The organism is Cryobacterium inferilacus, assembly GCF_019599185.1.
Lineage (GTDB): Bacteria > Actinomycetota > Actinomycetes > Actinomycetales > Microbacteriaceae > Cryobacterium > Cryobacterium inferilacus.
The window spans coordinates 112,612-210,658 of sequence record NZ_JAIEUL010000005.1 but is presented as its reverse complement, the minus strand read 5'-3'; the positions used below and the strand labels follow the sequence as shown (position 1 = coordinate 210,658).

Below are 98,047 nucleotides of genomic sequence, written 5' to 3'. Positions count from 1 at the left end.
GCACAGTCGGCATCAACATCCCCAAAGAAACCGTCAATATCTAACCCAAGTGACTCCACTCAGCTTGACATCGCCCGACGGGTAACAGTTGTGAGATGCCAAACACGTGGCCGGCCGGCGAGCATCCGCGATTACCCTCCGTCATGAGCGCTTCGTTAGGGTCGGAAGAGAGGCATGACAGTGAACACGAAGGTGCTTCGGAAAAAGGATTCCCCCATGACGACACCCGACAACACGGCTGGCACCATCGCTGACAGGATGGCCGGCGCCGATATCGAGGCCGATCTTCTGGCCATCCTGCAGGCGGTTCCCGAGCCCGTCGCCGAAGAAGCGGCGCACTCGGTTCTCGGTCGCGTCTTTCAGGGTGTGCTCTTCGACATGGACGGCACGCTGGTCGACTCGACCAAGGCCGTGAACCGGTCCTGGCAGCAGTGGGCTGACGAGATGGGCTTCGGCGCCCTCTTCTCCGGCGTTCAGCACGGACGCCCCGGCCGCGAGATGATCGCGGACCTGGTCGCGCCCGAACTGGTTGACTCGTCTTTCGCCCGGGTCAACGAACTCGAGCTCAGCGACACCGACGACATCAGCATCCTGCCGGGCGCCGCCGAGCTGATGAACAGCATCCCAGAGGGACGCCGGGCCATCGTCACCTCGTGCCCCAGCCTCCTGTGCCGGGCCCGCCTCGCCTCGGCCGGATTCGTCGCGCCGGCCACGGTGGTCACCGTGGAAGACACGGTCAAGGGCAAGCCGGCTCCCGACCCGTTCCTCGAGGCGGCCGACCGCCTCGGCCTCGATGCCCGCCAGTGCATCGTGATCGAAGACGCTCCCGCCGGTCTGGCCGCTGGCCGCGCGGCCGGATGCGCCACAATCGGCGTCGTCGGCACCCACACCGCCGACGAACTCGACGCTGACCTCGTCGTGACCAGCCTGGACCGTCTTCGGATCGAGCTGCACGATCACGGCGTGGTGTTCTCGATCAGCCCGGAGTCGTAAGCACCCACACGCCCGTCGCGAGCCCGAGCACTGTGACCGCTGCCCAGACCCAGACGGGCGTGAGGCCCCGCCCGATGCGGCGCCGCACGATGACCGACCGGCCCACAACGTAGACCCCCGCCGACAGGAACGCCCAGCCCCAGTGGAACGGCCGCCGGTAGCCGGCCGCCAGTAGGGCCCGATAGTCGGCGTAGGCCAGAGCGATCGCCACGCCGAAGAGCAGGAGGCTCAACGCGCTGCGCAACAGCGTTGCGGAGTCCTGGGTCTGCAGCAGTACCACCGTCGACAGCACGGGCAGCACCACGATCGCCCAGAGCGGCACGGTGTACACCGGCGTCCCCTCCGGCAGGCGGGGCTGAGCCGGCGCCGCGAGGTCCTCAGGGCCCATCACCGCCGATGTCCACTGCGTGCCGTCCCACCAGCGCAGACCGGCTCCGCCCTCCGGATCAGCGTGCCAACGGGGTTCGCCGAGTGCTGGTTGTGCTTCGGTCATGACCTGCCCCTCATTTCATTACCTTCAGCCAACGTAGTAGACAGGACACATGACAGGGCGAGAGCAAACCGAGATCGAGCGCAAGTACGACGTCGAGGGTCTCACCCCCGTTCCCACGCTGACGGGAATCGACGGCGTCTCGGCTCAACCAGCGCAGGAACCGTTCATCCTCACGGCCGTCTACTACGACACCGCCGACAATGCGCTGGCGAAGCAACGGATCGTGCTGCGCCGGCGTGAGGGCGGCGGCGACGCCGGCTGGCATCTCAAGAAGCCCGCCGCCGAGGGGCGCACCGAGGTGCACTGGCCACTCGACGTGGCCGGCTCAGACCACCCAGAGCAGATCCCCGACGAGGTGCTCGAGCCGGTGCGTGCCATCGTGCGCGACCGTCCCCTCACCCCGCTGGCCCGGGTGAACACCGTGCGCACCACCGTGCAGCTCACCGACACCGCAGGGCAGGCCCTCGCCGAGATCGCCGACGACGTCGTCTCCGCATCCGATGTGCGGGGCGGCACCTATCGCAAGTGGCGGGAGTGGGAGGTCGAACTCCTGGACGGCGCCCCGGACAGCCGCAAGAAACGCGTCGCACTGCTCGACGCCGTCGAAAAGGTCCTGCTCGCCGCCGGGGCCGCACCCTCCACAAGCGTGGCGAAGATCGCCCGCGCCGTCGGCGTGGATTCGCTCACCGAACTCGACGGCACCGAGGTGCAGCCGGGGCTGCTTCCCGCTCCCGCGCTGCAGGACCCGGGCTCCGTCGGCGCGATCGTCGTCGCCGCCCTCCGTGACCTCACCGCCACCCTCCTCGCCGACGACCCCCTGGCCCGGGCGGATGCCCCGGACGCGATCCACACGATGCGCACCACGGTGCGCCGGCTGCGCAGCGTCCTCGCGGTCTACGCCGGCCTGTTCGACCCGGCAGTCGTCAAGGACCTCCGCCGCGAACTCAAGCACCTGGGCGTCGGGCTGGGCCACGCCCGCGACGCCGAGGTGCGCGAAGCCCGGTTGGCCGAGGAGCTCGCCGGCGTCACCGAGTATCCCACCGAGGACGCACGAACCCGGCTCGTCGGTGGGGCCAGACGAGACCACGCCGCGGGTGTCGCCTCGGCGCGTGAACTCCTGCTGACGCCCCGGTACTACCGGCTGCTCGACTCGCTCGAGGAGTTCGCGGCCTGGCCGCCGCTCACTCCCGCGGCCGACCGCCCGGCGGCTCGCCAGATCACCCGCGCGCTCACCAAGGCCGTCGGCACCCTCGAACACCGGGCTGCCGCCGCAGCCGAAACGGATGCCTCCGAGCCGGCACTGCACGAGGTGCGCAAGGCCGCACGCCGCCTGCGGTACGCCGCCGCGGCCGTCGCCGTGGCCCAGCCGGTATCCGGTGAACCGGAAACGCCCGCCGCCCCACAGAAGACCGGCGAGAAGTCGGGCAAGAAGGCGCGTAAGAAGGCCGCCAAGAAGGCGGCCAGAAAGCGGGCCGAGGCCGCTGCACGGTTCGACACGCACCGGCGGAAGTACGCGCGCATCGCGCGAGCGGCCAAGCCGGTCGTGAAGATGCTCGGTGACCGGCACGACACCCTGCTCTACATCGAACAGCTCGACAGCGCCGCCCAAGCGGCCCACGAGAGCGGCGAGAACACCCTGGTCTACGGGCTGCTCGTGGCCCGCGCCGAGCGGCCGGGGGACACCGCGGCCGCAGTGCTCGGCAAGGCCGACCACGTCGTGCACACCCTCAAGCGGATGGTTCGCGCCTCATGACCGCATCCCGTGACCTGCTTCGCCAGAGCATCGTGCTGCTCAGTGCGATGCTCGCCCTGGTCGGATCATTCATCGGCTCGGGCGCCGCCGGCGGCACTCCCATCCAGAACGCCTCCGGGGGAGCGCTGGCGGCCGACGCCACGCCGATCGCCCCTGGCGGCCCGGCCTTCGCCATCTGGACGCCCATCTACGCGGGCCTCGTGCTGTACGCCATCTGGCAGTTCCTCCCGAAACAGAAAACCGATCAGCGGCAGCGCCGGCTCGGCTACCCGATCGCGGCGTCGCTGCTGCTGAACGCCGCCTGGATCCTCAGCGTGCAATTCGACCTGCTCTGGCTCAGCGTGCCGGTGATCGTGCTGCTCCTCGGCGTACTGGTCTGGGCCTTCCTCATCATCCTGAACACCCGACCACGCTCGCTGGTGGAGACGGTACTGGTGGACGGCACCACGGGGCTCTACCTCGGCTGGGTGTGCGTGGCCACCGCAGCCAACATCACGGCCGCCCTGGTCGCGTTCGGCTTCGACGGGTTCGGTCTGGCCGCGGATGCCTGGGGTGTGCTGATCATCGCCGTGGCGGGCCTCGTCGGCGTGATCCTCGCCGTCGTCGGCCGGGGCCGGCTCACCCCCACCCTCGCGCTCTGCTGGGGCCTGGCCTGGGTGGCGGTCGGCCGACTCACCGGTGACCTGCTCTCCACCCCCACCGCGATCACCGCCATCGTCGCGGTGGTCGTGGTGATCGCCGTCACCGTGGTGGTGCGCATCCGGGCGCCGCGGCGCCTGAGCGCCTGACTCAGCCCCGGCGTGACCGTCGACCCGGTTGCGGCTTCTGCACCGACAGTTCACCACCGAGCCGTCCGCCGTACGGGCGGCCGTGGTCGGCGTACTCCTCGCGGAAGTAGCCCATCCGCCAGGGTCCCATCTCGATCCGGGCGCCGGTGCGCAGGATCAGGCCCTGCTCAGGACTCGCCGTGCTCGATCCGCCGCCCACCACGCCGCGCGCGTGGAGCACGTACTCGTCGTTGTCATCGTGCCGGATCTCCGCGTGCAGGTCGTCCAGGCCCTCCAGCTGCAGGTCGGCGTACGGCGCGCTGCCTATCCGGGTGATCCCGGGCAGCAGGTCGAACTCCCGTGGCGGCCGGCCGTCCCAGTTCTCCGATCCCACCACGAAGATCAGGCGGGCCCGCCCGGCTCCCGGCGTGTAGTGCGTGGTCGTCACCCTGCGTTTGATCCGGCGCGACACGGTGGGCACCAGGGGGAACGGGGTCGACGGGGGCAGTGTTACCAGCCGCTCCTGCGGGCCCTGCCGCCAGCGACGGAGTAGTGCCGTCACCGCGGCGGCATTGCCGAGCATCAGGTGCGGCGATCTTGTCACCATGCGCTGGGCCACGGGCGCCTGCACGGCCCCGATGCGGGCGATCAGGCCGTCTGGTCCGAAGAGGGACACGACCAGGGAGTGCTCGGCGAAGCCGGCGGCGACGGTGCGCACGGCGGCCAGAGAGGTGAGGTGGTGGTGCAGGAACCGCTCCGGGTTGCTGAGGAACACCTCGATATCGAGGCCGTCGGCGTGCACGGACCCGGTCAACGGGGCCGAGCCGGCATCGTCGGGCTCGTCGAGCGAGAACCGCAGATCGATGTCGAGGTGCGTCGTGGTGTCGGCCACGGGACTACTCGGAGTTGGACGAACCGGCGGCGGCTTCACTGGTGGTCACGCGAACGGTGCCGTTGAGCTTCCAGGTGGCGCGCGGCGCATCCGGCCCGATGTCACGAGGCACCTCGACGGTCATGTCGATGAAGCTGTAGTCGATCACGGCGCTCTTGCCGGTCAGGTACGACCACATCTCCTTGCCCAGGTCGGTCCAGTCCTGGATGCTGTGGGCTTCTGACGCCGCAGCCGGGGAATTCGGGTCGGTCATGATGCTCCTAACGCTCGCCATTGAGGGGATAGTCGCCACCATAGCCGTGCTGTGGGGCATCTAACTGAGGATCACCTGAGGCTTGCGAAGGAGGGCCTTGCGCGAATTGCAGGGGGTAGTACTGTCGTGCCCAGATCAGCTCGCTCGCCCTACACGAGCGAGCTGACCCTTTTTAGTTCTGAGTGGCGCTGACTATTCGGCGTCGAGGTCGGTCTCGAGAATCTTGACCAGGCCCGCGAGAGCCTCGTCCGCTCCATCGCCCTCTGCACGCAGCACGACGACCTGGCCGTTGGCGGCACCGAGGCTCATGAGCGACAGGATGCTCGACGCGTCCATGGCGTCTTCGGCCGGGTCGCCCTCGAGGGCAATGGTGACCTCGATCGGCAGCGCGCCGACGGCCTCGGCGAAGATCGCCGCGGGGCGGGCGTGCAGGCCGACACGGCTGGCGATGGTGGCGGTACGTTCTGACATGGTTCCTCCTGAAACTGTGCGGATTACAACTGTATTGCCCGCGCGATGTGCGCGCGCCGTGTGGCGGCGCACATCGTGCGGTGGTCGTGCGGGGTGAGAAGCGGAGCCTAGAGGCCCATCTCTTCGAGAACGGGCAGTTCGGCGCGCACGCGGTCGCGCGCCTCGGTGGCGCTCGGGGCGGCCAGGGCCACCGCGGCGAGACGCTGGGCCTCTGCCAGGGGCACCGTGGCCAGCACGGCCGCGACGGCCGAGAGGGCCCGTGCGGTCATGGACAGGGTGTTCACACCCAGGCCGACGAGCACCACGGCCAGGGCCGGGTCGGCCGCGGCTTCGCCGCAGACTCCGACGGGCTTGTTGTTGCCCTCGGCGACGGATCCGGCAACGGTGAGCTGGATCAGGCGCAGAACGGCGGGCTGCCACGGCGTGTTCAGCGCGGCGAGCGGGCCGAGCTGGCGGTCGGCGGCCATGGCGTACTGGGTGAGGTCATTGGTGCCCAGGCTGGCGAAGTCCACCGAGCCCAGGATGGTCTCGCTGGTCAGGGCCGCGGAGGGAACCTCGACCATGACGCCGGGGGTCTTCAGCCCGGCCTCACGGCACATGGCGGCGAAGTCGGCGGCCTCTTCGGCGGTGGAGATCATCGGGGCCATGACCCAGACATCCGCCTCTGTGCCCTCTGCCGCGGTCGCGATGGCGGCCAGCTGGCGGGTGAGCACGCCGGGGGAGGTGAAGTCGGTGCGGTAACCGCGCACGCCCAGGGCCGGGTTCGGCTCCGACGCGTCGGTGAGGAAGGGGAGGGGCTTGTCGGCGCCGGCGTCGAGGGTGCGCACGACGACCTTCTTGCCGGGGAACGCGTCGAACACGCCCTTGTAGGCCGTGACCTGCTCGTCGAGGGTGGGCTCTTCGTCGCGGTCGAGGAAGCAGAACTCGGTGCGCAGCAGGCCGACACCCTGGGCGCCGGCTGCGGCGGCCTTGACGGCATCCGCGGCGCCGCCGACGTTGGCGAGCAGCGGCACGAGGTGGCCGTCTGCGGTGCTGCCCTCGCCTGAGAACACCGAGAGGGTGGCGGCGGTGGTTGCCCACGCCTCGGCGGCGGCGACCTGGTCGGCGTCGGGGTCGACGCTGATGCTGCCGGCTGCGCCGTCCACGAACACGCTGGTGCCGTCCGCGATGTCTTCGACGCCGGCGGCGGCGACGACGGCGGGCAGGCCAAGGGCGCGGGCGATGATCGCCGTGTGCGACTGCGGTCCGCCTCCAGAGGTGACCAGGGCCAGCACGAGCGCCGGGTTCAGCGTGGCGGTGTCGGCGGGGGCGAGGTCATCGGCGACGAGGATGAACGGCTCGTCGGCGGCGGGGATGCCCGGTGCGGGCACCCCGCGCAGCTCGGCGACGATGCGCGAGCGCACGTCGAGAACATCGGTGGAACGCTCGGCCATGTAACCGCCGAGGTTGTGCAGCATCTCGGCCACGGAGGCCGCGGAGTCCCAGATCGCTCGCTCAGCGGATGCGCCGGTGTTGATCAGCTTCACCGCACCCTTGATGAGCATGGGGTCCGCGGCCATCAGTGCGGTGGCCTCCAGAACGGATTTACCCGCGCCGGTGGCGCTGACCGAACGCTGCTTGAGCTCGGCCTGCACCGCCTTCGCGGCTGCGCGCAGTGTGACGGCGGCATCCTCTGCCGTCGTCGACGAGGCCAGCTTTTCTCCTGCTGGCGGCTCGCTCACGGCTTTGGGCATCTGCCGAACGGATCCTACGATCCGACCGGGGCTGACCCCTACTCCTGTGAAACTCTGCACGGAACTTCCTCTATTCTTCGGCGTTAATGGTGCCCACTAATGTTAGGCGGTCACCAGGGTGTTGTTCTGCTGCATAGACTCCGCACTCGGGGTCTTGCGGACGTAGCGCTTGAGCAGGATTACTGCTAGCGCCGAGATAACGGTGCCGATAACGATGGCCAGGATGAAGCCCAGCACGTTCTCGATGGCGAAGAACACGAAGATTCCGCCGTGCGGCGCCTTCGACGTGACGCCCCAGGCCATGGTCAGCGCACCGGTGGTGGCCGCGCCGAGCATGCTGGCCGGGATCACGCGCAGCGGGTCTGCCGCGGCGAACGGGATCGCGCCCTCGGAGATGAACGAGGCACCGAGCAGCCAGGCCGCCTTGCCGTTGTCGCGTTCGACCGGGCTGAACAGCTTGCGGTCCAGCACGGTGGCCAGGGCCATCGCGAGCGGCGGCACCATGCCGGCGGCCATGACCGCAGCCATGATCTGCCACGGCGCCTGGTTGGCCAGCGTTGCGGCACCCAGGCCGGCGACGGCGAAGGAGTAGGCCACCTTGTTGACCGGGCCGCCGAGGTCGAACGCCATCATGAGGCCGAGGATCAGGCCGAGGATGACAACCGACGCGCCGGTCATGCCGCTGAGCCAGTCGTTCAGGGCGACGGTGAGCCAGGCGATCGGTCCGCCGAGCACCAGGAACATCAGGCCGGAGGCGAAGATCGAGGCCAGCAGCGGGATGATCACAACGGGCATCAGGCTACGCAGCCAACGCGGCACGTCGAACGAGCCGATCCAGGCCGCCGCGATACCGGCGAGCAGGCCACCGACGATGCCGCCGAGGAAGCCGGCACCCATGAAGCCGGAGACCGCACCGGCGACGAAGCCGGGAGCGATGCCGGGGCGGTCGGCGATGCCGTAGGCGATGTAACCGGCCAGGGCCGGAACGAGGAAGCCCATCGACAGGGCACCGATCTTGAAGAAGACCGCGCCCAGGTAGATGGCCAGGCCGCCCTCGGGCAGGTTCCACAGGCTGTTCTGCAGCACCACGTCATCGGCGACGCCGGTGATGTCGTAGCCACCGAGCAGGAAGCCCAGGGCGATGAGCAGGCCTCCGCCGGCGACGAACGGGATCATGTAGCTGACACCGGTGAGCAGTGCCCGCTTGACCTTCTGGCCCAAGTGCTCGTTCTCCGCGACAGAGTCGGATGCGGCGCCGCCACCGCTGACGCGGCGGGCGTTCGGGTTGTCCACGGCGGCGAGAGCCTCCTGGATCATCTTCTTCGGTTCGTCGATGGCGCGCTTGACGGGGGACTGCACGACGGGCTTGCCGCCGAAACGGCCCTTGTCGCGCACGTCCACGTCAACGGCGAAGATGACGGCGTCGGCGGAGTCGATCACCGAGGCGGCCAGCGGGGTCGCTCCGGCGGAACCCTGGGTCTCGACCTGCAGGTCGATGCCCATCTCCTTGGCGGCCGCGACGAGCGCATCCGCTGCCATGTAGGTGTGCGCGATGCCGGTGGGGCACGCGGTGACGGCGACGAGGCGACGGGCGCCGGCGGTGGCGGCTCCGGTGGTGCCGGCTCCGGTCGGCGCGGCCGTGGCGGCCGGTGCGCTGGTGGCGGAGTGCGCTCCCGCTGCTGCAGCGGTGGCGGTGACCGGTGCGACGATATCGGTGACCAGGGTCACGATCTCCTCGGGGGTCTTCGCGGCGCGCAGGGCCGAGGTGAAGTCGGCCTTCATGAGCGAACGGGCCAGCTTCGACAGGATCTTGAGGTGGTCCTGGTCGGCGCCTTCGGGGGCGGCGATCATGAAGACCAGGTCGGCGGGGCCATCCGCCGAGCCGAAGTCGACCGGCTGGGACAGACGGGCGACGGCCAGCGTGGGCTCGGTCACCGCGCTCGAGCGGCAGTGCGGGATGGCGAGGCCACCGGGGATGCCGGTGGACGTCTTCGCCTCACGTGCGAGGGCGTCGGCGTAGAGGCCCTCGATCTCGGTGGCCCGGCCGGCTCCGACGACGAGTTCGGCGAGGTGCCGGATCACGGTCGACGGCGCGGCACCGAGGTTCTTGTCCAAAGCGACGAGCTCTGGGGTAATCAGTGCACTCACTGGTCATCCTCCTTTGGATGTGTAGCAAATGCCGTCACTGTGACGGCGCTGGGTTCGGTTTGGTTGACGGCCGGCACTGTTGAGCCGGGCAGGGATGCGGCAGCGGCGCCGTGGGCGACGGCCTGACGCAGGCAGTCCGGGGCGGATGCTCCGGCCAGGTCGCTCAGCAGGAAACCTGCCAGCGAAGAATCTCCGGCGCCGACGGTGGAGACCGCGACGATCGGGGGACGGGTGGCGAGCCAGTAGCCGTTGGCGGTGACCAGCAGGGCGCCCTTGGAGCCGAGGGTGGCCAGCACGGCGCCGACTCCCGCGGTGATCAGGGTCTGGCTGGCCCGTGCGGCCAGGTGCGGGTCGGCCTCGAGGCTGTCCGGGTCGGAGATGCCGGTGAGCTCGGCGAGCTCGTCGGCATTGGGCTTGAGCAGGTCGGGGCCGGCGGCGATGGCCGCGGCCAGGGGAGCGCCGGAGGAGTCGATCGCGACCTTGGGGGCATTGGTGCCGAAGCGGACCTTGAGCGCGCGGGTGAGGTCGGCGTAGAAGGTGTCTGGCACTCCGGGCGGGAGGGATCCGGCCAGGACGAGCCAGCCGGCGCCGTCGGCCTTGTCCAGCACGAGTTCCACCAGGGCGGCCTGCTGGTCAGGGGTCAGCGCCGGCCCAGGCTCGTTCACCTTGGTGGTGGTGCCGTCGGGTTCGGTGATGGCGATGTTGCTGCGCAGGGTGGCGCCGATGGGCAGGCCCAGGTGCGGGATGCCCTGCGCGGTCAGCGCGAGCAGCACCGGGTCGTCAGAGTCGCCGGGCAGGATCGCCAGGCTCTCGATGCCGGAGGCCTCGAGGGCGCGGCAGATGTTGACACCCTTGCCCCCCGGTTCCTGGTGGGCGTCGACCGCGCGCTGCACGTCGCCGCGGGCGAGCGGGCCGGCGAGCGCGATGGTGCGGTCGAGGCTCGGGTTGGGGGTGAGTGTGACGATCATGCGATTACGACCTCGACATCCGCCGCGGCCAGGGCTGCGGCAAGTTCAGCGGAAGGGGGAGCATCGGTGATGAGCGCGTCGATGTCGCTCAGAGCAGCGAACCTGACCAGGGTTTCCTGGTCGAGCTTGGAGGAGTCGGCGAGGGCGACGACGCGGCGGGCCGAACGCACGATGGCGGTCTTCACCGCGGCCTCAACCGAGTCGGGGGTGCTGAAGCCGAAGTCGGCGGCCACGCCGTTGGCGCCGACGAAGGCGATGTCGGGGCGCATGGCGTCGAGCATCTGGGTGGTGCGGGTGCCCACGATGGCCCGGGTGAGGCCGCGCACCCGGCCGCCGAGGATCTGCAGGGAGATGGCCTCGTTGCCGGCGAGCTTGTACGCGATGGGGAGGGCATTGGTGATCACCAGCAGCTGGTCGCCGGCGTTGGCGGGCGTCCACTCGAGCAGGCGGTCGGCGAGCAGCTCGGTGGTGGTGCCGGAGTCGAGGATGATCGACCCGGTGGTGCTCGCGGGGATCATGGCCAGGGCGGCATCGGCGATGCGGGCCTTCTCGTCGTGGCGCTGGGTCTGGCGCTCCTCGAGGCTGGCCTCCGACATGCTCAGCCGGTCGATCGCCACTGCACCGCCGTGCACGCGGCGCAGGTGCCGGCTCAGTTCGAGCGCGGACAGGTCGCGGCGTACGGTCTCCGGCGTGATGTCGAAGCGGATGGCCAGTTCGTTCACGGTCACGCGGCTTTGGGCGGACACCATGTCGGCGATCATCGACTGACGTTCCTCGGCGAACATCGGGCCTCCTCGACAGTGAGAACTCTGGGGTGCACCGGTCGGGGGAACCGGCACAGAAGTTGGTATGGCCTGACTTTAGACCCGTTTCTTTTTGTTTGTCAAACAGAAACGCAGATAAACAAAGATCTCTGGATGCCTGCCGCACGTTCCCGGGGCACCCCCGCGCTTCGTCTGTGCGCGGTTGCGTACTCATTTCGGAACTTCGCACGGTTGGACGGCCCTGCGACTGTGCTTTTCTCCTAAACGAGCGCTGCCGGCCGCCGGCCGCCGCGGGGGCGACTCGCAGCGGTGACGGTCAGGCGGGCGGGGCGCGAGCGGCCCTCGCTCCGCAAAGGCGCCACCAGGTCGTGGCTCCCCACCCCTCGTTTCGGAACTTCGCAGGGTTACAAGGCGCTGCGACTGTGCTTTTCTCCTCAACGAACGCTGCCGGCCGCCGCGGTAGCGCCGCGCGCGGCGGGGCCCGGGGCTGGGCAGGGCGGCCCGCGGGGGAGTCGTGCTCGCCTTGTGGAGAACTTCAGCGCGAAAACGGGGCGGTGAGGCACCCTCGTTCGGTGACTTCACGCATCCCGCTGCCCGACGGATGGGCTGACCGCCCGTTCAGGGTCGGTGATGCCCTCGATGCAGGGGTGGGCCGCTCGAGGCTGAGGAGCGGCGACCTCCAGCGGCCGTTCTGGGGCGTCCGCACTCCGGTACCGCACCTAGCGGATGGTGCCAGTGGCAGAGCCGCCACCCCTGGAGCGCGAGGGGGTCCCGTACGCCGCGCGGAGCTGGAGGCCCTCTGCCGATCGCTCCTGGCGCGGATGAAGCGGGAGGCATTCTTCACCCACACCACCGCTGCGCTACTGCTCGGACTTCCCGTGCCCACCCGGCTGGCGCGGCTACGCCCGCTGCACGTGGGTATTCCGGCGCCGGCTTCGGCGATGGACGCCCGCGACATCGTCGGCCACAGCCTGCGGGTCGACCCCGACGACCTCGTCGATCGGGGCCCACTCCGGCTCACCGGCCCGGCGCGCACCTGGCTCGACCTCGCCGCGCTGCTCACCCTGGCCGAGCTCGTCGCGGTGGGGGACTACCTCCTCTACTGGGAGTCACCGATCGTCACGCTCGGCGAGCTCGCTCATGCGGTGGAGCGCTACCCCAGCCGCAGCGGCCTGACCCGCGCCCGTGCCGCCCTCCCGCTACTGCGCACCCGTTCGGAGTCGCCGCGCGAGTCGGTGCTGCGGGTGATCATCGTGCTCGCCGGACTGCCGGAGCCCGAGTGCAACTACCGGGCGTTCGACCCCCAGGGCCGGTTCCTGGGCAGGGGCGACCTGGCCTACCCCGAGTACAAGCTGTTCGTCGAGTACCAGGGCGACCAGCACCGCACCGATCGCGCACAGTGGCGCTCCGACATCCGTCGGATCGGCCGGCTCGAAGACCACGGCTGGCAGCTGCTGCAGTTCACCGACGACGACCTGCAGGACCCGGCCGCGCTGGTGGCGCGGATCGCCCGCCGGCTGCGCGCCCGGGGCGCACGAATTCGGCAGCCGCGACCACCCAGGTAGCTCATTTCCGGAAAAGGCACAGTGCTGGGACGGAATCACCGTGCAATGTCCGGAAACGAGCGCACTTTCGGTCCTGACGGCCCTACTGATAGTGCGACAGGCCGCTCAGCTCGCCGCCGTCGGTGAGGAACTCGGCGCCGGTGGAGAAGCTTGATTCGTCGCTGGCCAGGAACAGCACCAGGTTCGCCACCTCGACGGCCTGGCCGATCCGGTGCAGGGCCACGTGGTTCTGCGGCAGGTCCAGCCCGGCGGTCATCGGGGTGGCGATGGCACCGGGATGCACCGAATTGACCCGCACGTTGTACTTGCCGAGGTCCAGCGCCACGGCCTTGGTGAGCCCGCGCACGCCGAACTTCGCCGCCACGTAACCGGGCAGCGCCTCGTACCCCTGCAGGCCGGCGGTCGACGACACGTTGATGATCGACCCCGCCGACGAGCGGATGATCGCCGGCACGGCGGCCTTGATGCCGAGGAACACCCCGGTGAGGTTGATCGCGATGATGGTGTTCCACTGGTCCAGGGTGTACTCCTCGATGGGGCCGAAATTCACGATCCCGGCGTTGTTCACGAGCACGTCGAGGCCGCCGAAGTCGGCCACGGCCAGGGCCACGGCTGCCTCCCACTCCGCCGGGTCGGTCACATCGAGGTGCACGTACCGGCCGGCGTCGCCGAGGTCGGCCGCGAGTGCTCTGCCCTCGTCGTCAAGCACGTCCCCGATCACGACCCGAGCGCCCTCCTCGACCAGGCGCCGGGCCATGGCGGCCCCGAGCCCCCTGGCTCCGCCACTGATGAGTGCGACTTTTCCGCTGACACGTGCCATGGTGCTACCTCACATTCGTCGGGTGCGTTCTGATGGACGCGCTACGACGGGGAATGTACACGCGCGCCGGCCGCCCGGGCTCTGTCGGTGGCCAACGGTAGCGTGAGAGACATGAAGATCCTGCACACGAGTGACTGGCATATCGGGCGCACCTTCCACACCCATCAGACCCTCGACCACCTGGCACTCGTCCTCGAGGCGCTGGTGGAGGTCGTGCGTGAGCGCCGCGTCGACGTGGTCGCGGTCGCGGGTGACATCTTCGATTCCGCCGCCCCGTCGGCCGACAGCTATGCCCTGCTCAGCGGCACCCTGTCCCGCCTGCACGCCACCGGCGCCCGGGTCGTCATGACCAGCGGCAACCACGATTCCGCCACCCGGCTCGGCTTCCAGTCGGAGTGGGCGGGCCTGGCCGGCATCCACGTCGTGACCGGGTTCGACCAGTACCGCACCCCGATCACCATCGACGATGAGCACGGCCCGGTGCACTTCTACGGCATCCCCTTCCTGGAGCCGGCGCTCGTGCGCCACCACTACCCCGACGAGCTCCTCAAGACCCACGAACAGGTGTTGGGTCTGGCCATGCGTCAGGTGCGCGCCGACCTCGCCGAGCGTGGCGGCCGGTCGGTGGTGCTCTCGCACTGCTTCGCCGCCGGCGTGACCGCGAGCGACGTGGAGCGCGACATCTCGGCCGGCGGTCTCGACCTGGTGCCGGCGAGCGTCTTCGACGGACCGGACTATGTGGCCCTCGGCCACATCCACGGCCGCGCCCGGCTCACCGACCGGGTGCGCTACTCCGGTGCACCGCTGCACTACTCCTTCGCCGAGGCCGACAAGCCGCGCGGGGCCTGGCTGGTGAACCTCGACGCCGCCGGTCTGGCCGATGTCGAGTGGGTGGACCTGCCGGTTCCCCGCCGCCTGAGCGTGCTCACCGGCGAGCTGGCCGGGCTGGTCGAGGCCGACGAATTCGCTGTGGCCACCCAGGACTGGGTCGCCGCCGTGCTCACCGACCGGGTGCGGCCGCTGGACGGCATGCGCACGCTGCAGGAGCGCTTCCCGCACTGCGTGGCCCTCGAGCACCGCCCGGCCGTCACCGCCACCGCGGAGGTCGCCAGCTACGCCGACCGGGTGAAACACAAGAGCGACCCCGAGATCGTGGCCGGGTTCCTCGAGTTCGTGCGCAACGGTGTGGGCCAGAGCGAGTTCGAGCGTGACCTGGTCGCCGAGGTGCTGGGCACGGCGGGGGCGGAGTCGTGAAGATCACCCGGTTGCGCATCGCCGGCTTCGGTCCGTACAAGACCGAGCAGCGGGTTGACTTCACCCGCTTCGACGCCGACGGCATCTTCCTCATCACCGGCAAGACCGGGGCGGGCAAGTCCAGCATTCTCGACGCCATCTGCTTCGCCCTCTACGGCTCGGTGCCCCGCTTCGACGGCAGCGAACTGCGCCTGCGCAGCGACCACTGCGACCCCGCCGACCCGAGCTTCGTCGAACTCGAGTTCACCCTCCACCACGAGGCGTACCGGGTCTACCGCACGCCGCGCTACGAGAAGCCGAAGAAGCGCGGCGTGGGCACCACCACGGCGCAACCGGATGCGCGCTTGGAGAAATTCGACACCAGCACCGACACCTGGGTCGGCGTCGCCGCCCGCCCCGTCGATGTGGGCAATGAGCTCAGCCGCATCCTGCCGCTCAAGCAGGACCAGTTCCTGCAGGTGATCCTGTTGGCCCAGAACCGGTTCCAACGGTTCCTGCTGGCCAAGACCGACGACAGGCTCACGGTGCTGCGCACCCTGTTCGGCACCCTCCGGTTTCAACAGCTCGAGGTCGAGCTGCTCGCCCGCCGCAAGGTGCTCGACGACGAGCTGTCGCTCGCGCGGCACGAGATCGACGGCATCGTGGCGGCCGCGGTGCGGCAACTCTGGCGGGCAGAGGACGCCAGCGACACCGGCGATACCGGCGAGGTGGCGGCTCAGCCCGACAGCCCGGCCCAGCCCGACCTGCGCTGGTTCGACGCGGCCCTCACCACCCTCGACGACCGCCTGGCCGTCGCCACGCAGCGTGCCGACGCGGCATCCGCCGCACTGGTCGCCGCCACCCAGGACTGCGAAACTGCCGAAGACCTGCGCCGCCGTCAGGACCGCCGTGACGCCGCCGCCGCGTCGCTCACCGCCCTCGACGAGCAGGGCGAGCGGATGTCGACCCTGCGCCGCGAGCTCAGCCTGGCGGAGCACGCCGCCCGGGTCTGGCCGCAGGTGCGGGCGCGCACCGAGGCCGACGCGGCCGCACTGGCCGCCGAGGCCGCCGTGGCCACCGCCGGTGCCGCCTGGCAGGAACTCGCACCCAGCGACTCCGCCCTCGACTCCAACCTCGACGTTGCCGCCATGCTGGCCGATCAGTCCCGGTTGGCCGCGGTCATCGACGACAGGCTGCGCCAGCTCGGCAGCCTCGACGACGTGCTGGCAGAGGAACGCCGGCTGCCCGAGCTCGACGAGACGATCGAGGCGGTGTCCGCCCGCTCCGCCGACGCCGTGCAAGCGCTCGACATCGCCCGGCTGCTGCTGCTCGCCCTGCCCGAACGCATCGACGCGGCGGCCGACGCCCTCGGCGAGGCCACCCTCGGCGCCGCCCGTGCGCCGGAGGCGGAGGCCGCCCTGGCCCGGGCCACAGCGGCGCTGGCCGCCGCCGACGATGTGGCCAGGCTGGACACCGAACTGGTGGGCGTGCACCGTGCCGAGCGGGAGGCCGTGGCCGCGAACACCGCGGCGGCGGTGGAGTACCAGGAGCTCGTGGACGCCCGTCTCGGCGGCTTCGCCGTCGAACTCGCCGCCGAACTCGTGGACGGCAGCCCCTGCGCGGTCTGCGGAGCCACCGAGCACCCGAGGCCCATGACCGGCGACACCGCCACCGTCACCGAGGCCGACCTCGACGCTGCCCGGCAGCGGATCGCGCGCCGGCAGAAGGCCGTGGATACCGCCCGCGCCGACAGCCAGCGTGTCGCCACGCTGCTCACCGCCGCACGCACCCGTGCCGGCGCCGGCCACAGCGACGATCTGGCCAGCGACGTCACCGAGGCCGAGCAGGCGCTGGCCGCCGCCGCCGCACAGCGCGCCAGGGTGCCAGCCCTCGAGGCCGAACTGCACCGCCTGCGGGCCGACCAGGCCGAGGCCCAGGCCGCGCTCGCCCCGCTGCAGCTCGCCAGGGACGAGGCCGCCGTGCAGCTGGCCGAGCACCGCACCGAGCGCGCGGGCATCGTCAGCCGGGTGCAGGCTCAGTCCTCCGGCTTCGGCAGCGTCACCGAGCGGGCGCAGCGCCTGCAGACCGAACTCGATGCCGCCAGGGCGTTGGCCGAGGCCGTCACCCGGCACGCCGCCGCCCTGCGCACGGCGCAAGCTGCCGCCGCCGCGCTCGCCCTGCAGCTCACCGAGGAGGGCTTCGCCGACGAGGCCGCGGCCGTCGCCGCCCGGCTCACTCCGGCCGAGGTGCAGTCCGGCCTGGCCGCCATCCGTGCCCACGATGACGCCCTCGCCGGCGCCCGCAGCGTGCTCGCCGAACCGGCCCTGGCCGGGCTGCCGCACGACCCCGTCGACCTCGCCCCTGCCCGGCTCGCCCGCGATACCGCCGCCGGCGTGCGCGACGCGGCCCTGGCCCGCCGCGAGGCGCTCCGCGAACGTACCGCCGCCCTCACCGCGCTGGTGGCGGATGCTCGGGCCCGGTTCGCTCTCGCCGCCGACCTACTCGCCACCTCTGACCAGGTGCGGCAGCTGGCCGCGGTGGTGCACGGCGACGACCCCAACACCAAGCGGATGAAGCTGGAGACCTACGTGCTCGCCGCCCAGTTGGAGGAGATCATCGCCGCGGCGAACAACCGGTTGCGCACCATGACCGGCGGCCGGTACACCCTCGAGCACGACGACGCCCTGCAGTACCGCGGCAGCCAGGCCGGGCTCGGGCTCGCGATCCGCGACGAACACACCGGCCGGGCGAGGGCCACGCACTCGCTGTCCGGCGGGGAGACCTTCCTGGCGTCGCTGGCCCTCGCACTCGGGCTGGCCGAGGTGGTCTCCAACCAGGCCGGCGGCATCGCGCTGGACACCCTCTTTGTGGACGAGGGCTTCGGCTCGCTCGACGCCGAAACGCTCGAAACGGCCATGAGCACCCTGGACAGCCTGCGCGCCGGCGGGCGCACCATCGGGCTGATCAGCCACGTCGAATCGATGAAGGAACAGATCCCGGCGAAGCTGCAGATCCGGGTGACGCCGCAGGGCCACAGCGAGATCACCAGCGACATCAACAGGCCATCCTTGGTCGGCTCATAGCTCGCGCATAGCGTCGACGGCTTGTCTGATTCCAGACGCGAACGGTTCCCCGGTCGCAGAGGAAAGGACACCGAGCATGAGCGACACCACCCCAGAGACACCCCCGCACACCCACCGCCCCCGCTGGCGCACCGGTGACGTCGTGGCCATGGGGCTCGCCGCCGCCCTGGTCGTGGGCTCGGCCGGCACCGGCCTGTTCGCGGCCACCCGGGCCGTGGAGAACCAGGTCGCGGCGGCGAGCACGCAGGCCGACACCAGCACGAGCATTCCGGACGGCCGGTCGTTCGGCGGGCCGCCCGCCGCGACCGGCGGCACCGAGTCCGGCTCGACCAGCCTCGACTCCACCCTCGACTCCAGCGTCGACTCCACCCTGGACACCACCGCGGCCACGGCCGACCAATCCGTGGGCGTGGTCGTGATCGACACGGTGCTGAGTTACGAGAGCGCCGCTGCCGCCGGTACCGGGATCGTCCTGACCAGTGACGGGCGCATCCTCACCAACAACCACGTCGTCGAGGGCGCCACCAGCATCACGGTCACCGTCGTCTCCACCGGCGCCGAGTACACCGCCGAGGTGGTGGGCACCAGCGCCACCGAGGACCTCGCGGTCCTCGAACTCGTCGACGCCAGCGGCCTCGCCGTCGCCGACCTGGACAGCACCGGAGTCGTCACGATCGGCGATACCGTCACCGGGGTCGGCAACGCCAACGGCACCGGCACCCTCACCGCCGCGGCCGGCACCGTGCTCGACCTCGAGCAGCAGATCACCGCGCAGAACGCCGACGGTTCCGACGCCGAGGACCTCATCGGGCTGATCGAGGTCGACGCCGACATCCAGTCCGGCGAATCCGGCGGGCCGCTCTTCGACGCCGACGGCGAGGTGATCGGCGTGAACACCGCGGCCTCCTCGGGCACCACAGACATCACCGGCTACGCCATCCCGATCGAAGACGCCCTCGCCATCGTCGACGCCATCGAGGCGGCCGCCGCCACCGGCGAGGACACCGACACCATCTCGGTGGGGTACCCCGCCTTCCTCGGCATCGGCCTGGGCGGCTCAAGCGCAACCACAAGCACAAGCACAAGCACAGGCACCGGCACGGATGCCGCAAGCGTCGCCGGCGTCATCGCCGACACGCCCGCGGAGGCCATCGGCCTCGCCGCCGGCGACACCATCACCGCCGTCGACGGCACGACCGTCGCCACCGCCGGCGCCCTCTCGGCCACCCTGGCCGGCTACGAACCCGGCGACACGGTGACCATCGACTGGACCGACGCGGCCGGCGGCACGCACAGCGCCGCCGCGACCCTCATCGCCGGCCCGGTCGGCTGACGCGCCCGATCACGGCACACTGTGTGCATGAGCACATCAGACGCACGACCCGCAGCGGCGGGCTGGACCACCCTCGTCTTCGTCTACCTGGCCCTGGCCATCGTGGGCCTGATCGGCACGTGGACCTGGAACATCCAGGCGATCATCGCGGCCGACAACTTCATCGCCGACTGGACCATGAGTGGTCCGGCCGTCTCCTCGCTCACCACCGATCTGCTGGTCGCGGCGATCGCCGGCAGCATCCTGATCATCGTCGAGGCACGCCGGCTCGGCATGCGGTTCGGCTGGGCCTATGTGTTGCTCGGGCTGGTCACGGCCTTCGCGTTCGCGTTTCCGCTCTTCCTCGCCCTGCGCGAACGTCGACTGGTGCTGACGCGCTGATGCTTAGGCCGGGTCGACGGCGACCGCCACGGAGTCGCGGCGCCCGATCCGGCTCAGGCCGATCGCCGCGGCCGAGATCGCGATGATCGTGACGGCGATGATGACGATGTAGATCAGCACCGACGGCCACCCGCCGGGCTCACCGGGGTTGAGGAACGGGTAGGTCCACCAGTCGGTGAACGTGCCGCGGAGCAGGGCGTAGGCCAGCCAGGCGAGCGGGTAGACCAGAGCGAACCAGATTCGCTTCCAGGCCAGCGCGGGCCGGCCGGGCGCCAGCAGCCAGTCGAGCACGATCAGGGCAGGTGCCCACACGTGCAGAACCTCGTTGGGCCAGCTGATGCCCACAAAACTGCCGTCGGCGGGCAGCCCGCGCAGCAGCAGGTTGTAGACGACGCCGGTGATCACGGCATACGACAGCGTCGACATCCGTACGCGCGCCAGCAGCTCAGGCTCGGCGGCCAGCCGCAGGGCCAGCACCCCGCCAACGGACAACACCACCACATTCATCAGGCTGGACTGGATGGTGAAGTAGCCGAAGTAGCCCGCGGGGTCGAAGGCGTCATTGAGGAGCTGATCGGTGATCTGGGTGACGATGGCCGCCAGCACGAGAACGGCCAGCAGGATGCGCAGCACGCCGACCACCTGACGCACAGTGCCGGGACGCTCGTGGCCTGGCACTGTCGCCGCTCTGGAATTCACCTGTTCAGGTTACCGAAAATGTTCGGCCGGCTGATCAGGTCCCTGCGGCTAGAACGGAAACAGCAGCCGGTGCAGGAACTGTCGGGTGCGCTCGTGCTGCGGGTCGCGCAACATCTGCTTGGGATCGCCGTGTTCCACGATGGTGCCGCCGTCGACGAAGGCGATCTCGCTGGCGACCTCGCGGGCGAACTCGAGTTCGTGGGTGACGATCACCATGGTCCAGCCCTCTGCGGCGAGTTCCTTGATCAGCCGCAGCACGTCACCGACGAGTTCGGGGTCGAGGGCGCTGGTGGGCTCGTCGAAGAGCAGCAGGGTGGGCCGGAGCGCGAGGGCCCGCACGATTCCCACCCGCTGCTGCTGGCCGCCGGAGAGTTCGAACGGGTAGCTGTCGCGCTTGTCGCGCAGACCCACCCGGTCCAGCAGCGCCAGGGCTTCGGCCTCGACCTCGGCGCGGGGGCGCCGCTGCACGATCAGGGGCCCCTCCATCACGTTCTCCAGCACGGTCTTGTGCGGAAAGAGGTTGTAGTGCTGGAAGACCATGGCGGAGCGGTCGCGCAGGGCGCCGAGCGCCTTCTTCGGCACCCCGGCGCGGGAGCCGTGGGCGGCGGCGAAGTCGATGACCACCGGGGCGTGCCCGCCGTCGGCGGCGCCGACGATCTCGATGCTGCCGCCGTCGGCGATTTCCAGGCCGTTCAGGCAGCGCAGCACCGTGGTCTTGCCCGACCCGCTCGGCCCGATCAGGGCCAGCACCTGGCCGCGGGACACGGTGAGGTCGATGGAGCGCAGCACCTGATTGGTGCCGAAGCTCTTCTGCAGGCCGCGAACGGTGAGCAGGTTCTGGTCGGTGGGCTGGCTATCAGTGGGCGACATACCGTTCCAATCGCTTCTCGAGCACGCTCTGGCCGCTGGAGAGCACCAGGCAGATGATCCAGTACAGCAGGGCGGCCTCGAGATAGAGCGCCATGAACTGACCGCTGAACGCGGCCACCTGCTGGGCCTCACGGAACAGCTCGGTGACCAGGATGAGCGAGGCCAGGGAGGTGTCCTTGACCAGGCTGATGAAGGTGTTCGACAGCGGCGGCACGCTCACCCTGGCCGCCTGCGGCAGGATGATGCGGGTGAGAGCGCGCCGGTGCGACATGCCGACCATGTACGCGGCCTCCCACTGCCCCTTGGGCACCGAGAGAATGGCGGCACGGATGACCTCGGCCGCGTAGCCGCCGACGTTGATCGAGAAGGCGATGATCGCGCTGGGCCACGGATCGATGACCACCCCGAGGGACGGCAGGCCGTAGAAGATCACGAACAACTGCACCAGCAGCGGGGTGCCGCGCACCAACGAGATGTACACCCGGGCGATCGACGACAGCCAGCGCCGTCTGGACAGCCGCATCAGCGCGAGCACGAGCGCCAGTGCCAGGCCGATGGCGAACGACGACAGCGCCAACGGGATGGTTCCCGTGATGGCGCCGTGGATCATCGGCCAGAGCGAATCCAGCAGCAGCTGCCAGGTGGAGTCGGTCACTGAGAGACGTCGGCCCCGAAGTAGGTGTCGGAGATCTCGGCCAGAGTGCCGTCTTCGGTCAGGGTGGCGAGGGCATCCGACACGGCCTCGGCCAGGGCGGTGCCCTCAGGGGCGAAGACGAAAGCGCTCTCCGAGCGCTCCTCGGTCTCGGCGGCGACCTTGAGCCCGGCGGCGCCGGACTGCTTCTTGTAGTCGAGGAAGGTGAGCTTGTCGTTGATCGTCGCGTCGACCCGGCCCTGCTCGACGAGGGCCACGGACTGGGCCCAGCCCTCGACGCCCTGAACGGTGGCGCCGCTCTCGGTGGCGAGGGTGTTCCAATTGCTGGTGAGCGACTGGGCGGTGGTCTTGCCGGCCAGGCTGTCGAAGGAGGTGATGTCGGTGTTGGCTTCCGGCACCACGATGACACCGGTGGAGTAGGTGTACGGGGTGGAGAAGACGTAGGCCTCTTCGCGCTCGGGGGTGATCGAGACCTGGTTGGCGATGGTGTCGAACCGGCCGGCTTCGAGGCCGGCGAAGATCGCGTCCCACTGGGTCTCTTCGAATTCGGCTTCGACACCGAGCTGGTCGGCGACGGCGCGGGCCACGTCGACGTCGTACCCGGTGAGGTCGCCGGAGCCGTCGGTGTGGAAGGAGAACGGCCGGTAGGTGCCCTCGGTGCCGATGGTCAGTGTGCCCGACTCCAGCACCGCGCTGAGCGAGTCGTCGAGCGCGGCCTGGTCTGAGCCGGCGTCCGAGTCTGCGGCGGACGTGCTGCACCCGGTGAGGGCAACCACTGCTGCGAAGGTGAGAACGGTGGCTGTGGTGAGGGTGCGCTTCATGTGTCGGTTCATCCAGGTGCTGATTGCGGGCGATGGGCGGGCTCGTGATCGAGCCGGTCGAGTCGGGAACTGCTCCCCGAAGGGTAACAAGCTCAGGGTCGGATCGAATATTCCGGATGACGTCGAATGACACCTCGTGGCCCCTGATCTGGGCCCACCACGCCACCTGTCGGGCCGGAGGCATTCGGCATAGGCTGCCGCCGTCGCACTCAACCCGAAGGAGTACGCGTGAATCTGTCTGCGCTGCAACACGATCGTTCGTCCGCTGTTTTGTTGGGCATGGCCTGTGGCGACGCGCTGGGCGCCGGGTACGACTACGCCGGCCCGCTGCCTCCTGACACTCCCGTCGGCATGCGCGGTGGAGCCGATCCGGGAGCGCTACTGGCCCGCGGCGAGTGGACCGACTACACCGCCCTCGCCGTGCCGGTCGCCAAGGCCGCCGCGGCCGGACTCGACCTGCGGGCGGAATCGACTCTGGATCGCATCGTCGCCGAGTGGGTGGATTGGGCCAACACCGCGCCTTTCTCCGGTCTGCAGCTCGGAGCGGCGCTGTCTGGAAAAGACGCCACGGCCGCCGGGGTGCGCCGCACTGCCAAGGAACAGCACGCCCTGGTGGGGCGCAGTGCCGGCAACGGCTGCCTGCTGCGCACGGCACCGGTGGCGCTGGCCTACCTACACGACCCCGCCGCTCTCGGCGAAGCGACACGTGCCCTGAGCGACCTCACCCACTGCGAGACCGACGCCGGCGATGCCTGCGTGCTCTGGGGACTCGCCATCCGTCATGCGGTGCTCGAGGGTGACCTCGACCTGCGGGTGGGACTGGACGCTCTCTCGCCCGGCCGGCGCCAGCTCTGGAGCGCACGGATCGGCGAGGCCGAACGGCTGATGCCGCGTGACTTCACCCGCAACGGCTGGGTGGTGCAGGCTCTGCAGGGCGCCTGGTCGGCGATCGTTCACACCGAACCAGACAGCGACAGCGACACCGGGGCAGAGGGCCGCGGCCAGTACCGGCGGGCCCTGCAGACCGCCGTGCGCGGCGGAGGCAACACCGACGCCGTGGCCGGGGTGGCTGGAGCGCTTCTGGCCGCCAGGTGGGGCCTGGCCGCGGTTCCCAGCGAGTGGCGCCGCCAGGTGCAGGGCTGGCCGGGGCTGCGCGGCGCCGATCTGGTGCGACTGTCCGTGCTCGCCGCGCACGGCCAGGACACCACAGAGTCCGGTGAGCACCAGACCTTTCGACTCCACGCCGTGACCTAGGGCGGCGTGCCGCGGCCGGCTAGGAGCGCAGGGCCAGCGTGAACGGCAGCACCCCGGGAGCGCCCGCCCGGCGCAGCAGGCGCCCGGCCACGGTGATGGTCCAGCGGCTGTCGCCGAGGTCGTCGACCAGCAGCACCGGTCCGGTCGCGCCGGCGAGATTCGCGGCCAGCTCCGGCCCCACCTCGAAGGCGCCCCAGACACTGGACAGCCGGTAGGCGCTGTTGCCGCCGGTCTCGCCGCTGGGCCCGGCGCCGACCAGGCCGAGCGTGCCCAGCAGCGGCAAGCGTCCCACCCGGCTGAGCTCCTCGGCCACCGACGCCACGAGCAGCGGATGCGCCCTGGACGGCATGGCCACCACGCCGACGGGTCGCTCGGCCCAGCCCCACTCGGCGAGCACCCGCACACAGGCGGCCAGCAGGGCAGGCGACGCGGGGGCATCCGGGGTGTTCGGCGCGAAGACGTCGCGCAGGGCGTTGCCCCAACCGAGGTCGGTGAGCCGGGCCAGGGCGCGGCCGGGCAGGATCCGGTCAGCGGGGTCGATGCGGCCCTTGGCGCTCACGCCGAGCCTGTCGGCGCCGGTGGGCCACTGCGCGCGGGGTTCGAGGGCGACACCCACCCGGTCCAGGGCGGAGGCGGCGGTGCTGGCCGCCTCGGTGTTCACGTCGGTGGGGTACCAGGCGGTGGTGCAGTTGTCGCAGCGGCCGCAGGGCACGGCGGTGTCGTCGTCGAGGGCGCGCTGGAGGAACTCCATCCGGCAGGCGGTGATGCGTTCGTAGTCGAGCATGGCGTTCTGCTCGGCGACGCGGGCGGCGCCGATGCGTTCGTACCGATCACTGTCGTACACCCAGGGCTCTCCGGTGGCCAGCCAGCCGCCGGTCACCCGGCGCACGGCGCCGTCGACGTCGAGCACCTTGAGCAGCAGTTCGAGGGGGGAGCGGCGCAGGTCTACCCGGGATTCGAGCGCCGGGGTGGACAGCGGGGCGCCGCCATTGGCGGCCAGGGCCAGGAGCACGGCCTCTGCCTTGTGCTGGCTGGGCATCGACGAGGTGGCGAAGTACTGCCAGATGGCCTCGTCCTCCACACCGGGCAGCAGCAGCACGTCGGCGTTCTCGGTGGCGCGGCCGGCGCGGCCCACCTGCTGGTAGTACGCGACGGGGGAGCTTGGCGCGCCCAGGTGCAGCACAAAACCGAGGTCGGGCTTGTCGAAGCCCATGCCCAGAGCGCTGGTCGCCACGAGTGCCTTGACCTGGTTGGCCTTGAGCAGCCCCTCGGACTCCTCGCGCTCGGTGGTGTCGGTCTGGCCGGTGTAGGCGCGCACGGCGTGGCCGGCGTCCCGCAACAGCCTGGCGGTGTCTTCCGCGGCCGAGACCGTGAGCGTGTAGATGATGCCGCTGCCGGGCAGCTCGGCAAGGTGGCTGAGCAGCCAGGCCAACCGGGCGCGGGAGTCGGGCAGCCGCAGCACGCCCAGCCGGAGTGACGCGCGGGCGAGCGGGCCACGGATGGTGACGACGTCACTGCCCCACCCTTGGATCGAGCTTGTCGCTTGGGTCGAGCCTGTCGCTTGGGTCGAGCCTGTCGCTTGGGTCGAGCCTGTCGAGACCAGCTGCTCCGCCACATCCGTCACCACCCGGCTGTTGGCCGTTGCCGTGGTGGCCAGCACCGGCACGCCGGCCGGCATGGCCGCGATCAGGTCGCGCAGGCGCCGGTAGTCAGGCCGGAAGTCGTGACCCCAGTCCGAGATGCAGTGCGCCTCATCGACCACGAGCAGGCCGACCCGCTCGAGCAGGGCGGGCAGCTGCTCGTCACGGAAGGACGGGTTGTTCAGCCGTTCGGGGGAGACCAGGAGCACATCGACCTCGTCGGCGCGCAGCTGAGCGAGCACGTCGGTCCACTCGTGGGCGTTGGCCGAGTTGATCGACACGGCCCGCACCCCGGCGCGGGCCGCCGCGGCCACCTGGTCGCGCATCAGCGCCAGCAGCGGCGAAACCAGGATGGTGGGACCGGCACCCTGGCGGCGCAGCAGCAGGGTCGCGACGAAGTAGACCGCCGACTTGCCCCAGCCGGTGCGCTGCACCACCAGGGCCCGGCGGCGCTGGTCGACGAGGGTTTCGATGGCCTCGTACTGGCCCTCGTGGAAGTCGGCGTCTGGCCGGCCCACCAGGGTGCGGAGGATCTCGAGGGCGTTCTCGCGGGTGCTCACGGCGTCTACCGAGCCTCTACTCAGCGTCTACAGCGCGTCGAGCCGGGCGGCCACGTCGGCGGGGAACCCGCCCGTCGCGATCGGGCTCCACCGGGTGGGCGTGATGCGGATGAGGGATTTGTTCTGCAGGGTCATGGCCCGCCGGTACTCGTCCCAATCGGAGTGCTCGCCGGCGATGCAGCGGAAGTAGTCGACCAGGCCGTCGCCGGCTTCTGGCATGTGCAGGATCTCGGCGGTGCCGTCGACCTGCACCCAGGCGCCGTCCCACTCGTCGGAGAGCACCAGCACGGAGGTGTGCGGGTCCCGTTCGGCGTTGCGGGTCTTCGCCCTGGACGGGTACGAGGAGATCACGATGCGGCCCTCGTCGTCGACTCCGCCGGAGACCGGTGAGATCTGCGGGCGGCCGTCACCGCGTACCGTGGCCAGCAGCATCCGGTGCCGGGGTCGCACGAAGGCGAGCAGGTCGGGCAGGGAGACGGTGTTGCTGGTAGCGATGTTTCTGGCCATGCCCTCAGGCTAACCGGGTGCACCGACAGTCAGGTCCAGGTGCACGACCTCCCACAGGTGCCCGTCCGGGTCTTGGAAGCTGCGGCTGTACATGAAGCCCATGTCCTGCGGTTCGTAGGAGTAACTGCCCCCTGAGGCGAGAGCGGTGTCGACCAACCTGTCCACGCCGGCGCGGTCGTCTGCGGTGATCGAGAGGATCACCTCCGAGCTCGTCGACGCGTCCACGATCGACTTGCTGGTGAAGCGGGCGTAGGAGTCGTGGGTGAGCAGCATCGCGTAGAGGTGACCGTCGTCGAGCACGATGCAGGCGGCCGTCTCATCCGTGAACTGCGGGTTGACGCTGAAGCCGAGGTCCGCGTAGAACTTCGTCGCGCGGGCGAGGTCCGCGACCGGCAGGTTGACGAACATCATCGTGGACATGGAGCCAGTAAAAACCCGACCGGCCCGGCCCGCTAGGTGCGGCCAGGCACACCCGCCTGATCGAGCAGGAAGTCGTGCGTCTGGCCGGGGTAGAGCTGCGCCTGGCGGCCTTCCACCCGCACCCGGACGGCGGTGGTGCCGCCGGGCGGCAGATGCAGTCGGAGATTCGTGCTCGTCACCTCCAGCTGGATCGGCTGCTCGCGGTAGTTGATCCGGAAGCTGATCTTGTCGAGCTGGCTGGGCAGCACCGGGTGCAACCAGAGCATGTCGTCGCGGATCTCCAGGCCGGTGTAACAGCGCACCACCATGTCGATCGACCCGGCCATGGCGCCCAGGTGGATACCCTCGTTGGTGGTGCCGCCCTGGATGTCACCGAGGTCGCTGTCCAGGGCCCGGCAGAGCGCCGCCCAGGATCGTTCCCGGTCGGCGCGAGCGTCGACCCAGGAATGCACGACGTTGCTCAGCGTCGACCCGTGTGTGGACCTGGCCCGGTAGAACTCCACGGTGCGGCGGATCAGCTCGGGGGAGAGCGAGTAGCCCAGGTCCTCGATCAACTCCCGCAGTTCCTCGGCCGAGAGCAGGTAGAGCAGCATCAGCACATCGGCCTGCTTGGAGACCCGGTAGTTGTTCGTGCTGTCGCCCTCGGCGTTGAGGATCAGGTCCAGCCTCCCCAGGGAATGGTCCTCGGCCCCGTAGCGGGCGCGGTAGAGGGCCCAGTCCAGCTCCGGCAGGGCCTCGTAGCCGTCGAACTGGCTGAGCACACCGTCGGCGTGGAACCTGAGCCGCAGACGCCGGCCGATCCGCTCCCAGTTCTCCACCTCGTCCGGGCCGAGCCGCAGCCGGTTCCAGAGCGGCCGGCAGGCGCGGCCCTCGAGCAGCGCGACGGTATCGACGGCCCGGCGCAGCACCCAGGCCGTCATCACGTTGGTGTATGCGTTGTTGGGCACACCCTCGCCCGGCCGGCCCGGCGGGCCGTCGTGGAACTCGTCGGGGCCCATCGTGCCGGGGATGTCGTAGCGGTCAGCGGTCTCGTCGTACTCGGTGAGGCTGGCGAAGAACCGGGCGATCTCCAGCAACAGCTCTGCCCCCTGCTCGATGAGGTAGTCGACGTCGCCGGTGGCCTGGTAGAAGTCCCAGATGCTGTACGCCAGGGCCAGACCCACGTGGTGCTGCCGGCCGGAGTGGTCGGGCATCCACCGGCCGGAGAGCGGGTTGAACAGTTCGGTGGGGGTGACATCGCGCCCGTCGATACCGCTCTGCCAGGGAAACCGGGCGCCCTCGTGGCCGGCCGCTCTGGCCGCGGCGCGCGCCTCGCCCAACCGGCGGTACCGGTAGCCCAGCAGCGCCCGGCTGAGGTCGGGCCGGCGCAGGGTGAGCACCGGGTAGACGAACACCTCGTCCCAGAAGACGTGCCCGCGATAGCCCTCACCGTGCAGGCCGCGAGCGGGCACGCCGGCGTCGAGGTCGGCATCCACCTTGGCCACGGTCTGCAGAACGTGGAAGGTGTTGAGGTTGAGGGCCAGCGTCTGCCGCGTGCCGCTGTGCAGGTGTACCGCGAACTCGTCCCAGAGAATCTGCCACTCCCGTTCATGCGCCGCGAGCAGCTCGGCCGGCTCCGGCACCCGGCCGAGCCAGGTCGCCACGGCCATCGACGGGGACACCACCGCCCGGTCCCGTGAGGTGCTCACCACCACGACCTTCTCCACCCGCAGCGGCACGCCCTGCTGCAGGGTGAGGTCGACCTCGTGGGCCACCCACCTGCTGCCGTCGGTGAGGAACCGGCGGGTGGGCTCTAGCAGGGCGCCGTCCTCGTACGCCCTGGTGCGGGCGGCCATCGCGATGTGGATACCCGACCGGGTGGTCTCGACCTCGAGCAGCACCGAATCCCTGGTGAGCTCCGCGGTCGTTCGCGGCATCAGGTGCAGATGAGCGAGCACACGGTCGGCGGCCACATTTCGGTTGGCCACCCGGCCGTCGATGGCCGAGCGCACCGTGAGCGGGCCTGACCAGTCCTCGGCGACGAAGGTGGTCTCCAGCACGGCCACGTGCGGGGCGGACTGGGAGACGAAACGCCGGCTGTGCACTCGGGTGATGTGGCCGCGTGCGTCCCGGAACCGGATCACCCGGGTGAGCAGTCCACGGCGCAGATCGAGTTCCTGGCTGTAGTCCAGCAGATCGGCGGACTCGGGGTGGAACCAGCCGGTGTCCGGCGCGGAGAAGTCGCCGACGCTGCTGCTGCCTCCGCCCGTGCGAAACCAGAGCGAGAGCCAGTTGGGCGCGTTGACCATGTGTTCGTCGTCGCGAACGTGCGCGGTGGGTTCGTCGTCGCCCATGTGCACCTCGGTGCTGAGCGGGTTGTAGACCCCGGCGAGATAGGTTCCCGGGTAGTGCACGGCATCCGTGCGCGCCTCCGGCGCCGCCCCGCGGGTGCCCCAGTAGCCGTTGCCCAGTGTGCAGAGGGCCTCCCGATAGCCCTCGGTGGCGGGATCGAAGCCGTCGAAGCGCACCACCCACGGGTCAACGGCCGTCTCGTTCTCACTCACGGATGCCTCCTCGTCGTTACCTGACGCATCCTGAGAGTCGCACCGCTTGCCTGCTCTGTCGAGGGCGGTGCGTGGTCGAGCCGGAGAGGCGGGTGGTTGGATGGAACCATGACTTCTCTCTCGGCATACATCGACGATTTCGCCAGGTTCATCTCCGCGTCGCCGTCGTCGTACCACGCGGCCGCCGAAACGGCCCGTCGTCTCGACGAGGCCGGCTTCGAACGCCGGGACGAGACCGCGGACTGGTCGGTGCCGTCGACGCCGGCACTGCCCAGGGCGGCGGCCGCCAGCGCCGGCCGCCACTACGTGGTGCGCGACGGTGCGGTCATCGCCTGGGTGCAGCCGGCCGGGGCGCAGGCGGCCACGCCGTTCCGCATCCTGGGCGCGCACACCGACTCACCGGGATTCAAGCTCAAGCCCCAGCCCACCACCGGGTCGGCCGGATGGCTGCAGGCCGGCGTCGAGGTGTACGGCGGGCCGCTGGCGAACTCCTGGCTCGACCGCGAGCTCGAGCTGGCCGGGCGCCTGGTCACCACCGACGGCACGGAACACCTGGTACGCACCGGACCGTTCCTGCGCATCCCCCAGCTGGCCGTGCACCTGGACCGCACCGCGAACGAGGCGCTCAGCCTGGACCGGCAACGGCACCTCAACCCGGTCTTCGGGGTGGGCGACATCCGTCAGGCCGACCTGGTGGGGCATCTGGCCGCGCTCGCCGGGATCGCCGGCGAGGACGTCGCCGGCTACGACATCCTCACCGCCGACACCAACCCGCCCGCCCGGTTCGGTCTGAACGACGAGCTCTTCGCCGCTGGCCGGATGGACAACCTCTCGTCGGTGTACGCCGGCCTGATGGCGCTGCTCACGGTCTCCGATGACGAGGAGACCATCAGCGTGCTCGCCGCGTTCGACCACGAGGAGCTCGGCTCGCAGTCCCGGTCTGGCGCGAGCGGCCCGATGCTCGACGACGTGCTCAGCCGCATCGGCGACGACCTCGGCGCCACCGTGTCCGAGCGCCTGCGCGCCTACGCCGACTCCTGGTGCGTCTCCGCCGACGCCGGCCACTCCGTGCACCCCAACTACCCCGAGCGGCATGATCCGGCCAACTGGCCGGTGGCCGGCAGCGGTCCGTTGCTCAAGATCAACGGCAACCAGCGCTACGCCACGGATGCGGCCGGCGCGGCCCTCTGGGCTCGCTGCAGTGCCGCGGCCGGGGTGCCGTTCCAGGAGTTCGTGTCGAACAACACCATCCCCTGCGGCTCCACCATCGGTCCGCTCACGGCGACCCGGCTGGGCATCCGCACCGTGGATGTGGGCATTCCGCTGCTGTCGATGCACTCGGCCCGGGAGCTCGCGCACGTGAATGACCCGTTCGCGCTCTCCGCGGCGATCACGGAGTTCTTCGCCGGGGCGTAGCGGCTGCTCGCGGCCTGCGAGCCGCGCGGGCACCGGCTTGCGCTCGTGGCACGTGTTCGTCCCGGCGGCACGTGTACGAACTCGTGCCGCCGGGCGTTGGGCGGGCGAGCTAGAGCTGCCCGGTCAGCTTGCCGTGCATGGCCTGGCTGCGTTCGTCGAGGCCGTGGAAGCTGACCGTGGCACCGTGCTGGCGGTACTTGGTCTCCACCGAGTCGAGCACGGCGACGGTGGAGGCATCCCAGATCTGCGCCTGGGCCAGGTCGACGTCGACCACGGCGGGGTCTGCCCCGTAGGAGAACTGCTCGACCAGGTCGTTGCTGCTGCCGAAGAACAGCGGCCCGCTCACGGTGTAACGCACCGACTGCCCGTCGTCGGCGAGTACCCGGTCCACCCGCACGACATGCGCCACCCGCCGGGCGAACAGCACCATCGCCAGCACGACGCCGGCACCGATCCCGATGGCCAGGTTGTGGGTGACCACGACCACGATCACCGTGGTGACCATCACCATGGTCTCCGGCACGGGCATCCGTCGCAGGGTCGCCGGGCGCACGCTGTGCCAGTTGACGGTGGTGACGGCCACGACCATCATCACCGCGGCCAGAGCCACCATCGGAATCTGCTCCATCAGGCCGCTGAGCCCGGTGACCAGCAGTAGCAGGAAGACCCCCGCCACGAACGTGGAGATGCGGGTGCGGGCCCGGCCGAGCTTGACGTTCACGACCGTCTGGCCGATCATCGCGCAGCCGGCGATGCCGCCGTAGAGCCCCGCGAGCATGTTCGCGACGCCCAGCGCCCACGCCTCGCGGCCCTTGGGCGAGCGGGTGTCGGTGATGTCGTCGACGAGTTTGGCGGTGAGCAGGGTCTCCACCAGGCCCACGAAGGCCACGCTCAGCGCAGTGGGCCAGATGATCTGCAGGGTTTCCAGATTCAGCGGCACGAGCAGAGGGGTGATGCCGGGTAGGCCGCCGGACACATCGCCCTGGTCACCGACGGTGGGCACGGCCAGGTGCCAGACCATCGCGATCGCGGTGACCACCACGATGGCCACCAGCGGGGCTGGCACCACCCTGGTGAAGCGCGGCAGCACCAGCACGATCAGGATGGTGAGGGCGAACAGCGGGTAGACCAGCCACGGTACGTCGATCAGGTGCGGCACCTGGGCGACGAAGATCAGGATGCCCAGCGCGTTGACGAAGCCGATCATGACGGACCGGGGGATGAACCGCATCAGCCGGGCCAGACCGGTCACGCCGAAGAGGATCTGCACGAGCCCGGCCAGCAGCACCGCGGGCAGCAGGTACTCCACCCCGTGGTCCTTCACGAGCGGCGCCACCACGAGCGCCACGGCGCCGGCGGCCGCGGTGATCATGGCGGATCGGCCGCCGAGGAATGACATCGAGATGGCCAACACCACGGAGGCGATCAGGCTCACCTTGGGGTCGACGCCGGCAATGATCGAGAACGAGATCACCTCGGGGATCAGCGCCAGGGTGGTGACCACTCCGGCGAGCACCTCCACGCTGAGCGCCTTCGGATGGCGCAGGGTGGCACGCACCGTCGGCGGAGTGGTGGGGAGAGCGGTGTCGGGTCGTTGGGGCACCGTGCAACTGTAATCGGCGCCGGTGCACCACGCGCATAACTCCTGCAATTCTGCTCCGGATGCCCGTTTCCGGTCTGAATCAGCCGGTTTCAGAAAAATTGCAGGAGTTATGCCACCGAACCGGGCGCATGGAGGCGGTTGATCCGGGCGCGGGCGGCGTCCTCGGAGGTGGAGGAGGCGCCGAGCAGCAGGCGCACCAGCCGGAGAACGGCGCCGGTGGCCCAGACCACGGGTAGGGGGCTGCGGCGCAGGCCCAGCATCCGCCGGTATTCGACGGGGATCGTCGCCACGGCACCGGCGAACATGATGCGGTAAAACGGCATCATGCCGCGGCGCAGCGGCGGCTTGCGGATGAACCGCACGGCCTCCGCCACCCGCTCGCCGCCCATGAGCACACCGGCGTCGGAGAACGCCCTGAGTTGCGCGGCCAGCTCGGCGTTCGACCGGGGCGGGTTCTGCACGCCGATGAGTTCGCCGGCCGTGGCCCACTCGCGCACGTACCGGTCGGCGCCGCCGGGGATGGGCCCGCCCCAGGTCGTGTGGCTGGCGAGGAAGGCATCCGTGAACACCACGTGCACCCAGGAGAGCAACTCGGGGTCACCGGCCGAGTACGCTCGTTCGACGCCGCGGGCATCGACGTAGCTGCCCGCCACCCTGTCGTGGAAACGGCCCACCCGACTGGACTCGTGCGCGGCCTGCTCGGTGGCGGCGAACGTCACCGTGACCAGCCACTGGATGGTGCCGCTGAGCCGGCCGAGCGGGTCCTCCCGGTACCTCGACCAGTCGTGCACCCCCGCCATCGCACCCGGGTGCAGGGTCTGCATCAGCAGCGCGCGAATGCCGGCGACCATCGTGGCCATGCCGCCGTGCACGGCCCAGGCCGCCGACCCCGGCCCGAAATAGCCGGCGTCGTCGCCCTGCTCCATCGTGCCCACCCAGGCCGGGCGGCCCTCGTCGTTGCCCGACAGGGTAACCAGCAGGTGCGATCGCCAGCTGTTCACGAATCCGGCCACAACCCTGTTGTCTCTGGCGCTGCTCATTCTTCGAACCCTAATCGAGGACGCGGTGCGGCTGGCTGGGTGTCGGCCCCGAACATCCGCCCGTAGCCACGACACCCGACCGGACGTAGGCTCCGGGGCAGAAGCGCAGAACCGAGACGAATGCCGGAGGCAGACATGGATATGAAGATCGAACTCATCCCCCTCCCGGTCACCGATGTCGACAGGGCCAAGTCCTTCTATGTCGATCAGGTCGGCTTCCACGACGACTACGACATCCGGCTGAGCGACACGATGCGGTTCATCCAGCTCACCCCGCCTGGCTCGGCCTGTTCGGTCCTGATCGGCGACGGCATGTCCGAGATGGCGCCTGGCTCGATGCGCGCCGTGCAGATGGTCGTCGCCGATGCGGATGCCGCGCGCGCCCACCTGGTGGAAGCCGGAGTCGACGCCAGCCCGGTCGACGAGCAGGATTGGGGCCGATTCGTGTACTTCGCCGACCCCGACGGCAACACCTGGGCGCTGCAGCAGCTGCCGCCGCCGGAGTAGCCCGGCTACGGGCGGCGCGGGTGCAGCACGTCCAGCAGCAGGAGTGCGAGCACCAGTTCGGCCAGCCCTCCGCCGAAGTAGACCGCCTGCAGTGGGCTGAACGGGATGATCACCATCTGCACGAACACCCAGATCAGCAGCCCAGAACCGGCCACACCGGCGGCGGCAGGAGCGAGACCTGAGCGCCGGAGCAGCAGCCCGAACGCGAGCAGTTGGGTGCCGCCGACGACGAGCAGCAGGATGAGCCCCGGCACCAGGTAGGAATCGAACGGTGAACCCTCGAGGTACTCCAGCGGCGGAACAATGCCGGCCGACCCGAGCTGCGGCCCCAGGGTGAGGGCGGCGCCACCGGCGACCGCAGTGACCCCGAGGAACCCCTCGACAACCAGCAAAACGACCCGCCAGACCATGGTTTCCTCCATTCCATGCGCATGAGCCCGTGCGCGGTGCCCCGTGCCCAGTAGACCCCGGAAACGCCCCGACCGACAGGGCAGAGCCGGCCGGCCCGTACGCTGGTCGCATGCCGTCCTACCGCGTCACCATGATCATCGGTGCCCTCCAGCCCGGGGTGCGACCGGATGCCGTGCTTCCGGCCGCCGCCACCGCGGCCGCCGAGCGCACCACCGTGGAGGCCTCGGACCTGGCCGTGGTGGCCGGGTCGGCGCGCGCCACGGTGCGTTTCACCGCCGATGACGGCGCTGTCGCCCTGGCCATCGCCGATCACGTCGTGGCACAGACCCGACTGGTGGCTGTTCCGGTGAGCTGGCTGGTCACCGAACGGGTGAAGGGGCGTTGGCTGCCGGTGCACTGAGAACGACGCGTCGCTGTTCGGGGCGGGCCGGGGCGATGATCGTGCCCCGCCGGCCGTCGACGACGAGGGGGTCGGCCGCGCCGAGCACCTGGCTGCGTAGAATGCCGAAACGGTGCCAGAGCGAGGCGGTCCAGGCCGAGAGCAGCGCATCGATGAGATCTTCACGGTGCTTGTACGCCACATCGGTCAGGGGCGTCGGCTCGGTGACCAACCGGTCGGTTACCTCGAAGGTGTCGAGATTGAGCGGGGGAGAGGCGTCGGCCAGACGCCACATCCGCTGGATGAGATCGTCGCAGACCAGCGCCCGAGCGGCCCGGCGTTCCCCGATCGGCAGCGCGGTGCCCATCCGCTTGTAGCGTGGCCGTTTGTCGTCGTAGCCGAACTCCGCCGCCCCCACCAGGGTGGTGTACGGGTAACACTCGAAGAAGCTCGCCGTGCCGGCCGCGACCGGAGTCAGCCCATCGGTATAGGCCCAGCCGAGCCTCTCGAGCCGACAGCGCAGGGTGACCCCGCCGAGCCGTGCCAACGCCCGGTTGGAGGCGTTCGCCGACACGTGCCAGCGACCGTACCGGGAACCGGTCTCCCGTTCGCAGTAACGCATGCCGGTGGGGTTGTTCACCACCAGCGGCGCGTCGACGGCCAAGACTGCGCCGGGCTCGACCATCTCCTGCACCCACTCGACGACCTCGTCGATTCCGCGCGCCCAGCCCGCGTGGATGACCCGGCCGGTGTGGTCGATGCAGGCGAGACCGCTCTCGTTGGCCGGTTTCGCCGCCGTACCCTCGGCCCAGGCCAGATCCACCCCGAGGAATCGTGTCATGGTCCATAGCTACCATGCCGGTGCCGAGCAGTGAAGACCGGCCGGGATATGCCCAGGGCGAAATCCGGCCGCGCGGTGTGAGACCCCGCTCGACCCGGCGTAGGATTTTCAGGTTGCCCAGACGGCATCGGCGAATACGGGGGAAATTGCGATGAGTAAGACGACAGGGTCCACGGCAGAGCGGATGCCGGCGGATACACCCGCGACGAACCGTAAGGTGATCGCTCTGGCCATCGCCGGCGCCTTCGGCGGGTTCCTCTTCGGGTTCGACTCCTCGGTGATCAACGGCGCGGTCGAGGCGATCCAGGGCGAATTCGACCTCAGTGAGGCCGTGACCGGCTTCGCCGTCGCCAGTGCGCTGCTCGGCGCGGCGTCCGGCGCGTTCCTCGGCGGCCGGATTGCGGATCGGTACGGCCGGATCCCGGTGATGCTCATCGGCGCGATCGTCTTCTTCGCCAGTTCCGTCGGCTCCGGCCTCGCCTTCGGCGTCGTCGACCTGATCGTCTGGCGGGTGGTCGGCGGCATCGGCATCGGACTGGCCTCCGTGGTGGCGCCGGCCTACATCGCCGAGATCTCGCCGCGGCAGATGCGCGGCCGGCTCGGCTCGCTGCAGCAGTTGTCGATCACCATCGGTATCTTCGCGGCGCTGCTCTCCGACGCCGTGTTCGCGGCATCGGCCGGCGGCGCCAGCGAGATGTTCTGGTTCGGCCTTGAGGCCTGGCGGTGGATGTTCCTGATCGCCGTGATCCCGGCGGTGGTCTACGCCGTGATCGCCCTGCTGCTGCCCGAGTCGCCGCGATTCCTGGTGCTGCACGGCAAGGAGGAGAAGGCCCGCGAGGTGCTGCACCGGGTGTGGCCGAACGGTGACGTGGACCGCGAGCTGCGCGACATGAAGGCCTCGATCGAGGACGACGTCACGGCCAAGCGCACGGGCTCGCTGCGCGGCCCGGTCTTCGGCCTCAAGCCCATCGTCTGGGTCGGCATCATCCTGTCGGTGTTCCAGCAGTTCGTGGGCATCAACGTGATCTTCTACTACTCGACCACCCTGTGGAGCGCGGTGGGCTTCGAGGAATCCAGCTCGCTGACCATCTCGGTGGCCACATCCGTGACGAACATCCTGGTCACCCTGGTGGCGATCGCCCTCGTCGACCGCATCGGTCGCCGGCCGATCCTGCTCAGCGGTTCCATCGGCATGACGGTGTCGCTGGCCACCATGGCGGTCGCGTTCAGCCAGTCGGTCACGATCGACGGCGAACTCACCCTGCCGGGCGCCTGGGGTCCGATCGCGCTCGTCGCGGCGAACGTGTTCGTGATCTCCTTCGGCGCCTCCTGGGGCCCGGTGGTGTGGGTGCTGCTCGGTGAGATCTTCCCGAACTCCATCCGCGCCAAGGCCCTCGGCCTGGCCGCCGCCGCACAGTGGGTGGCGAACTTCCTGATCACGGTGACATTCCCGTCGATGTCGTCGTGGTCGCTACCGCTCACCTACGGAATGTACGCCCTGTTCGCCGGACTGTCGTTCCTGTTCGTGCTCACCAAGGTGCCGGAGACCAACGGCATGTCGCTGGACGAGGCCAACACCCTGCTGCCGCACAAGAACGCGGCCAAGGCCACGAAGCCGGCCAAGCCCCGCAGCTAGCGGGTCAGATCAGATCAGATCAGATCAGGTCGCGGAGCAGCTCTTCCGGGCTGACTCCGCGGCCGGTCGCCCGGCGCTTGAGCCGGCCGAGCTCCTCGGCGCTGAGCGCCACCTGCACGGTGTGCGGGCGTTCCACCTCGAGGTCGAACAGGCCCAGATCGGCGGATGCGCGCGGCGCGGCCGCCTTCGCCGGTGCTGCTGCCTTCGTCGGCGCTGCCTTCGTCGGCGCTGCTGCCTTCGTGGGCGCGGCTCCGCCGGCGACGAAGCCCGGTCCGGTGGGGATCGTGCCGTTGCGCTGGTAGGCCTCGGAGACCGCTCGGGCGCGGGAGTCTGCGGCCTCGTTCAGCGGGTGGTTCGCGTGACCCTTGACCCACTCGAACCGGTACTTCCGGCCGACGAGGGCCTCGTCGATCTCCTGCAGCAGGTCGAGGTTCAGCACCGGTTTGCCGTCGGCCTTGCGCCAGCCCTTGGCCTTCCAGCCGCGCATCCACTTGGTCACCGAGTTGATCACGTACTGGCTGTCGCAGAGCACGAGCAGGTCGTCGTCGACGTGGGCGGTGGCGCGGAAGAGTTCGAGCACCGCCTTGAGCTCACCCTGGTTGTTGGTGGCGTGCTTCCAGCCGCCGGCGGCCCAGTTGTTGTCGTCGATGTACCAGGCCCAGCCGGCGGGGCCGGGGTTTCCGAGGGCGGATCCGTCAGCGGCGGCAGTGATAGTCATGAGATCTAGTCTGACAGGCGGCGGGTGGGCTCACTCCCGCGGGTCACCCCGATCGGCGGCGGTGACCGCGGCGAGGGCGCGTGCCACGGCGTCGACGGCCACGGCCACATCCGTGTCATCCGTCGACCAGTTGCTCACCGAGATGCGCAGGACCGCCCGTCCACGCCAGTGCGAGCCGGACATCCAGACGGCGCCGTCCTCCAGGAGCGCCTGGGTCACCCGCACCGTGCGGTCGTCGCTGCCGAACGAGACCGACACCTGGGTGAAGACCACGTCGTTGAGCACCTCAACGCCCGGCAGCGCCGCCAACCCCTCGGCGAGGGCGCCGGCGTTGTCGGCGAGACCCTCGACGAGGGCCACGGTGCCGCTCTGACCGAGCGAGCGCAACGCCGCCCACACCGGGATGCCCCGTGCCCGCCGGGACAGCTCGGGAACCAGGTCCATCGGTTCGGCGGCACCGGCGTCATCCCGCACGAAGTAACTGGTGTGCGCGGCGAACGCGGATCGCACGGCGGCGGGGTCGGCGACGACGGCGATACCGCAGTCGTAGGGAACGTTGAGGGTTTTGTGCGCATCCGTCGCCCAGGAATCGGCGGTGTCGAGTCCGTCCAGGGCCGTGGCCCACCGGCTGCTCGCCGCCGCCCACAGCCCGAAGGCCCCGTCCACGTGCACCCAGGCGCCGGCGTCGTGGGCCAGCCGGACCGACTCGCGCATCGGGTCGAACGCCCCCGAGTGCAGATTGCCGGCCTGCAGCACCACCAGGCAGGGGCCGTCGACGCTCGCCAGAGCGGCCGACAGGGCATCGGGGCGGATGCGGCCCTGCGGGTCAGCGGCGACCATGGTCGGTTCGCCGAGCCCCAGGTAGCGCAGGGCGAGCAGCACCGAGCTGTGTACCTCTGCACCGGCCAGCACCGTCAGCCGGGGCGCTCCGGTGAGGCCGTCCCGGTTGACGTCCCAGCCGACCGAGCGGAGCACGGCACCACGCCCGGCGGCCAGCCCGACGAAGTTCGCCATGGTGCCGCCGGTGGTGAATCCGACCGCGCTGGCGGCGGGCAGGTGCAGCAGATCGAGGATCCAGGCGCCGGCCCGCTCCTCGATGGCCGCGGCCGCCGGTGTGGCGTAGCGCAGGCCGTTGTTCTGGTCCCAGGCACTCACCAGCCAGTCCGCGGCGAGGGCGGCCGGCAGGGTGCCGCCCATCACCCAGCCGAAGAAGCGGCCGGAGCCGATGGGCATCAGGCCGGGGTCGGCCAGCCTGGCGAGTTCGGCCACCACCTCGGCAGCGTCGGTGGGCTGCTCCGTCAGGGGCAGGTGCATCGCCGCCGAGAGCGTGTCGATCGGTTCCCGCGGTTTCACGGGCCGCGACGGCAGGGAATCCAACCACTCCCTGGCCGCTCGCGCCGCCTGCTCAAGGGGTTCCCGGTAGTCCTCAGGCCGGTAGGTCATGCGGTCAACATACCCCCGCCGGGCGAAGCTACCCCTGGACGCAGGTGCCGGAGTCGACGGCCGACGCGAGGCCGGCTGCCTGGTCGACGACCGGGGTGACCTCCGACATGGCCAGGGCGTAGCCGACGTTGGCGGTGTTGGCGGCCTTGGCGAAGATGACACCGGCCACCCGGCCGTCCCCGGCCACCAGGGGGCCGCCGGATTCGCCCTGCTGCACATCGGCGGCGAGGGTGTAGACGGCGCGCGGGGTGGGGTTCTGCCCGTAGATGTCGGCGACGAGCACCGAATCCACCGACATCACCCTGGCCGGGTCGGAGTCGAAAGGTCCGCCGAAGGGGTAACCGAGGCTGACGGCCTCACTGTCGACCGCGAGGTCGCCCTGCAGGGTCAGCGGCGCGGTGTCGAGGCCGGGCACGGCGATGACGGCGAGGTCGTCGACCGGGTCGAAGTAGACGATCTCGCCGGTGAGAGCGCCGCCGCCCGGCACCTCGACGACGGCCTCGGTGACCCCGGCCACGACGTGGGCGTTGGTCATCACGCGCTCGGGGGCGATGACAAATCCCGACCCGGACTGGCTCTGCCCGCAGGCCACGGCGTTGCCGGTGATGCGCAGCACGGACGCGGCCGCGGTGTCGAGGGCGGCGTTGTCGAGCTGCACCTCCGGCAGGGTGGGGGCCTGGCCGCCGAACGCATCCGCGATCACGGGCAGGCCGTCGTCGAGGACCGTGGAGCGCAGTTCGGCGAGGAAGCTCTTGACCGGCACGGGGGTGACGGAGTCGATGGTACGCACGACTCCCGACGAGGCGATGGCGGAGGTGAGCAGGGGGATGCCCAGGGCGCTCACGCTGAACGCCACCATCGACATCACGGCGGCAGCGGCGGCCACACCGACCACGGCACCGAAGAGCCTGTCGATGCCGCGGAGCTTGCGCGGGGTGCGGCGGCGGAGGGCGTGCCCGATGGACTCACCGACGGTGAGGCCGGCGACGACCAGGAGGAGGGCGGCGGCGATCGACGCCGGGGTGCGCCACTCGGCGGCGGGCACCCAGGTGGGCACGAGCGGCACGATGAAGTAGGCCGCGACGGCGCCGGCGACAAGGCCCAGGACCCCGCTGATGCTGCCGATCAGGCCGCTGCGATAGCCGGCGCCGAGGCTGGCGACCAGCAGAACGATAAGAATGACGTCGAGGACGACCGAACCCTGCATGCACGCTCCCGGTTGAGAGGCGGATGGTCCGCCGATCTCAGCCTAGGTGGGCTGAGGCGGGTTTGGCTGGGAACCGTTCTGCTGCCGCCGCAGTTCGAGGAAGCTCAGGCCGTGCAGGTCGAGGCAGACGCTGTGCCCGGTGTCGACGAGGCGGAGCAGAATCGCGGAGCAGCCCGGGCAGCGCAGCAGCAGGCCATGCGAGTGCGGCAACAACCGGGCGGTGGCCATGGCGTCGGTGCGGCCGCAGGCGGCGCAGCGACCGCGGGCGCTGAGCACGTCGATGGCGAAGATCTCGCTCAATGGCCCCGCGGCGGCGTTGCCGTCCAGGTAGTCGTACCGGTCCAGGTCGCCGGTCACGGTCTGGTCCCTGGGCTGGTGCCGGTGCCGCCGTAGCGTTCGGTCTTGATCCGGGATGCGGAGTGCCCGGCCTCGATCAGCCAATCCGCGACGGTCTCGACGAAGGCGGTGGCTCCGCAGACGAACACGGCGGGGTTCTCGGCCGGGGTCAGCGTGCTGGCGGCCAGGGCCGGCGCTTCCAGTCGGCCGGGCGGGCGGCGGCTGCCGGGCGGCGCCTCGCGGGTGTAGACGAGCGTGACGTCCACCAGCGGTGACCGGGCGAGGGCGTCGAGTTCGGCCCGGTAGTACACGGCGGCCGGGCTCCGCACCGAGTAGAGCAGCCGGAACGGGGCGGCCGCGCCGGGACTGCGGGGGTCGGCCGTGGCGTGGGCGCGGAGCATGGCCATCAGGGGTACCACGCCGGAACCGCCGGCGATGAGCTGCACCGGCGACGGGTCGGCGGGGTCCCAGACGAACCAGCCGCCGACGGGACCGCGCACCTCGAGCCGGTCGCCCACCGCCACCTGGTGCACCAGGTACGGGGACACCTCGCCGTCGCTCAGTTCCTCCACGGTGAGGTCGAGTTCGTCACCTGGCCAGGCGGAGGCCACCGAGTACGACCGCACGGCGGTGTAGCCGTCCGGGGCGCTCAGGCGCACGTCCACGTGTTGCCCCGCCCGGTGCCCGGCCAGTCCTGGCAGGCGCAGGCGCAGGGTGCGGGCTGTTGGTGTTTCCTGGGTCACTCCGATCACCTCCGCCACGTTCCAACCGGTTCTCACCAGTACCGCTCTTCCCGCCAGGGATCGCCGTACATGTGATAGCCGTTGCTCTCCCAGAAGCCGGGTTCGTCCTGTCGAAGCAGCTCGAGGCCGCGCACCCACTTGGCGCTCTTCCAGAAGTACAGGTGCGGCACCAGCAGTCGGGCCGGTCCGCCGTGTTCCGGCTCCAGGGCGGCGCCGTCGAACTCGTGCGCGATCCAGGCCTTACCGCCGAGCAGGTCCTCGAGCGGCACGTTGGTGGTGTAGCCGCCGTAGGAGTGCGCCATGGTGAATTCGCAGTCGGACTCGACCGATTCGAAGAGGGTGTCGAGGGAGACGCCGCGCCAGGTCGTGCCGAGCTTCGACCAGCTGGTGACGCAGTGGATGTCCTCGGTCACGTCCTCCTGTGGGAGGGCGAGGAACTCGTCCCAGCTCCACCGATGCACCTGGCCGGTCTCGGTGGTGATGGTGAACTCCCACTCGTCAGGGCCGATGCGCGGGGTAGGGCCGGCCGAGAGCACCGGGAAGCTCTCGGTGAGGTACTGGCCGGGGGGAAGCGCCGGGTCGTCGCGGCGACGACGACCGAAAAAGCCTGGTGAGACGATGCCCATGCCGGGCTCCTTTCTACGCCGGATTCCTGACACCTGTTGTACCGTGTGCCGGGCCGTTTGACCAGTGCTGGTGAGGGGCGGGCCGAGTGTGAGTGATCGCTAGGGTGGATGGAACGAATGACAGGCAATCGGGGGCGGGCATGATCATCGGCGGGATTATCTGGGCGTTGGGCGGGATCATCGTGATCGTGGCCGTTGAAGCACCGGCGCGGGGACGGGTGGGTATCAACTCGGTGGTGGGGATGCGCTTCGGCCCCATGCTGCTCTCCGACCGTGCCTGGACCGCCGGACACCGCGCGGCTCGGCAGTACACCTGGCTGGCCGGCCTCGCCATGATCGTCGGCGGCCTGATCGTTGTGCTCGGTTCGCTGACCGATGAACAGGGCGTCCTGGTCTTTCTGGTCAGCACCCTGGTGCTGGGCCTGTTCACCACTCTCGCCGCTCTCCGCGCCCATCGGGCAGCGTCGGCCGAGCTCGTCGCCGAGCAGTCCGAGTGGGGCGAGGTCCCGAGCTAGTCGGGGTTTGTTCCGGATGGCCTGGCCTGGTCCATCCACCACTCGACGAACTCTCGGGCGCGGCCGTCCGGTGCAAAGCGGATCACCCAGAGATTGCTGTACACCGTGCCCTCCGCGTAACGGGTGACGCCCTGGACGATGGTCACATCGGGCGTGCTCGCGAGTGGTGACCACTCAAAGGTGAAGCTGCCCGGCTGATCCGCGCGCTCCAGCCAGCCCGCGACAATCGCGTCGTGACCACGCCAGGGCTCAGTGAACGGGTCGGTGAAGTAGGACGCATCCTCCGTGAAGAGCGCCTGGACGCGGTGGGGATCGTTCGTGGACCACGCCTCGACATAGTCCTGCATCCATCGGGCGGTGGTGCCTGGGCCGGTGTCGTTTGGGCCGGCGTTGCCTGCGGTCGCTGAGGGCTCGGTCATCACCCCGTTCTATCGCGTGTGTGCCGGTGACGGTAGTGCGAACCCGGGCGTCAGAACGAGGAGGGGTCTGGGCCCGGCCCGGGGGCCTCGGGTCGGCTGGTGTATTTTTTGCCGCCGGGGGTGGTCCAGATGAGGGTGCCGCCGGGGCTCTGGCTGGTGCTGAAGCTGGATTGGTGTTTCAGCCGGTGGCAGGGTTTGCAGAGGTGCACGAGGTTGTCGACGTCGGTGCTGCCGCCGGTGTTCCAGGGGCGGGTGTGGTCGATTTCGCTGAGCGTGGCGCGGCGGGTGCAGCCGATGCCCTGGCAGGTGTGGTCGCGGGCCTGCAGGTAGCGGCGCATGTCGGCCGGTGGCGCGTACTGCTCGCGGCCCATGCTGAGCCGGCAGCCGGTCTCGGGGTGGGTGAGGATGCGACTCCAGCTGGTCGCGGTGCCGGCGATCCGCCGGGCCGATTCCGGGTCGATCGGCCCGTACCCCTCCAGGATGGCGGGTTCGTCGCTGCGTCCCAGCAAGGTCAGCGCGGGCACGGTGAGGTGCACGGTGCCGCGGATGCCGTGGCCGAGCCCGTTCGGGCCGATGCCGTCCAGCAGCAGGTCGCGGTAGGCGTCCGCGCGGCGCTGGTCCGTGGTGCGGCCGGGGTGCGCGGGGTCGGTGCCCGCGCCCGGTGCGGTGTCGGTGTCGTCCTTCACCTCGGCGGCGATGTGGCTGAGCCGGTCGTAGATCGCCTGGGCATCCTCGGCCTTCAGATACGCGTTCAACCACGCCATGCCGTCCGCGTCGGGGTTCACCACGACCCGGCGCTTGGTGAAGCCGGTGCCGGCGCGATCCTGCAGCGGCACCGGGTGCATCCGTTCCAGGATGCGGCCAGCGACCCGGGCGAACTGCGTCGAGGTGAGTTTCTCCGCCGCGGGCAGCACTCTCGCCTCAAACGCGGGCAGCACCGCCTCGGGGACCCCGTCGGTGAGGTCGAGCATCTTCAACGCGTGCCCCCAGGTGATGCTGCCCCGGGCCAGGGCCGCATGAAAGCCCGGCAGTTGGCCGGTGAGGCGGCACGCGGAGAAGATCAGGAGGCCGGCCGTGCCGGCCTTCAGCCGCAGTGCCCCGGCGGCTTCGGCGGCCATGCAACGACGGCCGAGTTCCTCGTCGTCCCAGGCCGGGCCGTGCGCGCCGGTATCCGGGTCGTTCCGGCCGGACTCGACCGGGTCCCCGCCAAGCCCGGCGATGATGCGGGGTTCTCGGCCCAGCCGGTCGAGCTCGGCCAGCAGCCGGGTGCGCTCGGCGTAGCAGCCGGCCAGCGTCTTCTCGTTCTCGATCAGCGGGTCGATGACCGCTTGGATCGCCGCCGCGACCGGATCCGCCAGCTCAGCCGAGGCATCGTCGGGGAGGTCGTCTGGGGTGGCAGTCGAGGGGGCCATAGGGACAGTCAAGCACCCACCACCGACACTCCCGATGCCAGTGAATCACTGGTGGACAACCCCGAAACCCACCCGCTGTGGAGGAGGGTCGACGGCCTGAACGACCGACGAATTCGGCTATTCGGTGGGCGGGTACGCGTCGCTGACCGCCCAGGCCGTCACGAAGACCTCGCCACCGGCCACGATGTCGAGGGTGATCGGCCAGGAGCCGCGCTCCAGCCCCGGATACAGCGCGGAGTAGAGCGTGTACGTGGCCAGTTCGCCCTCGGTGGCCATCGCGTTCCAGCCGATGTGGGTCACGCCGTATCCCTGGGCGGGCACGGTGATCGGCATCGCCCCCGGGTCCTCGGCCATGAACGAGCCGCCGTGGGTGACCGTCACGTCGATGGCTGACCCGTCCGCGTCGGCAAAAGCGAGGTCGGGGTAGCCGTCGAGCACGCAGGGGGTGTCGGAGAAGTTCATCACCTCGATACTGAGCACGCGGTGCCCGGTGGCGGCATCGGGGTCACCGAGCAGCGGCGTGGCCTGCTCTGGTGTGCACCAGGTGGGGTCGACGTCGTCGAGGTCGGCGCCTGGCGCGATCGCCGGCGGGGGAGTGGACTCCACGTCGGGGTCCGGTGCGGCCCCGAGCGCCTCGCCCTCCGAGGTGAACGACGACTCGGCCGACGCGACCCTGGCCGCGCGAGCACCGGCACCCAGGGTGACCGTGGACAGGCCGAGCGCCACTACGACGATGCCGGCGAGAACCAGCACCGGGCGGCGGGACGCGGCGGCACCGCGTGCAGGTGCCGCCCGGCGCACACCCAGGAGGGCCGGGATCCAGCCGAGGAGCAGACCCCAGTAGCCGCTCTGCAGAATCACACTGCCGGCCGCATCGAGGATGAACGCGGCCCGGCTGGGCGGAAACGCGGTGATGATGGCGCTGAGCGCAAACGGCGCGGTGGCGAGCACCCCGGTGACGACGGCCACGAACCAGAGCGCGAGAAAACGGGTTAACCGCGGCCCGGAGGCATCCGTGTTGACGATGCCGGCGAGCAGCAGGTGCACAACGAAAACGGTGACCGTCGACAGTGCGGGAACCACAACGATCCAGGGGAAGGGGAGATACACCAGGTTGGACGGGATCGACTCCGGCAGCACATGGGCCAGAATCTGACGCGGGATGCGCTCCTGCCAGGCCAGGTAGGTGAAGGCGCCCGCGCTGCCCAGCCAGAGCACAGCCGTAACCAGGCTCGGCCCCCAGCCGAGTCGAACGCGCCCCCACGATGACATGGCTTGAGCCTAGGGGAGTGCGAGCACCTCGGCGGACCGGCCTACAGTGCGCGGGCGCAGTCGATGCAGAGTTCGGCGGCCGGCCGGGCCGCCAACCGGTCGAACCCGATCGGCTCACCGCAGCGCAGACACCGACCGTACCCTCCGTCACGGATGCGGGTGAGCGCGGCGTCGATGGCGGTGAGTGCGGCGGCGAGCTCACCGTGCACCCCCGCCCGCAACGACCACTCGGCGGAGAGGGTTGGACCCTCCGGATCGTGCTCGTCGTCGGCGTCCCCGCCGCTTCGGGCCGCACGCACGGCGGCCAGGCTGTCGCCCTGCCGGGCCAGTTCGAGCTCGAGCTCGCGGCGTCGGGCACGCAGCAGAGCGTCGAAGTGGGCTATCTCGGCCGGGCTCAACATGCCGACCACGATCAGGACACCGAGACGCTGATCTCGTGCAACCCGGTGGCGCCATCGGGCGCGACGTCGGCGAGTTCGCTGGTCTGCACGAGGCCGTTGGCGTCCGTGGCCCGCACCCGGATGGTGTGCGACCCGCTCGGCGCATCCCAGTCCCAGCGCCACTGCCGCCAGGTGTCCACGGAGATCGCATCGGCCAGGGTCGCCGGGTTCCAGTCGCCGCCGTCCACCTGCACGTCCACGGCCGACACACCCACGTGCTGGCTCCAGGCCACGCCGGCCACCGTCACCGTCCCCGCCTCGACGGTGGCGTTCCCGCGGGGCACGTCCACCCGGCTCGACAACTTCACCGGTCCCTTCTCCGACCAGCCGCGGGTGGACCAGTACGCGGTCTCCCGGTCGAACCGGGTGACGATGAGCTCGGTGACCCACTTGGTGGCCGACACGTAGCCGTAGAGGCCCGGCACCACCATCCGTACCGGGTAGCCGTGCTCGAGCGGCAACGGGTCGCCGTTCATCCCCACGGCCAGGATCGAGTTGCGGTCGTCGGTGAGCGCCTCCAGCGGCGTGCTCGCGGTCCAGCCGTCCGCGCTGCGGGAGAGCACCATGTCGGCCTCGGCGGTCGGCTTCGCCCGCGCCAGCAGTTCCCGGATCGGATACCCCAACCAGAGGGCGTTGCCGATCAGGTCGCCGCCCACGTAGTTCGACACGCACGCGAGCGTCGTGGTGCTCTCCTCCAAGGGCAGCGCCAGCAGCTCGGCGAAGTCGATCTCCACCTCGTTCTCGACCAGCCCGGTGATCTTCAGCGTCCAGGTGGACGGGTCGACGCGCGGCACCGACAGGGCGGTGTCGATGCGGTAGAAGTCCGCGTTCGGGGTGATGATCGGCGTGAGCCCGTCGATGTCGAACGACGCCCCGGCGGGCAGAGGCGCCGCCGGTGTCGTGGCGGCGGGCAGGGTGAACAACGCCCTCGCCGCATCCGCCGCCCGGCTGCCGGCCGAGAGCAGCTGGCCGCCGACGGCCGCGAGCACGCCGACGCCGGCGCTGACGCCGGTGTAGGCGAGGAAGCGCCGCCGGTCGAGGCCGGTGGCGGGCTGAACCTGGCCGTCCGCGCCGGCAGCCGAGCCGGCGCGCAGCCGGGTGACGAGCATCGTGAGCACGACGGCGGCGACCAGCATCGCCAGCACCGGCGGCACGGCGTCGAACGGGGAGGCGCCGGCGCGAGTGAGCGCGGCGACCAGCGCCACGAGCCCCGCGGCCACGATCACGTATCGACCGAACGGGGGCCTGCGGTACTCCCAGATGCCGGCCAGGGCCGCGAGCACCGCGGCGACCAGGGCGATGAACACGATCAGCGCAGCTTTGTCGGCGGTGCCGAACAGGCCGATCATCAGGTCTTTCGCCCAGGCCGGCGCAAAATCGATCAGGAGCGCGCCGACCACCAGGACCGGGCTGACCCCCGGAGCAATCAGCCCGGCCGTCAACTCGGCCAGACCGAAGCCGGCCAGCACGGCGGCCAGGCCGGCCAGTGCCGGTAACCAGATGCGTGCTCTCATGCGTTCAGCTTAGGTTTGCCCGCTGGGAGAAGGGTCTCGGCCGGCTTACGAATCCCTTACGGGCTGCCTTCCGACACCGTCCCCCGCCCAGGGGGCAACGGGAAGGCACGGATTAACGTCGTGTTACGAACAGGAAAACCCTGCCCACGAAAGCGCACAAACGCTGGGCTTTGCTCACGGATGGTGCCTAGAGTTGCCGCAGGTCCAGTCGTGCGGGAGACCCGCCCCACACCGGATGCTTCGCGTTAGCCCGCTCCATCGATCCTCGCCCCATCGACACACCGGCCAACGACGCCCGCCGCCGGCTTTCCCGCGTCCCTAGCGCGCAGAGCCGGTCGAACCATTTCCCGCGAGCCTCGCCCGAGAACCACCCTCGCGAACCCCGGACCCGAATCCGGCAGCCGAAATGAGACACGGATGACGACCCTTCATCCCCGCCCCGACGAACCCGCAATCCTGCAGGGGATCCCGCCGCACCGCGACCGGGGCCCTACTGCCTTGGTGAGGCCGGCACGCGCCGGGCACGATCACGCGCCGTCCCTGGTGCTTCTGGTGGTGGTCGCCACGATCGGAATCCTGGCCTACGCGAATTTTCTGCTCAACCCGGCCAGCCGTGGCGACTGGCTGCCGTACACCCTCGTCATCGTGGCCGAGTCCATGCTGATCTTCCAGGCCCTCCTGTCGATGTGGACGATCCTGTCCGGCTCTCAGGACCCGCGCGACTTCGCCTTCCATCAGGCCAGGGCAACCCTGTTCGCCACCCGCTCCAACCCCCGCGGAATCGGCAGCCCCGGCTCTGACCGGCGGCCGCTGTACCTGAACGGGCAGCCCACCAGTGTCGACGTCTTCATCACCACCTATGGGGAAGGTCTGGACGTGATCCGGGAGACCGTCACCGCGGCGCTCGCGATCCGCGGGGCGCACCTGACCTGGGTGCTCGATGACGGCCGGTCCGATGAGGTTCGCGATCTCGCGGCCGAGCTGGGTTCACGCTACCTGCGCCGGTTGAGCTCTGGCGGGGCCAAGGCCGGAAATGTCAACCACGCCCTCACGGCCAGCACGGGGGAGTACTTCGTGATCTTCGACGCGGACTTCGTTCCGGCCCCGGACTTCCTGGTGGAGACCCTGCCGTTTTTCGTCGACGACAAGGTCGCGTTCGTGCAGACCCCGCAGGCGTACAGCAACCTGCACAATGTCATCTCTCGCGGGGCCGGCTACATGCAGGCGGTGTTCTACCGGTTCATCCAGCCCGGCCGCAACCGTTTCAACGCCGCCTTCTGCGTGGGCACGAACGTGATCTTCCGCCGTGACGCGATCAACGACGTCGGCGGTATGTACACCGACTCGAAGTCCGAAGACGTCTGGACCTCGCTCAAGCTGCACGAGCGCGGCTGGAAGACCATTTTCATCCCGCTGGTCCTGGCCACCGGTCACGCACCCGACACCGTGGAGGCGTACACCAAGCAGCAGCTGCGCTGGGCGACGGGCGGCTTCGAGATCCTCCTGAACAGCAATCCGCTCAGCCCGCGCCGGCGGCTGACCTTCGACCAGCGTCTGCAATACCTGGTCACGGCATCCTTCTACCTCACCGGCGTCGCCCCGCTGCTGCTCTTGGCGGTGCCGCCGTTGGAGATCTACTTCGACCTGCGGCCGATGAACCTCTCCATCAACCTGGCCACGTGGCTGCTCTACTACGCGGGTTTCTACCTGATGCAGGTCGGCCTGGCCTTCTACACGATGGGGTCCTTCCGCTGGGAGACGCTGATGCTGGCCGCCGCGTCGTTCCCGATCTACCTGGCCGCGCTGGTGAACGTGGTGATCGGCAAGGAACAGCAGTGGCGGGCGACGGGTAACAAGTCGCAGGTCACGTCGCCGTTCAACTTCATGATTCCGCAGCTGCTCGTCTTCGTCTTCCTGCTGCTCACCTCGGTGGTGGCCGTGTGGCGGGACATCGGTATCGGAACCGCAACCCTCGCCACGGCGTGGAACGTGACCAACACCGTCATCCTCGGCAGTTTCATCGGCGCGGCCCTGCACGAAAGCCGCCAGACGCGGCTGAGCTTCGCGGCTGAGCGCGGGCGGCGGCACCCGCGCCCGGTGGATGCCCGGCACAGTGAGGCGGTGACCGCATGACCTGGGTCAACCGTCTCAAACTCCTGGTCGGCCTGGTCGGGGTGTTCGCCCTCGTCGCCGTGCTCACCGTGATCTTCAACCAGCGCCAGTCCCAGGTCGCCAGTGCGTCGGCGTCCATCCAGGCCGCGGAGTACCCGGTGGGCACGGACTACGGCGGAATCGTGATCGAGCGGTTGGTGGAGGAGGGCGATGCCGTGAGCGCCGGCCAGCCGATGTTCACCGTGCAGAGCCCCACCCTGCAGGCCGACGTCGCCGAGGGACTGGTGAGCCTGGAAAATGTGGCCTATTCCGTGTCGCCGGACGGTGTCCTCACCCTCACCGCCTCCATCGACGGCACCGTCACCGGCATCACCACCGAACGCGGCTCGTTCGTGCAGGCCGGCCAGGTGCTGGCGACCATCAACCGGGGCGGGTCGCTGTACGTCTCCGCGCAGTTCGTGCTCACCAGCACCGACTACGCCCGGATCGAGGAGGGCGCTCCGGTTCAGATCGTGCTGCCCAACCAGGCCCGTATCAGCGGGAATCTGGACACTGTGGAGGTGACGACGGTCGACGGTCAGGCGGAAACCACGGCCAGGGTGATCAGCACCGGTCTCGCCGACGGGGAGTTCAACGGACTCGTCGCGCCGGGCACCCCCGTCGCGGCCACCCTCTCCCTCCGTGACGACGGCCCTCTTGCCGGTGTGGGCGACGGGTTCCACGGCTTCCTGCAAACGATCGGACTGTGACTGCGACGATGATCTCCAACGCCTCGATTCTCCGAACCTCCCGGCCGCTCCGCCTGGTTGCCGTGACGCTCGCCGTGGCAGCGCTGGTGGGGTGCACCCCCGCGGCGGTGTCGTCACCCGGCGGCCCCGCCGGCACGAGCGGCAACACCGTCGATCCCGCAACGACCGAGATCTTTCCCACTTCGGAGATCGGCCCGCTCGTCAACGCCGTGCCGCAGCGCACCGTCAAGCCGTTGCCGGAGGCCCGGATCGGTGGCGGTCTCATCCCGCCGACCAACCGTTGGTTCTCCGGGCTGGTCTTCGGGGAGGAATCCATGCCGGTGTTCCCCCTGCCGCTGTCCTTCCAACTCACCGACACCGGGTTCGCCTTCGGGCTGCCGACGGTGACCAGCGAGAGCGCCGTCATCCTCGGCGGCTTCGCCGACCACATCCGCGTGCGCCTGAACGCGGACGGGCAGGCCGTCGAGCAGATCGTCAGCGCCTACGACGAGGCCTCGGTCACGATCACCGCCAGCGCCGCCGGTGCCGATCTCGGCAGCACCGTCATCGCCCAGGGGTCACCGTTCGTGACGTTCACCGCGGCTACCGACGTTGATCTCGCCCTGCCCGCCGGGTTCACACCCGCCGGCGACGGCGTCTGGCGCACCGAGGTGAACGGCACTGAGTACGGGCTGGTCTCCGCCGGCAGCCTCAGCGACGACGGCAGCACACTGTCGCTGCCACGAGCGGCCACCGCCACCTGGTTCGCCGTGCCCGACGGCGGGTCGATCGAGACCCTCGCCGCCGCCGCGCCTCTCACCGGCACCAGCCTCGAGTACGACACCGGGGCGGATGCGGCGACCACGACCATCCGCTACGACACCGTCGATGGCGGCGACACCCTGATCGCCGCCCTGCCCCACCAGCAGGCCGGCCTCGCCGACGGCGCCCGCTGCGATGCGGGCAGTTACCCGAGCATCTACGGCACCCTCACCCTGTGTTCCGGCACCGCGCTGACCTGGTCGGTGCCCACCGTGCACCCCCGCGGCGCACTCGACCTGTCCACCGTGGTCGGCGAGGACCGGCAACGCCTGGCCGACCAGGTGCGGGCCGACCTGGAGACGACGGGCACCTTCGCCGCAGACACCTATTTCGGTGGGAAGTCGCTCTACCGGGCGGCCAACCTGCTTCAGGTGGCCCGCCAGGTGGGCGCCGACGATGCCGCCGCCGAGCTCACCGAGCGGCTCAGCACCGCCCTGGACGAGTGGTTGGAGCCGACCGGCTGCGCGGACCGCACCGAACGCTGCTTCGTCTACGACGACGAAGCGAAGGGCATCGTGGGCCTGGCCACGTCGTTCGGCTCAGACGAGTTCAACGACCACCACTTCCACTACGGCTACTTCTTCTACGCCGCCGCCGCGATCGCGGCCGATGACCCGGCCGCCGCGGCACGATGGGCACCGGTGCTGAACCTGCTCGCCGCCGACCTCGCCACCAGCGGCGGCAGCGAGTACTTCCCCGACCGACGGGTGTTCGACGCCTACGCCGGGCACTCCTGGGCCAGCGGCACGGCACCGTTCGGCGACGGCAACAACCAGGAGTCCAGCTCGGAGGCGGTGACGGCCTGGAACGGCCTGGCGCTCTGGGCCGCCGCCACCGACCAGGCCGAACTCACGGCCGAGGCCGAGTGGATGCTCGCCAACGAGGCCGCCTCCGCCAGCGCCTACTGGACCGACTTCGACCTGGCCGAGCCGGTCTACGCGGGATTCGACCACACCGTCACCTCCCTGGTCTGGGGCGGCAAACGCGACTACGCCACTTGGTTCAGCGCCGAACCGAGCGCCATGCTCGGCATTCTGGTGCTGCCGATGAGCCCCGTTGCCGGCTACCTCGGCCGGGACCCAGACCGGGTCGGCGTCAACCTGGCCGACACCCTCGTGAACGACGACTACGACGTGATGTTCGGCGACTACCTGCTGATGTACGCCGGCCTGCAGGGGCCGGACGCCGCATCCGCCGCCCTGACCACCGCCGAGAGCCTGCCGGCGGAACGTATCGATGACGGCAACAGCCGCGCCTATCTGCTCGCCTGGCTGATGCACTGGAGGACGCCACCGGTCGGATAGGGGAGGATTGGGGGATCATGGCAACCCTCACCGCCCTCCCGCACGTCACCGATCCCGACCAGCTGTTCGAGGCCTTCGAATCGTGGGCGGCGGATGCCGGTCTCAGGCTCTACCCGGCGCAGGAGGAAGCGGTCATCGAGATCGTCTCTGGGGCGAACCTGATCCTCTCCACCCCCACCGGTACCGGCAAGTCGCTCGTGGCCGTCGGTGCGCACTTCGCGGCCCTCTCGGCCGGCAAACGCACCTTCTACACCGCACCGATCAAGGCGCTGGTGAGCGAGAAGTTCTTCGCCCTGGTGGAGATTTTCGGCGCCGAGAACGTGGGCATGATGACGGGGGATTCGTCGGTCAACTCCGACGCCCCGATCATCTGCTGCACCGCCGAGATCCTCGCCAACCTGGCCCTCCGCAACGGTGAGGACACCCCGGTCGACCAGGTCGTGATGGACGAATTCCACTTCTACTCCGACCCTGACCGCGGCTGGGCCTGGCAGGTACCGCTGCTGCTGCTGCCGCGGGTGCAGTTCATCCTGATGTCGGCCACCCTCGGCGACGTCACCGATATCGCCGCCGACCTCTCTCGGCGCACCAACCGCGACACCGCTGTGGTCACCGGCGTGGAGCGCCCCGTGCCGCTGCACTACTTCTACGAGACCACCCCGGTGCACGAGACGGTGGAGGACCTGCTCAAGACCGGACAGGCGCCCGTCTACATCGTGCACTTCGCCCAGGCCGCCGCGCTCGAACGGGCCCAGGCGCTCTCCAGCGTCAAGGTGGTCACCAAGGAGCAGAAGGAGGCCATCGCCGAGCTGATCGGCGAGTTCCGGTTCACCACCAGCTTCGGCAAGACCCTCTCCCGGCTCATCCGGATGGGCATCGGCGTGCACCACGCCGGCATGCTGCCCAAGTACCGCCGGCTGGTCGAGCAGCTCGCCCAGCGCGGCCTGCTCCGGGTGATCTGCGGTACAGACACCCTCGGCGTGGGCATCAACGTGCCCATCCGCAGCGTGCTGTTCACGGCGCTGACCAAGTACGACGGCGTCAAGATGCGCCAGCTCAACGCCCGCGAGTTCCACCAGATCGCCGGCCGCGCCGGCCGGGCCGGTTTCGACACCGCCGGAACGGTGATGATCCAGGCCCCCGACCACGAGACCGAGAACCTCAAGGCCGTGCAGAAGGCCGGAGACGACCCGAAGAAGAAGCGCAAGATCATCCGCAAGCGCGCCCCGGAGGGGTTCGTCTCCTGGGGCGAACCGTCGTTCCGCCGCCTCGTCGACGCCGAACCCGAGACCCTCACCTCGAGCATGCAGATGACCAGCGCCATGCTCATCAACGTGATCGCTCGCGGCGGCGACGCGTTCGCCAACGTGTACTCGCTGGTGTTCGACAACCACGAGCCGTGGAAGCGGCAGCTCGCGCACGCCCGCCGGGCCCTGGGTATCTACAAGACCCTGCGCGCGGCCGGGATCGTTGAGCAGGGCGCGGACGGCAGCATCCGTCTCACCGTGGATCTGCAGGCGAACTTCGCGCTCAACCAGCCGCTGTCACCGTTCGCGCTGGCCGCGTTCGACCTGCTCGATATCGAGGCGCCGACCTACGCGCTCGACATGATCTCGGTGGTCGAGTCCACCCTCGACGACCCGCGCCCGGTACTGATGGGCCAGCAGTTCCAGGCCCGCGGTGACGCCGTGAACGCGATGAAGAGTGAGGGCATCGAATACGACCAGCGGATGGAGCTGCTCGAGGAGATCACCTGGCCCAAGCCGCTCGATGAGCTGCTCAGCTACGCCTTCGAGACCTACAAGCAGTCCCAGCCCTGGATCGCCGACTTCCCGCTGCGGCCCAAGACCGTGGTGCGCGATATGTACGAGCGCGCCATGTCGTTCGGCGAGTTCGTGGCCTACTACAAGCTCGCCCGCAGCGAGGGGGTGGTGCTGCGCTACCTCTCGGATGCGTACCGCGCCGCCAGGCAGACCATCCCCGACGAGGCCAAGACCGAAGACCTGCTCGACCTGATCGAGTGGCTCGGCGAGCTGGTGCGGCAGGTGGACTCCAGCCTGCTCGACGAGTGGGAGGAGCTCATCCACCCCGACCTGGCCGCGCACGAGGCCACCGCGCACGTCGTCGTGCCGCCCGCGCCGCACCGGCTCAGCACCAACACCCGCGCCTTCCGCATCCTGGTGCGGAACGAATTGTTCCGCCGGGTGCAGCTGGCCGCGCTGGAGAACTACGACGCCCTGGGCGACCTCGACCGGGCGCACGGCTTCGGGGCGGATGCCTGGGCGGACGCCATGGACGGCTACTACGCCGACCACGACGAGTTGCTGGTCGGGGCGAACGCGCGCGGTGCCGGCCTGATCATCTTCGACGAGGGCACTGAGGTGTGGACCGTACGGCAGATCTTCGACGATCCGGCCGGCGACCACGACTGGGGCATCAGCGCCACCGTCGACCTGGCGGCCAGTGACGAGGCCGGGATCGCCGTGCTGCGGGTGACCGGCGTGAACCGCCTCTGACGGGCACGGCGTACCCTGGGGCAATGACATCTTCACCGCTCGACACCGACCAGACCAGTCCGATCCGTGCCGGGGTTCTCGGCTACGGGCTCTCCGGCCGGGTGTTCCACGCGCCGTTCCTGGCGGCCAACCCCGACTACTCCCTCGATGTCATCGTCACCGGCAATGCCGAGCGGGCCGCTGCGGCGCAGGCGGCCTACCCGAACGTGCAGGTCCTCGGCACCGCTGAGGAGCTGTTCGCCCGAGACGAGCTCGACCTCGTCGTCATCGGCACACCGCCGGAGACCCACGTTCCGCTGGCGCACGCGGCGCTGGATGCCGGACTGGCCGTGGTGATCGACAAGCCGTTCTCCACCACCTCGCAGGAGGGCTGGGAACTGGTCAACCGGGCCGCGAGCCTCGGCCTGCCGATCACCGTGTTCCAGAACCGGCGCTGGGACGGCGACTTCCTCACCCTGCAGGCCCTCCTGGCCGAGGGTGCGCTCGGTGAGGTCCACCGGTTCGAGTCCCGGTTCGAGTCCTTCAAGCCGGGCCCTGCCCGCAGCTGGAAGGCGCAGGCGACGCCGGCCGCCGGCGGCGGTATTCTCTTCGACCTCGGCGCCCACCTCATCGACCAGGCCGTGCAGCTGTTCGGGCCCGTGGCCGACCTGGACGGCGCCGTGAGCGCAGACGTGCGCACCCGCCGGTCCGACGCTGCCGCGGACGATGACAGCTTCGTGTCGCTGCAGCACGCGTCCGGGGTGTCGTCGCAGCTGTGGATGAGTAAGTTCGCGGCCCAGGTCGGGCCGCGCTACCGGGTGCTCGGATCCACCAGCGCCTACGTCAAGTGGGGACTCGACGGTCAGGAGGACGCGATCCAGGCCGGCGCACGCCCGGAGGACGCGGACTTCGGCGTCGAACCCGAGTCCAGCTGGGGGCGCCTGGGTGTCGACGGCGCCACGGTGGCCGTGCCGACCAGACGCGGGAGCTACAGCGCGTTCTACGCCGTCCTGGCCGACGCACTGCTTCGGGGCGGAGAGCTACCGGTCGACCCCGCCGACGCGATTCGCACCATCGAACTGATCGAACGTATCCACGCCTCGACGCGCTAGCGCACCGGGTCAGCCGGTCTTGGTCCAGTCCAGGTTGAGTACTTGGCGCTCGTAGATGTCCTCGCCGATGCCCGCGACCTTGGGGTTCATCTTGAGCAGCTGCTGCATGGGAACGTTGAAGCGCTGGGCGATGTCGAAGAACGAGTCACCCGGCAGCACCTTGTAGCTGATCGGCATGCCGGTGCCGTCGGTCACTGGTGCGCCCTGCGCCCCGGGGATGGCGCCGAGGTCGACCGCGGGGCCCTCGGGGAGGGGTTCGGCGGGCAGCTCGGGGTTCGGGTCGAGGGACGGATCCTCCACGACCGGTTCCTGGGTCGGCTCGGGCGTCGGTGTCGGCGTCGGAGTGGCTGTGGGTGTGGGTGTGGGTGTGGGCGTTGGCGTTTGCGTGATCACGATGGTCTCCGTCACGGCCGGCGCCGGTGCGGCGGCGCATCCGGTGAGGGCGAGCCCGGCGAGAACGAGCGTCGCGACGGTGAACGGGCGCGGTGGCAGAGCACGGCGCGGTGAACGAGTGGATTCGTCGATGATGTACCCCCAGGGAAACTAGCTTAGGTCAGGGCATACGCTACCGGGTGCCTCGGGGTGTGCCCCATTCGAGTGCCGGGTCACGCCCATCAGCACTCGATGACGTTGACCGCCAGGCCGCCCTCACTGGTTTCCTTGTACTTGGTCATCATGTCCAGACCGGTCTGGCGCATGGTCTCGATCACGGTGTCCAGTGACACCAGGTGGGTGCCGTCGCCGTGCAGGGCCAGGCGGGCCGCCGACACCGCCGTCGACGCGGCGATCGCGTTGCGCTCGATGCAGGGCACCTGCACCAGGCCACCGACCGGGTCGCAGGTCAGACCGAGGTGATGCTCCATCGCGATCTCCGCGGCGTTCTCCACCTGACGCGGGGTGCCGCCGAGCACAGCGCAGAGCGCCCCTGCGGCCATGGCGCAGGCCGAGCCGACCTCGGCCTGGCAGCCCCCCTCCGCACCCGAGATGGACGCGTTCGCCTTGACCAGCGACCCGATCGCCACCGCGGTGAGCAGGAACCGACGGATGCCGGCCGCATCCGCACCCGGGACGAACCGGAGATAGTAATGCGCGACAGCGGGGATGATACCGGCGGCCCCGTTGGTGGGCGCAGTGACGACACGACCGCCGGAGGCGTTCTCCTCGTTCACCGCGAGGGCGAAGGCGTGCAACCACTCGGTGGAGGTATCTCTTTCCCGCTGCGGCAGACCGTCATATTCTTCCAGCTGCATACGGATGGCGGAGGCTCGCCGCTTGACCCGCAGGCCGCCCGGCAGGATGCCATCCACGTGCAGCCCCGCCTCAACGCAGGCGTGCATGGCGGCCCAGATCGCGTCGAGTCCGGCGTCGAGTCCCTCCCTGCCGTGCAGGGCTTCCTCGTTGGCGCGGGCGACATCACAGATGCCGATGCCGTGCTCATCGCAGAGCGCCAACAGGGCGGCGCTGGACGCATACGGCATCGGCTGTGCGGCCCGTGCGGCGGGGCGCACCGGGTCGCCGTCGCGGCGGATGAAGCCACCGCCAATCGAGTAATAGGTCTCCTCGAGCACGGGGACGGTGTCGTCGGTGCCCCATGCCGTGAGCGTCATCGCGTTGGGGTGCCCGGGCAGCCGGGTACGAGGTTCGAAGACCACGTCGCTCTGTTGCAGCGACACCGCGTGCGTGCTGTTCAGCAGCAGAGAGTCGCCGTCGACATGGCCCGCCCAACGATTGCGCACGTCGTCGGGGTCGCACGCCTCCGGCCGAAGCCCCGCCAGGCCGGCCAGGATCGCGTCGGGGGTGCCGTGGCCGAGGCCCGTCGAGCCGAGCGAGCCGAACAGTGAGCAACGGATGCGCACCACCTCGGTGAGGCGGCCGCTGCTGGCCAGGCTCTCGGCGAAGGCGAGGGCGGCACGCATCGGGCCGACCGTGTGGGAACTGGATGGACCGATTCCGATGGAGAAGAGGTCGAGAGCCGAAACGTACGCTGTCACCTGCCCATCGTACGCGCGCGGCTAACGGGCGGCCGTGCGGGAAAGACTAGCGGATGGTCTTGCGGGCGGTGATCTGCCCGGTGTCGAAGCCGAGCAGGTGCAGCCCGCCGTGGAACCGGGCATGCTCGATCTTGATGCAGCGGTCCATCACGATGGTGAGGCCCTTCGACTCGCCGTACTCCGCGGCCTCCTGGTTCCAGATACCCAGCTGCACCCACACGGTTTTCGCCCCCACCGCGATGGCGTCGTCGATCACGGACGGGATGTCGGACGCCTTGCGGAAGACGTCGACGATGTCGGGTACCTCCGGCAGCGACGCCAGATCGGGGTAGGCCTTCTCGCCGAGGATGGTGTCGGCGCGGGGGTTGACGAAGTAGACCCGGTAGTCGCTCGACTGCTGCAGGTAGGTGCCCACGAAGTAGCTGGAGCGGGCCGGGTTGGGGGAGGCGCCGACGATCGCGATCGACTTCGCCCGGCGCAGGATGCCCAGCCGCGCCTTGGCGTCCGGACCCTCCCAGGTGCGCTGGGTGCGCAACAATTTGGCCAGCGGGGAGTTGGTGGGAACACTGCAGCTCAGGCCGTTGGTGAGCTGGACGGTTTCGGTGGCGGCGGTCATGCTGCAGCTCCTGCGGAGGCCTGGCTGAGCGCCTGGTCGAGGTCGTAGATGATGTCGTCGACATCCTCGATGCCCACGCTGATGCGCACCAGGCCGGCCAGCACGCCGGCGTCGACGAGCTGCTGCTCACTGAGCTGGGCGTGCGTGGTGGAGGCCGGGTGGATGACCAGGGTCTTGGCGTCGCCGATGTTGGCCAGGTGGCTGGCCAGGTCGACGGACTCGATGAAGGTGCGGCCGGCGTCGCGGCCGCCCTTCACACCGAAGCTGAACACCGAGCCCGGACCCTTGGGCAGGTACTTGAGCCCGCGTTCGTAGTGCGGGTGGCTGGGCAGGCCGGCCCAGTTGACGAAGTCGACGCGCGGGTCGGCGTCGAGCCATTCGGCCACTATGCGGGCGTTGTTCACGTGCGCCTGCAGCCGGTACGGCAGTGTTTCCACGCCCTGGGCGAGCAGGAACGCGGAGTGCGGGGCGAGCACAGGGCCGATGTCGCGCAGCTGCTCGGCGCGGAGGCGGGTGAGGAAGGCGTACTCGCCGAAGTTGCCCGACCACTCCAGGCCGCCGTAGCTGGGCACCGGCTCGGCGAAGAGCGGGAACTTGTCGCTGTGCCAGTTGAACCGGCCGCTCTCCACGACCACGCCGCCCAGGGTGGTGCCGTGGCCGCCGAGGAACTTGGTGGCGGAGTGGATGACGATGTCCGCGCCCCACTCGATCGGCCGGCAGAGGTAGGGGGTGGCGATGGTGGAGTCGATCACCAGCGGAATGCCGGCGGCGTGCGCCACGGCGGCCAGGCCCTCGATGTCGGCGACCTCGCCGGACGGGTTGGCGACCGTCTCGGCGAAGATCAGCTTGGTCTTGTCGGTGATCGCCGCGGCATAGTCGGCCGGGTCGGCGGACTGCACGAAGGTGGTCTCCACACCGAACCGGCGCAGGGTCACGTCGAGTTGGGTGATCGAGCCGCCATAGAGGTTGGCGCTGGAGACGATGTGGTCACCGGCGCCGGCGAGGCTGGCGAAGGTGATGTACTGCGCGGCCAGGCCGGAGGCGGTGGCGACGGCGCCCAGGCCGCCCTCCAGGCTGGCGATGCGCTCTTCGAACGCGGCCACGGTGGGATTGGACAGCCGGGAGTAGACGTTGCCGTACTTCTGCAGGGCGAAGCGCGCCGCGGCATCCGCAGTGTCGTCGAACACGAAGGCGCTGGTCTGGTAGATGGGCAGCGCACGCGCCCCGGTGACGGCGTCGGGGATGTTCCCGGCGTGGATTGCCCTGGTGGTGAAGCCGTACTCGCGATCTGCCATGCCAGTACGCTACCGGCCCGCCGACGACCCCAGAGCGGGCGGCGTAACAGAGCGCCACATGACTCGGGTGTATCTACTTGCGACGTCTGAAATTGACGATGAGTGGTACGACAACCCCGATGGTGACGACACCGATAAGAGCCGGGAACGACCAGCTGATGGTCCGGTAGGCCGTGTCGAGTGCCGGCGTGGTCGCCAACCCGGCATCGCCTCCCGGAACTTGATCGACGAGGATTGTGGCGTTTATCGCAGCGGTGAAGAGCGTGACAACCAAGAAAAGAACAATGAGACTGACGACTGCAATCCATGCGGCAATGCCCAAACTCATTTTTCTCTGCATCTTGAGTGATCCCCCCACTGATTGTCATGGCTGAATATACATACGGCCCTCCTCGAGCGACCTCGTTGCGTCAGCCTGTCAGCTGATGAACACGGCGGCCAGCGCCAGAACGGCGATGAGCAGCCAGGAGGTGAGGCCGACGCCCAGCGCCCGCCCGCCGGTGCGCACGAGCTCGCCCAGCCGCACCGCGGTGCCCAGGCCGAACAGGGCCATGGCCAGCAGCACCGTCTGCACCAGGTCGGCCGCATCGAGCACCGTTGCCGGCAGCGGAATGAACGTGCGCACCAGCACCATCGCCAGGAATCCGGCCACGAACAGGGGGATCACCGGCGGGCGGTGCTGCACGGTCGCCGGGGGAGCGGCGGCGGAGCCGCTCTCGGCACCGGCAACACCGGCCGAGGCGGATGCGCCGACCATGGCGAGCTCGCGCCGGCGCTCGTACACCGCTACGCCGGCCACGATGGGTGCGAGCATCAACACCCGGGTGAGCTTGACCACCACGGCCACGGCGAGTGCCGCCGATCCGGCGATCTGCGCCGTTGCGACGACCTGGCCCACATCGTGCACCCCTGCACCCACCCAATGGCCGAACTGCAGGTCCGTCAGGCCCAACGGATGCCAGAGCAGCGGCAGCACACCGATGGCGAGGGTGCCGCAGAGGGTCACCAGCGCCACCGGCGTGGCGGTTTCCCGGTCTTTCGCGTTGATCGTCGCGCTCATGGCGCCGATGGCGGAGGCGCCGCAGATGGCGAAGCCGGTGGCGATCAGCAGCGGCTCATGCCCGGGCAGGCCCACGAGGCGGCCGAGCCACAGGGTGCCGAAGAAGGTGAGCAGTACGATCAGCACCGTGCTGGTGATGGTCACCCAGCCCAGCCCGATGATGTCGACCAGGCTGAGCTTGAGACCGAGCAGCACCACCCCCAGACGCATCAGTCGGTGGGCGGCGACGCTGAGGCCGGGCTGCAACGGGCCGGCCAGTGCGGGCCGCAGCACGTGCAGCTGACCCACGATGATGCCCAGCAGCACGGCCACGGTCAACAACGGCACGGCGGGTACGGCGGTGCTCACCCCCCACGCCACCAGCGCGGCCAGCCCCGCCACCGCAACTCCCAGAATCCACACGGGGTAAACCCTACCCATCGGGCCGAGCACCACGAGGAAAGCCCCCTCCCGTGAGACGGGAAGGGGCTGAACTCTTGGTTCGCGGACTGTCGTCAGCGGTGGTGGAAGCGCTGCACCATCGGGCAGTCGAACGGGTCACGTGCGGCCAGGCCCACCTTGTTGAGGTAGGCGACGACGATGCCGTAGGACTCGAACAGGCCGGTCTCGGTGTAGAGGATCTTGTTCGACTGGCAGTATTCCTTGGTGATCTCCTGCGCCTTCTTCAGGTGCGGGCGGGCCATGTTCGGGAACAGGTGGTGTTCGACCTGGTAGTTGAGGCCGCCCATGAAGGTGTCCATCAGGGTGCCGCCGCGGATGTTGCGCGACGTGAGCACCTGGCGACGGAGGAAGTCGACCTTGCTCTCGTGCGGCAGCTGCGGCATGCCCTTGTGGTTGGGCGCGAACGAGGCGCCCATGTAGACACCGAAGACGGCCATCTGCACGCCGATGAAGGCGAACGCCATGCCCAGCGGCAGGAAGTAGAAGATCACGGCGAAGTAGAGCACGATGCGGCTGGTGAGCATGGTGATCTCGAGCCAGCGCTTGTCGACCTTGCCCTTGCCGAACACGGTCTTGAAGCCGTGGATGTGCAGGTTGATGCCCTCGAGGGTGAGCAGCGGGAAGAAGAGGTAGCCCTGCTTGCGGGTGATGAAGGAGGTGAGCCAGTTGACCTCGGCGGCGTCCTTCTCATTGAAGCGGATCACGTCGGGCTCGATGTCGGGGTCCTTGCCCACGACGTTCGGGTTGGCGTGGTGCCGGCTGTGCTTGGTCATCCACCAGGCGTAGCTGATGCCCACGAAGAGGTTGGCGAGGATGCGGCCGGCCCGGTCGTTGGCGGGCCCGGACTCGAAGACCTGACGGTGCGAGGCCTCGTGGGCGAGGAAGGCGAACTGGGTGAGGATGATGCCGAGCACGCCGGCGATGATCAGCTGGTACCAGGAGTCACCGAGCAGCACGAAGCCGACGCCGAGGCCGACCGTGATCAGCACGAGGGCGGCGAAGACACCCCAGTAGAAGCCGGTGCGGCGGCCGAGCAACCCGAGGTTGCGCACGGTGTGCAGCAGAGCGGAGTACTCGGTGGTGGGGTTCTTGGAGTCGCCACCCTTGCGAGTGCGGACAATACGCACCGTGGGTGCGGCAGATGCTTCCGACATGAGGCCTTTGGTTTGTATCTGGACTTCTCAGTCGGTTGTAGAGCAAACACTCGTCAAGCAGATAACGGATATCCTACGGGTCGCGGCCCCGATTTCGCCGGGAATTCACACCCCTTTAACAGGGGATGTATTCCAATTTCAGCATATATCGGAATGTATGCACGCCCTGCAATATTAGCGAAAGTGCTGGTCAGCGCCAGCTCGGCAGCCAGATGTGCATCTGCCAGAAGGCGAACGGTACCTGGGTGCCGGTCCACAGCGGCAGGAAGAAGGCGCTCACCAGGGTGGCAATGCTCAGAAACGCCACGACGACGATGAGCCCGACGGTGGAGCCCTCGCCGGTTTCGGCGCGAGGCGCGCGCCCGCCGATACCCAGCAACAGCCCGATCACCAGGGTGAGTCCGAGGATCAGGTAGGGCTGGAAGGCGATCGTGTAGAACTGGAAGACGGTGCGGTTCAGGTACGCCAGCCAGGGCAGGTAACCGGCGACCATGCCCACCAGGATCAGCCCGACGCGCCACTCGCGGTAGCGCACGAGACGGTAGACCAGATAGGGGATGGCTGCGGTCGCCGCCCACCAGATGATCGGATTGGCGATGCCGGTGATGGCCTCCGAGCAGGTCGCGTACGCGCATCCGTTCTCGCCGAGCGAGCTGCCCTGGTAGTACATGCTGGTCGGCCGGGTCAGGAACAGCCAGGTGAGCGGGTTCGCCTGGTACGGATGCGGCGTGACGAGCCCGACGTGATAGCCGTATGCGGCGCTCTGGTAGTGCCAGAAACTCTGCAGGGCGTGCGGCACCCAGGCCAGCGCGCCCGTCCAGGCCTGGCCGGCCTGATCGGCGAAGTCACGACTGTACCCGCCCCGGGTGACGAACCAGCCCGTCCACGACACGAGGAACGTCAGCACGGCCACCGGCACCAGCAGCAGGAAGGTCACCGGCCCCTGTTTGAGGATCGCGCCGCTGATCCAGAACGGCAGTCCGGCCCGGCGGCGGGCGAGCGCGTCGACGACGACGAGGTAGATGCCGAACGCGGCGAGGAAGTAGGCACCTGACCACTTCACCGAGCAGGCCAACCCGAAGGCCAGGCCGGCGGCGATTACCCAGGGCCGCCACCACAGGGCAGGACCCCAGGTGGAGTCGACCTCATTATCCCTGCTCTCCGCCAGCCAGGCGCCCAGCCGTTTCCGGTGGTGGTCCCTGTCCATCAGCACGGCGCCGAAACCGAGCAGGGTGAAGAACATGACGTAGTTGTCGAGAAGCGCCACCCGGCTCATCACGATGGCGTTGCCGTCGATGGCGAACAGGAAACCGGCGATCGTGGTGAGCAGCATCGAGCCGAACAGCTTCTGCGCGATGAGCATCAGCAGCAGCACGGCGAGCACGCCGACCAGCGCCGTCATCACCCGCCAGCCGAACGGGCTGTCGGCGCCGAACACGGCCATGCCGAGAGCGATCAGCCACTTGCCCAGCGGAGGGTGCACCACGAAGGACGCGGAGGTGGTGAAGATGTTGCTCTGCCCGGCGGCGAACAGGGCGTCGGCACCATCCGGCCAGGTGGACTCGTACCCGTTGTTGAACAGGCTCCAGGCGTCCTTCACATAGAAGGTCTCGTCGAAGACCAGCGACGCCGGGTGTCCGAGGTTGACGAACCGCAGAATCGCGGCCAACAGCAGCACCAGGGCCGGACCGGCGAACCGGACCCACCGGTGAGCGGCGAGGGCAGACCACCTGGCGGACCACGGGGTCGTGTCGCGGTCGGTGTCGCGGAGGGTGGTGAGCACGTCACCATCGTAGTGAGCGCTGCCGGGGGAGACTGCTGCGAGACTGGGACCATGATCATTCTGGCCGCCACCCCCATCGGCAACCTCGGGGATGCCTCCGCGCGCCTGATCGAGGCACTGCGCACCAGCACCGTCATCGCCGCAGAAGATACCCGGGTGACGGTGCACCTGCTCAAGGCCCTGGGGGTGGAGAACCGGCCACGGCTGATCGCCCTGCACGACCACAACGAGCGCGGCAAGGCCGCCGAACTCGTCGAACTCGCCCGCGACACCGACCTGCTCGTGCTCAGCGACGCCGGCATGCCCACGGTCTCCGACCCCGGCTTCCACCTGGTGGATGCCGCGATCTCCGCCGGCGTGACCGTCACCGCCATCCCGGGGCCGTCGGCCGTGCTCACCGCGCTGGCCGTCTCTGGGCTGCCCACCGACAGGTTCACCTTCGAGGGCTTCCTGCCCCGCAAGCACGGCGAACGCATGCAGGCCCTCCGGCAGGTGGCCACCGAACCCCGCACCATGGTCTTCTTCGAATCGCCCAACCGGATCGCCGCCTCGCTCACCGACCTCGCCGCCGTGCTCGGTGCGGACCGTCGGGTCGTGGTCTGCCGCGAACTGACCAAGTTCTACGAAGAGGTCAAGCGGGGCACCGCCGCCGAACTGGCCGAGTGGGCAGCCGGCGGGGTACGCGGCGAGATCTGCATCGTCGTCGCCGGGGCCACCGCTCGGGTGCTCGACCTGGCCACCGGTGTCGAGGAGGTCCTGGCCCTGGTCGCGGCCGGAGCCCGGCTCAAGGACGCCGCGGCCGACGTGTCCGCCGCCTCAGGACTGGGCAAGCGCGATCTGTACGAAGCTGCGCTCACCGGCAAGGCCGCCGGAACCGGCGGGACACGGCAGAAGGCCGTTCCCCAGCCCGAGCTGCCCCTGCCCTGACCGGCCCCGGCCCTGACCGGCCCCGGGCGCGGGGCGTAACAGGGTCGGCGGGTCAGGCAGGTCCCCATAAGATGAAAGCATGTCCGACGGTTCTTCTTTTTACATCACCACGCCCATTTTTTACGTGAATGATGTCCCGCACATCGGGCACGCCTACACGGAGGTGGCCGCGGACGTGCTTGCCCGCTGGCACCGCCAGCGCGGAGAGGACGCCTGGCTGCTCACCGGCACGGACGAGCACGGTCAGAAGATCCTGCGCACCGCCACCGCCAACGGCGTCACGCCCAAGGAATGGGCCGACCGTCTGGTCGAGACCGCGTGGAAGCCGCTGCTGGAGACCGTTGACATCCGCAACGACGACTTCATCCGCACCACCGACGTGCGCCACGAAGAGAACGCACAGAAGTTCCTGCAGCACCTCTTCGACGCCGGCCACATCTACACCGGCGAGTACGAGGGCTTCTACTGCGTGGGTTGTGAGGAGTACAAGCAGCCGGGTGACCTCGTCGAGGGCACCGGTGAATTCATCGGCCAGCAGGTCTGCGCCATCCACTCCATCCCGGTCGAGCTGCTGCACGAGAAGAACTACTTCTTCCGCATGAGCACCTTCACCGACCAGCTGCTCGCCCTCTACGAGGCCGACCCCACCTTCATCCAGCCCGAGTCCGCCCGCAACGAGGTCATCTCGTTCGTCAAGCAGGGCCTGAGCGACCTGTCGATCTCCCGGTCGAGCTTCGACTGGGGCATCAAGGTGCCGTGGGACGACAGCCACGTCGTCTACGTCTGGTTCGACGCTCTGCTCAACTACATCACCGCCGCCGGCTACGGCCAGGACGATGAGAAGTTCAGCCGGCTCTGGCCGGCCACGCACATCGTCGGCAAGGACATCCTGCGCTTCCACGCGGTGATCTGGCCGGCCATGCTCCTGGCCGCAGGACTCCCCGTTCCCGCCAGGGTCTTCGGCCACGGTTGGCTGCTCGTCGGCGGCGAGAAGATGAGCAAGTCCAAGCTCACCGGCATCGCTCCCAACCAGATCACCGACGTCTTCGGCTCCGACACCTTCCGCTACTACTTCATGCGCGCCATCAGCTTCGGCCAGGACGGCTCGTTCTCCTGGGAGGACCTGTCCGCCCGCTACCAGTCCGAGCTCGCCAACGGCTTCGGCAACCTGGCCTCCCGCGTCATCGCCATGGTCGTGCGCTATTGCGACGGCGAGATCCCCGCCGGCGGCACCCCCACCGATGCGGATACGGCCATCCGCGAAACCGCGATCCGGGTCACCGAAGCCGCCGGCGAGGCCATCGACAGGTTCGCGCTGCACGAGGCCCTCGCATCCGTGTGGGAACTCGTCGACGACCTCAACGGCTACATCACCGTGCAGGAGCCCTGGGCGCTGGCCAAGAACCCCGACGACCGGGAACGCCTGGAGACCGTGCTGCACACCGTGGTGCGGGGCCTCGGCACCCTCGCCGTGCTGCTCTCGCCCGTGACCCCGCAGGCCACCGCGACGCTCTGGGCCGCCCTGGGCGGAACCGGCCTGGTCGAAGAGGCCCGCATCGACCGCGCCTGGGAGTGGACCGGAGGCACCCACGTGTCGCCGCTGGCCGCCCTGTTCCCGCGCATCGAGGCCACGGTTGGCTAACGACGCCGCCGCAGCACACATCCGCGCCCGAGAGGCGACGGCGGGCCGTGACCTGGTCTACCCGCCCACCCCGGTGCCGCTGGTTGTTGGCGTCTACGACAACCACACCCACTTGGACCCCTCGACAGGCTCAGGACGAGGCGACGGTATCACCCCGCTCTCGGTCACCGAGCAGCTCGACCTCGCCAGCAGCGTGGGCGTGCGCGGTGTCATCCAGGTGGGCACCGACGTGGCCACCTCCCGCTGGTCGGCCGAGATGGCCGCACGGGAACCGCGGATGCTCGCCGCCGTCGCCATCCACCCCAACGACACGCCAGACCTCGAAACCGCCGGCACCCTCGACGACGCCCTCGCGGTGATCGACGAGCTCGCCGGGCATGACCGGGTGGTCGCGATCGGTGAGACCGGACTGGACTTCTATCGCACCGCCCTCGACGGCCGGGCCGCGCAGTTCCGCTCCTTCGAGGCACACATCGAGATCGCCAAGCGGCACGGCCTCGCTCTGCAGATCCACGACCGTGACGCCCACGACGAGGTCGTCGAAACCCTGCTGCGGGTCGGCGCGCCAGAGCGCACCGTCTTCCACTGCTTCTCCGGCGGCGCCGAACTGGCCAGGCTGTGCGCCGACCAGGGCTGGTACATGTCGTTCGCCGGCCCGGTCTCGTTCAAGAACGCCGCCACCCTGCGCGAAGCCCTCGACGTGGCCCCGCGTGCCCTGCTGCTGGTGGAGACCGACGCGCCGTACCTCACCCCGACGCCGCACCGCGGCCGGCCCAACGCGCCCTACCTGCTGCCGCACACCCTGCGGGCCATGGCCGATCACCTGCAGACGGATGTCTCGCTGCTCGCCGCCCAGATCACCTCGAACACCGAACTCGTCTACGGCCGATGGGACGCCCACCCCGTGCTGGTACCCGACGCCCACACCGACCCCCGCATCAGCCCGGCCGGAGGCCTCGCATGACCGACTCTGCCCACACACCTGCCCAGCAACCCGCCGCACCGACCCTGCTCGGCCCCGCCGAGATCCGCGACCTCGCCGAGATGCTCGGGGTGAACCCGACCAAGAAGCTCGGCCAGAACTTCCTTCTCGACGGCAACACCGTGCGCCGGATCGTGAAGGTCGCCGCCGTGAAGCCCGGGGAGACCGTCGTGGAGGTGGGCCCAGGACTGGGCTCGCTCACCCTGGGGATCCTCGAGGTGGGCGCAGCGGTCGTGGCCGTGGAGATCGATGACCGCCTCGCCGAGCAGCTGCCGCTGACCGTGCAGCTGATGCAGCCGGGCGCGTTGCTCACGGTCATCCGTGCCGACGCGCTGAAGATCGCCGAACTGCCCGGCGAGCCCACCCGTCTGGTGGCGAACCTGCCGTACAACGTCTCGGTGCCCGTGCTGCTGCACCTGCTCGAGCACTTCGCCTCGATCCGCACCGGTGTCGTCATGGTGCAGGCCGAGGTCGGCGAACGCCTCGCCGCGGCGCCGGGGTCGAAGATCTACGGCAGTCCCAGCGTCAAGGCCGCCTGGTACGGCACGTTCCGCACCGCGGGCAAGGTGAGCCGCCAGGTGTTCTGGCCGGTCCCGAACGTCGACTCCATCCTCATCGCGTTCGAACGAAGGGCCGAAGAGCTCGAGTCGGAAGAACTCCGTCTGGCCACCTTCGCACTCGTGGACGGCGCGTTCCAGCAGCGCCGCAAGATGCTGCGCCAGTCGCTGTCTGGTGTGCTCGGCGACTCGGCGCAGGCCACCGCGGTGCTCGTCAGAGCCGGCATCGACCCCACCGAACGCGGCGAACAGCTCACGGTCGACCACTTCCTGGCCATCGCCCGCGCCTGGCTGGCCTAGGTTAGACGTATGACCGACACGGCGACCTCAGCTGTTGTGCATACGAGGGCACCAGGCAAGATCAACGTCTTCCTCAAGGTGGGCGCCGTGATGGATGACGGTTACCACGACCTCGCCACCGCCTTCCAGGCGGTGTCGCTCTACGAAGACGTGCGCGCCTCAGCCGCCGAGGGCTTCAGCGTCGGATTCACCGGCTCCATCGACACCTCCGGGCTGGCCGTCGGCGAGAGCAACCTCGCCATCAAGGCGGCCCGCGCCCTCGCCGCTGCCACCGGGTACACCGGGGGTGTGCACCTCGAGATCGAGAAGAACGTGCCCATCGCCGGCGGCATGGGCGGCGGGTCGGCGGATGCCGCGGCCACGCTGCTGGCCTGTGACGCGCTCTGGGGCACCGACGTGAGCAAAGAGGAGCTGCTGCGGATCGGGGCGACCCTCGGCGCCGACGTGCCGTTCGCGGTCACCGGCGGCACCGCCATCGGCACCGGCCGCGGCGACCAGCTCAGCCCGGCGCTGGCCAAGGGCACCTTCCACTGGGTGCTCGCCCTGGCCGAATTCGGTATGTCGACGCCCTCGGTGTACAGCGAGCTCGACCGCCACCGCACCCGGCACGCCCAGGACATCTTTCCCGCGCAGGTGCAGCCGACCGTGGACGCCAACGTGCTGCAGGCCCTGCGCGCCGGCGACCCGGCGATGCTGGCCGACACCATGCACAACGACCTGCAGGCCCCCGCGCTGCAACTCGCTCCCGGCCTGGCCAGGGTGCTCGAACTCGGCGAGGCGAACGGCGCCCTGGCGGGCATCCTGTCCGGCTCAGGGCCCACGGTGGCGTTCCTCGTGCCGGACACCGACGCGGGACTGGAGCTGCAGGTGGCTCTGAGCGCCGCCCGCCTGCACGTCGTGCACGCCACCGGCCCCGTGCACGGGGCCCGCATCATCCACCCGTAGCCTCGCGCCCGGGCGCTCCCCAGTCTCCGCCGGGCGCGTCTGGCCTGGCCCGGTCCGCCCGGGCGTGGATGCCGGTGCGCGGGTCAGGCGCCGATTCGCGGGTTGGGTGCCACCCGCGGAGCGGCGCAGTACCCGCGCAGCTCGGGAGAACCACATCGGGGACCAAGCTGCGCGGGTCGGGCGCCGCTGCGCGGGTCGGGCGCCATCACGGTCGAGTGCGGGCGCCGCTGCGCGCGGCAGGCGCCACCATCGTCGGGCACGGATGCCGGTGCGCGGGTCAGGCGCCGATTCGCGGGTTGCGTGTCACCCGCGGAGCGGCGCAGTGCCCGCGCAGCTCGATTTCCGGGCAGGGGAGTGCGGTTCCGGCTCCCAGCTGCGACGGCTAGGCTCGAACCCTATGGCACATTTGCTCGGGGCCGAGTCCCTGCACCTTGAATTTCCCACCCGCGTCATCTTCGACAGCGTCACCGCCGGACTGAACGAGGGCGACCGCATTGGCATCGTCGGCCGTAACGGCGACGGCAAGTCCACCCTCCTGCGCCTGCTCGCCGGCCGCATGGAGCCCGATTCCGGCCGGGTGACCCGCCGACGCGGTGTCACCATCGGCGTCCTCGACCAGTCCGACGACCTCGTCAACGGCCAGACCGTGGGTCACACCATCGTCGGCGGCATCGACGAGCACGTCTGGGCCGGCGACTCGAAGGTCCGCGACGTCATCGCCGGACTCGTGCGCGACATCCCCTGGGACACCCTCGTCGACGATCTCTCCGGTGGCCAGCGCCGCCGGGTGGCCCTCGCCCAGGTCCTCATCGGCGACCACGACGTGGTCTTCCTCGATGAGCCCACCAACCACCTCGACGTCGAAGGCATCGCCTGGCTCGCCGGCCACCTCAAGAACCGCTGGGCGCAGAACTCCGGCGGCCTGGTGGTCGTCACCCACGACCGGTGGTTCCTCGACGAGGTCTGCAACATGACCTGGGAGGTGCACGACCGCCTGATCGAACCGTTTGAGGGCGGCTACGCCGCCTACATCCTGCAGCGCGTGGAGCGCGACCGGATGAGCGCCGTGATGGAGGGCAAGCGCCAGAACCTGATGAAGAAGGAACTGGCGTGGCTGCGCCGCGGAGCCCCCGCCCGCACCGCCAAGCCCAAGTTCCGCATCGACGCAGCCAACGAGCTGATCGAGAACGAGCCGCCGCCCCGCGACACCGTCTCGATGCAGTCGATGGCCATGCAGCGTCTGGGCAAGGATGTCGTCGACCTGGTCGATGTCTCCGTCACCTTCGGCGAGAAGACCGTGCTCAACGGCATCACCTGGCTGATCGCACCGGGGGAGCGCACCGGCATCCTCGGCGTCAACGGCGCAGGCAAGTCGACGCTGCTCAACCTCGTGGCCGGCACCCTCACTCCGGACACCGGCAAGGTCAAGCGCGGCAAGACCATCAAGGTCGCCGTGCTCACCCAGCAGCTGTTCGAACTGGACGACATCCGCAACGACCGGGTGAGCGACGTCATCGCCCGCCAGCGCACCTCATACATGGCCGGCGGCAAGGAGATCACGCCCGGCCAGATGCTCGAGCGTATGGGCTTCATGAGCGCGCAGCTCTCCACCCAGGTCAAGGACCTCTCCGGTGGGCAGAAGCGTCGCCTGCAGTTGCTGCTGATCGTGCTGGACGAGCCGAACGTGCTCATCCTCGACGAGCCCACCAACGACCTGGACACCGACATGCTCGCGGCCATGGAGGACCTGCTCGACTCGTTCCCCGGCACGCTGCTCGTCGTCTCGCACGACCGGTACCTGATCGAGCGTGTCACCGACAACCAGTACGCGGTCTCCGACGGCGGCTTCCACCACCTGCCCGGCGGTGTCGACCAGTACCTCGACCTGCGCAAGCGCCAGGTCGCCGGCGGTTCGTTCACGGCGGATGCGGCCTCGCCGACGTCCGCAGCCGTCAAGGGCTCCGGGAAGCCGACGCTCGGCGGCGCGGAGCTCCGCAACGCCCAGAAGGAGCTCGCCTCCATCGACCGCAAGGTCGCCAAGCAGCAGGCCAAGATCAAGGAGCTGCACAACTCCCTGGCTGCGCACGACCAGAGCGACTACACCGGTCTCGGCAAGATCCAGGCCGAGGTCTCCGCGGCCGAAGACGCCGTGGCGGGCTTCGAAACCCGCTGGGTGGAACTTTCGGTGCTGCTCGAGAAGTGAGTCACCTGTTTCACCGCAAGCGGTAGCCCCGTTGCACAACACGCCGCCCAGCTCGCAGATTCTGTGACTGGGCGGCGTTCGTCGAATATGCTGTGACGGATTGCGTCGGGGTGGCTCACACGCGTCGCACCCTGCGGTTACCGTAGAAGGGTGCCACGCGACGCTGCGGCACAGACCCCCACCTTTTTCTCGCGTGGTTGACCTGTGCCCTGAAACGCAGGAGTCGTGCGCGGCACGTTCCGCCCGTACCGGGCGGACGGACACAGCAATCGAAACGTGGAGAACAGCGTGAAGAACATCAGCCTGAAGAAGGGCCTCCTGGCCACCCTGGCCGCCGGAGCCAGCCTGACCCTGCTCGCCGGCTGCGCCGGTGCGGCCGGCGACGGAGCCGACGAGACCGTGAAGATCGGTGTCGTGGGTGCCAGCGACCCATACTGGGCCGAGTACACCGAAGCCGCCGCGGCGGAGGGCATCGAGGTCGAGATCGTCGACTTCGCCGAGTACAACCAGCCCAACCCGGCGCTCAGCAACGGCGACATCGACATGAACCAGTTCCAGCACCTGGTCTACCTCGCCGACTACAACGTCGCCTCCGGCGAAGACCTCACGCCCATCGGCGCCACGGCCATCTACCCGCTCGGCCTGTACTCGAGCAAGGTCACCGACGTCGACGAGCTGAAGAAGGGCGACACCGTCGCCGTGCCCAACGACGCCAGCAACCTCGCCCGTGCCCTGCTGGTGTTGCAGAGCGCCGACCTGGTCACGCTCAAGGACGGTGGCTCGATCTTCTCCACCCTCGATGACGTCGACACCGCGAAGTCCACGGTGGAGGTGACCGCTCTCGAGCCGTCGCTGACCGCCACCTCGCTGCCCGACGTGGCCGCGGCGATCATCAACAACGACTTCGTCGAGAAGGCCGGCCTGTCCTTCGATGACGCCCTGGTCAAGGACGACGCCGCAGACGAGACGGCGCTGCCCTACGTCAACGTGTTCGCCGTGCGCGCCGAGGATGCCGACAACGAGACCTACGCCACGCTGATCGACATCTACCAGACCACCACCGCAGTGACCGACGGCGTGATGGAGGTCTCCGGCGACTCCGCCGTGCTGGCCACCACGCCCGCGGCCGACCTGCAGGCCGCGCTGGCCACGGTCGAGGAAGACACCGCAGCACAGAAGTAGGTCACACCCCGGCCGGCCGGACCGCCTCGTGCGGTCCGGCCGGCCGTTCCCTGTTCCAACCGAAGGATCGTGCATGTCCAGTCCCACCCCACTCGTCGAACTGAGAAACGTCAGCAAGGTGTATCCGGCCACCGTCAAGGGTGGAGCGGATGTGACCGCGATCGACGATGTGAGCCTCTCCATCGATGCCGGCGACGTCTACGGCATCATCGGCTACTCCGGGGCGGGCAAGTCCACCCTGGTGCGCCTGGTGAACGTGCTCGAACGCTCCACCGCCGGCCAGATCCTCATCGACGGCCGAGACGTGGCCCGGCTCCCCGAGCGGGAGCTGCGACCGGTACGGCTGGGCATCGGCATGATCTTCCAGCAGTTCAACCTGCTGAACTCCCGCACCGTCGCCCGCAACGTGGCGTATCCGCTCGAGGTGGCCGGCCGGGACAAGTCGGACCGCGCCAAGCGGGTCGCCGAGATGCTCGACTTCGTGGGCCTGGCCGACAAGGCCGGTGCCTACCCCGACCAGCTCTCCGGCGGGCAGAAGCAGCGGGTGGGCATCGCCAGAGCCCTGGCAACGTCGCCGGCGCTGTTGCTGGCCGACGAGGCCACCAGCGCCCTCGACCCCGAGACCACCCACGAGGTGCTCGAACTCCTCAAGCGGGTCAACCGCGAGTTCGGGGTCACCATCATCGTCATCACCCACGAGATGGATGTCATCCAGACGCTGGCCACGAAGGTCGCCGTGATGGACCAGGGCCGCGTGATCGAACGCGGTGACGTGTTCGACGTGTTCTCCAACCCGCAACAGTCGGCATCCGCCCGGTTCGTGTCGACAGTAGTGAAGGGGGTGCCGTCCCGGCCGGAGCTGGACGTGCTGCGCGCCAGGCACACGGGACGCATCGTCACCCTCGCGTTCCGCGACGACACCGTCGATCAGACCCGGGTGTTCGGGGAACTGTCCCGCGACGGGGTGGCCTTCCAGGTCGTCTACGGCGGTATCAACGAGATCCAGGGCCGCCCGTTCGGCCACCTCACCCTCGCTCTCACCGGCGACAACGAGACCATCGACGCCGCGCTCGACCGAGTGCGTGCGCTCACCACCGTCACCGAGGTGCGCTGATCATGGACAACCTCATCACCCTCCTGCCCGAACTGTGGATCGCCGCTGGCGAGACGCTCTACATCGTCGGCCTGACCCTGCTCTTCGGCGGGTTCGGCGGCCTGATCCTCGGCCTCGGCCTCTACCTCACCCGGGCGGGCAGCATCCTGGCCAACCGGGCGGTGTTCTCGACCATCAACGTGCTCGTGAACACCGTCCGGCCCATCCCGTTCATCATCTTCCTGGCCGCGGCTCAACCGCTGGCCAGGGTCGCGGTGGGCACCGGCATCGGCAACAACGCCATCATCTTCACGATCGCCCTCGCGGCCATGTTCGCCATCGCCCGCATCGTGGAGCAGAACCTGCTCACCGTCACACCCGGCGTCATCGAGGCCGCACGCAGCGTGGGCGCCGGCCCTGTGCGCATCATCTTCACCGTGCTGCTGCCGGAGGCGCTCGGACCGCTGATCCTGGGCTACACCTTCATCTTCGTGGCGCTGGTGGACATGTCGGCCGTCGCCGGCTACATCGGCGGCGGCGGGCTGGGCGCCTTCGCCCTGCTCTACGGCTACCGGCAGTTCGATCCCGTCGTCACCTGGGCGGCCGTGCTGCTGATCATCGTCTTCGTGCAGCTCGTCCAGTTCCTCGGCAACTGGCTGGCCCGCAAGGCCCTCCGCCGTTAGCGGCTAGTCGAAGTCCAGGCTCAGGCGGCGCAGTAGCGCGGCCAGACGCTCCTGGTCGGCGGCGGTGAGGCTCTCCAACAGGGCGGCCTCCGCGTCGACCAGGCGGGTGATCGCCGCATCCACCCGGGTGAGGCCACCGGCGGTCATGCCCACGAAGATGCCCCGCCCGTCGTTGGGGTCGGTGCGTCGGGTGACCAGGCCGCGTTCGACGAGCCTGTCGATGCGGTTGGTCATGGTGCCGCTGGAGACCAGCGTCTGCTGCAGCAGCAGCTTGGGGCTGAGCTCGTACGGCGCGCCAGCGCGACGCAGGGCCGAGAGCACATCGAATTCCCAGGAGTCCAACTCCGAGCGGGAGAACGCGGTGCGCCGGGCACGGTCCAGGTGCTTGCTCAGCCGGGCCACCCGGGAAAACACCTGTAGGGGAGTGAAATCCAGGTCGGGCCTTTCGCGGAGCCAGGCATCCACGATCCGGTCGACTTCATCATTGGCGGGCATCCCCTCATTATCCGGCTTCGGCACCACCGAACGGTCCCGTGACGTGCGGAGTCCCGCACATCTGGCAGACTTGACTCCGTTGCCCGGTCGAAAGTCGGCGCAATCCGCCGTGGTGTAATGGCAGCACGACAGCCTTTGGAGCTGTTAGGTCTAGGTTCGAGTCCTGGCGGCGGAGCTCATGTTTGAGAGGAAAACCGTGACCGATTCCCGTCTCGCCGTCATCGTGCTCGCAGCCGGGCAGGGCACCCGCATGAAGTCCAGTCTGCCCAAGCTCATGCATCCGCTCGCCGGACTGCCCATCATCAGCCACGTGCTCGCCACGGCCAGGGCGCTGGATGCGGCGCACGTCGTGACCGTGCTGCGCCACGAACGCGAACGCCTCGCCGAGCTTGTCGCCCTCGACCTGCCGGAGAGCCTGCTCGTTGACCAGGACGAGATCCCCGGCACCGGCCGCGCCGTTGAGCAGGCCGTGGCCGCGCTGCCGGCCGACTTCGACGGTGATGTGCTCGTGATCAGCGGCGACGTACCGCTGCTGAACGCCGCCACCCTGACCAACTTCATCGACGCGCACCGGGAACGCGCCGAGGTGTCCGCCACGGTGCTGTCTGCCTTCCCCGGCGACGTCACCGGCTACGGCCGCATCATCCGCTCGGTCGACGGCACCTTCGACCGCATCGTAGAACACAAGGACGCCAGCGACGACGAACGCGCCGTCGACGAGATCAACGCCGGCGTCTACCTCTTCGGCCTGTCTGAACTGCGCGACCAGCTGGCCAGGCTCACCACCGACAACGTGCAGGGCGAGAAGTACCTCACCGACGTGGTCGGGCTGCTGCGCGCCGCCGGCTCCGAGGTGCGTGCGGTGCCCGTCGCGGATGCCTGGCTCGTCGCCGGCATCAACGACCGGGCCCAGCTCAGCGACACCGCCGCCAAGCTCAACGCCGTCATCGTGCGCGGCTGGCAGCTGGCCGGCGTGACCGTGCAGGACCCCGCCACCACCTGGATCGACCTCAAGGCCACGCTCGCCAACGATGTGACGCTGCTGCCAGGCACCCAGATCCTCGGCTCCACCACGGTGGCCACCGGCGCGATCATCGGCCCGGACACGACTCTGGTGGACTGCGAGATCGGTGAGGGCGCCACCGTCAAGCGCACCGACGGCACCCTCGCGGTCATCGGCGCCGGTGCCACGGTTGGCCCGTTCGCCTACCTCCGCCCCGGCACCTGGCTGGGCGCGGACGGCAAGATCGGCACCTTCGTCGAGACCAAGAACGCCGTCATCGGCGAGGGCAGCAAGGTGCCGCACCTCAGCTACGTCGGCGACGCCACCGTCGGGGTGCACTCCAACATCGGTGCCGGCACGATCTTCGCCAACTACGACGGTGTCAGCAAGAATCCGTCTGTGGTCGGGTCGCATGTGCGCACCGGATCGCACAACGTGTTCGTCGCGCCGATTAGAATTGGCGACGGAGCCTACACGGGCGCCGGAACGGTCGTCCGCAAGGACGTTCCGGCCGGGGCACTCGCGATCAACGTGGCTCCGCAACGGAATATGGTCGGTTGGGTAGAGACCAACCGGCCGGGAACCGATGCGGCGACAGCCGCGTCACAGAGTGGAGACTAGGTGCCTGGAGTCAAGAGCAGCGGCGAGAAGAAATTGGTGCTCATCTCGGGGCGAGCCCACCCTCAACTCGCGATCGACATCGCCGCGGAGCTTGGTTCGGAGCTGATCCCCACCGACGCGCGTACTTTCGCCAACGGCGAGATCTACGCCCGTTTCGACGAGAGCGTGCGCGGCGCGGATGCCTTCGTCATCCAGTCCCACACCAACCCGATCAACGAGTGGCTGATGGAACAGCTCATCATGGTGGATGCGCTCAAGCGCGCATCGGCCAAGCGGATCACCGTCGTGGCGCCGTTCTACCCGTACGCCCGCCAGGATAAGAAGGGCCGCGGTCGCGAGCCGATCTCCGCCCGTCTCGTCGCCGACCTGTTCAAGGTCGCCGGCGCCGACCGGATCATGTCCGTCGACCTGCACGCCGCCCAGATCCAGGGCTTCTTCGACGGCCCCGTCGACCACCTCTTCGCCATGCCGGTGCTTCTCGAGCACTTCAAGGCCAAGCTGGACCCGTCCACCCTCACCGTGGTCTCGCCGGACATGGGCCGGGTGCGCGTGGCCGACATCTGGAGTGACAAGCTCGGGGCGCCCCTGGCCATCATCCACAAGCGTCGCGACCCGCTGGTGCCCAACCAGATCACCGTGCACGAGATCGTCGGTGAGGTCGAAGGCCGCGTCTGCCTGATCGTCGACGACCTGATCGACACCGGCCGCACCATCGTGCAGGCCGCTGAGGCGCTCATGGCCGCCGGCGCCATCGGCGTCGTCGTCGCCGCCACGCACGCGGTGTTCAGCCCGCCCGCCCTGGAGCTGCTGCAGAACGAGTGCATCCAGGAGGTCGTGGTCACCGACACGCTGCCGATCCCCGAGGACAAGCGTTTCCCCACGCTGACCGTGCTGCCGATCGCACCGCTGCTCGCGCGCGCCATCCACGAGGTCTTCGACGAGGGCTCGGTCACGTCGATGTTCGAGGGCGCCGCGTAACGCATCCGCTCGTCTTTCTCGGTTGGCCGGTCCCGTTCTCGGGCCGGCCTTCTGCGTGTCAGAGCACGAGCTCGACGGTGACGGTGGCCGTGCCGCCCACATCGAGGCCTTCGGCCCGGCGGATGGCTTTCTTCACCGGCAGGACGAACCGGCCTGTGGCGCTCTCGGGGAAGATCGAGGTGGCCCAGCGGGAGTCGTTGATCTGCACCAGGACCCGTTGGGAACCGAACCCGACCCGCAGGCCGTCGGTGAGCTCGCGGATCTCCGCGGACTCGTCATCGGGCACCGAGACGAACACCCACGAGTTCATGCTCTCCGTGTTCCACAGGGTCGTTGTGAACGTGAAGGCGGGTCCGCGGGTCACGAGACGCTGGTGGCCGGCGGCCGGAACGGTCCGGGGATGATGCCAAGCGGCAGCACGAAGGTCTGCCGTTCGTTCTGGTCGATCGCGTAACACTGCCACCCGAAACCACCGGCGCCGACCAGCTCGAATCTCGCGTCGATGCCCTCCGACAGCGGGTAGTAGCGCGACACCGCGGCCGCGCAGGCACGGGCGGCCGTGGCCGACGCGATGCTCAGGGTGGTCAGCACCCCGGGTACGAGCAGGGCGATGAGACCCAGGATGACCGTGACGCGCATCAGTAGCACCGTCCGGCGGCCGCGCAGGGGCCGGGTGGAGTCCGTCGGTTCGTAACCGGAGAGTTCGGGGTGGAAATCGCTCATGGGTGCCCTCCAGTAAATCAGACTGTTCACCTTGTGGCCCTACTCTGGCTGCATGACTTCCACGGGCGGGCCGGATCGCCACGACACCCTCACCCGGCACCTGGGCACCGCCGGGGCGACGGTGGTGGGGTTGGCCGCCATGATCGGCGCCGGCGTGTTCTACGTCTGGGCTCCGGCGGCGGCCGCGGCCGGCTCCGGCCTGCTCATCGGGCTGGTCATCGCCGGGCTCCTGGCCTCACTGAACGCCCTGAGCTCCGCGCAACTGGCGATGAGCCATCCCGTCTCCGGGGGAGCGTACGCGTTCGGGCGGGCCACCCTCGGTCCGTGGTGGGGGTTCTCGGCCGGGTGGCTGTTCCTGGCCGGCAAGACGGCGTCCGCCGGTGCCATCGCCCTGATCCTGGGCGGGTACCTCTGGCCGGAGCAGGCCCGTGCGGTGGCCCTGCTCGCGCTGCTCGCCCTTGGTGGCGTCAACCTCGCCGGGATCCGCAGCACCGCCAGGCTCAGCGCCGTGGTGGTGTTCCTCGTGCTCGGCGGGCTGCTCGCGTTGATGGTCACGGTGGGCGCGGGGCTCGCAGGCGGCACCCGAACCGCCGCGTTCGACCCGGCGACGCTGTTCGACGGCGGCTGGGCGGGCATCCTGCAGTCGGCCGGCCTGTTGTTCTTCGCCTTCGCCGGCTACGCCCGGATGGCGACCCTGGGGGAGGAGGTGCGTGACCCGCGCCGTACGCTGCCGCGGGCGATCGTGACCGCGCTGGCCCTCACCCTGGTCGTCTACGGGGTGATCGGGGTGCTCTGCGTGGTCGTGCTCTCACCGGCGTCTCTGGCGGCGTCGGTCTCGCCGCTGGCCGACCTCGTGGGCGGCGCCGAACCGTGGACAGGCATCGCCAGGGTGCTGGCGGCGCTCGCCTGCCTGGGGTCGCTGGCGGGCATCCTCGCCGGTCTCAGCCGCACCGGGCTGGCGATGGCCAGGGAGGGCGACCTGCCCGGCGCGCTCGCGCGCATCTCGCCGACCCGGCGGAGCCCGGTGGTCGCCGAGGTGAGCATGGGCCTCGTGGCGATCATCGGCGTTCTGCTGCTGGATCCCGCCCAGCTAGTGGGCTTCTCGGCCTGCGCGGTACTGGTCTACTACGCCATCGCGCACCTGGCCGCGCTCCGGCAGCCGCGTGAGCAGCGCTGGCTGCCCCGCTGGGTGCAATACCTCGGTGTGGCCGGCTGCCTGCTCCTGGCCGTGACCCTGCCCTGGCCTGGCGTCGTCGCCGCCGCAGCCTGGCTCGCCCTGGGCCTGATCGCCCGCGCCCTCCGCCGCCCCGCCGCCCCCGCCGCTCCCTCGGCCCCCGCCCCGCGCTAACTGTTTCCCAAGCGGACAAGTGGTCCCGGCACACCGGGTGCACTTGTCCGCAGCGGTAACAGATAGCGGGTGGAGGTGCGGCTCCTCCACAGCACGGGCGACGGGCGGCTCTGCACCGGCGCGCGTGGGCTGGGTACCGGTGAGACAACGGATGCGATTGTTGCCGCATGACTGATGACCGGCTGGATCCCCGAACGGGCCTGTTCCTCGTGAAGAGCATCGGAGTGACCGACACCGACGCCCGGACCTTCCGCCGATCGGTCGATCACGGCCAGGGGACACGCTTGCGCCGCGGGGTCTTCACGACGGCCGAGCGCTGGGGCGGGCTGACCGCCAGGGACCGCTACGTCGACCAGATCCGTGCAGTCGTCGAGACCAGACGGCACGACCCCGTGGTCAGCCACCAGTCCGCTGCGGCGCTCTGGGGCATCCCGCTGAGCGGCGCCTGGCCCCGGGACGTGCACGTGCTCGCCGTGCCGGCATCGCGGGTGCGCAGCAAGAACGGTGTGTTCGTGCATCGCACCGCGTTCGACTGGGCCGACGTCGTCGAACTCGACGGAGTGCTGGTGACCAGACCGGTGCGCACCCTGCTCGACCTGGCCCGAACGACGACCTTCGAGAATGCCGTCGTCGCGCTCGACCACGCCATGAATCCTCGACGGGCCACACCGGAGGTGCTCGTCTACCCAGACGAATTGTGCGAGCTGTTGGCCCGGTGTGGGTCGGTGCGCGGCAGCACCAAGGCGCAGCGCGCCATCGACTTCGCGCGGCCCAACGCCGACAACCCGGGGGAGTCGCTCAGCCGGGTCGCCATCTTCGAACTGGGCTTTCCCGACCCCGAGCTGCAGACCCGGCATGCCAACCCCAGGGGCGGGTGGTACTTCACCGACGTGGAATGGCCGACGCACCGGGTGATCGGGGAGTTCGACGGGAAGGGCAAGTACCTCAAGGAGGAGTTCCTGCGCGGGCGGAGTCCCGGCGAGGTTGTGTACGAGGAGAAGATGCGCGAGGACCATCTCCGCGCCGAAGGCTTCAGGGTGGTGCGCTGGGGCTGGACGGAGCTGACCGACCGGGGGAGGCTCCAGCGCCTCCTGGTCGAGGCCGGGCTGCCGGTCATCCGCTGACCGGAGGTGTCCCAGCCGCGCCGATCCAGGCCGGGTGACCAGAGAACTGTTGCCCGTGCGGACAAATGGTCCCGGCGTACCGGGCGCAAATGTCCGCACGGGCAACAGTTGCCGGGCGGGTCGTGCGGGTGAGCAGGCTCTAGTGCGAGGAGCCCTCCGTGGCGATCTCGGACCGGTCGCCGGACCACAGCGTGTGGAAGGTGCCGTCCTTGTCGACGCGCTTGTAGGTGTGCGCACCGAAGAAGTCACGCTGGCCCTGGGTGAGGGCAGCGGGCAGGCGGTCGGCGCGCAGGCTGTCGTAGTAGGCCAGGGACGAGGCGAACACCGGCGCCGGGATGCCCGCGTGGGCAGCGTCGGCGACGACATTGCGCCAGGAGTCCTGGGCCGTGGCGACGACATCGGTGAAGAACGGGGCGGTGACCAGCGAGACGAGCCCGGGGTTCTCGGTGTAGGCCTCGGTGATGCGGTTGAGGAAGCGGGCGCGGATGATGCAGCCGCCGCGCCAGATCTTCGCGATCTCGCCCTTCTTGATGTCCCAGTTGTACTCCTCGGCGCCGGCGACGATGGCGTCGAAGCCCTGCGAGTAGGCGATGACCTTGGATGCGTACAGCGCCTGGCGCACACCCTCGATGAAGCCGTCCACGTCTTCGACGGGGTTGGCGGTCGGGCCGGGCAGGGCGGCGGCAGCGGCACGCTGCGCGGGCTTGGAGGAGACGGACCGGGCGAACACGGCCTCGGCGATGCCGGAGACGGGGATGCCGAGGTCGAGCGCGGTCTGCACGGTCCAGACGCCGGTGCCCTTGCTGCCGGCTTGGTCGACGATCACGTCGACGAGCGGCTTGCCGGTCTCCGCGTCGACCTGCTTGAGGACCTCGGCGGTGATCTCGATGAGGTAGCTCTCGAGTTCGCCCTTGTTCCACTCGGTGAAGATCTCGGAGATCTCGGCCGGGGTCTTGCCGGTGCCGCGACGGATGAGGTCGTACGCCTCGCCGATGAGCTGCATGTCGGCGTACTCGATGCCGTTGTGGATCATCTTGACGAAATGGCCGGCGCCATCGGTGCCGACGTGGGTCACGCAGGGCTCGCCGTCGACGACCGCGGCAATCGACTCGAGGATCGGGCCGAGGGTGACGTAGGCCTCTGCGGAGCCGCCCGGCATGATGCTCGGGCCCTTGAGAGCGCCTTCTTCGCCACCGGAGATACCGGCGCCGACGAAGTTGATGCCGGTCTCGCGCACGGTCTTCTCGCGGCGCAGGGTGTCGGTGAACAGGGCGTTGCCGCCGTCGACGATGATGTCGCCGGGCTCGAACAGCTCGGTCAGCTGGCTGATCACGGCGTCGGTGCCCTTACCGGCCTGCACCATGATGATCGCGGTGCGGGGGGTCTTGAGCGAGGCGACGAAGTCCTCGATGGTTTCGGATGCCACGAAGCCGGCCTCGGGGTGCTCATCCGTGAGCAGGCGGGTGCGTTCGGGCGAACGGTTGTAGACGGCCACGGTGTTGCCGTCGCGGCTGGCGAGGTTGCGGGCGAGGTTGGAGCCCATCACCGCCAGTCCGACCACGCCGATGTTTGCCTGTGCTGAACCGGTTTCTGACACGTGTTCTCCTTCGGGTCTGTGAGCTTTGACCACTTTCTAGGGTAGTCGCATCGAGCGGCCGGCTCCGCCCGGCGAGCGGTCGACGGGCCGCGGGGCGTAACATCGCCGGCCTGACCGCGCGCCAGATGCGCCTCAGCAGCGTTCCGGGAAATGGCTTTGACAAAGCAGACATAACTGATAGTGTCTCGACCTGAAATCAGATTTATTGAGTGACTTCCACGAAATAATCCGATGTAATGACGCGTCTGACAACGAAGTGGAGCATCAATGACGACGAACCCTCCCGCTCTCCCCGCACCCACCATCCCGCCGCTGGTCGTCATGGGCGTGCAGGGCTCCGGCAAGTCCACCGTCGGCCGGCTGCTGGCCGAGAAGCAGGGCCTGCGCTTCATCGACGGTGACGACCTGCACAGTGCCGACGCGAAGGCGAAGATGGCCTCAGGGCATCCGCTCACCGACGCCGACCGGCTGCCCTGGCTCACGCGCATCGCGCAGACGATGGCGGATGCCCAGACCGCGGGGGAGAGCACCGTCGTGGCCTGCTCGGCACTCAAGCTGAGCTACCGGGACCTGATGCGCAGCATCGTACCGGGACTGGTCTTCGCCGAACTTTTCGGCGACCAGGCCATCGTCGCCGACCGTCTCTCCCACCGCAATCACGAATACATGCCGACCAACCTCCTGGACTCGCAGTTCGCGACCCTGGAACCCCTGGCGGCCAGCGAGGCTGGCCTCCGCGTTTCCCTCACCATGACCCCCGACGAGATCGTCGGTGCAATCACAGAAAGCAACGGACGACGATGACCGACCTTGAACTGAACTGGGTGCTCTCCACCCCCGCCCTGCTGGGAGTCGCCGTCGGCGCCATCCTGCTCCTGCTCGTCTTGATCATGAAGTTCAAGGTGCACGCCTTCCTGGCGCTGATCCTGGTGAGCCTGCTCACCGCCATCGCCACCGGCATCCCCACCGCGCAGTTGATGCCGACCCTGCTCACCGGCTTCGGCGGCACCCTGGCCAGCGTGGCCCTGCTCGTGGGCCTCGGCGCCATGCTCGGCCGCATGCTCGAGACCAGCGGCGGTGCCAAGGTGCTCACGGATGCCCTGATCTTCCGGTTCGGTGAGCGTCGGGCGCCCCTGGCCCTGGCTGTCGCATCGCTGATGTTCGGTTTCCCGATCTTCTTCGACGCCGGTCTGGTCGTCATGCTACCGATCATCTTCGCCGTGGCCCGTCGACTCGGCGGTTCCTTCCTGCTCTACGCCTTCCCCTCCGCCGTGGCGTTCTCGGTCATGCACATCTTCGTGCCGCCGCACCCGGGCCCCGTCGCCGCCACCGGCCTGCTCGGCGCCGACGTCGGACTCGTGCTGATCTTCGGTCTCGTCGTCGCACTGCCCGCCTGGTACCTCGTTGGACACCTCTTCGGCGGCTACGTCGGCCGCAAGTACAACCTGCCCGTTCCCAGCATCCTGCGCGGCAGCACCGGCGACTTCGACGACTTCGCCTCCTCGCCCAAGCTCGGCACCATCCTCACCCTGCTGCTTCTCCCGCTCGGCCTGATCTTCCTCAACACCGGCCTCAACATGGCCGCGACCGCCGGACTGGTCTCGCTCGACGACACCTGGGTGCAGGTGCTGCGCACGCTGGGTGAAACCCCCGTCGCCCTGCTCATCACCGTATTCCTCGGCATGATCCTGCTCGGCTGGCAGAAGCGGAAGTCCTCCAGCCTGATCGAGAACGTCGTCGACAGCGCGCTGGGCCCGGTGTCCTCCGTCATCCTGATCACCGGCGCCGGTGGCATGTTCGGTGGCGTGCTCCGCGCCAGTGGTATCGGCAACGCCATCGCCGAGTCCCTCGACGCGATCGGCCTGCCGGTCATCGTGGCCGGCTTCGTCATCGCTGCGATCGTGCGCGTTGCGCAGGGTTCGGCCACCGTCGCCCTCACCACCGCTGCCGCCCTGGTGCAGCCGGTCGTGCTCAACAACCCGGACTTCAACCCGGTGCAGCTGGCCGCGATCGTCCTCAGCCTCGCCGCGGGATCCGTCTTCGCCGGTCACGTCAACGACTCCGGCTTCTGGCTGGTCAGCCGGTTCTTCGAGATGGACACCAAGACCACGCTGAAGACCTGGACCGTGGGCCAGGCGCTCATCGCCGTCGTCGGCTTCGTGATCGCCCTGGCGATCTACCTCGTCGCCAGCACCTTCTAGAACGGAAATCCCCATGACAGCGCAGCAGACACCCAGCCAGTTCGACATCTCCGGACGGGTGGCCCTGGTCACCGGCTCCAGCCGCGGGATCGGCCGTTCCATCGCGGAGGGGTTCGCCGAGGCGGGCGCCGTCGTGGTGCTCAACGGTGTCGACCCCGAGCGGCTGGCGGCCACCCAGGCCGAGTTCACCGCGAGGTTCGGGGCAGAGCGGGTCTTCGCTCGTGCCTTCGACGTGACGGGTGAGGCTGCTGTCGTTGCGGGGATCGCCTGGATAGAGGAGGAGGTCGGGCCGCTGCGCATCCTGGTCAACAACGCGGGGATCCAGCACCGCGTGCCACTGCTCGACCTCGCCCTCGCCGACTGGGAACGCGTGCTGACGACCAATCTCACCAGCGCGTTCCTGGTCGGCCGCACCGCCGCCCGCGGCATGATCGAGCGCGGCGTCGGCACCATCATCAACGTGGCCTCGGTGCAGACCGACCTGGCCCGGCCCACCATCGGCGCCTACACCACGTCGAAGGGCGGCATCCGCAACCTCACTCGAGCCATGACGGCAGAGTGGGCAGGGCACGGCCTCACCATCAACGCCATCGCACCCGGCTACATCCACACCGAGATGACCCAGAAGCTGGTCGACGACGACACCTTCAACCAGTGGATCCTAGGCCGCACGCCCGCGCACCGCTGGGGCACGACCGCCGACCTCGTCGGACCGGCCCTGTGGCTGGCCAGCGACGCATCCGCGTTCGTCAACGGTCAGGTCATCTTCATCGACGGCGGCATGACCGTCGTCGTCTGAGCTGAGAAGTCTGAGAAGTAAGGAACACCGAACATGACACCCACCGAAAACCTGGCCGTCGTCGCGCACGCGGCCGGAGACCTGCGCGTCGACCGGGTGGTCGTGCCGGCTCCCGGTGCCGACGAGTCCCTCGTGGAGGTCGCCTACGGCGGCATCTGCGGCTCCGACCTGCACTACTGGCAGCACGGCGCAGCGGGGGAGTCCATCCTCAGGGCGCCCATGCTGCTCGGTCACGAGGTCGTCGGCACCGTCGTGCGCCAGGCGGCCGACGGCTCCGGCCCGTCTGCCGGCACCCGGGTGGCCGTGCACCCGGCCACGCCGGGGCCGGGCGACGGCTCGCCGTATCCGGCGGACCGCCCCAACCTGTCGCCTGGCTGCACCTACCTCGGCAGCGCCGCCAGGTTCCCGCACACCGAGGGCGCGTTCGCCCGGTTCGTGGCGCTCCCGGCCCGGATGCTCCGTGCCCTGCCCGAGGGGCTCGACCTGCGCGCCGCCGCGCTGGTCGAACCGGCCGCAGTGGCGTGGCACGCGGTGGCCAGGGCCGGATCCGTCGCCGGCAAGCGAGTGCTCGTGATCGGCGCCGGCCCGATCGGCTCACTCATCATCGCCGTGGCGAAGCGGGCCGGTGCGGCCGAGATCATCGCGACCGACATGCACGACCTGCCGCTGCGAACCGCGGCGCGACTCGGCGCGACCCGCACGCTGGTCGCCACCGATGCCGACGGTATCGCGGCGGTGGCCGCCGATGTGGTCTTCGAGTCCTCCGGCAGCCCGCGCGGCCTGGCCTCGGCCTTCCGCGGTGCCGCGCGCGGCGGCCGGGTCGTCATGGTGGGGCTGCTGCCCGTCGGCGAGCAGCCGGCGCTGATCGCGCTGGCGATCACCCGCGAGCTCGAACTGCTCGGCTCGTTCAGGTTCAACGACGAGATCGACGAGGTGCTGGCGGCCCTGACCGACGGGTCGTTGTTCGTCGACCCGGTGGTGACCCACGAGTTCGACGCCGCAGACGCCCTCGAGGCCTTCGCAGTCGCGCGGGACTCCGCCGTCTCCGGCAAGGTGCTGCTCCGCTTCGTCGACGCCGTCGAGGGCTAACGGCTCAGAAGAACAGTCGGGGGGTGTCGGCCCAGGTCGACTCCACCTCGGCGATCGTGCGGCGCATGATCAGCTCCATCGAGTCGCGCGCCTTCTGCGGGTGGCCGCCCTGGATCGCATCCGCCACATCGACGTGCCACTGCAGAGCCGTCTCATGCGGGTGGGTGGGCATCAGGCCCAGGTCGGTGCGGCCCGACAACACCGCGCCGATCGCGGCGTCGAGCGTGGCGAACATCTCGTTGCCCGAGCCGTGCAGCACCAGGCTGTGAAAACGGATGTCCAGCTCCAGGAACAGGGGCAGGTCACCGCTACGGCCCACGGTGCGCATCCGTGCCGCCAGGTTCAGGATCTCGGCCGACATCGGCTGCGGGGCGTGCCGGGCGGCCAGTTCGGCGGCCATCGGCTCCACCGCCGCGCGCAACTCGGTCAGTGAGCGGAGCTGTTCCCCCTTGCCAGGCCCGAGCAGCCGCCAGCGGATGAGCGTGGGATCGTAGGCGTTCCAGTGCGACTGCGGCAGCACCCGGATACCGACCCGCTTGACCGACTCCACCAACCCGATCGATGCGAGCACCCGGATGGCCTCGCGCACCACCGACCGGCTGACGCCCTGGCGGCGTTCGATCTCGTCGGAGAGCATCACGGCGCCGGCGGGCACGACACCGTCGACGATGGACCGTCCGACGCTCTCGGTCACTCGGGTGTGCAGGCTCGACGGCATGTCCGTCACACTATCGTCGTGCGCCGAGCGGGCGGGTCCGCTAGAGTGGTGAGTTGAACTTCGGCGAGGGATTCGCGGAGCACGGGCAACCGCGCAACGGCGAATCCGTGATCGACGCGGTGAAAAGTCCTCCCCGGTCTTTCCTCACGCTGACATGCGTTCGAGTTGAATCAGTATCCATGCGTGGGCTTTCCGCCCGCGCCACCAACATCCGGGCGCTTTTCGCCCGCAAGGAGACACACCATGGCCGAGGCCAACAGCAACAACAAGATCAGCGCCGACGCGCGCAACAGCTTCGGCAAGGGTGCGGCCCGCAAGCTGCGCGTGCTGGGCAAGATCCCCGCCGTCATCTACGGCCACGGCACCGATCCCGTGCACGTGGCGCTGCCCGCCCACGAGATCGGCCTGCTGCTGCGTCGTGCGAACGCCGTGCTCGAGCTCGACGTCGAGGGCACCACGCACCTGACCCTGGTCAAGGACGTGCAGAAGGACCCGGTCCGCCAGATCATCGAGCACCTCGACCTCATCGTCATCCGCAAGGGTGAGAAGGTCCAGGTCGAGGTCGCCGTGCACGTCGTCGGCGAGCCCGCCCCCGGCACCACCGCCGACCTCGACGCCAAGACCCTGCTGCTCGAGGTCGAAGCCACCAACATCCCGCAGAGCGTCAGCTTCGACGTCGAAGGCCTCGAAGACGGCGCCCTCGTGCACGCCAGCGAGTTCACGCTGCCCGCCGGCGCGTCGCTCATCTCCGACCCCGAGATGGTCGTCATCGGCGTGCACCTGCCGGTCGAGGAAGAAGAGGAAGAGGAGACCGTCGAGGGCGAAGACGCTCCCGCCGAGGACGCTGCCGCCGAGTAGCCTCCCCCCTCCACCGGACAGACACTTTTGTAAAGGAACCCCCTGGACGAGAATCTCTGGCTCGTAGTCGGGCTCGGTAACCCCGGGCCCGGCTACGCCGGTAACCGCCACAATGTCGGCCACATGGTCACGGCCGTGCTCGCCGACCGACTGCGCGCGAATTTCAAGAACCACAAGGCGAACGCCGCCGTCGCCGAGGGCCGAACCGGTCCCGGCGGCCCCAAGCTGATTCTGGCCAAGCCGAACAGCTTCATGAACCTCTCCGGCGGCCCCGTCGCGGGCCTGCTGCGGTTCTACTCGCTCGACGTGTCCCGGCTCATCGTCGTGCACGATGAGCTCGACCTCCCCTTCGACACCCTGAAGATCAAGGTGGGCGGCGGGCACGGCGGCCACAACGGGGTGCGCGACATCATCGCCGCCACCGGCAGCAACGAGTTCACCCGCATCCGCATGGGCATCGGCCGCCCGCCGGGCCGGCAGAACGCCGCCGACTTCGTGCTGCACGACTACACGAGCGCCGAGCGCGCCACCCTGCCGATCATGCTCGAAGATGCGGCGGATGCCATCGAGCTGATCATCACGGACGGTGTCACCGCCGCGCAGCAGAAGTTCCACGCGCCACCCGCCTGAGGCTCCTTCGCCCAGGCGTTCCCCCGTAGACTTGTGCGGTGATTCTTCAGGGTTTAATTCCGGCGCTTTCGCGCGCCGCCTCGTTCGATGCCGCCCTCGCCCTCGCGGCCCGTGACGCCGATTTCTCCCTGCCGGAGGGGCTCCGCGCCCCGCTGCTGGCCGGGCTGCTCGAACAGCGCGACCGACGCGACCTGGGCCGGGCGCTGCTCGTCATCACCGCGACCGGCCGGGAGTCCGAGGCTCTGCGGGAGAATCTGGCCTGCTTCTCCGACGACGCCGAGATCGTCGAGTTCCCGGCCTGGGAGACCCTGCCGCACGAGAGGCTCAGCCCCAGCGCCGAGATCGTCGGCCGCCGCCTCTACGCCCTGCGACGGATGCGCGACTGGGAGGAACAGGATGCCGCCACCCGCCGTCCGCTCATCGTGGTCGCCTCCGTGCGCGCCGCCCTGCAGCCTCTGGCCGACAACCTCACCGACTACGCGCCATTGGAACTGACGGCCGGCGGCCGCGGCCACGACCTGGCGGCCCTCTCGGTCGAGCTGGTCAACGTGGCATACGCCCGGGTGGACATGGTCACCCGCCGCGGCGAGTTCGCCGTCCGCGGCGGCATCCTCGACGTCTTCCCGCCCATGGCCGCGCACCCGTACCGGATCGAGTTCTTCGGCGACGAGGTGGAGCAGATCCGTGCCTTCGCGGTGTCAGACCAGCGCTCCATGCCGGAGCCGATCGCCTCGGTGACCCTGCCGCCGAGCCGCGAACTGCTGCTCAGCCCGGCCGTGCGCCAGCGGGCCAGGGAGATGCAGCACGAGTTCCCCAGCCTCGCCGGACTCCTCGCCAAGGTGGCGGAGGGTATCCCGGTGGAGGGCATGGAAAGCCTCGCCCCCGCCCTCGTGGACAGGCTCGTGCCGCTCACCCACTACCTGCCCAGCCAGGCCGCCGTCGCCGTGATCTCGCCCGAACGCGTGGCCTCCAGGGCGATCAGCCTCGCCGAGACCAATCGCGAGTTCCTCTCCGCCGCCTGGAATGCCGCCACCGCCGGCGCCGAGGCGCCCATCGACCTGGCCAGCGGTGACTTCCTCACCCTGGGCGCCCTGCGCGACGCCGTGCGCTACTCCGCGCCCGGCGCCCCCGCCACCCAGCGGGTCTGGTGGACCCTGAGCTCCTTCCAGGCCGCGCCGACCGACATCGAGGTGCTGCCGGAGCACCGCGAGATCGATGAACTGCTCACCGTTCGGGTCGAGGGTGATGCCGTGCCCAGCTTCGCCGGCAACGTCGAGGGCGCCGTCGGACACCTCTCCGGCCGGCTCAAGGACGGCTGGACCGTCGCGGTCGTCGCCCAGGGCGCCGGTCTCGTCGAGCGGGCCGCCGACGTCCTGGCCGGCGCCGAACTGCCCGCACGGATCGTCGAGGAGTTCCCGGCCGACCCCGAACCCGGAATCGCCTACCTGCTCAAGGCCTCCATCGCGCACGGTTTCGAGATCCCCGAACTCAAGCTCACCCTCGTCAGCGAGAGTGAGTTCTACGGCCGCACGGTCGGCTACGACGCCCGGCAGATCAAGAAGCTCGCCAGCCGGCGTAAGAACGTCGTCGATCCGCTGCAGCTCAAGACCGGCGACCACGTCGTGCACCAGACCCACGGCATCGGCCGGTTCATCGAGCTCACCCAGCGCGAGGTCTCCAGTGGCGGTCGCCATCCGGTCAAGACCACCCGCGAATACCTCGTGCTCGAGTATGCCCCGTCGAAGCGCGGCCAGCCCGGCGACAAGCTCTACGTGCCCACCGACCAGCTCGACCTGGTCTCCCGATACGTCGGCGGTGAGGCGCCCGCACTGTCGAAGATGGGCGGCAGCGACTGGTCGGCCGCCAAGACCAAGGCCCGCAGGGCCGTGCGCGACATCGCCGTCGAGCTGGTCAAGCTCTACTCCGCCCGGATGGCCAGCAAGGGTCACGCGTTCGGCCCCGACACCCCCTGGCAACGGGAGCTCGAGGAGGCGTTCCCGTTCGCAGAGACGCCAGACCAGCTGACCACCATCGAGGAGGTCAAGGCCGACATGGAGCGGCCCATCCCGATGGACCGGCTGCTCTCCGGCGACGTTGGCTTCGGCAAGACCGAGGTGGCCGTGCGCGCCGCGTTCAAGGCGATCCAGGACGGCAAGCAGGTGGCGATGCTCGTGCCCACCACCCTGCTCGTGCGCCAGCACATGGAGACCTTCCAGGAACGCTTCGCCGGGTTCCCCATCCACCTGCGCGCGCTCAGCCGGTTCCAGACCGAGAAGGAGTCCCGCGAGACCATCGCCGGGATGCTGGACGGCACCGTCGACATGGTCATCGGCACCCACCGGCTCCTGTCAGAGAACACGATCTTCAAGGATCTCGGCCTGGTCATCATCGATGAGGAGCAGCGCTTCGGCGTGGAGCACAAGGACGCGCTCAAGAAGCTCAAGACCAACGTCGACATCCTCGCCATGAGCGCCACGCCCATCCCGCGCACCCTGGAGATGGCCGTCACCGGCATCAGGGAGATGTCCACCCTGGCGACCCCGCCGGAGGACCGGCACCCGATCCTCACCTTCGTCGGGCCGTACTCCGACCGGCAGGTGGCCGCCGCCATCCGCAGGGAGCTGCTGCGGGAGGGCCAGATCTTCTTCGTGCACAACCGGGTCTCGAGCATCAACCGGGTGGCCGCGCAACTGGCCGAGCTCGTGCCGGAGGCTCGGGTCGCCGTGGCGCACGGGCAGCTGCCGGAAGCCCAGCTCGAGCAGGTGGTGGTGGACTTCTGGGAGAACAAGTTCGACATCCTGGTCTCCACGACCATCATCGAGACCGGCCTGGACATCGCCAACGCGAACACCATCATCATCGACCGGGCCGACAAGTACGGCCTCAGCCAGCTGCACCAGCTGCGCGGCCGGGTGGGGCGGGCCAGGGAACGTGCATACGCGTACTTCCTCTACGACGAGAACAAGCCGCTCTCCGAGATCGCGCACGACCGGCTGGCCACCATCGCGGCCAACAACGAACTCGGCGCCGGCATGCAGGTGGCGCTGAAGGACCTCGAGATCCGCGGTGCGGGTAACCTGCTCGGCGGTGAGCAGGCCGGTCACATCGCCGGGGTCGGCTTCGACCTGTACCTGCGCATGATCGGCGAGGCCGTGTCCACCTTCCGCGGCGACGTCGCAGAGGGCCAGACCGAGTTGCGGCTCGAGCTGCCCGTCGACGCGCACATCCCCGAGGACTACGTCGACAGCGAGCGGCTGCGCCTGGAGGCATACCAGAAACTCTCCGGCGCCAGCGGGCCCGCGGCCGCCGACGACCAGATCGGCCTCGTGCTCGAGGAACTCACCGACCGGTACGGCGAACCGCCAGAGGCCGTCAGCAACCTCATCGCGGTCTCCAGACTGCGCCGGCACGCCCAGCAGGCCGGCCTCGGCGAGGTCGTGGCGATGGGCTCGAACCTGCGCGTCGCCCCGGTCGACCTGGCCGACTCGATGCAGGTGCGGGTGCAGCGGATGTACCCCGGCGCCAAGTACTCGGCCGCGGCCGGGTCGATGATCGTGCCGTTGCCGCGTGTGAACGGTGAACCGGTGACCGATGCCGCGCTTATAGCGTGGACGGGCGCACTGCTGGATGCGGTGTTTCCGCGGTCCGTCGATACTGCCGTGCCCGCGCACTGACCACCACGGCCGAGACGAGGATCGCGAAGCCCGAACCGAGCAGCACGGCGAGGGTCGCCTCGTCGACCACCTCGACGCTGCCGGCGAACGCGAGCGCGCCCATCAGCAGTGACACCGTGAAGCCGATGCCGCCCAGGCAGGCGACCATGACGATGTCGACGAACTTGAGCCCGGACCTGGACCCGTTGGGCCGTTTGGAGATCAGGCTGCCCAGGCTGCCGGCCAGGGTGATGCCGATCAGCTTGCCCACCGGCAGGGCCACCAGGATTCCCCAGAAGGCCGGGCTGAGCTCGGCCAGGCTCACCTGGGGGATCGCGACCAGCGCCGCCGAGAAGGCGAACAGCGGCAGGATCACCGCGTTCGAGTAGGGCTCGAGCACGTACCGGGTGCGGCCCCCAGGCACGCGGGCCATCACCAGACCCAGGATGACCCCGGCGATGGTGGCGTGCACGCCGGACAGGTAGGTGAAGTACCAGGTCGCCATGCCGAGCACGGTCAGGGCGACGATGATCGGCCAGGCGGGCCGGCGGGCGAGCACCCAGCCGGAACGGGGCTTGAGCATCCGGCTGGTGAGCCCGAAGAGCGTGGCGGCGATGGCGGCGAAACCGATGAACTGCAACTGCGGGTCCTGGGTGAAGAAGAACGCGATGATCAGGATCGCCACCAGGTCGTCGAGCACGGCCAGGGCCAGCAGGAACACCCGCACCCGGGTGGGGATGCCCCGGCCGAACACGGCCAGGACGCCCAGGGCGAAGGCGATGTCGGTGGCCGTCGGCACCGGCCAGCCGGCGGCGAGCCCAGATCCCTGGGTGAGCAACAGGTAGATCCCGGCCGGCACCAGCACCCCGCCGAACGCGGCGAGGGCGGGCAGTGCGGCCTTGCCGAAGCTGTTCAGGTCGCCGATCACCAGTTCGCGTTTAAGTTCGATGGCGATGAGGAAGAAGAACACCGAGAGCAGGCCGTCGCTGATCCAGTGCTTCGCCGAGAGGTCGAGACCGAACAGGCCGGTGTGCAGGTGCACGTTGGCCGCCTCGATCAGCGCCGGTCCGAACGAGAGGTTGGCCATGATCAGGCCGAGTACGCCGGCGATGAGCAGAAAACCGGCGGCGTAGCGCTCGGAGCGGATGAAGGTCATGCGTGGGTCCTGTCCACCCGTACGAAAACGGGGTTGATCATAGGTCGGAGCGAAACACTTCGCCCGCCGACCAGACTTCCCGGCACACCAGCGCTCAGTTTAGACCCGCCGCCTACGATGGAGTGTGACCGAATCCGCAGAGACCACCTCATCCGCCGCCGCTCCGTCCGCCTTCGACGAACTCGTCGCCACCGTGGCCCGCCTGCGCGCGCCGAGCGGCTGCCCCTGGGACAAGGAGCAGACCCACGAGTCGCTGGTGCAGTACCTCACCGAGGAAACCCACGAGCTGATCGAGGCCATCGAGAGCGGCAGCAGCGACGACCTGCTCGAGGAACTCGGTGACGTTCTCTACCAGGTCGTCTTCCACGCCAGCATCGCCGCCGAGACACCGGGGGAGGACTTCGACATCCAGGCCGTGGCGGCCAGGATGACCGCGAAGATGGTCGGTCGCCATCCGCATGTCTTCGGCGATGCGCCCCTGGATCGCACCATCGCGCCGACCACCGACGACGTGATCGCCGGCTGGGATGACGTCAAGGCCGCGGAGAAGCCGCACCGCACCAGCGTGCTCGACGGCATCCCGCAGGGCATGCCCGCGCTGGCGCTGGCCGACAAGGTGATCGGCCGGGCCCAGAAGATCGGTCTGCTCGAGACCGACCCGCCCGCGCTGCTGCCCATCGACAGTGAGGCCGAGCTCGGCCCGATCCTGCTCGCCATCGTGTCGGCGGCCAAGGCGCAGGGGCTGGACTCCGAGCGGGCACTGCGCACCGCCCTCCGCGACCTGCAGGACGAGATCCGCAGCAGCGAGCAGGAGAGCGACGCCGACCCCACCGACGCCGGGGTCATCGCGTTCCCCAGCGCGTAGCGGGCTCCGGCGCGTAGCGGGCCACGGCCCGGCCCGCTAACGTCGCTGCATGACCGAAACTACCTTCAACACGCTCCTCACCCAGCAGATCGGCAATGAATTCGCTGCCTCCCAGCAGTACATCGCGATCGCCACCTGGTTCGACAGCCAGGACCTGCCCCAGCTGGCCGCGCATTTCTATCGCCAGTCGGTCGAAGAGCGCAACCACGCCATGATGCTCGTGCAGTACCGCCTGGACCGGGGCCTGGAGGTCGTCATTCCCGGCATCCCCGCCGTGATCAACGGGTTCGCGAACATCGTCGAACCGATCGCGCTGGCGCTCGCGCAGGAACAGCAGGTCACCGGCCAGATCGAGGCGCTGTTCAAGGCCGCGCGCGCCGACGGTGACGCCCTCGGGGAGCAGGCCATGCTCTGGTTCCTCAAGGAGCAGGTGGAAGAGGTCGCCTCGATGTCGACCCTGCTGACCATCGCCAAGCGTGCCAAGGACAACCTCTTCGACATCGAGAACTTCATCGCCCGCGAGCAGGTCGGCGACGCCGGCGGCGACACGGATGCGCCCGGCGCGGCCGGCGGCGCCCTCTAGGTCCTCTCCCTGAGCCAACTGTTGCCCGTTCGGACAATTGCGCCCGGCACACCGGGACCATTTGTCCGCAGCGGGACCAGTTGCGGCCGGGTGGCACCGCGCAACCTGCCAGAATTGGGGCATGGCAACAGCAGTGACCCCTCCCCGCGGCATGCGCGACTTCCTCCCGGCCGACAAGGCCACCCGCGAGAGGGCGCTGGGCGTCATCCGCTCCAGCTTCGCAGCGCACGGCTTCGACGAGATCGAGACGCCCGTGATGGAGGACAGCATGAGGCTGCACTCCGGTCTCGGCGGTGACAACGAGAAGCTCGGTTTCGCCGTGCTCAAGCGCGGGCTCGCTCCGGCCGACCTGGTGGCCGCGGCCGAGGCCGACGACCTGCTCTCGCTGGCCGACCTGGGCCTGCGCTTCGACCTCACAGTGCCGCTGGCCCGGTTCTACGCCAGCCACCGGGCCGAGCTGCCCACGGTGTTCCGCTCCATCCAGATTGCCCCGGTCTGGCGCGCCGAACGCCCGCAGAAGGGCCGCTACCGCCAGTTCATGCAGTGCGACATCGACATCATCGGCGAGGCCGGGCCCCTGGCCGAGATCGAACTGATCACCGCGACCGTCGCCGCCCTGGACAACCTGGGCTTGGCCGGCTGCTCCGTGCGCATCAACGATCGCCGCATCCTCGCCACCATGCTCGCCAGCTGGGGTGTGGCCGAGAACCTCACCGAACGGGCCCTGATCACCCTCGACAAGCTCGACAAGATCGGTGTCGAGGGCGTTGTGGCCGAACTCGACCGGCTCGACATCGACACAACGGGCCTCCCCGACACCCTCGCCGGGTTCGCCGACGCCGGCTGGCCAGACCAGGCGGATGCGCCGGCCTGGCTCGATGAGGCGGCCTACGCCGACCTGCTCGCCCTGCGTGCCGCCCTGCCTGGAGTCACCCTCGAGTTCGACCCCACCCTGGTGCGGGGAATGGGTTACTACACCGGCACCATCTTCGAGATCAAGCACCCCGACCTGGGCTACTCCCTCGGCGGCGGCGGCCGCTACGACGGCATGATCGGCCGGTTCCTCGGCACCGACGTGCCCGCCTGCGGATTCTCGATCGGCTTCGAACGCATCGTCGACCTCCTGGCCGACTCCGACGGAGAGAGCGACCAGGCCGTGGTGCTGGTGCACGAGAAGGACGCCGACCCGGCCGCTCTGGTGGCCCTCAAAGCCTCGCTGGTGGCCGAGGGCCTCCGGGTGCGCCTGGAGAAGCGCACCAAGAATCTCAAGGCGCTCCTCGAACGCGCCGGAGCCGCCGGCTACGGCCGCTTCGCGTTCGTGGGCGTCGACACGCTCGGTGCCGCCGACCTCGTCTTCAAACCGCTGGGCGAGTGAACGACGCCTGATCCCGCGGTGAACGGGACTTCAGTCCTGAGCGCTCCGGCGTGCCGGTCACTAGACTGGTGCGCGGACTGGAACACAGCGGCGTCTTCCTCAAAATCCACCCGGACTAAAAAATCCAAAAACAGATAGACAGACAGACACAGGAGATAGTTGTGGCTCTTATTGACGCAGTTGTTGCACGCGAAATCCTCGACTCTCGGGGCAACCCGACCGTCGAGGTCGAGGTCCTTCTCGAGGACGGCACGCTGAGCCGTGCCGCCGTTCCCTCCGGCGCCTCCACCGGCGCCTTCGAGGCCTACGAGCTGCACGACGGTGACAAGAAGCGCTACCTGGGCAAGGGCGTGCTCAAGGCCGTCGGGAGCGTCACCGACGAGCTCGGCCCGGCCGTCGAAGACCTCGACGCCGCTGACCAGCGCATCATCGACATGGTCCTCAACGAGACCGACGGCACCGTCAACAAGGAGCGCGTCGGCGCGAACGCCATCCTCGGCGTGAGCCTGGCCGTCGCCAAGGCCGCCGCCAGCTCGGCCGACCTGCCCCTCTTCCGCTACCTCGGCGGCCCGAACGCCCACACCCTGCCGGTGCCGATGATGAACATCATCAACGGTGGCTCGCACGCTGACAACGACGTCGACATCCAGGAGTTCATGGTGGTGCCGCTCGGCGCCCCCACCTTCAGCGAGGGCCTGCGCTGGGGCGTT

At 69.4% G+C, this 98,047-nt stretch carries 89 protein-coding genes and 1 tRNA gene (1 of these 90 cut by a window edge); 44 read left to right on the top strand and 46 right to left on the bottom strand.

Translation table 11 applies throughout. From position 1 onward, the window contains the following. Positions 1-216: 216 nt before the first annotated feature. Positions 217-993 carry an HAD-IA family hydrolase gene (locus tag K2F54_RS07070; RefSeq protein WP_220605143.1) on the top strand — a complete coding sequence of 259 codons (777 nt, stop codon included), beginning with the start codon at positions 217-219 and terminating at the stop codon, positions 991-993. Here K2F54_RS07070 and K2F54_RS07065 read toward each other — a convergent pair. Next, positions 977-1,486 (bottom strand): DUF2510 domain-containing protein, encoded by a 510-nt coding sequence (locus tag K2F54_RS07065; RefSeq protein WP_220605142.1) that lies wholly within the window; start codon positions 1,484-1,486, stop codon positions 977-979. The two genes, K2F54_RS07070 and K2F54_RS07065, sit on opposite strands and share 17 nt — an antisense overlap. A gap of 49 nt (positions 1,487-1,535) precedes the next feature. Between K2F54_RS07065 and K2F54_RS07060 the strand changes: the two genes are divergently transcribed. Both K2F54_RS07060 and K2F54_RS07055 read left to right on the top strand, forming a co-directional pair. Next, positions 1,536-3,239, top strand: coding sequence for a CYTH and CHAD domain-containing protein (locus K2F54_RS07060; protein WP_220605141.1), 1,704 nt, complete (start codon positions 1,536-1,538; stop codon positions 3,237-3,239). Then, on the top strand, positions 3,236-4,027 hold the full coding sequence (locus K2F54_RS07055) for a tryptophan-rich sensory protein (protein ID WP_220605140.1): 792 nt from the start codon (positions 3,236-3,238) through the stop codon (positions 4,025-4,027). The genes K2F54_RS07060 and K2F54_RS07055 overlap by 4 nt, the downstream gene beginning before the upstream one ends. Before the next feature lies 1 nt (position 4,028). On the opposite strand, the gene K2F54_RS07050 is transcribed toward K2F54_RS07055, so the two are convergent. The 7 genes from K2F54_RS07050 to K2F54_RS07020 form a co-directional block, all read right to left on the bottom strand. Then, positions 4,029-4,898: an FHA domain-containing protein gene (locus K2F54_RS07050; protein ID WP_220605139.1), complete on the bottom strand. Its 870-nt coding sequence runs from the start codon at positions 4,896-4,898 to the stop codon at positions 4,029-4,031. A gap of 4 nt (positions 4,899-4,902) precedes the next feature. Then, positions 4,903-5,151, bottom strand: a complete 249-nt coding sequence (locus K2F54_RS07045) for a hypothetical protein (protein ID WP_220605138.1) — start codon at positions 5,149-5,151, stop codon at positions 4,903-4,905. Positions 5,152-5,343: 192 nt separating this feature from the next. Beyond that, entirely contained in the window at positions 5,344-5,622 is a 279-nt protein-coding gene (locus K2F54_RS07040; RefSeq protein WP_220605137.1) for an HPr family phosphocarrier protein, read from the bottom strand. A 107-nt stretch (positions 5,623-5,729) separates the two neighbouring features. After that, the gene (gene ptsP, locus K2F54_RS07035; protein WP_220605136.1) at positions 5,730-7,415 is read right to left on the bottom strand and encodes a phosphoenolpyruvate--protein phosphotransferase; all 1,686 of its coding nucleotides are present in this window, start codon (positions 7,413-7,415) and stop codon (positions 5,730-5,732) included. Positions 7,416-7,457: 42 nt separating this feature from the next. Continuing rightward, a complete protein-coding gene (locus tag K2F54_RS07030; protein ID WP_220605135.1) occupies positions 7,458-9,503 on the bottom strand; it encodes a PTS fructose transporter subunit IIABC in 2,046 nt (681 codons plus the stop codon). Further along, positions 9,500-10,471 carry a 1-phosphofructokinase family hexose kinase gene (locus K2F54_RS07025; RefSeq protein ID WP_220605134.1) on the bottom strand — a complete coding sequence of 324 codons (972 nt, stop codon included), beginning with the start codon at positions 10,469-10,471 and terminating at the stop codon, positions 9,500-9,502. Before K2F54_RS07025 ends, K2F54_RS07030 begins: the two co-directional genes overlap by 4 nt. Continuing rightward, complete coding sequence (locus tag K2F54_RS07020; protein WP_220605133.1) at positions 10,468-11,256, bottom strand: DeoR/GlpR family DNA-binding transcription regulator; 789 nt, start codon at positions 11,254-11,256, stop codon at positions 10,468-10,470. Before K2F54_RS07020 ends, K2F54_RS07025 begins: the two co-directional genes overlap by 4 nt. Positions 11,257-12,056: 800 nt before the next feature. Between K2F54_RS07020 and K2F54_RS07015 the strand changes: the two genes are divergently transcribed. Then, positions 12,057-12,800 (top strand): DUF559 domain-containing protein, encoded by a 744-nt coding sequence (locus tag K2F54_RS07015; protein ID WP_220605132.1) that lies wholly within the window; start codon positions 12,057-12,059, stop codon positions 12,798-12,800. A gap of 82 nt (positions 12,801-12,882) precedes the next feature. Here the strand turns inward: K2F54_RS07015 and K2F54_RS07010 are convergent, their stop codons facing one another. Then, a complete protein-coding gene (locus K2F54_RS07010) occupies positions 12,883-13,620 on the bottom strand; it encodes an SDR family oxidoreductase (RefSeq protein WP_220605131.1) in 738 nt (245 codons plus the stop codon). 111 nt (positions 13,621-13,731) lie between these two features. Between K2F54_RS07010 and K2F54_RS07005 the strand changes: the two genes are divergently transcribed. From K2F54_RS07005 to K2F54_RS06990, 4 genes are all read left to right on the top strand, one after another. Beyond that, complete coding sequence (locus K2F54_RS07005) at positions 13,732-14,874, top strand: exonuclease SbcCD subunit D (protein ID WP_220605130.1); 1,143 nt, start codon at positions 13,732-13,734, stop codon at positions 14,872-14,874. After that, positions 14,871-17,936 (top strand): AAA family ATPase, encoded by a 3,066-nt coding sequence (locus K2F54_RS07000; RefSeq protein ID WP_220605129.1) that lies wholly within the window; start codon positions 14,871-14,873, stop codon positions 17,934-17,936. The genes K2F54_RS07005 and K2F54_RS07000 overlap by 4 nt, the downstream gene beginning before the upstream one ends. 76 nt (positions 17,937-18,012) lie before the next feature. Beyond that, positions 18,013-19,269, top strand: coding sequence for a S1C family serine protease (locus K2F54_RS06995; protein WP_220605128.1), 1,257 nt, complete (start codon positions 18,013-18,015; stop codon positions 19,267-19,269). 27 nt (positions 19,270-19,296) lie between these two features. Next, positions 19,297-19,650, top strand: a complete 354-nt coding sequence (locus K2F54_RS06990) for a DUF2834 domain-containing protein (protein WP_220605127.1) — start codon at positions 19,297-19,299, stop codon at positions 19,648-19,650. Between the two features lie 3 nt (positions 19,651-19,653). Here the strand turns inward: K2F54_RS06990 and K2F54_RS06985 are convergent, their stop codons facing one another. From K2F54_RS06985 to K2F54_RS06970, 4 genes are read right to left on the bottom strand one after another with little or no spacing between them, the layout of a single operon-like run. Next, positions 19,654-20,349 carry a Pr6Pr family membrane protein gene (locus K2F54_RS06985; RefSeq protein ID WP_220605126.1) on the bottom strand — a complete coding sequence of 232 codons (696 nt, stop codon included), beginning with the start codon at positions 20,347-20,349 and terminating at the stop codon, positions 19,654-19,656. A gap of 48 nt (positions 20,350-20,397) precedes the next feature. Next, positions 20,398-21,219 carry an amino acid ABC transporter ATP-binding protein gene (locus K2F54_RS06980; RefSeq protein ID WP_304505830.1) on the bottom strand — a complete coding sequence of 274 codons (822 nt, stop codon included), beginning with the start codon at positions 21,217-21,219 and terminating at the stop codon, positions 20,398-20,400. Continuing rightward, positions 21,206-21,829, bottom strand: a complete 624-nt coding sequence (locus K2F54_RS06975) for an amino acid ABC transporter permease (protein ID WP_220605166.1) — start codon at positions 21,827-21,829, stop codon at positions 21,206-21,208. The genes K2F54_RS06980 and K2F54_RS06975 overlap by 14 nt, the downstream gene beginning before the upstream one ends. Positions 21,830-21,870: 41 nt before the next feature. Next, positions 21,871-22,692: an amino acid ABC transporter substrate-binding protein gene (locus K2F54_RS06970; RefSeq protein ID WP_220605125.1), complete on the bottom strand. Its 822-nt coding sequence runs from the start codon at positions 22,690-22,692 to the stop codon at positions 21,871-21,873. A gap of 228 nt (positions 22,693-22,920) precedes the next feature. On the opposite strand from K2F54_RS06970, the gene K2F54_RS06965 reads away from it, so the two are divergent. Further along, positions 22,921-23,946, top strand: a complete 1,026-nt coding sequence (locus K2F54_RS06965) for an ADP-ribosylglycohydrolase family protein (RefSeq protein ID WP_220605124.1) — start codon at positions 22,921-22,923, stop codon at positions 23,944-23,946. A 19-nt stretch (positions 23,947-23,965) separates the two neighbouring features. On the opposite strand, the gene K2F54_RS06960 is transcribed toward K2F54_RS06965, so the two are convergent. Genes K2F54_RS06960 through K2F54_RS06945 form a run of 4 tightly spaced genes read right to left on the bottom strand, consistent with a single transcriptional unit; the run spans position 23,966 to position 29,616 of the window. Continuing rightward, positions 23,966-26,146 carry a RecQ family ATP-dependent DNA helicase gene (locus K2F54_RS06960; protein ID WP_220605123.1) on the bottom strand — a complete coding sequence of 727 codons (2,181 nt, stop codon included), beginning with the start codon at positions 26,144-26,146 and terminating at the stop codon, positions 23,966-23,968. 27 nt (positions 26,147-26,173) lie between these two features. Then, positions 26,174-26,653, bottom strand: coding sequence for a PPOX class F420-dependent oxidoreductase (locus K2F54_RS06955; protein ID WP_220605122.1), 480 nt, complete (start codon positions 26,651-26,653; stop codon positions 26,174-26,176). Positions 26,654-26,662: 9 nt separating this feature from the next. Next, positions 26,663-27,073 carry a VOC family protein gene (locus K2F54_RS06950; protein ID WP_220605121.1) on the bottom strand — a complete coding sequence of 137 codons (411 nt, stop codon included), beginning with the start codon at positions 27,071-27,073 and terminating at the stop codon, positions 26,663-26,665. Positions 27,074-27,105: 32 nt separating this feature from the next. Beyond that, positions 27,106-29,616 carry a glycoside hydrolase family 65 protein gene (locus K2F54_RS06945; protein WP_308287555.1) on the bottom strand — a complete coding sequence of 837 codons (2,511 nt, stop codon included), beginning with the start codon at positions 29,614-29,616 and terminating at the stop codon, positions 27,106-27,108. Positions 29,617-29,724: 108 nt separating this feature from the next. Between K2F54_RS06945 and K2F54_RS06940 the strand changes: the two genes are divergently transcribed. Continuing rightward, complete coding sequence (locus K2F54_RS06940) at positions 29,725-31,032, top strand: M18 family aminopeptidase (protein ID WP_220605119.1); 1,308 nt, start codon at positions 29,725-29,727, stop codon at positions 31,030-31,032. Between the two features lie 109 nt (positions 31,033-31,141). Here K2F54_RS06940 and K2F54_RS06935 read toward each other — a convergent pair whose 3' ends face one another. Both K2F54_RS06935 and K2F54_RS06930 read right to left on the bottom strand, forming a co-directional pair. Then, a complete protein-coding gene (locus K2F54_RS06935) occupies positions 31,142-32,635 on the bottom strand; it encodes a SulP family inorganic anion transporter (RefSeq protein WP_220605118.1) in 1,494 nt (497 codons plus the stop codon). Between the two features lie 107 nt (positions 32,636-32,742). Further along, positions 32,743-33,675, bottom strand: a complete 933-nt coding sequence (locus tag K2F54_RS06930) for an oxygenase MpaB family protein (protein ID WP_220605117.1) — start codon at positions 33,673-33,675, stop codon at positions 32,743-32,745. 135 nt (positions 33,676-33,810) lie between these two features. Between K2F54_RS06930 and K2F54_RS06925 the strand changes: the two genes are divergently transcribed. Next, positions 33,811-34,182, top strand: coding sequence for a glyoxalase superfamily protein (locus K2F54_RS06925; RefSeq protein WP_220605116.1), 372 nt, complete (start codon positions 33,811-33,813; stop codon positions 34,180-34,182). 5 nt (positions 34,183-34,187) lie between these two features. Here K2F54_RS06925 and K2F54_RS06920 read toward each other — a convergent pair whose 3' ends face one another. Continuing rightward, on the bottom strand, positions 34,188-34,592 hold the full coding sequence (locus K2F54_RS06920) for a hypothetical protein (protein ID WP_220605115.1): 405 nt from the start codon (positions 34,590-34,592) through the stop codon (positions 34,188-34,190). A 110-nt stretch (positions 34,593-34,702) separates the two neighbouring features. On the opposite strand from K2F54_RS06920, the gene K2F54_RS06915 reads away from it, so the two are divergent. Further along, on the top strand, positions 34,703-34,993 hold the full coding sequence (locus K2F54_RS06915) for a hypothetical protein (protein WP_220605114.1): 291 nt from the start codon (positions 34,703-34,705) through the stop codon (positions 34,991-34,993). On the opposite strand, the gene K2F54_RS06910 is transcribed toward K2F54_RS06915, so the two are convergent. Beyond that, positions 34,953-35,813: a DUF429 domain-containing protein gene (locus K2F54_RS06910; RefSeq protein WP_220605113.1), complete on the bottom strand. Its 861-nt coding sequence runs from the start codon at positions 35,811-35,813 to the stop codon at positions 34,953-34,955. The genes K2F54_RS06915 and K2F54_RS06910 overlap by 41 nt on opposite strands. Positions 35,814-35,964: 151 nt before the next feature. Here K2F54_RS06910 and K2F54_RS06905 point away from each other — a divergent pair, with 151 nt between their 5' ends. Further along, positions 35,965-37,449 carry a sugar porter family MFS transporter gene (locus K2F54_RS06905; RefSeq protein ID WP_220605112.1) on the top strand — a complete coding sequence of 495 codons (1,485 nt, stop codon included), beginning with the start codon at positions 35,965-35,967 and terminating at the stop codon, positions 37,447-37,449. A gap of 19 nt (positions 37,450-37,468) precedes the next feature. Here the strand turns inward: K2F54_RS06905 and K2F54_RS06900 are convergent, their stop codons facing one another. The 6 genes from K2F54_RS06900 to K2F54_RS06875 are packed head-to-tail and all read right to left on the bottom strand — an operon-like array spanning position 37,469 to position 42,522. After that, positions 37,469-38,167: an RNase H family protein gene (locus K2F54_RS06900; RefSeq protein WP_220605111.1), complete on the bottom strand. Its 699-nt coding sequence runs from the start codon at positions 38,165-38,167 to the stop codon at positions 37,469-37,471. Positions 38,168-38,197: 30 nt separating this feature from the next. Beyond that, the gene (locus K2F54_RS06895) at positions 38,198-39,610 is read right to left on the bottom strand and encodes a pyridoxal phosphate-dependent decarboxylase family protein (protein ID WP_220605110.1); all 1,413 of its coding nucleotides are present in this window, start codon (positions 39,608-39,610) and stop codon (positions 38,198-38,200) included. A 28-nt stretch (positions 39,611-39,638) separates the two neighbouring features. Then, positions 39,639-40,817, bottom strand: a complete 1,179-nt coding sequence (locus K2F54_RS06890) for a MarP family serine protease (protein ID WP_220605109.1) — start codon at positions 40,815-40,817, stop codon at positions 39,639-39,641. A gap of 42 nt (positions 40,818-40,859) precedes the next feature. Continuing rightward, a complete protein-coding gene (locus tag K2F54_RS06885) occupies positions 40,860-41,174 on the bottom strand; it encodes a DUF6510 family protein (protein ID WP_308287554.1) in 315 nt (104 codons plus the stop codon). Next, complete coding sequence (locus K2F54_RS06880) at positions 41,171-41,896, bottom strand: ferredoxin reductase (RefSeq protein ID WP_308287553.1); 726 nt, start codon at positions 41,894-41,896, stop codon at positions 41,171-41,173. The genes K2F54_RS06885 and K2F54_RS06880 overlap by 4 nt, the downstream gene beginning before the upstream one ends. 32 nt (positions 41,897-41,928) lie before the next feature. Continuing rightward, the gene (locus K2F54_RS06875; protein WP_220605108.1) at positions 41,929-42,522 is read right to left on the bottom strand and encodes a sulfite oxidase-like oxidoreductase; all 594 of its coding nucleotides are present in this window, start codon (positions 42,520-42,522) and stop codon (positions 41,929-41,931) included. 104 nt (positions 42,523-42,626) lie between these two features. Between K2F54_RS06875 and K2F54_RS06870 the strand changes: the two genes are divergently transcribed. Further along, positions 42,627-43,037, top strand: coding sequence for an SdpI family protein (locus K2F54_RS06870; protein WP_220605107.1), 411 nt, complete (start codon positions 42,627-42,629; stop codon positions 43,035-43,037). On the opposite strand, the gene K2F54_RS06865 is transcribed toward K2F54_RS06870, so the two are convergent. The 5 genes from K2F54_RS06865 to K2F54_RS06845 form a co-directional block, all read right to left on the bottom strand. Further along, positions 43,034-43,456: a nuclear transport factor 2 family protein gene (locus K2F54_RS06865; protein WP_308287552.1), complete on the bottom strand. Its 423-nt coding sequence runs from the start codon at positions 43,454-43,456 to the stop codon at positions 43,034-43,036. The genes K2F54_RS06870 and K2F54_RS06865 overlap by 4 nt on opposite strands. A 50-nt stretch (positions 43,457-43,506) precedes the next feature. Then, positions 43,507-44,868, bottom strand: a complete 1,362-nt coding sequence (locus K2F54_RS06860) for an HNH endonuclease signature motif containing protein (RefSeq protein WP_220605106.1) — start codon at positions 44,866-44,868, stop codon at positions 43,507-43,509. A 117-nt stretch (positions 44,869-44,985) separates the two neighbouring features. Next, positions 44,986-46,140 carry a DUF4232 domain-containing protein gene (locus K2F54_RS06855; RefSeq protein WP_220605105.1) on the bottom strand — a complete coding sequence of 385 codons (1,155 nt, stop codon included), beginning with the start codon at positions 46,138-46,140 and terminating at the stop codon, positions 44,986-44,988. Between the two features lie 41 nt (positions 46,141-46,181). Beyond that, positions 46,182-46,541 carry a TraR/DksA family transcriptional regulator gene (locus K2F54_RS06850; protein WP_220605104.1) on the bottom strand — a complete coding sequence of 120 codons (360 nt, stop codon included), beginning with the start codon at positions 46,539-46,541 and terminating at the stop codon, positions 46,182-46,184. 11 nt (positions 46,542-46,552) lie between these two features. Further along, positions 46,553-48,094: a molybdopterin-dependent oxidoreductase gene (locus K2F54_RS06845; RefSeq protein WP_220605103.1), complete on the bottom strand. Its 1,542-nt coding sequence runs from the start codon at positions 48,092-48,094 to the stop codon at positions 46,553-46,555. A 417-nt stretch (positions 48,095-48,511) separates the two neighbouring features. Between K2F54_RS06845 and K2F54_RS06840 the strand changes: the two genes are divergently transcribed. From K2F54_RS06840 to K2F54_RS06820, 5 genes are read left to right on the top strand one after another with little or no spacing between them, the layout of a single operon-like run. After that, complete coding sequence (locus tag K2F54_RS06840) at positions 48,512-50,227, top strand: glycosyltransferase family 2 protein (protein WP_220605102.1); 1,716 nt, start codon at positions 48,512-48,514, stop codon at positions 50,225-50,227. After that, positions 50,224-50,955, top strand: a complete 732-nt coding sequence (locus tag K2F54_RS06835; protein WP_220605101.1) for an efflux RND transporter periplasmic adaptor subunit — start codon at positions 50,224-50,226, stop codon at positions 50,953-50,955. The genes K2F54_RS06840 and K2F54_RS06835 overlap by 4 nt, the downstream gene beginning before the upstream one ends. Beyond that, the gene (locus K2F54_RS06830) at positions 50,952-53,060 is read left to right on the top strand and encodes a glycosyl hydrolase (protein WP_220605100.1); all 2,109 of its coding nucleotides are present in this window, start codon (positions 50,952-50,954) and stop codon (positions 53,058-53,060) included. Before K2F54_RS06835 ends, K2F54_RS06830 begins: the two co-directional genes overlap by 4 nt. A gap of 17 nt (positions 53,061-53,077) precedes the next feature. Beyond that, a complete protein-coding gene (locus K2F54_RS06825) occupies positions 53,078-55,576 on the top strand; it encodes a DEAD/DEAH box helicase (RefSeq protein ID WP_220605099.1) in 2,499 nt (832 codons plus the stop codon). Between the two features lie 23 nt (positions 55,577-55,599). Then, on the top strand, positions 55,600-56,667 hold the full coding sequence (locus K2F54_RS06820) for a Gfo/Idh/MocA family protein (RefSeq protein WP_220605098.1): 1,068 nt from the start codon (positions 55,600-55,602) through the stop codon (positions 56,665-56,667). A 9-nt stretch (positions 56,668-56,676) separates the two neighbouring features. Here the strand turns inward: K2F54_RS06820 and K2F54_RS19520 are convergent, their stop codons facing one another. From K2F54_RS19520 to K2F54_RS06780, 8 genes are all read right to left on the bottom strand, one after another. Next, a complete protein-coding gene (locus tag K2F54_RS19520; RefSeq protein ID WP_220605097.1) occupies positions 56,677-57,060 on the bottom strand; it encodes a LysM peptidoglycan-binding domain-containing protein in 384 nt (127 codons plus the stop codon). 221 nt (positions 57,061-57,281) lie between these two features. Further along, positions 57,282-58,658, bottom strand: a complete 1,377-nt coding sequence (locus K2F54_RS06810) for an L-serine ammonia-lyase (protein WP_220605096.1) — start codon at positions 58,656-58,658, stop codon at positions 57,282-57,284. Between the two features lie 46 nt (positions 58,659-58,704). Next, positions 58,705-59,274 (bottom strand): CoA-binding protein, encoded by a 570-nt coding sequence (locus K2F54_RS06805; RefSeq protein ID WP_220605095.1) that lies wholly within the window; start codon positions 59,272-59,274, stop codon positions 58,705-58,707. Continuing rightward, positions 59,271-60,569, bottom strand: coding sequence for an O-acetylhomoserine aminocarboxypropyltransferase/cysteine synthase family protein (locus K2F54_RS06800; protein ID WP_220605094.1), 1,299 nt, complete (start codon positions 60,567-60,569; stop codon positions 59,271-59,273). Before K2F54_RS06800 ends, K2F54_RS06805 begins: the two co-directional genes overlap by 4 nt. A 73-nt stretch (positions 60,570-60,642) precedes the next feature. Next, the gene (locus tag K2F54_RS06795; protein WP_220605093.1) at positions 60,643-60,897 is read right to left on the bottom strand and encodes a hypothetical protein; all 255 of its coding nucleotides are present in this window, start codon (positions 60,895-60,897) and stop codon (positions 60,643-60,645) included. A gap of 90 nt (positions 60,898-60,987) precedes the next feature. Beyond that, positions 60,988-62,049 carry a YeiH family protein gene (locus K2F54_RS06790; protein ID WP_220605092.1) on the bottom strand — a complete coding sequence of 354 codons (1,062 nt, stop codon included), beginning with the start codon at positions 62,047-62,049 and terminating at the stop codon, positions 60,988-60,990. A gap of 74 nt (positions 62,050-62,123) precedes the next feature. Next, complete coding sequence (locus tag K2F54_RS06785) at positions 62,124-63,224, bottom strand: fatty acid desaturase family protein (RefSeq protein ID WP_220605091.1); 1,101 nt, start codon at positions 63,222-63,224, stop codon at positions 62,124-62,126. A gap of 190 nt (positions 63,225-63,414) precedes the next feature. Beyond that, positions 63,415-65,007, bottom strand: coding sequence for a dolichyl-phosphate-mannose--protein mannosyltransferase (locus tag K2F54_RS06780; protein ID WP_308287550.1), 1,593 nt, complete (start codon positions 65,005-65,007; stop codon positions 63,415-63,417). Positions 65,008-65,058: 51 nt separating this feature from the next. Here K2F54_RS06780 and rsmI point away from each other — a divergent pair, with 51 nt between their 5' ends. From rsmI to K2F54_RS06735, 9 genes are all read left to right on the top strand, one after another. Further along, the gene (gene rsmI, locus K2F54_RS06775; RefSeq protein WP_220605089.1) at positions 65,059-65,934 is read left to right on the top strand and encodes a 16S rRNA (cytidine(1402)-2'-O)-methyltransferase; all 876 of its coding nucleotides are present in this window, start codon (positions 65,059-65,061) and stop codon (positions 65,932-65,934) included. A 79-nt stretch (positions 65,935-66,013) separates the two neighbouring features. Continuing rightward, positions 66,014-67,576, top strand: a complete 1,563-nt coding sequence (metG, locus tag K2F54_RS06770; protein ID WP_220605088.1) for a methionine--tRNA ligase — start codon at positions 66,014-66,016, stop codon at positions 67,574-67,576. Beyond that, positions 67,569-68,540, top strand: coding sequence for a TatD family hydrolase (locus K2F54_RS06765; RefSeq protein WP_220605087.1), 972 nt, complete (start codon positions 67,569-67,571; stop codon positions 68,538-68,540). The genes metG and K2F54_RS06765 overlap by 8 nt, the downstream gene beginning before the upstream one ends. Next, positions 68,537-69,415 carry a 16S rRNA (adenine(1518)-N(6)/adenine(1519)-N(6))-dimethyltransferase RsmA gene (gene rsmA, locus K2F54_RS06760; RefSeq protein WP_220605086.1) on the top strand — a complete coding sequence of 293 codons (879 nt, stop codon included), beginning with the start codon at positions 68,537-68,539 and terminating at the stop codon, positions 69,413-69,415. Before K2F54_RS06765 ends, rsmA begins: the two co-directional genes overlap by 4 nt. Before the next feature lie 9 nt (positions 69,416-69,424). After that, positions 69,425-70,360, top strand: coding sequence for a 4-(cytidine 5'-diphospho)-2-C-methyl-D-erythritol kinase (locus K2F54_RS06755; RefSeq protein WP_220605085.1), 936 nt, complete (start codon positions 69,425-69,427; stop codon positions 70,358-70,360). A 397-nt stretch (positions 70,361-70,757) separates the two neighbouring features. Then, a complete protein-coding gene (locus K2F54_RS06750) occupies positions 70,758-72,563 on the top strand; it encodes an ABC-F family ATP-binding cassette domain-containing protein (RefSeq protein WP_220605084.1) in 1,806 nt (601 codons plus the stop codon). A gap of 225 nt (positions 72,564-72,788) precedes the next feature. Beyond that, positions 72,789-73,745, top strand: coding sequence for a MetQ/NlpA family ABC transporter substrate-binding protein (locus K2F54_RS06745; protein WP_374107272.1), 957 nt, complete (start codon positions 72,789-72,791; stop codon positions 73,743-73,745). A gap of 73 nt (positions 73,746-73,818) precedes the next feature. Beyond that, positions 73,819-74,859, top strand: coding sequence for a methionine ABC transporter ATP-binding protein (locus tag K2F54_RS06740; RefSeq protein WP_220605083.1), 1,041 nt, complete (start codon positions 73,819-73,821; stop codon positions 74,857-74,859). A 2-nt stretch (positions 74,860-74,861) separates the two neighbouring features. Next, positions 74,862-75,521, top strand: coding sequence for a methionine ABC transporter permease (locus K2F54_RS06735; RefSeq protein ID WP_220605082.1), 660 nt, complete (start codon positions 74,862-74,864; stop codon positions 75,519-75,521). 3 nt (positions 75,522-75,524) lie between these two features. Here K2F54_RS06735 and K2F54_RS06730 read toward each other — a convergent pair whose 3' ends face one another. Next, entirely contained in the window at positions 75,525-76,016 is a 492-nt protein-coding gene (locus K2F54_RS06730; RefSeq protein WP_220605081.1) for a MarR family winged helix-turn-helix transcriptional regulator, read from the bottom strand. A gap of 103 nt (positions 76,017-76,119) precedes the next feature. Here K2F54_RS06730 and K2F54_RS06725 point away from each other — a divergent pair. The 3 genes from K2F54_RS06725 to K2F54_RS06715 all read left to right on the top strand — a co-directional run bounded on the left by K2F54_RS06725 (position 76,120) and on the right by K2F54_RS06715 (position 78,618). Further along, positions 76,120-76,191 (top strand) — tRNA-Gln (locus K2F54_RS06725). A 3-nt stretch (positions 76,192-76,194) separates the two neighbouring features. Continuing rightward, positions 76,195-77,640, top strand: a complete 1,446-nt coding sequence (gene glmU / locus K2F54_RS06720) for a bifunctional UDP-N-acetylglucosamine diphosphorylase/glucosamine-1-phosphate N-acetyltransferase GlmU (protein WP_255576788.1) — start codon at positions 76,195-76,197, stop codon at positions 77,638-77,640. After that, the gene (locus tag K2F54_RS06715) at positions 77,641-78,618 is read left to right on the top strand and encodes a ribose-phosphate diphosphokinase (protein WP_220605079.1); all 978 of its coding nucleotides are present in this window, start codon (positions 77,641-77,643) and stop codon (positions 78,616-78,618) included. 58 nt (positions 78,619-78,676) lie between these two features. Here the strand turns inward: K2F54_RS06715 and K2F54_RS06710 are convergent, their stop codons facing one another. Continuing rightward, positions 78,677-78,982 carry a DUF1905 domain-containing protein gene (locus tag K2F54_RS06710; protein WP_308287549.1) on the bottom strand — a complete coding sequence of 102 codons (306 nt, stop codon included), beginning with the start codon at positions 78,980-78,982 and terminating at the stop codon, positions 78,677-78,679. Beyond that, positions 78,979-79,341, bottom strand: coding sequence for a hypothetical protein (locus K2F54_RS06705; protein WP_220605078.1), 363 nt, complete (start codon positions 79,339-79,341; stop codon positions 78,979-78,981). Before K2F54_RS06705 ends, K2F54_RS06710 begins: the two co-directional genes overlap by 4 nt. Positions 79,342-79,393: 52 nt before the next feature. Between K2F54_RS06705 and K2F54_RS06700 the strand changes: the two genes are divergently transcribed. Beyond that, positions 79,394-80,689 carry an APC family permease gene (locus K2F54_RS06700; RefSeq protein WP_220605077.1) on the top strand — a complete coding sequence of 432 codons (1,296 nt, stop codon included), beginning with the start codon at positions 79,394-79,396 and terminating at the stop codon, positions 80,687-80,689. Between the two features lie 167 nt (positions 80,690-80,856). Then, positions 80,857-81,813: a type IV toxin-antitoxin system AbiEi family antitoxin domain-containing protein gene (locus K2F54_RS06695; RefSeq protein WP_220605076.1), complete on the top strand. Its 957-nt coding sequence runs from the start codon at positions 80,857-80,859 to the stop codon at positions 81,811-81,813. A 139-nt stretch (positions 81,814-81,952) separates the two neighbouring features. Here the strand turns inward: K2F54_RS06695 and gndA are convergent, their stop codons facing one another. After that, entirely contained in the window at positions 81,953-83,356 is a 1,404-nt protein-coding gene (gndA, locus tag K2F54_RS06690; protein ID WP_374107273.1) for an NADP-dependent phosphogluconate dehydrogenase, read from the bottom strand. 321 nt (positions 83,357-83,677) lie between these two features. Here gndA and K2F54_RS06685 point away from each other — a divergent pair, with 321 nt between their 5' ends. The 4 genes from K2F54_RS06685 to K2F54_RS06670 are packed head-to-tail and all read left to right on the top strand — an operon-like array spanning position 83,678 to position 87,499. Next, a complete protein-coding gene (locus K2F54_RS06685; protein WP_255576787.1) occupies positions 83,678-84,214 on the top strand; it encodes a gluconokinase in 537 nt (178 codons plus the stop codon). Continuing rightward, positions 84,211-85,611 carry a GntP family permease gene (locus tag K2F54_RS06680; RefSeq protein ID WP_220605074.1) on the top strand — a complete coding sequence of 467 codons (1,401 nt, stop codon included), beginning with the start codon at positions 84,211-84,213 and terminating at the stop codon, positions 85,609-85,611. Before K2F54_RS06685 ends, K2F54_RS06680 begins: the two co-directional genes overlap by 4 nt. Before the next feature lie 13 nt (positions 85,612-85,624). Continuing rightward, positions 85,625-86,410, top strand: a complete 786-nt coding sequence (locus tag K2F54_RS06675; RefSeq protein WP_220605073.1) for an SDR family oxidoreductase — start codon at positions 85,625-85,627, stop codon at positions 86,408-86,410. A gap of 33 nt (positions 86,411-86,443) precedes the next feature. Further along, positions 86,444-87,499 carry an L-idonate 5-dehydrogenase gene (locus K2F54_RS06670; protein ID WP_220605072.1) on the top strand — a complete coding sequence of 352 codons (1,056 nt, stop codon included), beginning with the start codon at positions 86,444-86,446 and terminating at the stop codon, positions 87,497-87,499. A gap of 4 nt (positions 87,500-87,503) precedes the next feature. Here K2F54_RS06670 and K2F54_RS06665 read toward each other — a convergent pair whose 3' ends face one another. Continuing rightward, a complete protein-coding gene (locus tag K2F54_RS06665; RefSeq protein WP_220605071.1) occupies positions 87,504-88,217 on the bottom strand; it encodes a FadR/GntR family transcriptional regulator in 714 nt (237 codons plus the stop codon). A 243-nt stretch (positions 88,218-88,460) separates the two neighbouring features. Here K2F54_RS06665 and K2F54_RS06660 point away from each other — a divergent pair, with 243 nt between their 5' ends. The 3 genes from K2F54_RS06660 to mfd are packed head-to-tail and all read left to right on the top strand — an operon-like array spanning position 88,461 to position 93,379. Continuing rightward, complete coding sequence (locus tag K2F54_RS06660) at positions 88,461-89,075, top strand: 50S ribosomal protein L25/general stress protein Ctc (RefSeq protein WP_220605070.1); 615 nt, start codon at positions 88,461-88,463, stop codon at positions 89,073-89,075. 42 nt (positions 89,076-89,117) lie between these two features. Continuing rightward, positions 89,118-89,705: an aminoacyl-tRNA hydrolase gene (gene pth / locus K2F54_RS06655; RefSeq protein WP_220605159.1), complete on the top strand. Its 588-nt coding sequence runs from the start codon at positions 89,118-89,120 to the stop codon at positions 89,703-89,705. Positions 89,706-89,743: 38 nt separating this feature from the next. Continuing rightward, positions 89,744-93,379, top strand: coding sequence for a transcription-repair coupling factor (mfd, locus tag K2F54_RS06650; RefSeq protein ID WP_220605069.1), 3,636 nt, complete (start codon positions 89,744-89,746; stop codon positions 93,377-93,379). Here mfd and K2F54_RS06645 read toward each other — a convergent pair. After that, a complete protein-coding gene (locus K2F54_RS06645) occupies positions 93,306-94,514 on the bottom strand; it encodes a Na+/H+ antiporter NhaA (RefSeq protein WP_220605068.1) in 1,209 nt (402 codons plus the stop codon). The genes mfd and K2F54_RS06645 overlap by 74 nt on opposite strands. Before the next feature lie 124 nt (positions 94,515-94,638). On the opposite strand from K2F54_RS06645, the gene K2F54_RS06640 reads away from it, so the two are divergent. From K2F54_RS06640 to eno, 4 genes are all read left to right on the top strand, one after another. Next, positions 94,639-95,379, top strand: a complete 741-nt coding sequence (locus tag K2F54_RS06640) for a nucleoside triphosphate pyrophosphohydrolase (RefSeq protein ID WP_220605067.1) — start codon at positions 94,639-94,641, stop codon at positions 95,377-95,379. Between the two features lie 49 nt (positions 95,380-95,428). Further along, complete coding sequence (locus tag K2F54_RS06635) at positions 95,429-95,962, top strand: ferritin (RefSeq protein WP_220605066.1); 534 nt, start codon at positions 95,429-95,431, stop codon at positions 95,960-95,962. Positions 95,963-96,083: 121 nt separating this feature from the next. Then, a complete protein-coding gene (gene hisS / locus K2F54_RS06630) occupies positions 96,084-97,337 on the top strand; it encodes a histidine--tRNA ligase (RefSeq protein WP_220605065.1) in 1,254 nt (417 codons plus the stop codon). 161 nt (positions 97,338-97,498) lie between these two features. Beyond that, positions 97,499-98,047 carry the 5' end (the start) of a phosphopyruvate hydratase gene (gene eno, locus K2F54_RS06625; protein ID WP_220605064.1) on the top strand. It continues 732 nt past the right edge of the window, so only the first 549 of its 1,281 coding nucleotides appear in the window; it begins with the start codon at positions 97,499-97,501; the stop codon falls past the right edge of the window.

Coding starts and splice junctions, on each gene's coding strand:
- K2F54_RS07070 (WP_220605143.1), top strand. CDS start 217: ATGACGACACCCGACAACACGGCTGGCACCATCGCTGACAGGATGGCC.
- K2F54_RS07065 (WP_220605142.1), bottom strand. CDS start 1,486: ATGACCGAAGCACAACCAGCACTCGGCGAACCCCGTTGGCACGCTGAT.
- K2F54_RS07060 (WP_220605141.1), top strand. CDS start 1,536: ATGACAGGGCGAGAGCAAACCGAGATCGAGCGCAAGTACGACGTCGAG.
- K2F54_RS07055 (WP_220605140.1), top strand. CDS start 3,236: ATGACCGCATCCCGTGACCTGCTTCGCCAGAGCATCGTGCTGCTCAGT.
- K2F54_RS07045 (WP_220605138.1), bottom strand. CDS start 5,151: ATGACCGACCCGAATTCCCCGGCTGCGGCGTCAGAAGCCCACAGCATC.
- K2F54_RS07040 (WP_220605137.1), bottom strand. CDS start 5,622: ATGTCAGAACGTACCGCCACCATCGCCAGCCGTGTCGGCCTGCACGCC.
- K2F54_RS07025 (WP_220605134.1), bottom strand. CDS start 10,471: ATGATCGTCACACTCACCCCCAACCCGAGCCTCGACCGCACCATCGCG.
- K2F54_RS07020 (WP_220605133.1), bottom strand. CDS start 11,256: ATGTTCGCCGAGGAACGTCAGTCGATGATCGCCGACATGGTGTCCGCC.
- K2F54_RS07015 (WP_220605132.1), top strand. CDS start 12,057: ATGAAGCGGGAGGCATTCTTCACCCACACCACCGCTGCGCTACTGCTC.
- K2F54_RS07010 (WP_220605131.1), bottom strand. CDS start 13,620: ATGGCACGTGTCAGCGGAAAAGTCGCACTCATCAGTGGCGGAGCCAGG.
- K2F54_RS07005 (WP_220605130.1), top strand. CDS start 13,732: ATGAAGATCCTGCACACGAGTGACTGGCATATCGGGCGCACCTTCCAC.
- K2F54_RS06995 (WP_220605128.1), top strand. CDS start 18,013: ATGAGCGACACCACCCCAGAGACACCCCCGCACACCCACCGCCCCCGC.
- K2F54_RS06990 (WP_220605127.1), top strand. CDS start 19,297: ATGAGCACATCAGACGCACGACCCGCAGCGGCGGGCTGGACCACCCTC.
- K2F54_RS06980 (WP_304505830.1), bottom strand. CDS start 21,219: ATGTCGCCCACTGATAGCCAGCCCACCGACCAGAACCTGCTCACCGTT.
- K2F54_RS06975 (WP_220605166.1), bottom strand. CDS start 21,829: ATGATCCACGGCGCCATCACGGGAACCATCCCGTTGGCGCTGTCGTCG.
- K2F54_RS06970 (WP_220605125.1), bottom strand. CDS start 22,692: ATGAAGCGCACCCTCACCACAGCCACCGTTCTCACCTTCGCAGCAGTG.
- K2F54_RS06955 (WP_220605122.1), bottom strand. CDS start 26,653: ATGGCCAGAAACATCGCTACCAGCAACACCGTCTCCCTGCCCGACCTG.
- K2F54_RS06950 (WP_220605121.1), bottom strand. CDS start 27,073: ATGTCCACGATGATGTTCGTCAACCTGCCGGTCGCGGACCTCGCCCGC.
- K2F54_RS06940 (WP_220605119.1), top strand. CDS start 29,725: ATGACTTCTCTCTCGGCATACATCGACGATTTCGCCAGGTTCATCTCC.
- K2F54_RS06930 (WP_220605117.1), bottom strand. CDS start 33,675: ATGAGCAGCGCCAGAGACAACAGGGTTGTGGCCGGATTCGTGAACAGC.
- K2F54_RS06925 (WP_220605116.1), top strand. CDS start 33,811: ATGGATATGAAGATCGAACTCATCCCCCTCCCGGTCACCGATGTCGAC.
- K2F54_RS06920 (WP_220605115.1), bottom strand. CDS start 34,592: ATGGTCTGGCGGGTCGTTTTGCTGGTTGTCGAGGGGTTCCTCGGGGTC.
- K2F54_RS06915 (WP_220605114.1), top strand. CDS start 34,703: ATGCCGTCCTACCGCGTCACCATGATCATCGGTGCCCTCCAGCCCGGG.
- K2F54_RS06910 (WP_220605113.1), bottom strand. CDS start 35,813: ATGACACGATTCCTCGGGGTGGATCTGGCCTGGGCCGAGGGTACGGCG.
- K2F54_RS06905 (WP_220605112.1), top strand. CDS start 35,965: ATGAGTAAGACGACAGGGTCCACGGCAGAGCGGATGCCGGCGGATACA.
- K2F54_RS06900 (WP_220605111.1), bottom strand. CDS start 38,167: ATGACTATCACTGCCGCCGCTGACGGATCCGCCCTCGGAAACCCCGGC.
- K2F54_RS06895 (WP_220605110.1), bottom strand. CDS start 39,610: ATGACCTACCGGCCTGAGGACTACCGGGAACCCCTTGAGCAGGCGGCG.
- K2F54_RS06890 (WP_220605109.1), bottom strand. CDS start 40,817: ATGCAGGGTTCGGTCGTCCTCGACGTCATTCTTATCGTTCTGCTGGTC.
- K2F54_RS06875 (WP_220605108.1), bottom strand. CDS start 42,522: ATGGGCATCGTCTCACCAGGCTTTTTCGGTCGTCGTCGCCGCGACGAC.
- K2F54_RS06865 (WP_308287552.1), bottom strand. CDS start 43,456: ATGACCGAGCCCTCAGCGACCGCAGGCAACGCCGGCCCAAACGACACC.
- K2F54_RS06860 (WP_220605106.1), bottom strand. CDS start 44,868: ATGGCCCCCTCGACTGCCACCCCAGACGACCTCCCCGACGATGCCTCG.
- K2F54_RS06855 (WP_220605105.1), bottom strand. CDS start 46,140: ATGTCATCGTGGGGGCGCGTTCGACTCGGCTGGGGGCCGAGCCTGGTT.
- K2F54_RS06850 (WP_220605104.1), bottom strand. CDS start 46,541: ATGTTGAGCCCGGCCGAGATAGCCCACTTCGACGCTCTGCTGCGTGCC.
- K2F54_RS06845 (WP_220605103.1), bottom strand. CDS start 48,094: ATGAGAGCACGCATCTGGTTACCGGCACTGGCCGGCCTGGCCGCCGTG.
- K2F54_RS06840 (WP_220605102.1), top strand. CDS start 48,512: ATGACGACCCTTCATCCCCGCCCCGACGAACCCGCAATCCTGCAGGGG.
- K2F54_RS06835 (WP_220605101.1), top strand. CDS start 50,224: ATGACCTGGGTCAACCGTCTCAAACTCCTGGTCGGCCTGGTCGGGGTG.
- K2F54_RS06825 (WP_220605099.1), top strand. CDS start 53,078: ATGGCAACCCTCACCGCCCTCCCGCACGTCACCGATCCCGACCAGCTG.
- K2F54_RS06820 (WP_220605098.1), top strand. CDS start 55,600: ATGACATCTTCACCGCTCGACACCGACCAGACCAGTCCGATCCGTGCC.
- K2F54_RS06805 (WP_220605095.1), bottom strand. CDS start 59,274: ATGACCGCCGCCACCGAAACCGTCCAGCTCACCAACGGCCTGAGCTGC.
- K2F54_RS06800 (WP_220605094.1), bottom strand. CDS start 60,569: ATGGCAGATCGCGAGTACGGCTTCACCACCAGGGCAATCCACGCCGGG.
- K2F54_RS06795 (WP_220605093.1), bottom strand. CDS start 60,897: ATGAGTTTGGGCATTGCCGCATGGATTGCAGTCGTCAGTCTCATTGTT.
- K2F54_RS06790 (WP_220605092.1), bottom strand. CDS start 62,049: ATGGGTAGGGTTTACCCCGTGTGGATTCTGGGAGTTGCGGTGGCGGGG.
- K2F54_RS06785 (WP_220605091.1), bottom strand. CDS start 63,224: ATGTCGGAAGCATCTGCCGCACCCACGGTGCGTATTGTCCGCACTCGC.
- rsmI (WP_220605089.1), top strand. CDS start 65,059: ATGATCATTCTGGCCGCCACCCCCATCGGCAACCTCGGGGATGCCTCC.
- metG (WP_220605088.1), top strand. CDS start 66,014: ATGTCCGACGGTTCTTCTTTTTACATCACCACGCCCATTTTTTACGTG.
- rsmA (WP_220605086.1), top strand. CDS start 68,537: ATGACCGACTCTGCCCACACACCTGCCCAGCAACCCGCCGCACCGACC.
- K2F54_RS06755 (WP_220605085.1), top strand. CDS start 69,425: ATGACCGACACGGCGACCTCAGCTGTTGTGCATACGAGGGCACCAGGC.
- K2F54_RS06750 (WP_220605084.1), top strand. CDS start 70,758: ATGGCACATTTGCTCGGGGCCGAGTCCCTGCACCTTGAATTTCCCACC.
- K2F54_RS06740 (WP_220605083.1), top strand. CDS start 73,819: ATGTCCAGTCCCACCCCACTCGTCGAACTGAGAAACGTCAGCAAGGTG.
- K2F54_RS06735 (WP_220605082.1), top strand. CDS start 74,862: ATGGACAACCTCATCACCCTCCTGCCCGAACTGTGGATCGCCGCTGGC.
- K2F54_RS06730 (WP_220605081.1), bottom strand. CDS start 76,016: ATGCCCGCCAATGATGAAGTCGACCGGATCGTGGATGCCTGGCTCCGC.
- glmU (WP_255576788.1), top strand. CDS start 76,195: ATGTTTGAGAGGAAAACCGTGACCGATTCCCGTCTCGCCGTCATCGTG.
- K2F54_RS06705 (WP_220605078.1), bottom strand. CDS start 79,341: ATGAGCGATTTCCACCCCGAACTCTCCGGTTACGAACCGACGGACTCC.
- K2F54_RS06700 (WP_220605077.1), top strand. CDS start 79,394: ATGACTTCCACGGGCGGGCCGGATCGCCACGACACCCTCACCCGGCAC.
- K2F54_RS06695 (WP_220605076.1), top strand. CDS start 80,857: ATGACTGATGACCGGCTGGATCCCCGAACGGGCCTGTTCCTCGTGAAG.
- gndA (WP_374107273.1), bottom strand. CDS start 83,356: ATGGGCTCCAACCTCGCCCGCAACCTCGCCAGCCGCGACGGCAACACC.
- K2F54_RS06685 (WP_255576787.1), top strand. CDS start 83,678: ATGACGACGAACCCTCCCGCTCTCCCCGCACCCACCATCCCGCCGCTG.
- K2F54_RS06680 (WP_220605074.1), top strand. CDS start 84,211: ATGACCGACCTTGAACTGAACTGGGTGCTCTCCACCCCCGCCCTGCTG.
- K2F54_RS06675 (WP_220605073.1), top strand. CDS start 85,625: ATGACAGCGCAGCAGACACCCAGCCAGTTCGACATCTCCGGACGGGTG.
- K2F54_RS06670 (WP_220605072.1), top strand. CDS start 86,444: ATGACACCCACCGAAAACCTGGCCGTCGTCGCGCACGCGGCCGGAGAC.
- K2F54_RS06665 (WP_220605071.1), bottom strand. CDS start 88,217: ATGCCGTCGAGCCTGCACACCCGAGTGACCGAGAGCGTCGGACGGTCC.
- K2F54_RS06660 (WP_220605070.1), top strand. CDS start 88,461: ATGGCCGAGGCCAACAGCAACAACAAGATCAGCGCCGACGCGCGCAAC.
- K2F54_RS06645 (WP_220605068.1), bottom strand. CDS start 94,514: ATGACCTTCATCCGCTCCGAGCGCTACGCCGCCGGTTTTCTGCTCATC.
- K2F54_RS06635 (WP_220605066.1), top strand. CDS start 95,429: ATGACCGAAACTACCTTCAACACGCTCCTCACCCAGCAGATCGGCAAT.
- hisS (WP_220605065.1), top strand. CDS start 96,084: ATGGCAACAGCAGTGACCCCTCCCCGCGGCATGCGCGACTTCCTCCCG.